The organism is Ruegeria sp. YTSA075, assembly GCF_059610245.1.
The window spans coordinates 53,593-135,577 of record NZ_JBXWNG010000010.1; the positions used below are offsets into that span (position 1 = coordinate 53,593).

Consider the following 81,985-nt stretch of genomic DNA (forward strand, 5'->3'; position numbering starts at 1 on the left):
CTATCAGGATCGCGCAGGCCAAAATGCCGGTTCTTCTGCTGCACGGCTCGCAGACCCATAAGGTGATGGTTGCCATCAATAGTGGCTTGCAGACCCGCCTTCCAAAGGCCCAAAGCGCCGTGATCGAGGGAGCGGGGCATATGGGCCCCATCTCTCATCCACGCGAAACCGGTGCCGCAATCGCGGCGTTCTGGAGCGGATTGCCGTCATAAGTGTGACACCCTTCTAGCGCCGCCAGCGTTAGAGCAGCTCCAGAAACTGGTCGATCAGTTCGTCGCTGATGGACCAGTCACAGACCAGCCGGCAAGCCAGAATTTCCTCGTCGTCCGACCCATCCAGCTCAGCGCCCCACAGGTGATAGACGGCCCCAGCCTCATGCAGCTGTTTGTGTCGGGCCCGCGAGAACTGGGTAAAGATCATGTTCGCCTGTGGCTCGTGTAGGAACGAGGTATCCCTGGCGCGCAGCCCATCGGCCAGCCGGGCGGCGTTTGCATTGGCCTGACGTGCCAGTTTCAGCCACAGATCATCGTCCAGATAGGCAGCCATCTGGGCGGACAGATAGCGGTGTTTGGAAAACAGATGCGCCCCGCGTTTGCGGCGCAACTCAAACTCCCAGGCCTTGCTTTCGTCAAAGAAGACAACGGCCTCGACACCCAACAGACCGTTCTTGGTGCCGCCAAAGCTGACCGCATCGACGCCAGCTTTCCATGTCATTTCGGCTGGTGAACAGTTCAATGCAACCAAAGCGTTGGAAAAACGTGCGCCGTCCAGATGCACAGGTAGCTCGAATTCCTTGGCCACGGTACAGAGCGCTTGCAACTCTTCCAGCGTGTAGACCGATCCGCGTTCGGTCACCTGCGTGATCGATACGGGCCCGCGCTGCGGTCCGTGAACGCCGCGTGTTTCCTCTCCAAGGATCGACCCCCGCAACGCTTCGGGCGTCATCTTGTCACCGCCCGGAACAAGCGTCAGTTTGGCTCCGCTGTAGAATTCGGGCGCGTTGCACTCATCTTCGTGAATGTGGGCAACTGGCGAGCAAAAGATCGTCTCCCAAGGGTTGGACAAGGTAGCCAGAGCCAGCGAATTCGCCGCCGTCCCGGTTGCCACCAGGTAGACCGCCGCGTTTGGTGCCTCAAAGATATCGCGAATGCGTGCGCGTACCTCATCCATCATCGTGTCCGCCCCATAGGCCATCTGATAGCCCTGATTGGCTTCAGCCAGTTTGGCCAGAATATTGGGATGGACCGGGCCGGAATTGTCAGAGGCAAAGAACATCAGATGGGCTCCTCAATAATGTGGTCTTCCCACTCTTCCATGGGGGTTTCAAACTCGGAAACGGTGCGCCCCTGAACGGAAACGCCGGCCGCATGCACGCTGTCCGGCGTGCCGGATATCAGCGGGTGCCAATCGTACAACCGCTTGCCTTCCCAGAGCAGACGATAGGCGCAGGTTTGCGGCAGCCAATAGGCGTGATCGTCGATGTTGTCGGGCGTCATGACGATACATTCGGGCACAAATTGATGTCGGATATCATATTGCGTGCACCGGCAGCTTTCGTCATCCAGCAATCGGCAAGCCACGCAGGTCAGGGCAACCTCGCCACTGTCCTCGTCCTCCAGCTTGTTTAGGCAACATTTGCCGCAGCCGTCGCACAAAGCCTCCCACTCGCGCTGGTTCATCTTGCGCAGGGGTTTGCGTTCCCAGAACCGGGCAGGCAAGCCTGTGCGTTCAATCGGGTCCGCGCTCATAGGCCGCCCAGAATACTGCGCGCTTGTTCGCAATCCGCATCCATTTGCGCGATCAAAGCGTCCAGCCCGTCAAAGGTCAGTTCCGGGCGCAGAAAATCGATCAGACCCACCGACAAGGTCGCGCCATATAGATCGCCGGAAAAGTCGAAAAGGAAGGTTTCGATATTGGGCACTTCACCGTTAAACATGGGCCGCACCCCGACCGAGGCCGCACCGTGATAGCTGCCTTTATGCGGGCCATCCAACACATCGACCAATACGGCATAGACTCCGAATTTCGGTGGGTGCAGCCCTTCGATGGACATATTGGCCGTGGGAAAACCCAGCTCACGTCCACGCTGCTCACCGCCGATCACTTCGCCTTCGATCCGGTGCCAATGGCCCAGCATAGCAGCGACGTCCCGTGGCTTGCCTTCACTGAGCGCAGTTCGGATCGCGGTCGAGGACACCACATTGTCAGAGCGCTCCATCAGCGGTGCGATCGTCACGCCAAATCCCATATCCTGCCCAAAGCGGATCAGATCATCTGCCGTTCCGCTGCGCCCTTTGCCAAAACAGAAGTCGGCGCCGACAACTACATGCGACAGGCCGAGGCCATCGCAGATCACATTGCGGGCGAACTCCACAGGCGACAGACCTGCAAGTGCGGCGTTGAAGGGCAGTTCATACAGTTTTTCGACGCCCAGCTTTTCCAACCGGTGCGCCCGTGCATTCCCACGCATCAGCCGAAAGGGCTGTGTGTCGGGTGCAAAATACTCACGCGGATGCGGCTCGAACGTCAAAACACCCAGCGGTGCATCAGGGGCCGCGTTGCGGGCCAGCGCGATGACCGACTGATGCCCAAGGTGCACGCCATCAAAGTTCCCGATCGCCACGCTGGCGCCGCGATCTTCTGGCTCAACAAACTGGAAGTCTCGGATGATCTGCATGCGAAGTGGGTACTGTTCATCCCAGCTATGTTCAAGCACCTCATCCGAGTGGGTGAAAAATTCCTGGCTGCAATACCGCCGGCGTTACTGCTCGGGCAGAGAGCCAAAGCGTTTTCCATCGCTCTGGAACGCAATCGGCGACGGATCGGTATCGGTTGAACGCTGATCAGTCGAATTTTCGCGATGGGGCCAGTACCATCGCCTCGCCGATCAGAACCTTTTTGCCATCGACCGAGCAATGGCAGTCCAGCTTGACGCGGCGTTTGGCAAATTCGATGTCGATCACTTTGACCTCGGCATAGACCATGTCGCCGGGGCGCACTGGTGCCAGGAATTTCAGCGACTGGCCCATATAAACTGTGCCATGGCCCGGCAGCTGCTCGCCAATCACGGCCGAGATCAGACCCGCCGTCAGCATCCCATGGGCAATCCGGCCCTCAAAGATCGTATCGCGCGCATAGTCATCATCCAGATGCACCGGGTTCCGGTCGGTGGACACCTGAGCAAACATCTCGATATCTTCGTCTGTCACCACTTTGCGCAGGTGACGGGTCATGCCCATTTCGATGTCTTCGATACAGATCGTTCCGCGTGGAAGATTATCCAACATGTTGCCCTCACTCGACATCGACCGTGAAACAAAAATCCACTGATCGCCCTAAGATGGCAACTTTATTACTTCGCAGATGCAGAAAATCAAGCCCAAAATTTCTATCTCAAACGGCCAATCGTGTAGGTTGGGTTGATCTTTTCTTTTTGAATATAGCCAGTTAGGGATTCTTCGTGCGGATGATGTGTTGTTTTCGTTTCAGCTGCGGCCAAACCGCCCGAGATAAACAGTGTATCGATTCCCTCACCCATGCCGCCCAGAATGTCGGTGTGCGGGCCATCACCAATGGCCAGGATGTCTCCATCCGAGATGTCTGCGCCCAGTTCCTGTAGCCTGCGACGGGCCAAATCGTAGATAGGGGGATGAGGTTTACCGAAATAGAGGCTTTCGCCTCCCATTTCAGCGTAAAGCTTAGCCAGGGCCCCGGCACACCATTCGCGCACCTCACCCCGATCCACCACGATATCTGGGTTCGCGCAGAGCAGTTTCATTCCCATTTGCTTGGCATATAGGAAATCCGCGCGGTTCACATCCGGGTCCGCCATGGGCTCAAAGGGCCCGCAACATACGATCCCTTCAGCCTGATCCAGCGGAACGCGGTCGATATGGATCGGATGATTCAACAGTTTCAACGGTTCGAAAAAACCAGCGTCGCGTTCCCATTCTCCCATGAAATAGACCTTGTGCCCAACAACACCGCGGAACATGGCAGACCGGGCAGAATCTCCGCTGGTCGCGATGGTGTCATAGGCATCGTCTGGCACGTTGAACTGCGCCAATTGCGAGGCAACCCCGGCCCGTGGTTTGGGCGAGTTGGTTACCAGAACGACCAAACCGCCCGCCGCGCGATAGGATTGCAACGCAGCCACCGCTTCGGGAAACGCCGTAATACCGTTGTGGACGCATCCCCAGAGGTCGACAAACAGCGCCTTGTAACGGTCCGAAATCTCGGTCAGTGAGGAGATAATCTGGGTCATAGGCTCTCTTTCAGCGATGGGGCGCGGGTTGCCTAGGCTATGGCAGACGGAAACAGGTTTTGCCAGAGGGGGGCGCTGCCCCCGCCGCCCTTTGGGCGACTCCCCCCGGGATACTTGCGGCCAGATGAAGCAGGGATCCAATCTTCATCTGGCTCTAAATATCCCGGAGCGCGAGGCAGAGCCTCGCAAAAAGAAGAAAGGCGCCCAATTGAGCGCCTTGGTATCTCAGGTTGTCTGCGATCAAACTTTCAGATTTGGGATGATCTGCTTTTTGCGACTCATGACGCCGGGCAAGACCACGATGTCTCCTTCAACGGCAGCGTCAAAGCTCTTTTCGGCAACGCTTTTGACCAGATCGTTGGGCACCAGCAAGGTGGCTTCTTCGTTCAGAATGTCGACGACGAACAGTAGCACCTGATCCACGCCGTCTTCCTTGGCGACGTCTACCATCGAGATGGCCAGGTTGTCTTTGCGATCCAGCACAACGCCAGGCGCTGTGGTTTCCAGAACCGAGACGCGGAACTTGGTGCCGTCCACTTCGTATTCCTTGCTGTCCATGCGGATCAGTTCGGCGTCCGAGAAAGACGAAACATCCGATTTCGCTGCGAACATATCGGCGGCATAGGCTGAGACATCCAAGCCCAGTTCAGCGGCCAGTTTCTCGGCTACGGCGCGGTCATGCGCTGTGGTAGTGGGCGAGCGAAATTCCAGTGTGTCCGACAGGATGCAGGTGAGCGCCACGCCTTTGACAGCGTCAGGCATCTTGGCCGTGTCGTCACCGATCAGGTCGATCATGATAGTTGCTGTGCAGGCGAGCGGGCGCACAGTGATGTCGATCGGGCCTTTGGTCTCCAGACCGCCAACCAGCTTATGGTGGTCGATGATGGCGCGGATATCGGCGTTATTGACGCTGGCGGGCAGCTCGGCCGGGTTGTTGGTGTCGACGACGACAACCGGTGCGTCTGCATCCACATCCGTGATGATGCGGGGTTTTGGAAGATCCCAACGCTGCAACATAAAGGCGGCCTCGGTGTTGGGTTCACCCAGCAGGACGGGCTCGGCCGATTCGCCTTTGATTTCGTTCAGGTACCAGGACCATAGGATCGGCGAGCCTGTGGAATCGGTGTCCGGAGATTTGTGACCAAATACGAGGGTTGTCATGACAGTATCCTGAGGATTGCAATTTGCGCGCCTTATAGGTTGGTCCAAACGAAATGTCACCAACAGCTTCGCGCATGCGACGGTTCGTCTGATGCGACTTGGGCCATGACAAAATGGCTAGAAGGGTGCAGGGTTCAGCGTGTATCCGGCCTGTTCCAGCAGGGCCAGCAACCCAAAATCATCGCCCAGATGGCCGGCGCCCACCGCGATCACGGCGGTCTGGTTCTGAATATTCAGGATGTGCTCCATCCAGTTGGCATTGCGTTGTACCAGCATCTTCTGCTCGAACCGGTCCCATTCCACAGCGTATTCGCTTTCAGACAGTCCCGACGCCTCAAGCCCCTGCAACCGCGCAAGTTGCAGGATTTGGGCGTGCTTTTCTTCCAGATAGGCGTTGGCCACCGTGGTCAGGTGATTGGCGTCGCTTTTTAGCGCACCGGTCATCCGCACCAGTGACTCTACCTGCTCTTGCATTGGAAGATCATCAAACAAGGTCATCAGGTCTTCGACCCGTTCAAGTGAATGCTGCGGGATGTCATTGGCTTCGGCCAGATCGGTCAGCCTGGCATCCATCCCGTATTTCGCATCCGGGTTCTGCATCAGGCAGGGTGGAATGCCCAGCATCATGCTCAGAAACCAGGGGCGCATTTTCGCCGCCATCCAGCTGGGAATGCCCCGTTCTGCCAGTGTATCGGATAGCTTGGCCCAGTCTTCGGCGCTCATCAGATCGATCAGCGTGGGCCCCGAAGTGATCATGACCGGGCTGAGATCCTGTGCGAGACCTTGTTCAAACGCCTTCATCTCGGCCTGAGTGACCTCGAAGTAAAAGGCGTCGGCTTGGCTCAGCGCAGGGGTCAGGCGTTCAACCACCGCATCCATGCGGGGATCATTGGTATGGAGCGTTCCGATCAGGTGCAGCGTGGTGTCCCCTTTGCGGGCGATCCAATGGTTGCCTTCCGAATAGGGAATGTCGGCGAGGGCTTGCTCCAGACTGTCTTGCTGAGCCTGCGACATTTGCGGGCGCAGGTCATGCCCTTCACAGTTGGCATGTACCGTGGCGGGCAGCAGCATAAATCCGATCAAGGCCAACAGGCGCATGCGTGATCCTCCGGGATGGGTCAGGCAAGGACTTAGTCATCCAAATGCAGCATATTCAAGGCGGCGCATCTGGTATTTTTGTTGGAAACCCATAGCATCGAGTCATGGAGCGCGAACAGGATCTATACCCCCCGATCAAAGCGTTGTTAGAGCGTCAGGGTTATACCGTGAAAGGCGAGGTGGGCCCGGCGGATATCATGGCGGTGCGCGGCGGATCTGACCCCGTGATTGTCGAGCTTAAACTGCGGTTCTCGCTGGCCTTGTTTCATCAGGCCATTGCGCGGCTAAAGATCACCGACCAGGTGTATCTGGGGGTCAGCAAACCGACAGGGCGCGCGGCCAGACGCGCGCTGCGCGACAATCTGGCGATGTGCCGCCGGTTGGGCTTGGGGCTGATCACTGTTCGTGCTGATGGCGCGGTCGAAGTGCAGTGTGATCCCGGGCCCTACGCACCGCGAAAGAACAAGGTCAAAGCAGCGCGCATGCTGCGGGAATTTGATCGACTGGAAGGTGATCCCAACGCCGGAGGTGCAACTCGGCACGGGATCGTCACAGCCTATCGGCAGGATGCACTAAAATGCGCCGCGCATCTGGCAGAGCACGGCGCCACCAAAGGTTCTGAGGTTGCGGCTGCAACCGGTGTTTCTGTCGCCACACGCTTGATGCGTGAAAACCACTATGGCTGGTTCGATAAGGTTGAGACAGGTGTTTATGTCCTGTCCTCTGCGGGTGAAGAGGGGCTGAAGCACTGGGCCTATAGCTGGGAGGATGCAGATGAAACCTAGCCGCGCAGATTGGCTTGCTCACTCAGGGTGCGCTTCGATCTCGGCGATTATTGCGCGGCCAATATCGGAAATCACAGCGTTGCGTTTTGCAAAGGATGCGCTTGTTTCGGTGAGATAGATAGCCGCCAGATAGGTGCGTGATTCTGGTGTTTGCAGAAAAGCGATGATCGCGCGGTTACCATGGCCACCAGCGCCGGTCTTGTTACCGATTGTCCACCCTTCTGGTACGTGAGGGCGGATGAGTTCGTCGGCGACCTGATCTTCGATCATCCATTGCCTGAGTTGAGCGGCGGAGGCTGGTGAAAGGCGCATGCCAAACAGTAGCCGTTCCAACGTCTCCAAAATCGCTCGCGGCGTTGTTGTATCGCGTGGATCACCCGGTGTGGCTTGGTTCAGCGCTGTTTCCCATCGATCAAGGCGGGTGATGGTGTCGCCTGTTGTGCGCAGAAAGCTGGTTAGGTCGCTGGGCCCGCCCACTTGCTGCAACAACAGGTTGGCCGCGGTGTTGTCGCTGATCGTGATGGTTGCTTTGCACAGGTCCTGCACGGTCATGCCGGATTCCACATGTTTACTGGTGACGGGCGAGTAGTCGACAAGGACAGATGATTGATAGGTAATGCGTTCCGATAACGCCTGGGTCCCTGCATCGACCCTTGCCAGAACCGCGCCGCATAAAAGAGGCTTGAACGTGCTGGACATCGCAAACCTTTCATCCGCGCGATAGGCAACCTCCCACCCGCTGTCGACCTCATAGAGCAATACACCAATCCGTGCGCTAAGTTCGCGCTCCAATGTCTTGACTGTGTCAGTCAGACTCTGCGCTTGAACCGGTGTAGTCGATCCCGCCATCAGAGAAATCAAAAGGAATAGACCGATGGCAAAGGAATGATATCTACACATTGGATTCTCTCCGACTAAACGTGGCCGCGGCGAGAGTATTCGGCTGGAGACCACAGTAAACCGCTTGGCCCGTAGAATTCGGCAAAAAATATCACGGCAACTTGTTGACTCGCTTCTTGCGACCCCCTAGCTATGCGTCGTTATCACTCTACGACCCTGAGTGCTAACGCCTCACCGATGGGTGAGGGGAGGATAGATAACTTTGAGCCCAAGGAGCTGCAAAGATGGCATTGAAACCGCTTCATGACCGTGTGCTGGTTCGCCGTACCGAAAGCGAAGAGAAAACCGCAGGCGGCCTGATCATTCCCGACAGCGCAAAAGAAAAGCCCAGCGAAGGCGAAGTCGTTGCGACCGGCGAAGGCGCCCGCAAAGACAGCGGCGAGTTGATCGCAATGGCTGTGAAAGCTGGCGACAAGATCCTGTTCGGCAAATGGTCCGGCACCGAGGTTCAGGTCGACGGCGAAGAGCTGCTGATGATGAAAGAAAGCGACATCATGGGGATCATCGAGTAAGCCGCGCGCTTCACTCTGATCTTCATCTTTATACATTTTCTCAAGGAGAAACGACATGGCTGCAAAGGACGTCAAGTTCGACACCGATGCCCGCAACCGCATGCTGTCAGGTGTGAACATCCTGGCCGATGCTGTTAAAGTGACCCTGGGCCCCAAAGGCCGCAACGTGGTCCTGGACAAATCTTTCGGCGCACCGCGCATCACCAAAGACGGTGTTTCGGTTGCCAAGGAAATCGAACTGGAAGACAAGTTCGAAAACATGGGCGCGCAGATGGTGAAAGAAGTCGCCAGCCGCACCAACGACGAAGCCGGTGACGGCACAACTACCGCGACCGTTCTGGCGCAGGCCATCGTCAAAGAAGGCCTGAAGCAGGTTGCAGCGGGCTTGAACCCGATGGACCTGAAGCGTGGCATCGACCTGGCAACCGCCAAGGTTGTTGAAGGCATCAAATCGGCTTCGCGCGAAGTTAAAGACTCGGCAGAAGTTGCTCAGGTTGGCACCATCTCGGCCAACGGCGAAGCTGAAATTGGCAGCCAGATCGCAGACGCGATGCAGAAGGTTGGCAACGAAGGTGTCATCACCGTCGAAGAAAACAAAGGTCTGGAAACCGAGACCGATGTTGTTGAAGGTATGCAGTTCGACCGTGGCTACCTGTCGCCTTACTTCGTCACCAACGCAGACAAGATGATCGCAGAGCTCGACGACTGCATGATCCTGCTGCACGAAAAGAAACTGTCCTCGCTGCAGCCGATGGTTCCGCTGCTGGAGCAGGTGATCCAGTCGCAAAAGCCGCTGCTGATCATTGCTGAGGACGTTGAAGGCGAAGCGCTGGCAACTCTGGTTGTTAACAAACTGCGCGGCGGCCTGAAAATTGCTGCTGTCAAAGCACCGGGCTTCGGCGATCGCCGTAAAGCCATGCTGCAGGACATCGCGATCCTGACCGGTGGTCAGGTCATCAGCGAAGATCTGGGCATGAAGCTCGAGTCCGTCACCATGGACATGCTGGGCACTGCCAAGAAGATTGAAATCACCAAAGACGAAACCACCATCGTTGACGGTGCAGGCGAGAAAGCCGAGATCGTAGCACGTGTTGCTCAGATCCGCACTCAGATCGAAGAAACCACCAGCGACTACGACCGTGAGAAGCTGCAAGAACGCGTTGCCAAACTGGCAGGCGGTGTTGCTGTTATCCGCGTCGGCGGCATGACCGAAGTGGAAGTGAAAGAGCGTAAGGACCGTGTGGACGATGCTCTGAACGCAACGCGCGCTGCCGTTCAGGAAGGCGTTGTTGTGGGTGGCGGTGTTGCGCTGGTTCAGGCCGGTAAAGCACTGGAATCTCTGACAGGTGCAAACGCCGATCAGGACGCTGGCATCAACATCGTTCGTAAGGCAATCGAAGCGCCGTTGCGCCAGATCGCCGAGAACGCAGGCGTTGATGGTGCGGTGGTTGCGGGCAAAGTTCGCGAAAGCGACGACGCAGCATTCGGCTTCAACGCTCAGACCGAAGAATATGGCGACATGTTCTCATTCGGCGTGATCGACCCTGCGAAAGTTGTCCGTACCGCTCTGGAAGATGCGGCATCGGTTGCTGGCCTGTTGGTCACCACCGAAGCAATGGTTGCCGACAAACCCGCCAAAGAAGGCGCGGCACCCGGCGGCGGCATGCCCGACATGGGCGGCATGGGCGGCATGATGTAAGCTGCTTAGGCCTTAGTGCTTATCGACGGGGTCGCCTTCGGGCGGCCCTGTTTCGTTTTGAATAGCCGCTTTGCGGCTATGCCTCCGGCGGAGGTATTTTTGAACAGAAGAAGCTGTGGGCGTGTTTGCAGGAATGTGAGTGTGCAAACCTGACAGAAGCAGGTATGCGGTTGGGATGAAGTTGCTTTTGCTCACAGCCCTGACCATGTGCGCCTTTGCTGCGAATTCGATCCTGAACCGGCTGGCGATTGACAGCGGTGCCAGCGATCCTGCCAGCTTTGCGGTTGTGCGCGTGCTGGCGGGCGCGGTGGTTCTGAGCCTGTTGGTGTGGGCGCGTAAGACTTCAATGCCGCTGCGTTCGGGTCGGCGAGTTCTGGGGGCAGGGTCCCTGTCTTTGTACATGATCGGGTTTTCGGTGGCCTATCTGACGTTGGATGCGGGTCTTGGAGCGCTGATCCTGTTCGGGGTTGTTCAGATATCCATGTTTGCGATCGGCGCATTAACTGGGACAACACCTACAGGCCGGCAAATCGCAGGTGCAGCGGTCGCTTTGGCTGGGTTGGCTTTTGTGCTGTGGCCGACTGAGGCGGTTCAGGTCGACGCCTCGGGGGCGGCGCTGATGGTCGCGGCTGGTTTTGGTTGGGCGATTTATTCTTTGGTCGGGCGGTCCGAACCGGACGCCTTGGCCGGGACAGCGGCCAATTTTGTTATCGCGCTTCCCGTAACGGCGTTGGCGCTGGTTTTCATGGGCGGAGATTGGCAGATCGATGCAACGGGATGTGTGCTGGCCATATTGTCTGGCGGGGTCACGTCGGGTTTGGGATATGCGCTTTGGTATCGGGTCTTGCCGCAACTCGCGCCCTCGGTTGCCGCGGTGGTTCAGTTGAGTGTGCCCGTGATCGCGATTGTCGGCGGCGTGGTCCTGTTGGGTGAAGTTGCAGGCGCGCGGCTGTTGGCCGGGGCAGCTTTGGTACTGGGTGGCATTGCCCTGGCCGTTCTGCGCCGGACCCAAGGGTAGGTCTTCCCTCAGACCCTCATTGGCATTATTGGGCGGTCATGAGAATTCTGTTTGCCCTCATTTTCCTGTGCCTGCCTGCGGCGGCCAGCGCCAAATGTGTCATCCTGTTGCATGGGCTGGCGCGAACCGAGGCGTCGTTCTCGGTGATGGAGCAGTTGTTCAAGGCGCATGGCTACACCGTCATACGCCCTGGCTATCCGTCGACAGATATGGGCATTCCCGAACTGGCTGAACAGACACTGCCCGATGCGGTTGCAGCCTGTGGCGAAGATATAGCTAACGTTGTCGCGCATTCCATGGGCGGTATCTTGTTGCGGTATTGGCTTCAGGATAACAGGCCTGAAAACCTTGGCCGCGTCGTCATGTTAGGCCCGCCTAATCAAGGCAGCCAACTTGTTGATGAGCTCAGCGCTTGGGAAGTGTTTGGTTATCTGAACGGACCCGCCGGATTGCAGCTTGGCACTGGATCTGAAGGCATCCCAAGGAAGCTGCCTGCGGTGGATTTCGAACTGGGCGTGATCGCGGGCGAGAATTCTTTGAATCCGGTGTTTTCTTCACTGATCGATGGGCGGGACGATGGTAAGGTTTCGGTCCGAACCACCAAGGTGGATGGCATGGCGGATCATATCGTTCTGCCGGTGACGCACACGTTCATGATGAACAATCCGCGCGTGATGGCACAGGCCCTGCATTTCATCGAGTTCGGCCAATTTGATCCGCAGATCACTTGGCTGGATGGGGTCACTGACATCATTGACGAGATTTGCATCGGGCAGGATTGCTCTGAACCAGAGTCGGAGCCAACCAGATGACAACGCTGGAGCTGACGCTGTGCAACGCTGAAGTTCTGTTGCCGAGCGTAGGGCTGACACAGGAGCCCGTAGCAATAGCTGACGGGCAGGTGCAGGCCTCAAGCGCTGGGCGTCAGATTGACCTGACCGGTTATATGGTTCTTCCGGGAATCATCGACCTACATGGTGACGGTTTCGAACGTCACATCGCCCCGCGCCGGGGGGCCATGAAGCAAATGAAAGAAGGCATTTTGTTGGTCGAGGCAGAGTTGGCGGCAAATGGGATCACAACCGGAGTACTGGCGCAATTCTATAGCTGGGAAGGCGGCGTGCGCGGTCCCGATTTTGCTGCGCAGGTCTTTGACGCGATTGCTGCGGTTAAGAACAGCACTGTCACCGACTTGATCCCTCAGCTAAGGTTCGAAACCCATATGCTGGACGACTATGGGGACCTGGTTGCGCGGATCAGAGACTGGCAGGTTCCTTACGTGGTCTTTAATGACCACCTGCCGCATGATCGCCTTGCACAGGGTAAAAAACCGCCGCGTCTGACTGGGCAAGCGCTGAAAGCGGGACGTAATCCAGACGCTCATTTCCAGATGCTGCTTGATATGCATGCCCGCCGGGCAGAAGTCCCCGCTGCGATCGAAGCGCTGTGTGAGCAGCTTGTGGGGATGAACATACGCCTCGGCAGTCACGATGATGCAACCGCAGATGCCCGAGCCTGGTGGCGGGATCGTGGCATTCACATCTCTGAATTCCCCGAAACACTTGAGGCGGCTGAGGCTGCGCGTTCAGCAGGCGATCACATTATTCTCGGCTCACCCAATGTGGTCCGGGGCGGGTCACACAAAGGAAATGCCAGCGCGGTTGAACTGATTGCCATGGGTCTGTGTGACGCTTTGGCGTCTGACTATCACTACCCCAGCCCGCGCCGTGCGGCGTTGATGCTTGCCAAAAGCGGCGTCCTGGATTTGGCTGCCGCCTGGGATTTGATCTCCTCCGGCCCCGCGCGTGTTCTGGGCCTAAACGACCGTGGCACGTTAGAGCCAGGCAAACGCGCTGACCTTGTCATTCTGGATCGAAAGACCCATCGCGTGGCCGCCACGCTGGCCGGAGGGCGCATCAGTTACATGTCCGGAGACATCGCGGCCCGGTTCATCTCTTAAACCCGGCCCCCTTCTCTTGTTCACAAATACCTCCGCCGGAGGCATCACGCGCCAGCGTGATTTCTATTCGCGCGCGATCCGGTTGAAATGTCCCATCTTCCGGCCTGCCTTCACTTCGGCCTTACCGTAGAGGTGCAGGGCGACGTCCCGTTCCTGAGCCAGCTCAAGTACGCGGTCCATATCGGTACCGATCAGGTTCTCCATCACCACATCCGAATGCCGCTGCCCATCACCTAAGGGCCAGCCAGCCACAGCGCGGATATGTTGTTCAAACTGATCGACGACGCAACCATTCTGCGTCCAATGGCCCGAGTTATGAACGCGCGGCGCGATCTCATTCACGATCAAACCCTTGGGCGTCACAAACAGCTCGACCCCCATTACTCCAACATAGTCGAGCGCATTCAGGATATTGGCGGCCAGCAGGATCGCATCTGTGCGCTGCGCCGGACGTAGGCGGGCAGGTACTGTGGTCGTGTGCAGGATGCCGTCCCGATGCACGTTCTCGCCCGGATCGAAACAGGCGACCTGACCGTCCAGCCCGCGCGCGGCAATAATTGACACCTCATGGCTGAAATCAACGAACCCTTCCAGGATCGAGGGCGCGCCGTTCATGTCCGCCAACGCGGCGCTGGCATCCTCGGGCATGCGCAGCCGCGCCTGGCCTTTCCCATCATAGCCGAAACGACGGGTTTTTAGGATGGCCGGGGTTCCGATTTGCTCAATTGAGGCCTCAAGGCTGCTCAGATCTAATACATCCGCAAAAGGCGCCGTGTTCAGGCCCAGCTCCTGCAAGAACCGCTTTTCTGTCAGTCGATCCTGACTGACGCGCAAGGCTTCGCGCCCGGGGCGAATGGGGCGATGCGCTTCCAGAATATCCAGCGCCTCGGTCGGTATGTTTTCGAATTCATAGGTGATGACATCAACCGAATCTGCAAAGGCCTTTAGCGCCTCGGCGTCGTCATACGCCGCCGTTGTTATGCGATCTGCCACCTGACCGGCAGGTGGGTTCGCGCCGGGCTCATAGATGTGGCTGACAAAGCCCAGTCGCGCCGCCGCGACTGAAAGCATGCGGCCCAACTGACCACCGCCCAGAATTCCAATCGTTGCACCGGGGGCCAGCATCTGTGTCATCATCAGGTCTCCAACCGTTTGCCAATCGCGGCCAGGGCGGCGTTCAGCGCGTCATGTGCCTTGCCCGACTGTAACGTATCGGTCATCTGCAGGCTCAGCGTTCCATCTGTGGCCAGCGCATCGCGCTCGGCCGCAAGTCGCCCTGCTTTGCCCTTTTCCATCGCGGAAAGAAAGCCCGAGATCAGCTGGGTGGTATAAAATTCGGCACCGTCTGAGTTTCCGGTTTGACCGGACAACCAGCCTGCTCCCGTCGCCATCAAATCCAGCATCCCCGGCACCATGGCGCAGATTGCGAAATGGGCGTTCAGCGCCGTCTCATCCGCGACTTTGATCACGGGGTTCTCTGGCTCGAACAGATTGGCCAATAGGCGATCATTGCCCAGGGCGGCCAAGGGGCAACCACCAGTTGCCAGAAAGCCTAGCGGGATGGTTTGTACGAAATCCGACGCAGGCGCACAGAGCTCTGCCAATTGATCTGTCGAAACGGCGGCCATCACAGAAACAATCTGTTGATCCGCGCGAAAGGTCAGAGGCGTCAGAATGTCAGCGGCCACCTGTGGGCGCAGACACAAAAACACGATGTCTGAGGCGTCGAGCACAGATTGGATATCCGCAACTGTCACACCCAATTCTGATTTGAGTTGTGCAGATACTTCGGCATTGCGTTCGGTGACCCAGATGTCATGACCTTTGGCCGCCAGAAAGCGCACCATCGGTGCCGCGATGTGGCCAGTTCCGACAAAGCCGACCCGCCTCATCCTTCGGGTTCTTCTGCGATAGAGGCTGACAAAGCCACGCGCCATGCATCCAGCCGCTGGGCCAAAGCGTCATCCTGAAGTGCCAGAATACTAGCGGCCATCAGCCCTGCATTTGCACCACCGGCCGATCCGATGGCCATGGTGGCAACCGGGAAACCTTTGGGCATCTGCACAATGGAATACAGCGAATCAACACCTGACAGAGCACGGGTCTGAACAGGAACGCCAATCACCGGCACCCGCGTTTTCGATGCCATCATACCCGGTAGGTGCGCCGCGCCGCCTGCGCCAGCGATAATCACGTTCAAGCCACGTTCGACAGCGGATTTGCCATAGTCCCAGAGGCGGTCCGGTGTGCGGTGGGCCGACACGATGCGCTTTTCATAGGCGACACCCAATTCGTCCAGAATATCTGCGGCTTCCTTCATCGTGGGCCAGTCCGACTGGCTGCCCATGATGATCCCGACTTTGACGTTACCCATCCGCTTGATCCCCGCCTTGTTCGCAGAGCGCGAACTATATCCAAATCCGCCTTGGTGGCAATGCGTTAGGCCGATATCAGGCGATGATGTCCGGGGTCAGACGATCTTCGATCAATCGGATGATATCCTTAAGGCGCAGCTTTTCCTTTTTCAGCCGGCGCAGGGTCAGCTGATCTGCGGTCCCGCGGTCATGCAGTGCTTCGATGGCCTCATCCAGATCACGGTGCTGTCGTCGGAAAACCTCAAGCTCAACCCGCAATACGTCATCGGTTTTCATCGAAAGATCGGTGGGCGCGTTCATTGGCGACTCGAGCTGGTTGTGGTGCTTACCCAACAAGATAGTGTGTCAGACGTTATCACGCCAGACCTTGTGGACATCCTGGTTTCTTCCCATATTCTATGGTGCGCGGTTGCCAGAACGGGGCCGCACCACACGTCGCTTTGGCAATAAAGGACGAGAAAACGTGTCAAAACTTACTCTTGGCTCATACCCGCATCTATTGGGGTTCGAGCAGTTGGAACGCCTTCTGGAACGGTCTGCAAAGGCCGGTAATGAAGGCTACCCGCCCTATAACATCGAACAGACGTCGGATTTTTCGTACCGGATTACTCTGGCTGTGGCCGGGTTTGCCGAAGAAGACTTGTCGATCACCATCGAGGATCGCCAACTGGTGATCCGGGGCCGTCAACGCGACGACAGCGAGGGGCGCATCTTCCTGCACCGTGGCATCGCGGCGCGTCAGTTTCAGCGCATGTTTGTGCTGGCCGACGGGGTCGAGGTGGGCGAGGCGATCATGGAGAACGGTCTGCTGCATGTGGATCTAACCCGCGCCGTGCCGGAAACCGTGGTGCAGACAATCAACATACGAAAGGGGTAAGAGCAATGAATACACCGATTGAAATCAACACCGAAGGCGACCGTATCGTTTATGTCAAAACGGTCGAGGTTGCCGATCTGCCAAGCGATCTGCAGGATCAGGCGGGTGATCTGGATCAGCTTTATGCCGTGCATGATTCCGATGGTCAGCAGCTGGCACTTGTGGCTGACCGCAAGCTGGCCTTTGTGTTGGCACGACAGCATGATCTGTCACCGGTCGCTGTTCACTGAGGGGGCCCTTTAAGCCTGATTTGGGCGTGACAATCCCAATGACACACGCGAAGGTTTGAGACCGGCGGACCCTGCCGGATTTGTCCTGTGTTCGGAGGCCGCGCGATGAGCTGGTTTGACTTTGATTGGGTGGATGCCTTCAGTGACCGCGCCTTTGGCGGCAATGGCTGCGCCGTTGTCCATGATGGCGCAGCGCTGCCAGCCGATGTTTGCATGGCCTATGTCCGCGAGACCTCGCTGGTGGAGTGCACATTCACCGGGCCGTCCAAATTTGCAGATATTCATGTGCGGTACTTTCTGGCCAGTCGCGAGATCCCCTTTGCCGGTCATCCAACAATCGCGACGGTTGCCGCAATGCGGTCGCGGGGATTGATCTCGGGCGATTCTCTGACACTTGAAACAGGTGCGGGGCTTGTGGCGATCAAGTTGAATGGCGACGAGATTGAGATGACGCAGGTTGCGCCAGAGTTCGGCGCATATGTGCCTGCTGACCTTGTCGCTTCGACAATCCAACTGCCGGAAGATGCCATCATCTCACCGCCTCAGTTTGTATCGACCGGGTTGCCCTTTTGCATAACGGTTCTGCGTGATCATGAGGCGCTGCGCGCAGCACGACTTGATGTAGAGCCGTTGCGTGAGGTTGCCGCCGCTGCCGGGTTCTCCGGTTCGGACATGGCCGAGCCTTTTCTGGTGACCTTGAAAGGCGCAACGGTCAAGGGCGATACGTTCTCGCGTCTTTTGCTGGCCCCGCCCAGCCCGCCCGAGGACCCGTTTACGGGATCAGCGACTGGCGCGATGGCTGCATATCTTTGGAAACACGGATTGATGCCAAAGGACAGTTTCATCGCGGAGCAGGGTCACGACATGGGCCGTCCTGGTCAGGCGACGGTGACCCGCGTTGGGCCATCTGAGGCGATGACCGGGATCAAGGTCGCAGGGCGTGGTCATGTGCTGATGCGCGGACAGGTGGATTTGCCTGATCAGATGTAAGCGCATGTGGGGTTAAGCCAAAAGAAAAGCCCCCGTTTTGGCGGGGGCTTTCTGTATTCTGGTATTTTACCCGGCGATCAGGCCCATGCTTTCCAGCTTTAGCAGAACCTGATGGGCGCAATTATCGACCTCGACATTCTCGGTCTCGACACTTAGTTCAGGGTTTTGGGGAACGTCATAGGGGTCCGATATCCCAGTGAACTCCTTGATCTTGCCTTCACGCGCCAGCTTATAGAGCCCCTTACGGTCGCGGCGTTCGCATTCCTCAATGCTGGTCGCCACATGGACCTCGCAGAAGGCGCCGAACTGCTCGATCTCCTCGCGCACGGCACGGCGCGTGGTTGCATACGGCGCGATCGGGGCGCAGATGGCGATGCCACCGTTCTTGGTGATCTCAGACGCAACATACCCGATGCGGCGGATGTTCAGGTCGCGGTGTTCTTTCGAGAAACCCAGTTCCGAAGACAGGTTCTTCCGCACGATGTCACCATCCAGCAGCGTTACCGGACGTCCGCCCATCTCCATCAGCTTGACCATAAGGGCGTTTGCGATGGTGGATTTACCTGAGCCTGAGAAACCGGTGAAGAACACGGTAAATCCCTGCTGGCTGCGCGGCGGTTTGGTCTTGCGCAGTTCCTTCACAACTTCGGGGAAGCTGAACCATTCTGGGATTTCCAGACCCTCAGACAGACGGCGGCGCAGTTCGGTGCCTGAAATGTTCAGGATCGTGACATTATCCTTGTCGAGGATTTCGTCATTCGGTTCGTACTGGGCGCGTTCCTGCACATAGACCATATGTTTGAAGTCGACCATTTCGACGCCGATTTCATCCTGGTGCTTACGGAACAGGTCCTGCGCGTCATAGGGGCCGTAGAAATCATCACCCGCCGAATTCTTACCCGGCCCGGCATGATCGCGTCCGACGATGAAGTGGGTGCAGCCGTGGTTGGCACGGATCAGGCCGTGCCACACCGCCTCACGCGGGCCTGCCATGCGCATGGCGAGGTTCAGCAAGCTCATCGAGGTGGTCGAGGCCGGGTACTTGTCCAGCACAGCCTCATAGCAGCGCACGCGGGTAAAGTGATCGACGTCGCCCGGTTTGGTCATGCCGACAACCGGATGGATCAGCAGGTTGGCCTGCGCTTCCTTGGCGGCGCGAAAGGTAAGTTCCTGATGCGCGCGGTGCAGTGGGTTGCGTGTCTGGAAGGCGACGATGCGGCGCCAGCCCAACTTGCGGAAGTAGGCGCGCAGTTCATTCGGTGTATCCCGACGGGCGCGGAAATCATAGTGCACCGGCTGCTGGATGCCGACGACGGGACCGCCCAGATAGACCTTGCCAGCCACGTTGTGCAGGTAGTTAACCGCAGGGTGTGCATCATCATCGGCACCAAAGACCTTTTCGGCCTCACGCGACTTGTCCGGTGTCCACCGGTCGGTCACAGTCATGGTGCCAAGGATCACGCCTTCCTGATCGCGCAGGGCGATATCCTGGCCCAGCTCAATCCCTTCGGCAAAGTCTTCATTGACGTCCAGCGTGATGGGCATGGGCCACAGGGTGCCATCGGCCAAGCGCATGTTTTCGACGACATTGTCATAATCGGCTTCGCTCAGGAAACCCTTGAGCGGATTGAACCCGCCATTCATCAACAATTCCAGATCGCAGATCTGGCGCGGGCTCAGGTCCCAGCTTGTCAGATCGGCGGCTTCAACTTTTAACTTCTGGGCCGAGTCATACGATACATACAGTTCGGGGATCGGAGCCAGATTACTTAACATCGTCATCAGAATACTCTTGTCACAGTGGAAAATTTGCCGGTGATTCTCGGCCGTTTCGGGGCGGATTTGCCCCGACTCTTACCCGAAGTCCACCACCGGTCACCAAACAAAGGACGATATGCGCTGATTTCCCCGGAATTGGAAGGATTTTCCGGTACACAATTTCAAAGGCGACTGAGGTTCTGTTTCTGTAACGCGATCCAATCAGGCAGAGGATGCCTGTTCTTCCTTGGCCGCCGTGCTGCGCAGTTCGGCGGCACGTGCGACAGGCAGTGCGGGAACCGGTTCGGTCACGCCGCGCAGTTGGAACAATCGGATTTGCTCGAGATTGATTGTTACTTCTGCTGCTTGCAACAATTCCTCTGATACCAGCAGTTCGGCCCCAAGTGCTTTGGTCTCGCTTTCAAGGCGGCTGGCGACATTGACAGCATCTCCGATAATCGTCTGCGAAGCGTGCCCGGCGGCACCGATCTCGCCCAGTACCAGATCCCCCAGATGCAGACCCATTCCAATGCGAATGCCCGGGCTGCCTTCGGTTGCGAGGCGTTGGTTGAAACCATCCAGCGCAAGGCTGATCTCGATCGCAGCGTTGAGCCCTGATTTGGCGGATGCAGCCGCGTCGGCTTTGTTAAACACCGCCAGCAACCCATCGCCCATGTATTTGTCAACCACGCCGCCCGCATCCGTGATGGCCGGAACGATGGCGTCGAAGAACCGGTTCAGTAAAAAGACGATGTCATAGGGCAGCTGCCCGGTGGTGCGCGCTGTGAAACCCCGCATATCCAAAAATAGGACGGCCAGTTGCCGTTCCTGCCCTTGGCTGGCATGCCCCCGGTTCTGCTCGCCATCCGGGCGAAAGACACGGAAGACGGTCAGCGGGTCGGTCGGCCGGATTTGGCAGGCAAGTCGGGTCTGGGGCGAGGCGCTCACCGCAGCCAGGCTGCGGGCCTCGACTTCGCTTGGGGCGTCCAGCCCTTCGCCGCCGTCCTCAACGATGACACGACATGTGGTGCAACGCCCCTTACCGCCACATAGTGCCGTGTGTGGGATGCCGTTGGCTTGAGATATCTCAAGCAATGTCATGCCCTTTTCCGCAACCACATCAGGGCCTTGCGCATAGGTGATCCGCACTGAATGCCTACGGCGCCAAAGCTTGCGGCCCAGAAAGAAGACCCCGCATGCACCGAGCGTGATCAGGAAGCCCAGAACGGCATTGTTCTTCATTGCAAACAGGATGTCGAAGGTTTCAGCTGAGGGCCAGTTATAGTGCTCAACATATTGTTCGCGCAGAAACTCATCCGCGAAATCCACCCAGATGCGCCGGCCTTCGGTTAAGACACCAGCCAACGCAAAGGAGGGCACAAAAACCGCTAAGCCGATCAGGTAGGGAACGGTTTTTGACCACCAACTGGTCAGGCGCAGCCACATATGCAGGCCGATACAGCCATGAATCCAGACGATCAGCAGCAGCAGGCTCTGCATCCAGATGGCTGAGCTGGGCCACATCAGGACGATGATGTAGCCCATCTCATCATTGACGTCGAATACCTCATGCGCGACGCGGGTATGCACGATGTGCGAAATCAATTGCAGCGGGATCAGTAACCCTAGCACAACCTGCAACGCGGAACTGAAAGGCATGCGCAAGGTTCTGCGCTGGATGATCGAGATCACCGCAAGTGCCGCGTGAAGGATCAGCGCAGCGTAGAAGAGCAGGCTGACGACATTGTGCCGGGTGATTGCCTTACGACCTTCCTGCATCCCGTGCAGGTAGTCGGTGTGAAACAGGCCCAGCCCGATATTGATAAAGTGAAAAAACGCAAAAACAAACAGGATCAGGCCGCTGCCAATCCGTAGCTGGGCTGCCCACCCGCCGCGCCAAAGAGCGTTATCCAATTCCAGTACCCGCGAATGCTTCGTTGGGGTCAAGTGTGAGGGCCGGGCTTGCGCGGGTCAAGCAGACCTGTACCGCCGAAGGTAAAAGGGCGGAGGTTTCGATGTGCCCCGAAACCTCTGCGCGCCACTCTATTCCTGTTCGGCCAGAAAACGCTCGGCATCCAGGGCGGCCATGCACCCCATGCCCGCGCTGGTCACGGCCTGGCGGTAGATGTGGTCGGTCAGGTCGCCTGCAGCAAACACGCCTGGAATTGAGGTTTCGGTCGAACCCGGCTTGGTCACCACATAGCCGCCCATGTGTGTTTCCAGTGTGTCTTTGACCAACTCATTGGCGGGTGCGTGGCCGATAGCTACAAACACCCCCTTACAGGGAATCTCAGAGATTTCACCGGTCTGGACATTCTTGACCCGAACGCCTTCAACACCCAATGGCGCATCCGTTCCAACGACTTCTTCCAATTGGTGGAACCAAAGGGGCTCGATCTTTTCGTTTTTGAACAGGCGATCTTGCAGGATTTTCTCGGCGCGCAACTCATCCCGTCGGTGGATCAGGGTCACTTTGCTGGCAAAGTTGGTCAGGAACAAGGCTTCCTCCACAGCAGTATTGCCGCCGCCAATCACGACGATTTCCTGTCCGCGATAGAAGAAACCGTCGCAGGTTGCGCAGGCCGAGACACCAAAGCCTTTGAACTTCTCTTCCGACGGCAGGCCAAGCCATTTGGCGCGGGCGCCTGTGGCCAGAATAACCGCATCCGCAGTATAGATGGTGCCGCTGTCGCCCTTGGCGGTGAAGGGGCGCTTGCTGAGGTCCAGATCGCTGATGATATCGCCGATCACCTCGCACCCCATGGCCTTGGCGTGATCCTGCATACGTACCATCAGATCAGGGCCCTGAACCTCGGTATCGCCGGGCCAGTTCTCGACCTCGGTCGTGGTGGTCAACTGACCACCCGGTTCGATGCCTTGCACCAGAATGGGTTCCAGCATGGCCCGGCTGGCATAAACGCCTGCGGTATATCCTGCGGGTCCCGACCCAATGATCAGAACCTTGGTGTGTCGTGTCTCGGCCATGGTACCCCCGCTCGAACTGCCTGACTTGGGCATCTCGCCCGTCGCACCGATATAGCGGCGTGCGCGCAGGGCTTAAAGCCCCTTCCTTTTCACGAACGAGGCAGAAGCGTGGTGGTTTTTGTGATCTGAAAACAAAGAATATTGCGCAACAGCGAAAGATTATTGCGCAAGCGGTGGGTGCTGATATAAGAACCGAAAAATCAGGAGCGCTTTATGGTCACCACACGGCTGGATGAGATTGATCGCAAAATTCTGGCAGAGTTGCAGGCCGACGGTCGGATGACCAATGTTGAGCTTGCCAAACGTGTCGGGATCTCTGCGCCGCCGTGCCTGCGCCGGGTGCGTACATTGGAAGAATCCGGTTACATCAACAGCTATCACGCTGCGGTAAACGCGCGCGAATTGGGATTCGAAGTTCAGGTCTTTGCCATGGTCGGTTTGGACAGTCAGGCTGAATCCGAACTGCGCGCATTTGAAGAACGTTGCCGTGAATGGCCGCTGGTCCGTGAATGCCACATGCTGAATGGCGAAGTGGATTTCATTCTGAAATGCGTCGCCCCAGATCTGAGCAGCTTTCAGCAATTCCTGACCGGTGAACTGCTGACCACGCCGAACGTGGCCAGCGTTAAAACCTCGCTTGTTATCCGAGGCGCAAAAGACGAGCCAGGCGTACCATTCGACGTTCTGGAAGAGCGTATGAACCGTAGCGCGTGAACCGCGTCTGTTTTGGATGTGGCTGGCAGGGTGGCAGCATTGCCGCCACCGCCAAGGATACAATCCAGCTTAGTAATATCTGCATGATGCCCCCGCTCTGCAGTAATATGTAAATTTTAAGCCGTCAGAGCGTCTACCTCTCCGTCTCCGGCGCGCGGCAACAGCAGCGGGCCGAAATCGTTCAGTGTTTCGACATGCGCAAACAGATTCAGATAGATCGACCGCAGCGAATGGCTGATCAAACGAACCGCGTTTACCCCCGGGTGATAGGTTTCAAACTGTAACCCATCGACGCGAATGACCGAATGCTTCTTCAGGCAAATGTGAAACAACTCTACCGGAGTTGGCGGCATTGTTTCAATAACGTTCATGCCGTCCTGAAACTCTGACACTGGTGTCAGAACGGGTCCGTCCCCATAAATGTGCCGCAAATGCCCCGGCGTGCCCAGTAGTCGCGCAGCCGGGCCGGCGATCACACCTGACAGAGGCTTTTGCATGCCGAACGTGTCCGCCATGATTCGCGTCAGGGGACGCGTACGTCCATAGGAATCCTCGCGCCCCGGAATCAGTGTGACCGATCCTTTCCAGACGACGGTTTCCGAGGTTCCATCCTGTGTCAGGACAGTATCCCCGGGCATAAGGTCTTCAATCGCCATAGGGCCATGTTCGGTTTCCACCAGCGATCCACGCGAGAAGGCGCAAAATGCGTCCTCGAACATGGGCAACGCAGGTGCAATATGGCGTGTTTGCGCGACATCCCCGTTGTCGAGCAGGGTGCTTACCTCATACCGGCGCAGTTGCGCCTTTGGCTTTGATGCTTGTCTTGGAACCTCGCGCAACAGTGCGGATGTCTCAACCGCATTTCGGGCCGCGCGGGCCAGTGAACTAGGAATAGTCACTAGTATTCCTTCCTTTCTAATATCCGAACAGACGAGGCATACCCCCGTACAGGCCCGTCCGACGGAATAGTTCTTTGCCTTGAAATAAATGAGGGACCCTTGGGCACTGCCAATGACGGCGGTGCACAGCGACAAAACTTTCGCTTTCCATTGGTCAACACATTGACCCCCCAGGCAAACTCGTACTTTGCGGGCGTAAATTGCCCGCACACACACTCCTGAACATAAGATCGCCATGGTATGGCGATCCCACGTGCACCGGGCCGGAGCATTCCCGATGCGCGCTCCACCGCAGGACCGGCAGCTTGGCCCTGGTGGTTCTCTGGTTCAGCGTCGTGCCATCAACCGACGGGCGACCCTGACAGAATGGCTTGAAACCCGTTTCCATGGCATTTCCAGATTCTGGTCCTGCGTCGCGGCTAAAACCGCGTTGAGAAAGCGGGTTTTCGATTTCATTCTCTGGTCCTGCACTGATAGGGCTTACTGCCCTTTTCCCTTATGCCCCCAAGATCATGCCGTTTTGCGGCAGAGTTGTGGCTAATCCGGGTTAATATCAGGACTGAAAGTGAAGTTAGGCAACTCCTCCAACTTGAAGCGCCAGAGTCCACTTGAGTGGACGTCAGGTAACGATCTGAACACTGGCAAAAACACTACGATTCTGCCCTCAGATAAACACAATGATTGTGGCGGAAAGGTGGCGACTTTGCCTTAATCGGAACTATTTCTATAACCGAATCGCAGAAATCAAACGGCCGTAATCCGCTTCTTTCGAGTGGGTTGCGCGGCGGTAGGAATAGAATCGATCAGGGTCGGAATAGGTGCAATGCCGGGTCCATTCGGCCTGGCCAACACCAGCCCTGCGCAGCCGATGAAGCCCAAATGCGGGAAGGTCAAATTGTAACCGATCTTCCTGCCCGTTCGCAAAGAAGCGGCTGTTATCCGGGGATTCTGCCAGAAAATCATCCAGGAACTCCGGACCGACTTCGTAGGCGCGTTGCGAGATGGATGGCCCGATTACGGCGCGGGTGTTTGCACGTTGCGCACCCAATGCTTCCATTGCGTCAAGCGTTGCTTCCAGCACCCCGTCCAGCGCCCCGCGCCATCCGGCATGGGCGGCGCCGATAACCTTAGCCTCCGGATCGGCAAAAAGAACCGGTTGGCAATCGGCAGTCAGTATGGTCAGCGCAAGATCGGGGGTCGCGGTAACAATTGCATCAGCTCTGGGTTTCTCGCCCTGAATCGGTGCATCAATTGTCAGAACGGTTGGTGAATGGACCTGATGAAGCCCGATCAGCTGCTCAGGTGCCACATCCATGGCCGCGGCGACCCTGTTCCGATTCAGGGCGACGGCTTGGGTCTGATCCGACGATCCGTGCCCGCAGTTCAAACCTGCAAAGATACCAGAGGACGCGCCGCCCCGCCGCGTAAAGAACCCGTGCCGTACGGGCGACAGCATGTCGGAGGTCAAGATTTCCAGCGTCATGGCTCCAGTCCCGGCGGTGGTGCTGATTGTGCGGGGTACAGGCCCAGCACTTTGAACAGGTTTCCCATTTCATCGGGATGCGTCAACCGGCGATGTGCGCTGATCAGACGTTTCTGCTCTGGCGCGTTGAGGTTCTGCAGCAAGGCCTGCGCACGTGGTGTGATTCCCAATCGTTCCAGAAACACGCCTTGTGGCGTCAGCCGGGTATGCGCGCATCCCGAAGCACGGGCCGTCATCGCCAGCGGTTCAAAATCGACATGCGCGGTCAGATCGGACTGGCCCGGATCGTCCAATGGTTTGGTTTTCTCATGCGCTTTCACGGCTTGCAGCGTATCGCCCAGCGAGCGCCAATCGCCGTAGTCGATGATCAAAGCCGCTCCGCCATGGGAAGTGATCCGGGTGGCGATATCGGCCACGATCGGGGTTGCGGTTGCGCATAGTTCGACAAGGTCGCCATCCTTGGTATCGCCGAGCCTGTCGTTCAGAGCCGCCTGAGGCGCATTGGGTCCCAGACCGAATGCAAGACCCTCTTCAACCACGCCTATTCGCCGTTCTCGCCAACCGCCGCCCTCTCGAATGAACTGGCGAATGGGCAGGGCGTCAAAGAATTCATTTGCGACCAGATACAGGGGCTGTTCGGGCAGTTCGGTGGCGGTGCCAATCCAGTTGGGCGTGTCCTGGCCCAGCGTTTTCGCCTGAACCTGCCGCAGCGTGGGCGACGCTTCGACCAGATATATCTGTGCTGCTTCGTGAAACCCTGAAACCTGCTGTGTGGCGCGCAGGATATCGGACATCAACGTCCCGCGTCCGGGGCCAAGCTCGGCCAATGTAAACGGGCTTGGGCGGCCTTGATCCATCCAGCTTTGTGCCAGCGACAGACCGATCAGTTCCCCAAACATCTGGCTGATCTCGGGGGCGGTGATGAAATCCCCTTGCGCCCCAAACGGGTCGCGCGTGCTGTAATAGCCTAGTGTGGGATGCAACAGGCATTCAGTCATGTAATCAGCCACGCTCATCGGGCCATCATACTGGATACGCGCGATCAGGCGATCCTTAAGCGTCATGTTTCCCGCCGGGCGCGCAGGCCAAACCACAGGCCAATGGCAATCATCGGAAGCGACAAAAGTTGTCCCATTGTCAGGCCGTAGCCGCCAACATGCCAGGCCAGGCCCAGCGGGTTGCCGAGAGAAACGAACTGAGCATCTGGTTGCCGAAAGAATTCGACAATGAACCGTGAGGCGCCATAGCCCGCGAGAAATACACCCATGATCAGGCCGGGTTTGCGAAAGGCGCCGCGGCGATAGGCCAGCCACACAAGGACTGCACCCAAGATCAACCCCTCAAGCGCGGCTTCATAAAGCTGCGAAGGATGGCGCGCGCAAAAACCCGCAACGACGCCCGGGCAATCCTGCGCAGCAGTGCCGGGGAAGATCACAGCCCAGGGCAACTCGCTTGGGCGGCCCCATAGTTCGGCGTTGGTGAAATTGGCAAGGCGCCCCAGCAACAGGCCGGGCGGCACTGTATAAGCCACCAGATCGCCCAACGACAGGATAGGCAGGGCGTGACGGCGCGCATAGAGATAAGAGGCCAAGATGACCCCTAGCAGGCCGCCATGGAAGGCCATGCCACCCTGCCAGACCTTAAGGATGTCGATCGGGTGCGAAAGGTAGTAGGCGGGTTGATAAAACAGCACGAAACCAAGTCGCCCACCGAGGATGACGCCCAGAATGATCCAGGTCATCAGATCTTCCAGCTGTTCCGGTTTCATCGGTGGTGCATCATCGCGCCACAATGAGGGTCGTCTGAGGGCAATGATCGCCATGCGCCAGGCGATCAGGATGCCGGCGATATAGGCCAGTGCGTACCATCTCAGGGCGAACTCCATCCCGAACAATGAGATCGAGAAGAGTTCGGGTGACAGATCGGGGAAATTCAGAACAGCCTGCATGTGCGTCTCATTGCCCGGGGTTTGCAGGGCAAGTCAACCTTGAGCCTGCGCCAATCATTCCCCATATAGAGACCAACAGCGTTATCGGAGTAAAGCCATGCAAACCCGCAACAAGATCCTCGACGATGTCTCTCAGTTGATGACCAACGCCATGGGCGTGGCGCAGGGCGCACGGGAAGAGGCCGAGAACGCGATGAAATCAATGCTGGACCGCTGGCTGGCGGACCGGGATTTCGTAACGCGGGAAGAATTTGATGCGGTGCGCGCGATGGCTCAGAAAGCGCGCGAGGAGAACTCGGCGCTCGAAGCCCGCATCGCCGCACTTGAGGCGAAACTGGACAAGTAACGCCCAAACGTCTGATTTTCGGAAAACACTAAACACCGCGCAGACCTTACCGGGTTTGTGCGGTGTTGTGCATCTTGCCGCCTTGCAAAATTTAATCAAGACAAAGCTGCATCCAACGCCAGTATTTTGATTGTCGTTGCCAGCTGTCCACAACTTATTGCGGTTATCCCCAAGAAATAGGGTTGCCAGAACGCGCCTCGCGTCGCACCATATTTAGTACAGGCCTACGGGGGAAGCCCGGCTTGTAGAGCAGGCAACTAGCGCTGGGGCGCTGCCAGCCCCAACATGCTAGAGATTAGTGAGGTGGCATTATGGCCCTTTCCGAGCAGTTTCTCGAAGAAGACCTTCATCCAATCGATATTGTTGAACACCTAGCCGAACATCACGACTGGGATTTTGATCGTATCGGCGACGATCAGATCGCCATGGCCGTTGAAGGGCAGTGGCGGACCTATTCCATCACACTCGCCTGGTCCAACTATGACGAAACGCTGCGCATGGTGTGCTCATTCGAAATGGAACCACCGGCCGAGCGTGAAATGCAGCTTTATGAGCTGCTCAATAAGATGAACGATCAGTGCTGGGCCGGTGCATTCACCTATTGGGCAAACCAGAAACTGATGGTCTATCGCTACGGTCTGGTTCTGGCTGGCGGCCAGATGGCCAGCCCTGATCAGATCAACACAATGATTTCCGCCGCCGTGATGAGTGCTGAACGCTACTACCCTGCAATCCAGCTGGTCACATGGGGCAATCGCGATCCGGAAGATGCAATACAGGTTGCCATTGCAGAGGCCTACGGCCGGGCGTAAAGCTTTGCCCCGAACCGATATGTAAGGGGAGGGGCAATCATGGACATGTCGCGCGTGGCCGAAAACGGCCTGGTGCTTTTGGGTTGCGGAAAGATGGGGTCCGCGATGTTGGCGGGTTGGCTGGAACACGGTCTGCCCGCGTCATCCGTTTGGGTGATCGATCCTTATCCCTCAGATTGGCTTCGGACGCAGGGCGTTCATATCAACACCACATTGCCGAACGCGCCTGCTGTTGTTCTGGTTGCCGTTAAACCGCAGATGATGGGGGATGCTCTGCCTGCCATTCAGGTGCTGGGCGGTGGTGGCAGCCTGTTCGTGTCTGTCGCTGCCGGCACGTCGATTGCAACATTCGAGAGCGTTTTGGGCGCAGGCACCCCGATCATTCGTGCAATGCCCAACACACCGGCGGCGATCCGGCGGGGGATCACGGCGATGATTGGAAATGCGCATGTAAGCGAGGAGGACCTGAACCTGGCCGAGGACCTTCTTGTCGCGATTGGCGAAACTGTCAGACTGTCGGAAGAGGCGCAGATTGATGCGGTCACAGGTGTCAGCGGTTCGGGCCCGGCCTATGTGTTCCATTTGATTGAAACACTGGCGGCTGCCGGTGCAGCGCAAGGGTTGCCGGATGATCTGGCGATGAAACTGGCCAAGTCTACGGTTGCCGGCGCAGGGGCTTTGGCCATCGCTGCAGAAGACGACCCGGCGCAGCTACGCGTCAACGTCACCTCACCCAACGGCACCACTCAGGCTGCGCTTGAGGTGTTGATGGATGAAAAGGACGGCTTCCCCGATCTTATGCACCGCGCGGTCAAAGCCGCGACGGACCGGTCAAAGGAATTGTCTCGTGCCTGAAATCAGCTTTGATGATTTTCTTAAAGTGGATATCCGGGTGGGTGAGGTCATCCGTGCCGAACCCTATCCCGAGGCCCGCAAGCCCGCGATCAAGATGTGGATTGATTTTGGCGATGAGATTGGTGAGCGGAAAACCTCGGCCCAGATCACAGCCCATTACGATCCCGCCACTTTGGTGGGCAAACAGGTCATGGCAGTGGTCAATTTTCCGCCGCGTCAGATTGGTAAATTTATGTCTGAAGTTCTGGTTCTGGGGCTGCCCGATGATAGCGGTGAGATCATGTTGATCGGACCGGATGGGAAGGTTCCTTTGGGCGGCCGTATGCACTGAACACACTTTGGGTCTGTGTCTGAAGCTAGTCGCCGACAGCCTCGCGCCAGTGTTTGCGGCAAAGTGAGACATAGGTCTCATTCCCGCCGATCTGCACCTGCGCGCCTTCCGTGATTGCGTTGCCGTTCGCGTCCTGACGAATCACCATTGTGGCTTTGCGCCCGCATTTGCAGATGGTGCGAACCTCGCGCATTTCATCTGCCAGGGCCAAAAGTGCGGCAGAACCGGGAAACAACTTGCCCTGAAAGTCGACGCGCAGCCCGTAGGCCAGAACCGGGACATTCAGATCATCCACGGCGCGGGCCAGTTGCCAGACTTGATCTTCAGACAAAAACTGAGCCTCATCAATAAACACACAGGCGACGGTGCCGCATTTTAGGCGGGCATCAATCATCACAAACACATCATCATCGGGTCGAAAGGTGTCTGCCTGTTCCGAAATCCCGATACGTGATGCGATACGGCCTTGACCGGCGCGCCCGTCAACGGCTGCCGTCATCAGATAAGTTTCCATGCCGCGCTCACGATAGTTGTGCGAGGCCTGCAGCAACACGGTCGATTTGCCCGCGTTCATGGTTGAATAGTTAAAATACAGCTTTGCCATGAGCCGGGTCTAAATCGCATCGGCGGACGGAACAAGACTTCAAAAAACACCTGAAAAAATAGACGCCGCCATTGCAGTTGCAAAGGTCGAGCACAGGCTCTTTGGGGATGGAACCCCTGCGCCTACAACAGCGACGCTATCGGCCTTCATTAGGCCTGAACAGCGTGAGACCCAACAATCTTGCCTCACGTTCACTCGTTACCGGCAGGAACTGCCGCCACTCACTCACAAAATCCCCCGCATATCTGAGGGATAGCCAATGTATGACATTTCAATTATGACTCTGTTATGGGAAATTTCCCGGCGCTTTCCCCCAATACTGGCGGTGGAACAGCGCATGCAGGTAACAAAGGTAAAACAATGGCAGATATCGGGGCTTATCTGAAGAAACACACCGAGGCGCTGGTCAAAGATGTCGGAATCGAAGCGGCCTGCGAGATCACCGGAAAATCCAAGGCGACACTTGGCCGGTACTATTCCGACAACACGGAACATGCCGACAGGTTTATGCCCGTGGACGCGGTCGCTCGACTTGAAAACGCCGCATCCTATCCGCATGTCACTTCGGCGTTGGCTGATCTTAAAAATATCACGCTGTCCTACGATGGGCGGAACACTGATGCCCCTCGTACTGGCGGCGTAAACTCGGATGTCATCGCGCTGAGCCAGCGTTTTGCCATGCTGATGACAGAATATCAGGCCGCTATCGAAGACGGTATCATCACCGTGAACGAGGCAAAGCGTTTGCTGAAAGAAACCAGCCTTCTGCAACAGGTTTTGATCGAGATGAAACTGCATCTGGAAGAAGAAAGCGTCAGCTGAGTAAGGGGCGAACCCCTCTGATGCGCCAAGGCTCTGGCATGGATGTCGGGTGCCTCAATTCCGTCATTTCTGGTGGATATGAAAGCGACCTGGGCAGGTCGGTCAAAGGCAATCCAAAATGAATACACGGCATGAGGCTTATAGCATCCTGTCCGACAGGCTGGTTTTCCGCCTGTACTGGTTTGCTTTGGTGATCCTTGTCGCCTTGATGACGATGGCGGGTTCGATTGATGGGCCGGATGACTTCATGCGCTGGGTCTCGGTTCAGGACTTGCGAAACGGGCAGGGGTGGTTCGACCCTTATCAGCACCGTTTGGGGCCCGGCGAAGGGACGCTGATGCATTGGTCCCGCTTCGTCGATGCGCCGATTCTGGCGATTTATGAACTAAGCGCAGTGTTTGTTTCACCAGAGGCCGCGTTTGTGGTTACCGGGTTTATCTGGCCAACCTTGCTGGCTGGCCTTACCCTTTGGGCTTTTGCAGCGACCGGCGGCGCGTTGGGTGGGCGCGAAGGGGCAGTTGCGGCACTGCTTTTTGGCGTTTTGGCCCTGCTGAACTCGGGCAAGTTCGATCAGTATTCCTTTGATCATCACGGGTTGCAGATTTTGCTGTTTGCCGCTGCGCTGATGTTCTTTGTCCAAAGGCAGGACAGAAGGTACGCCGGGTTTTGGCTGGGCGTGTCTCTGGCACTGTCTTTGTCCATTGGCACCGAGTCGCTGGCTCAGATCGCCCTGATTGCGGTTTTTTCAGCGCTCGATTGGGCTCTGACCGGGGGTGAGGCTCGGCGCAGGACTGTTACGCTGTGCCTTGGGATTCTGGCGACTTTGCTGGTGGCGATCCTCGTTACGGCCAGCCGCACCAGTTTCTTCTATCCGGGCTGTGATGCGCTGACGCTTAGCGTCGCACTGCCGCTTAGCCTGGCTGCGCTGGGATTACTTATTGCGGCTGCTTTGACCTCGCAAAGCTCTGTCTGGATTCGTTTCACGGGCCTTGTGCTGATTGCAGGCATCGCGGTGTTCGCGTCGTATATTTATGCGCCCTATTGCCTTGGAAACCCAATTGATCAAATGCCTCTGGCCGTCAGGCAATTCTGGCTCAGTCAGATCACCGAGTCCCAGAACGTTCTGCTGGTCCTTCAAAGACATGCGGGCGAGACCATCGCTCTGATCCTGATCTCGCTGTTCCTGGTCTTCGCCTCTATGGTGTTTATCCGCAGGAGTGATGCGAAGATCGAATTCACCCTGTTTCTGTGTCTGATCGCTGTAGGGCTTGTTCTGTTCATGTATCAGTCGCGCCTGATGACGTTCCTGACCATGTCGCTGGTTGCCGTGCAGGCACAGGTTTTGGCGGTGTTGTATCGCAGATACAGGGCCGAGGGCCGTTCGGCCCTTGGGGTTCTGATGATCCTGTTTGTCGTCTTCATGTCACCGAAAACGGGTTCCGCGATTGAGGATCGCGTCGCGCCCCGGGGGGTCTCAGACGCAACAGCGGGTACACAAATCGCCGCACCGACTTTTGAATGCAACACTCAGCAGGCCATTCTGCCGCTGCGAGAGCTTGAGCCGGGCTTCGTTGTCGCTGATTTCGACTATGCCGCTCAGATCCTGCGGCATACGGATCATTCGGTTTTGGCGGGGAATTACCATCGGAACAAGGCCGGTATGCTGGCGCAGATTGACCTGTTCCGGTCCGAATCAGTTGATGCCGGCCCGCGTCTTAACGAACTGGGCGTGGATTACATTTTGATCTGTAAATCGCACCCGCGCGCCGTGTATTGGTCCAGCGTTTCGGAGGGTATTGGGTTCCCGGCAGGCATGATCCAGGGCAAACTGCCAGAGAATGTGGTGGAGATTCCCACCGACGCCGATGCTGTGTTCCAGATGTTCCGCGTTCAGGATGCGACAGGGTCCTAGATCAGACGTGCCGTTTCACGATCACCGATCCAACCGAATAGCCAGCGCCAAAAGAACAGATCAGTCCGACATCCCCGTCTTTCAGATCGTCCGAGTGTTTGGAAAACGCGATGATTGAACCCGCAGACGATGTGTTGGCATAGTCCTGCAGGATGTTGGGTTGCTCATCCGCTTCCGGCTCGCGCCCCAGCACCTTTTTACCAATAAAGTCGTTCATGGTCTTGTTGGCCTGATGCAGCCAGAGACGTTTGAGATCTTCGCTGCCGACGCCCTCAGCCCCCATATGATCGCTGATATGTTTGCTGACCATTGGCAACACTTCTTTGAAGACCTTGCGACCGTTCTGCATGAACTGCATGTCGCGGCGATCATCCATCCCGTCAGGACGTGAACGGCGGAGAAAGCCGTTGTTGTTGCGAATGTTGTTGGAAAATGCAGTGGCGCAGCGGGTCGAAAGAATCTCGAAATGCGGCCCTTGTGCGTCCTCGATCCGTTCGATCAGAGTAGCAGTTGCCACATCGCCGAAGATGAAGTGGCAATCCCGATCCCGCCATTCCAGATGACCCGAACATATCTCGGGGTTTACCACCAGCGCAGCCCGAATTGAGCCAGACCGCACCATGTCCGCTGCAGCCTGAATGCCGAACGTGGCTGACGAACAGGCGACATTCATGTCAAACCCGAACCCGTCAATGCCCAAGGCTTGTTGGATTTCAATCGCAACCGCGGGATAGGCCCGTTCGTGGTTCGAAGCAGCGCAAATGACCAGATCGACATCCGCAGCCGTGCGACTGGCCTGCGCTAGTGCTTTGTTGCAAGCGTCGATCGCCATTTCCGTCATGATACCCGGTTCATCATCGCTGCGCTGGCGCAGTGCCGGGTACATCTTGTCCGGATCAAGGACGCCGGTCTTGTCCATGACATAGCGGTTTTCGATGCCAGAGGCCTTTACGATGAACTCTTCCGAGGAGTGCTGCATCGGTTCCATTTTGCCATTGGCGATGGCTTCTGCGTTTTCCGCGTTCTGCTTATCAGCATAGGCGTTGAACGCTTGAACAAGCTCAGCGTTGGTGATGACGTTTTCTGGCGTGAAAACACCGGTACCTGTGATGGCGGGCGTATGCATGACGGGTCCTGAAAGTTTCGAATCCGCCTAAAATGCAGTCACTGGCGATTTTGATCAAGGGGAGTTGACCCAAGGGAATGAGCGCGAGCTTGTCTTAAAGTAGCTTCATAACTTGAATAGTTCAGATAATGAAGTATATGGCGGCCACCTAAGTGGAGAAACCCTGTGTCAGAAGATGTCAGCGAAAGGCTTTGTCGTCTGAGTCCTGAAATTCAGTCCATAATGGGGGTCTATGCCCTGTACTGGAAACTGGAAGAGGCGTTTGAGAGCATCGAAATAGAGCTTAGCCATCCTGAATGCCACATGTTGATCAAGCTTGATCAACCCAAGCGCATGGGCATTCTGGCGGCTGATATGCTGACCGTTCCGTCCACAATCACGGCGACGGCAGATGCGCTGGAGAAGGCAGGGTACCTCAAGCGGGAGCGTGACCCAATAGACCGGCGCGCCTGGTTGTTGGTTTTGACCTCAAAAGGAGAGGACGCCCGAAACATGCTGGTGGCCGAAGCTGGGGCACTGTTCCACCGCGCCTCGGGTCTGGATGCGGACGAGACCGCTCAATTCGCGCAACTGGCGCACAAAATCCGTGATACCATTGTGAAAACAGGAATTCCCGAGGGACTGAAGAAATGAAATTGCTGACTTCTTTGGGCTTTGCCCTGACTGTTCTTTCGTCTCCGCTGGCTGCACAGGATGTCGCCAAGCCAGTTAAGTTGATGCTGGTGCAAGAAACGATGCCGGGGTTTTCACGTCAGTTCTTCGGGCGTGTCGCTGCGAGGCAGACTGTCGATCTGGCCTTTCAGGTGTCAGGCCAGATTGTCGAGATGCCGGTCACCGAAGGGTTTGTCATCCCCAAGGGCCAGCTGATTGCCCGCCTCGATCAAGAACCCTTTCAGTTGCGTTTGGATCGGGCAAAGCTGCAAAAGGAACAGGCAGACCGGACCGAAGCCCGCTTGTCACGCCTGCGTGGAACCACTGCCAGCCAGGTTGCTGTCGACGACGCTGTGACCGAAGCCCAATTGGCGGCTATCGCGCTTCGCGATGCGGAATACGAACTGGAACATGCAACCCTGACCGCACCTTTCGATGCGCTGGTATCCAGCCGCGCGGTCGAGGCGTTCACAACCGTTTCCTCGGGTACGCCAATTGTGCGGATTCACGATATGTCCGAACTGCGGATTGAAGTGGATGTGCCAGAAATCCTGTTCCAGCGCACTGGTCAGGAAGATGACATTGTCCTGACTGCAAAGTTTCCTGTCAGCGACGAAGTGTTCCCGCTGGAGATTCGCGAATTTGATGCCGAATCCTCGAGCGTCGGTCAAACTTTCCGCATTCAGTTCGGCCTGACCCCGCCTGAGGGCTTGCAGATTCTACCCGGGTCTTCTGTGACCGTGACTGCGCAGGTGCAGGATCACAACCGGGGCATCACGATTCCCGCAACTGCAATTGTAGCCGATGCCAGCGGCGCGCTTTCGGTGATGGTTTTTTCGCCTGTTGGTGCCGATGAGGGCACCGTGCGTCGTGTTCCCGTTACGATCGAGCCAACGCAGTCGGGCGATGTTCGGGTGCTGACAGGTTTGTCCAGCGGCGACGAGATTGTCGTCGCAGGCGGGGCCGTGCTGACAGATGGTCAGGCGGTGCGCCGCTTTTCCGGCTTCGCCAACTGAGGGGCTGAGATATGAACATCGCGCGCGCCTCGATCGACCGGCCTATCTATACGTGGCTGATCATCCTCATTGCTTTGTTCGGCGGTATCTGGGGGTTTCTGTCACTGGGTCGCTTGGAAGACCCGGCCTTTACCATCAAAAACGCCGTTATCGTCACGCAGTACCCCGGTGCCACGGCCGAACAGGTGGCGCTGGAAGTGTCCGAGCCCCTTGAATCAGCTATTCAGCAGATGGGCGAGGTAGACACCATCACCTCGGTCAATCAACCCGGGCGATCCCTGATCGAGGTCGAGATCAAATCCACCTATGATGGCAGCGAGCTACCCGCCGTCTGGACCCGATTGCGCGCCAAGATACGCGATGCGGCGCGTGGGCTGCCCTCTGGGGTCAGCCAACCCTTCGTCAACGACGGCTTTGGGGATGTGTTCGGTCTGTTCTATGCGGTCACAGCCGAGGGGTTTTCGGATGCAGAAAAGCATGAACTGGCGACCTTCCTGAGGCGCGAATTGCTAACCGTCTCAGGCGTAGCGGATGTCGAAGTTCAAGGCCTGCCGCAAGAGGCGATTTTCATTGAGCCCGACCTTGCGATTTCGGTCAATCAGAACGTCCCGATTCAGGCAATTAACGAGGCGATTTCCAACGCCGATTCCGTCAACGCGTCGGGGTCGGTGCGGTCAGCCGATGATCGCACCACGATTCTAACAGCCGAAGGGTCTGACAGCGTGTCCGCTATCGCGGGGCTTTCGGTCGGCTCGCAGGGGCAGGTGATCAACCTGTTTGATATGTCCAACGTCTACCGCGCGCGGCAGACCGACCCGGACGTTGTAATCCGGTTTGACGGGGTCGAGGCCTTTACGCTCGGCGTGGCGGGGCTGTCGACTGAGAACATCGTCGAAGTCGGCAAACGCGTAGACGCAAAATTTGCTGAACTTGATACCGCGATCCCCTATGGCGTCGACATCCTACCGATCTATCAGCAGCATGTTGTGGTCGAGCAGGCGTCGAATGACTTTTTGGTGAATCTGGCGATGTCAGTGGCCATCGTGGTCGCAGTGCTGGGTCTGTTCATGGGCTGGCGCGCCGCCGTTGTTGTTGGATCAACCCTATTGCTGACGGTGGTCGGCACGCTGCTTTTCATGTCCATGTTCTCGATTGAGATGGAGCGGATTTCTCTTGGCGCATTGATCATTGCGATGGGAATGCTGGTCGACAATGCCATCGTTGTTGCTGAGGGGATGCAGATTGCCATGCTGCGGGGCAAATCCTCCCGCGATGCGGCGGAAGAGGTCGCTTCAAAAACGCAAATTCCGCTACTGGGTGCGACAGTAATCGGGATCATGGCCTTTGCGGGTATTGGTCTGAGTTCGGACGCGACCGGAGAGTTCCTGTTCTCGCTATTCGCGGTGATTGGGATCTCGCTACTCCTGAGCTGGGTGTTGGCGATCACCGTGACACCGATGCTGGGGCACTATTTCTTTAAACAGGGCACAGAGGGGGACGTAGACGCCTATGGCGGAATAATGTTCCGTATCTACGGGTCAATCCTGCGCGGTGCACTGCGGTTAAGGTGGCTGGTTGTTGTCGGATTGGTTGCGGTCACGGTCGCCTGCTACGGCGGGTTCGGGCTTGTGAAGCAGCAGTTTTTCCCGGATTCGAATACGCCTCTGTTCTTCGTGCACTACAAACTGCCGCAAGGGACAACCATCGCCCGTACCGCCGAAGACATGGCTGTGTTCGAAGAGTGGCTGACGGAGCGGGATGATGTCGTCTCGGTCACAACCTTTGTCGGGCAGGGGGCCACGCGGTTTATGTTGACCTATTCGGCTGAGGACCCAAACCCAAGCTATGGGCATATGATCATCCGTACCGAAACGCTGGAGGACATCCCGCTGTTGCAGGCTGATCTGGAAGAATTCGGCTCTGTCCAGTTTCCCGAAGGTGAGTTCCGGACCAAGCGGCTGGTCTTTGGACCCGGTGGCGGCGATCCGATCCAGGCACGTTTTTCAGGCAGCGACCCGGTGATCCTGCGGCAACTGGCCGACGAAGCGGTGCAGCGCATGGCGTCCGCCTCGCCGAATGCGTTGAACATCTCTCATGACTGGCGCGAGCAAGAGCTTGCGGTACAGCCGATCTATGCGACCGAACGGGCGCAGACGGCAGGTGTCACACGCGAAGACATCGCGGCCACTTTGCAGTTTTCCACCGACGGGATTACCGGGGGCGTGCTGCGTGAGCGGGACCGTCTGATCCCGATTATCCTACGTCGCCCGGCCGATGGCGAATATTCGATCGTCGATCAGGTGGTCTATTCCGATCAGTCGCAACGCTTTGTACCCATCGAACAAATGGTGGATGGGTTTGAATACCGTTCGCTGAACACATTGGTCCATCGACGCGATCGGGTTCTTACCATCACAGTCGGCGCTGATATCCCGCCCGGCTTTACGGCTGCCCAGGTTCATTCTGAGGTTCGGGGTGCGATCGAGGCCATCGATCTGCCACCCGGATACAAAATGGAATGGGGCGGCGAGTTCGAGAACTCTCGCGATGCGCAAGAAAGCCTCGGGCGGCAACTGCCGCTGAGTTTGCTGATCATGGTGCTGATCTCGGTTCTGTTGTTCAACGCGATCCGTCAACCGATCATTATCTGGCTGTTGGTTCCGATGTCCGTGAACGGCGTGGTGATTGGCCTGTTGGGCACCGGGTTGCCATTCACCTTCACCGCGCTTTTGGGTCTGCTGAGCCTGTCGGGAATGCTGATCAAGAACGGCATTGTACTGGTTGAGGAAATCGATCTGGTCCGTGCGACCGGCAAACCATTGCAGGACTCGATCATCGAAGCCTCAATCTCGCGTCTGCGCCCGGTCATGCTGGCCGCGATCACTACGATCCTGGGAATGGCCCCGTTGCTGACAGATGCGTTCTTTGTATCGATGGCGGTGACGATTATGGGTGGGTTGGCCTTTGCCACCGTCTTGACGATGGTCGCCGCACCCGTGTTCTACATGCTGTTTTTCAAGCGGGATGAGCGGTTTCAGGCGGCTGAGCAATCCGCTGTCTAAATGAAAAACCCCCGGTTAGAACCGGGGGTTTTGCTTTACTCTTTGGGTAAATTACCCCTGAAGCGATTTCACCTCGACATCCCCTTCGGCCTGCGCCTTGATGGCCAATGCGGCGGCGTGGCTGGCGGCGGCTGTGGTGAAATAGGGGATCTTGTCATACAGGGCGACAGAGCGGATGACCTTGCTGTCCTCAACCGCCTGGGCGCCTTCGGTTGTGTTCATTACCAGCTGCACCTGACCGTCTTTCAGCATGTCTGCCACATCTGGGCGGCCCTCATAGACCTTGTTGACCAGATCACAGGCAACGCCCTGTTCCGCCAGCCAGCTTTGCGTGCCGCGGGTGGCGACAAGGGCAAAGCCCTGCGCGGCCAGAACCTGTGCGGCTTCGAGCATCGCCGGGGTTTTGTCGGCATCCTTGATCGAGATGAAGGCGCGGCCCGATGCGGGCAGCACCATGCCGGCGCCCATTTGAGCCTTGAGGAAAGCGCGTGGGAAGTCACGGTCCCAGCCCATGACCTCACCGGTCGAGCGCATTTCGGGCCCCAGAATGGTGTCGACACCGGGGAACCGAGCGAAGGGCAGCACGGCCTCTTTCACCGAGAACCATGGCATGTCGGGATCGGCCAGTGTCATCTGGTCGGCGATCTTGGTGTCTTGACCTTCCTGATACGGTGGGCGCATCGGGAATGCCGACAGTTTCTCACCCGCCATCAGGCGCGCCGCGATCGAGGCAATGGCACTGTCTGTTGCCTTGGCCACAAAGGGCACAGTCCGCGAGGCGCGCGGGTTTACTTCGATCAGGTAGATCTCATTATCCTTGATCGCGAACTGAACATTCATCAGGCCGACGACGTTCAGCGCCTTGGCCAGTTTGAACGTCTGATCCTTGATCTGCGCGATGATCTCTTTCGATAGCGAATAGGGCGGTAGCGAACAGGCCGAGTCGCCTGAGTGCACTCCGGCCTCTTCGATATGCTGCATGATGCCCGCGACATGCACATCGGTACCATCACAGAGGGCATCCACATCCAGCTCAACCGCACCTGCCAGGTAGCTGTCCAGCAGAACGGGGCTGTCACCCGAAACCACCACGGCCTCGTTGATGTAGCGTTTCAGCTGATCCATATCGCGCACGATTTCCATCGCGCGGCCACCAAGAACGTAAGAGGGACGGATCACAAGCGGGAAGCCGATCTCATCCGCGATGGCCAACGCTTCGGCATCAGTGGAGGCAATGCCGTTCTTCGGCTGTTTCAGGTCCAGATCGTTGACCAGCGCCTGGAACCTCTCACGGTCTTCAGCCAGGTCAATCGCGTCGGGCGTGGTGCCGAGGATCGGAATACCTTCGGCCTCTAGCGCGTTGGCCAGTTTCAGCGGCGTTTGCCCGCCAAATTGAACGATGACGCCATGCAATGTGCCGTTTTCCTGTTCCTTCGTCAGGATTTCCATGACGTGCTCGAAGGTCAACGGCTCGAAATACAGGCGGTCCGAGGTGTCATAGTCGGTCGAAACTGTCTCGGGGTTGCAGTTGACCATGATGGTCTCATACCCCGCCTCGGTCAGCGCGAAACAGGCGTGACAGCAGCAATAGTCAAACTCGATCCCTTGACCGATCCGGTTTGGGCCGCCGCCAAGGATGACGACCTTCTTGCGGTCGCTGGGGCGTGCCTCGCACTCAACCTCGCCCATCATGGGGGCCTCGTATGTCGAATACATGTAGGGTGTCTGTGCCTCGAATTCGGCGGCGCAGGTGTCGATGCGTTTGAAGACGGCGGTCACGCCCAGGTTGCGACGCGCACGGCGGACGTTGTCCTCGTCCCGGCCAGTCAGGTTACCCAAACGCGCATCGGTGAAGCCCAGCATCTTAAGCCTGCGAATGCCGTGTTCGGTCACCGGCAGACCGTCCTTGCGGACCTGACGCTCTGCTTCGATGATCTCGCGGATACGGGACAGGAACCAGGGGTCGAACTTGGTAACGCCGAAAATCTCGTCATCGCTCAGACCGTGGCGCATCGCCTGTGCGATGGTGCGCAGACGATCCGGAGTTTGCTGGCTGATCGCCTTGATAACGGCAGCCTTGTCGTCAACCGTGTCCCAGACACCCACATTCAGACCGGGGATTTCGATCTCATCGAAACCTGTCAGACCCGATTCCATCGAGGCCAGCGCCTTTTGCATCGATTCGTGGATGGTGCGGCCAATAGACATGGCTTCACCCACCGACTTCATCGCGGTGGTCAGATAAGGTTCTGAACCAGGGAATTTCTCGAATGCAAATTTGGGGATCTTTGTCACGACATAGTCGATGGTCGGCTCGAATGACGCAGGCGTGACCTTGGTGATGTCATTGTCCAGCTCGTCCAGCGTGTAGCCGACGGCCAGCTTGGCCGCGATCTTGGCGATCGGGAAACCGGTCGCTTTGGACGCCAAAGCCGAGGACCGCGACACGCGCGGATTCATCTCGATCACGACCATGCGGCCATCAACTGGGTTGATCGCCCATTGAACGTTCGACCCGCCGGTTTCCACACCGATCTCACGCAACACGGCAATCGAGTGATTGCGCATGATCTGGTATTCTTTGTCGGTCAGTGTGAGCGCTGGGGCCACGGTGATCGAGTCACCGGTGTGCACGCCCATCGGATCAACGTTTTCGATGGAACACACGATGATGGCGTTGTCGGCGGTGTCGCGCACCACCTCCATCTCATACTCTTTCCAGCCCAGCAGGCTTTCATCAATCAGGATCTGACCCACGGGCGAGGCATCCATGCCTGAGCGGCAAATATGGATATAATCCTCACGGTTATAGGCCACGCCACCGCCGGTGCCGCCCAGGGTAAAGGCGGGGCGGATGATGGCGGGTAAGCCGACTGTTTCCAAAGTGTCCAGAGCCAGCGCCACGCCGGCCTCCAGATCTTTTTTGCCCGCTGCGTTCTTGGGGGCGGTCACGATCTCGGCCTTGGGGTTCTCGATTCCCAGCCGGTCCATTGCCTCGCGGAACAGTTTTCGATCTTCGGCCATCTCGATCGCATCGCGTTTGGCGCCGATCATCTCAACACCGAATTCGTCGAGCACGCCCATCTCTTCAAGCGCCAGCGAGGTGTTCAAACCGGTCTGACCACCCATTGTGGGCAGCAGGGCGTCGGGGCGTTCTTTTTCGATGATCTTGGCGACAACTTCGGGTGTGATCGGCTCGATATAGGTTGCATCGGCAAGACCAGGATCAGTCATGATCGTTGCAGGGTTCGAGTTCACCAGAATGACCCGATAACCTTCTTCACGCAGAGCCTTGCAGGCCTGTGCCCCGGAATAGTCAAACTCGCATGCCTGCCCGATAACAATGGGGCCCGCCCCGATGATCATAATCGACTGTATGTCGGTTCTTCTCGGCATGGCTTTGCCCCTTCACAATGTACGAGTCACCGGCACCGCCCCAGTGCCCAAATTGTCCTGCGTTATAGGGTCCGCGCTGAAAGGTGCAAGAGGTATCGGAATTCGGGGCTAAAATGCCGCTTTATTCTCTTTCCATTGGCTGCGTATTCTCTATATCGCGCAGCACTGTTGATGAGGATGCACTTGCGTATTCGTTTCGATCACGGCCCCGCCGGCCCGGGAACCCGGTTTGACCGGCCATCCCGCATTATCCGCGCGGACAGCGCGGAACAGGTGCCGCATGCGCTGGCGGCCTTGGATGAGGCGCGCGCATTGGGTGGATGGCTGGCTGGTTATGCCAGTTATGAGCTTGGCTACACGCTTGAGCCGCGGCTGGTTGCGCGACTGCCAGAGGGACGAAAGCTGCCTTTGCTGTGTTTTGGTGTCTATGACGCACCGCAGCAAAGCGAATTGCCCAAAGCCTTGGGCGGTGTATCAAAGTTTCAGCCGCGTTGGGATGAAGCGCGATACAGCCGGGCGTTTGAATCCGTGCATGACGCCATTGGCGCTGGCGATATTTATCAGGCCAATCTGACATTCCCGATTGATCTTGAGATAGACGGCGACAGCGCCTCGCTTTACGCGGCGCTGACCTCGGGCCAGCCGGTTGGCCACGGCGCGTTGGTTCAGCAAGACGGGTTGCCTGATTTGCTTAGCCGCTCACCTGAGTTGTTTTTTCGCACGGATGAGGCCGGGCAGATCGAAACGCGCCCGATGAAAGGCACACAGCCGCGCAGCGAGGATATGGCCGAGGATGCCCGCCGCCGAAACTTCTTGTCCAGCGACGAGAAGAACCGGGCTGAGAACCTGATGATCGTTGATCTGCTGCGCAACGATATCAGCCGTGTTGCCTTGCCGGGATCCGTCCATGTGCCTGAACTGTTCAAGGTCGAAACCTATGCCACTGTGCACCAGATGGTTTCGCTGGTGCGGGCAAAACTGCAGATTGGTGCCGGGCTGTCGGACATCCTGACGGCTCTGTTCCCGTGTGGGTCGATCACCGGTGCCCCCAAAATCCGCGCGATGGAGATATTGTCTGAATTGGAGCCTTGGCCGCGCGACATCTATTGCGGCACCATTGGTTGGGCCGCGCCGGATGGTCGGGCAGAATTCAACGTCGCCATCCGTACGCTTATGGCAGAGGGTGGCAAAGCGATCCTGAATGTCGGCGGCGGTGTGGTCTGGGACAGCACAGCCCCATCGGAATACGAGGAGGCATTATGGAAAGCCCGCTTTGCCCACCAGTTGAGCCTGATTTCCGCCTGATCGAAACGCTGGGCTTTCGGCCTGGGCAGGGGTTTGACCGGCAGGATCGGCACCTGAACCGCATGGGCCGAACAGCCGCGGCTTTGACCCTGCCTTTCGACCGTGCGGCGGCGCTGGCGATGTTGGCAGAGGTCGATTGCGATGTTGCCCTTCGGTGCAGGCTGACGATGGATGTCGCTGGCTGTTTTGACCTGACAGCCGCCCCGCTGGCAGACAATCCACCCTTTTGGCGACTTGCCGTCTCTGACACCAGGCTGAGTTCTGACGATATCTGGCTGCGCCACAAAACGACGCGGCGCGCGATCTATGATACCGCGCGCGCGTCGCTGCCCAAAACCGTGGATGAGTTGCTGTTTCTGAACGAACGGGATGAGCTGTGCGAGGGGACAATCACCAATCTGTTCCTTGAAACCCGCGATGGACGGCGCTTAACTCCAAAACTGTCAAGCGGGCTGTTGCCCGGTATCCTGCGCGAAGAAATGCTGGAACAAGATTTTGCCGAGGCGGTGCTGACCTTGAACGATTTGAAGGATGCGAAGGCGATTTATATGGGGAATTCCCTGCGCGGACTGATCCCGGCTGAGTTGGTGAGCCTGTGAGCAGGAGCGCGGCATTTGCCACCCCTCCGGTCGCGCTGACGCGCTTGCGGTTTGAATTTTGCCTGTTTTTCATCGCAGCCCCTTTGGCCATCGCGATTTTCCTGCCGCCCAACTGGATGTTCCCGGCGTTATTCGCATTCACCGGTCTGGGTATCCTTCTGCTGCACGCGACCCCTGGGTTTCGCTGGGCCGAACTAAGATACGGATGGGCGAACTGGTCGCTGCGTGAACTGGTGCTGTTTGCTGGGGTAACAGCCGCGTTCTGTATCGCGCTGATCTATGTGACACGCCCGGATGCGGCTTTTGCGCTACTACGGTACCGGCCCGAGATGCTGGCTTTCATCTGGCTTGGGTATCCGCTGCTGTCTGCCTTACCACAGGAACTGCTGTTTCGCCCGCTATTCTTCCGCCGGTATCACGCCTTGCTACCCGAAGGACGCCGGGCCGACTTGCTGAACGCAGCCATCTTTTCCTTTGCGCATCTGATGTATTGGAGCTGGATTGTAGCCATCATGACCTTTGTTGGTGGGCTGCTCTTTAGCTGGGCCTATCGCAAGCGCGGCTCGTTTTTCTATGCGGTTTTGCTGCACGCTGTTGCCGGGAACATCATCTTTGCAGTTGGTCTTGGCATCTATTTCTATTCGGGCAACGTGCAAAGGCCGTTCTGACCGCGCGACTTGCCTTGACTTTCCGGGCCTGACGGGGTGTATCGGCGCGACGAATTCTGCGCCCGAAGGGATATTCCATGCACGCCTATCGCAGCCACACCTGCGCCGCTCTGACCGCCGCCAATGTCGGTGAAACCGTCCGTCTTTCTGGATGGGTGCATCGGGTCCGAGATCACGGTGGCGTGCTGTTCATCGACCTGCGCGACCATTTTGGTGTGACGCAGGTTCTGTGTGACGGCGACAGCGCGGCCTTTGCCGAGCTGGAGAAAGTACGCTCGGAATGGTGTATCCGCATCGACGGCACCGTAAAAGCGCGTGACGCCGATCTGGTAAACCCAAAACTGCCCACTGGCGAGATCGAAGTTTACGTGCGTGAGCTTGAGGTTCTGGGCGCGGCCGACGAGTTGCCGCTGATGGTGTTCGGCGATCAGGAATACCCCGAGGAAACCCGCCTGCGCTATCGCTATCTGGACCTGCGCCGCGAGGCGATGCAGCAGAACATGACCCTGCGCTCGGACGTTGTTGCCTCGATGCGCCGCCGCATGTGGGATCAGGGCTTTCGCGAATATCAAACGCCGATCATCACCGCCTCGTCGCCCGAAGGCGCACGCGACTTTCTGGTGCCGTCGCGTCTGCATCCGGGCAAGTTCTACGCTCTGCCGCAGGCGCCGCAGCAGTTCAAACAGCTGATCATGGTGTCGGGTTTCGACAAGTATTTCCAGATTGCGCCGTGCTTCCGTGACGAAGACCCGCGCGCCGATCGCTCGCCTACCGATTTCTACCAGCTTGACCTCGAGATGTCGTTTGTCGAACAGCAAGACGTGTTCGACACCATCCAGCCCGTTCTGACCGGGGTGTTCGAAGAGTTCGGCGGCGGCCGCAAGGTCGATCAAGACTGGCCCCAAATTTCCTACAAGGATGCGGCCCTGTGGTATGGTAGCGACAAGCCCGACCTGCGGAACCCTATCAAAATGCAAGTGGTCTCCGACCACTTCCGCGGGTCTGGCTTCGCGATTTTCGCGAAGCTGTTGGAGCAGGACGGCACCGAGATCCGCGCCATCCCTGCGCCGACCGGTGGCAGCCGCAAGTTTTGTGACCGCATGAATGCCTTCGCCCAGAAAGAGGGTCTGCCCGGTATGGGCTACATCTTCTGGCGCGATCAGGGCGAAGGCATGGAGGCAGCCGGTCCGCTAGCCAAGAACATCGGCCCCGAGCGCACCGAGGCGATCCGTGAGCAGCTGGGTTTGGGCGTTGGGGATGCCGCGTTCTTCCTGGGTGGCAAACCGAAAGCTTTTGAGAAGGTTGCGGGCAAGGCCCGTGACGTGATCGGTGAGGAACTGAACCTGACCGAGAAAGACCGGTTTGCTTTTGCCTGGATCGTGGATTTCCCGATCTATGAACAGGACGAGGAAACTGGTGCGATCGATTTTGAGCATAACCCGTTCTCGATGCCTCAGGGTGGTATGGAAGCACTGAACGGCAATCCGTTGGATGTACGTGGTTATCAATATGACCTGGCCTGCAATGGGTATGAGCTGGTCTCGGGCGCCATCCGAAACCATAAGCCTGAAATCATGCTGAAAGCCTTTGAACTGGCAGGTTACGGCGAGGATGAAGTCAAATCCCGCTTTGGCGCTCTGTTCAATGCCTTCCACTATGGTGCTCCGCCGCACGGGGGCTGTGCTGCGGGCATTGACCGGATCGTGATGCTACTGGCGGATGAGGCCAACATTCGCGAGGTCATGATGTTCCCCATGAACCAGCGGGCCGAAGACCTGATGATGGATGCGCCGTCCAATCCGACCTCGGATCAGTTGATGGAACTGGGTCTGCGGATCATACCACAGGACTAAATCACTCTGGCCAGACCGAGCTGGTGAAGCGTGAACCACTGATCGATTTTTGCCTGACAGGCACTACAAATCGCGACCCCTTCTTCCGCGCATAGCGGGGGGAGGAACTCGAGGCGGGACAGATCAGTTTGGGACCTTTGGACTAGTCGATCAGCTTATCCGACCGTTCTCGGCTAACGCGAATGGATCGGGCGGTTTGGCGGGTGTGGCGGTACATCCAGACAAACAACAATGATGCGGTGATAAAATATGCGGTTGCCATTTCAGATTGCCTCTCTCTGTTCTAAGCGGCTTTGAACAAGGCCCGCGACCTGCGCTGTCACTGCCGTGATCGGGGTGCCTTGCGCGCGCGACTGGGCAAGTTTGCGCGCGGCTTCTGCAAGAACAGTATCTTCAGCTTCGCGCGCAACGCCCTGCAGAAACTGCGCGGCATAATCCAGTGTACGCGGATCGGTGGGGCCGGCCAGAACATCTGCGATATGAGCCATGTCATCTTGATAGGCCAGAGGATCGGGCTGAATCACCTCATCTCGAACTGAATGAAGGCCACTGGGGCGCCGATCCTCGGGCAGGCGTTCAAGGATGGATTTCTGAAAATAAGACATTGATTTTAAGGGCTTGGGCAGAAAACCATCCGCCCCGGCGCTTTGCGCAACCGCCTCGTTCCCATCATCGCCGGACATGCCCAGAATCACGCTGATCCGTGGGGATGCTGCGCTGAGTTCGGCGATAAGATCGGCGCCTGAACCATCGGGCAGGCCCATATCCACCAGAATGACAGAAGGGCGATAGATCTGCAGATGACGGCGTGCGGATTTCAAACAGTCCGCGCGCCTGATCCGTGCCCCGCTGTGCAGACACATTAAACGAATGGCATCACAGGCATAGCGACTGTCTTCGACAACCAGAATGGTCTGTCCCAGCAGCGGCCGCGTTGCTGTGGGCGCGGCGATGGTGGTGGCGAAGGGGACCGAATCGTCCATGGCAGCTCTCCTATCCAACAGATGGTTCACGCTAGGAACTTCTGGCTAACACAGGGTTAACGGGCGATTTGGCGCACTTGTTCTTTGCCGGGGCTGCCCCCATAACCCAGTTAACGCAAGCCTGAGGAGACTATTATGATAGGACGCCTGAACCACGTCGCCATCGCCGTACCCGACCTTGAAGCCGCATCCGAGCAGTACCGTTCTGCGCTGGGTGCCAAGGTGGGTGCACCGCAGGATGAGCCGGATCATGGTGTCACGGTCGTGTTCATTGAACTGCCCAATACAAAGATCGAACTTCTGTTTCCGCTGGGCGATGACAGTCCGATTAACGGGTTCCTCGAGAAAAACCCCGCAGGAGGCATTCACCATGTGTGCTACGAGGTCGAAGATATCATCGCCGCCCGCGATCACCTGAAAGAAACCGGTGCGCGTGTATTGGGCAGCGGCGAGCCGAAAATCGGTGCGCATGGCAAGCCCGTTTTGTTCCTGCATCCCAAGGATTTCAACGGCTGCCTGGTCGAGCTAGAGCAGGTATAACCATCCCAAGCCCGGAGGGCCCGAAATGACCATCACCGCTGCGCTGGTGCTGTTTGCCGTTATCTGGTTCATGACGCTGCTTGTTGTGCTACCCATCCGCATAAAAACGCAGGGCGATCTGGGCGATATCGTTCCGGGCACCCATGCAGGTGCGCCGGAAGTTCATCATATGAAGAAAAAGATGTGGATCACGACCGGTATCACGTTCGTTTTGTGGGCGATCATCGCGGGGATCGTCTTGTCCGGTTGGATTTCTGTGCGCGATTTCGACTGGCTGAACCAGCTGGAACCCCGCTGAATGGTGTCAGGCCGTACGGGCCGACACTGCATGATAGATATGAGTGAAGGTCGCGGCCCCGATAATCGGGATCACCAAATTCACCAGCGGGACGGAGAGTGGGATAGCCATCAGCGTACCCGCCAGCCAGATCGTCGAGGCATGTTTCGCCCGCAGCTGACGCGCTCCACCACGCCCCAGTCGACGCATCGCAGCAAGAGTGAAGTACTCGCGTCCCAGCAGGAATCCGTTCATCGCCCAGAAGATGAAGGGCGCAAAAGGGGGGAACATGGCATAAAGGATCAGCGCCAGAATGTTCGCCAGGATCAACACACCCATAAAGCTGAGACCGTCCATGACCGCCTCGCTGAACGGGATGCGAGGGACGGGCGGCAGATGGGGGTAATGCTTGTCTTCGACCGCTTGTGCCACCTCTTCCAGAAAGATCGAGGTGATGGCCGAGGCGACAGGCACCATCAGGAATACCGGCAGAATCATAACCAAAAAGATGCCCGAATAGTTCAACACATCATTCAGCCAAGACACCTCGCCAACGAAAGGTAGTGATATCTCGTTTCCGGACAGAGAATTGATGATCCAGATCGCACCCGCGCAAGCGAGGAACAGCAAAAGGATCGTCAGGCCAATTCCACGCAGCAAGACCGACCGAAACTTGGAGTCACCAATCTGACCGAGCGCGGCAAAAAACGCGTTGAGGATGATCATTCAGAAACCCATTCGGTCAATGCATCAACATCAGGGCGCGGGCGCTCGGGCGGAGTGGGGCCTTCGGTGGCGATATGAATCAGACCGGCCAGACGTTCGTTCTGATCCAATCCAAAGGCGGCCTTGCAAAACGCGGGGTCATGAGATTGCCAGCCAGACAACCAGTTCGCCCCCCAACCCGCTGCCAAAGCGGCGTTCAACAAGGCAAGGCAAACAGCCCCTGCGGAATAAGTTTGCTCAATCGCCGGGATTTTTTCCGAAGGTTTTTGAACCTCGACAACGGCGACGGCCAGATGCCCAAGGTCGAATTGATTGCGGGCCTTGGCGATATCTTCCGGAGTTTTCCCGAGTGCCTGACCACATGTTTCGGTCAACGCGGCCAGACGAGCCATCGCACCTTTCTCGATCACGATAAAGCGCCAGGGCTCCAGCTTGCCATGATCCGGGCTGCGTGCAGCGGCCGTCAGCAAAGGCAATAGCTGATCCCGCGTAGGCGCCGGAGCGACCAGCGTCTTTGCAGGTCGAGACCTGCGCGACAACAGAAACTCTAGTGCGGCGGGGTTCTTCAAGGACATATGTTAACTTCCTTTACATCAGCTCTGTCTATCTTGGGCGGCGTAGCTGGCGTTTCAAGGGCGTGCTAATGTATTTGGCGGATCAATTTCACCTCAACCTGTGCCGTGCAAGTGAAATAGTGCACAATATTCCGGCTGCGCCGCCCAAACGCGGCGAAGTTTCTTGGGGTTGGACAGTTTGGTTCGCAGGTCTATTCGCGCTGATCCAGCGTCTCGCGGATCTGGTAAACGCCTTCGGGCAAATCCAGGGCCGCCGCCAGATCACGCACTTGTTCAGGCGACAAGGTGATCTTCTGAATTTGCTCGGTCCGGGGGTCCAATTGTTCCAGCGTCACACATTCGGCGAAACTGTTGATGACGACATCCTCCTGCAAAGGCTTGGGGCCTTCATCCACCAGAGTAATGACGGTCGAGTCGAATTCATGCTCAATCGAAAACATGATGCCAGAGTGCAGCCCGTAGCCCTTCAATGCAACCCGGAACTGGCCGAAACCGCAGTGGTACTGACCGCTGGGTATGACTATGTTGGGCTCACAGCCTGATCGGCAAAAAGGACAACCCATGCATCGCATTGCTATGCTGATATCAGCCGTGTTTCTGGCCGCCTGTTCGACAGGTGATTTGCGTCTGGTTCGGGCCGAGGATTGGCGCGGGTTGACACCTGACGAAACCGCCAGTGCTGCGTCTTTTCGGGAGGTCAGCCGCAAAATCGGGCAGGAAGCCCGCACGCGATGTAAGCGCGCCGCCGGAACGGAGAATTGTGATTTCGACATATTTGTCGATTTGAATCCGTCTGCCCCGGCAAATGCTTTCCAGACTTTGGACGATCAAAAACGTCCTGCCATCATCTTTACCCGCTCGATGATCGCATCGACCCGGAACACCGATGAACTAGCTTTTGTGATGGGCCATGAGGCGGCGCATCACGTGCTGGATCACATTGCCCGTCAAAGCGAGAACGCCAGTATAGGCGCCGCGAAATTCGGCGAGGCGGAACGTATAAGGGGCAAAGGGGACGCTGCGGTGGAAAAGGCCCAACGGTTGGGCGCGAAGGTTGGTGTGCAGGCCTATGTTCAGGACTTTGAGCTTGAAGCGGACCAGCTGGGAACAATCATAACCTTCAACGCTGGTTACAACCCGTTGGTTGGCGCAAAGTACTTTGATCGCATCCCAGATCCCGGAGACAGTTTCCTGGGTACTCATCCCCCCAATGCCGAACGGGTTCAGATCGTTCTGGAAACCTCTCGCAAACTAGGCCTGTCGCCATGACCGAACTGGTGCAGTTGGGTGTGATCCTGACGGATCGCGGATCAAAATATGCAGTCTCTGGCGCGGCGGTGTCGTCGCGTGCGCAGGTCGATGCGGTGTTGACTGCGTTGAAACGCGATAAGTCCTATGCCAAAGCCACCCACAATACCTGGGCCGCGACCCTGCCCACCGGGTCACTCAAGGCTGATGATGGGGAAAGCGGGGCGGGCATGGTCATTCTGCGTATGATGGAGCGCGAAGAGCTGCAAAATCACGTGATCATCGTCACCCGTTGGTACGGCGGGAAAAAGCTGGGCGGTGATCGTTTTCGGCGTGTTCAAGATGCAACGCGCGCCTATCTGGACCACATTGCGGCCTCTGCTTGACCTGAATCAAGGTTTTACCTTGGCCAGCAGATACCTTCCCCTCATGGCGCGACAGGGAAAGGACAGGATATGCCCAGCCGAGAAACTTTGCGATTGCACGCCGGATTGGTCGATGACATGGCGCGAATGCTGGACATCGACTTGCAGGAAACCGCCATTGAAGGCGGCATATCGATTGATGAGATTTCGGATGCCGTTGTTCGGTGTGCCGATTGTCCGAACCCGAAACACTGCCAAAACCTGTTGCAGAATGCCGACACGCTGAACCGTGCGCCGGAATATTGCCGCAACCAGGATTTGCTTCACAAATTAAGGCCCTAGCGATGGTGATCTGATGCCACGGCTCGGAGATATCATGACCCACCTCCGTCTGATTCTACGGATGGGTCAGGCGACCGGTACAGATCTGGTTAAGGCGCATTCCACAGGTCGTCTCAGCCATGAGGAGTGGGCGGAAATGATCCGGTTCTGCCGTGGCTGTATGTGGGCTGAACAGTGCCCCGAATGGCTGAATGAGCACGAGGAGATCACTGCCGCCCCGCATAGTTGTCCGAATCGCACACAGTTTGCTGCGCTGAAGCGCGCGCAGATGGAAGACGTCCGATGCCTTGCGAAAAGCTAGGCCCGATTGAAAAACATTTCTGGCTGAGTCGCTCTGTCGCGCGATCACTGGGCGTTTCTTTTACCGATGCGATGGCCGAAGGGCGACTTTCCGCCGAAGGATATGCGGCATTGGTGACGCGTTGTAGGGCAGCGAATTGCAGCAAGGAATGCGCGATCTGGTTGGATGAAAACCGGTCCTCCGCAACTTCGGCACCCGGGTTCTGTGCAAATGCTGTTTTGTTTGCCGCCCTTCGCCACAGGTCAGATCTTCGAATGTGATCCGTCGCACAGGGGGGCTTTCTGGCTATGCTTGCAACAGCAAAAAAACACCTTTTTGCTGGCTTCAGCCGTGTATTTTAAGGGTTCAATGCCCGTGCCCTTGTGTGATCCATCGCAAAATGGCTGCCTGGCTGATCGGCCGCAGGCGCACCAGAAATAGGTTTTGCCTTCGACCACGTCGACGGCTGCGGGTTCTTTTCTGGCGATGATTGGGGTGTCAGACATGTGGCTCCTCCGGATTTGGCTTATGTCACCACAGAAGTGTAATCCGATGTACCGAGAGGGCCAGAGCGGAATAGATACAGCGTAGGACGTGTTGACACAGGCGTAGCTTCGCTGCCGATCACCGGTGCGTGATCGATTCTGTTGCCAGAGTGAGCTTCTGCTTTTATCCTGACTATGGCCCCGAAAAATTGGGCAATATCAGAAAAGTAATAGAGGAAAGACGGACATGAAACTGAAACTCGCTGCTGTTGGCACTTTCGCGCTGCTTCTGACTGCGTGCGCACAGCCGGAACCAACCCCTGTGTACATTCAGCCAAGCTATGACAAAGCTGGCACACCAAGCTGCCCAGGCGGGTATGACCTGGCGACGACAGAAGCAGGTGAGACTGTCTGTAACCCGGTTACACAATAAGCTTTCCGCAGGCGGTCCAATTTGGGCCGCCTGTCTTCTTTTTGAAACCGCAACGCCGCCCAACGGGCGGTTTTTTGTTGTCGAGCGGTCGCCGAAACAGGGGGCGACCTAGTGTTTCTTGTTGTGAAACCCATGCCTGTAGATAAACACACGATGACCATGGCCCCGAAACGCCCGATTCGGATGGCGTCTAAGCCCCTTGCGTCTGTGACCCGCGCGAACATTGGGTCGGTGCAGGTTCTGATGGTGTTTTCTGATGTGATGCTCGGCTTTGGGGGCATAGTAGTGCCTTTGGACCGGACGGGCGCTCTGGATATGAACGCTGAATTTTCCGCCTCCGACATACACAACATCGGATGACAATTTGCTGAGGCCAACTGCGCCAGCCGGGTTTGACAGTATTAAGGCGGAAATCGCCAGCACCATACTGCGTTTGGCCAAATGAGTTACGCGTGACATGAAAACCTCCGTTTGGTTTCATGTCGAAGATGAGAGTGGCGGCGCCTATTCTCCAATAAACTCAGGTCACGCTTTACCGATGGACGGTGTTCGGACATAGCCCTGCGGTTAGGAAATCTGACCCCACAGGTCATACTCACCCGCTTCGTCAATCGTCACCTGAACGATATCGCCGGGTTTAAGCCTTTCGAATCCTTCATCAATGAATAGGTTCCCATCGATTTCTGGCGCATCTGCCTTGGTGCGGCAAGTGGCGGCCTGATCGTCAACTTCATCAACAATGACGTCAATGGTCTGTCCAACTTTGGCCTGCAACTTCGCCTCGGAAATCGCCTGAGCCTTTTCCATAAAGCGATCCCAGCGTTCTTTCTTGACCTCGCCGGGAACATGATCCGGCAGATCGTTCGAGCGTGCGCCAGCGACGTTTTCGTACTGAAAACAGCCAACGCGATCCAGCTGTGCCTCGTCCATCCAGTCCAGCAAAGTCTGGAATTCTGCCTCTGTCTCGCCGGGATAGCCGACGATAAAGGTCGAACGCAGGGTAATGTCGGGGCACATGGCGCGCCACGCCCGGATCTCATCCAGGGTTTTGGCGGCTGCTGCCGGGCGTGCCATGCGTTTCAGAACATCCGGGTGCGCGTGTTGGAACGGGATATCCAGATAAGGCAGCACGTTGCATCCGGCATCTGCCATCAGCGGAATCAATTCGCGCACATGCGGATAGGGGTAGACATAGTGCAGACGCACCCAGGCCTCCAACTGCCCCAGCTCACGCGCTAGATCGGTGATATGGCTGCGCACCTTGCGGTCTTTCCAGGGGTTCGCATCGTATTTTCGATCCAACCCATAGGCCGAAGTGTCCTGTGAGATCACCAAGAGTTCCCGAACGCCATTGTCGACCAGTTTCTCGGCCTCGCGCAACACGGCATGGGCCGGGCGGCTGGCAAGTTTCCCGCGCATGTCAGGAATGATACAGAACTTGCATTTGTGGTTACAGCCTTCCGAAATCTTCAGATAGCTGTAGTGGCGCGGGGTCAGTTGCACGCTGCTGGCGGGCAACAGATCGACGAACGGGTCCGGGTCAGGCGGAACCGCCGCGTGTACCGCATCCAGAACCTGTTCATATTGATGCGGCCCAGTGACGGCCATAATGCGTGGATGGTGTTCGCGGATGTAATCGGGTTCCGCCCCAAGGCAGCCGGTGACGATCACCTTGCCGTTTTCGACTAGCGCCTCGCCAATCGCATCCAGGGATTCTGCCTTGGCGCTGTCCAGAAACCCGCAGGTGTTCACAATGACGGCATCGGCCCCGGCATAGTCTGGTGAAATGCCGTATCCTTCAGCCCTCAGACGGGTCAGGATGCGCTCGCTGTCGACCAGTGCTTTGGGGCATCCCAACGACACCATACCAATGGTTGGCTGGTTTGAGCGGGATGTCTCGGGCATCCGGGCGGCGGGCGCGAGGTCGGGGCGTAGATTTGGCGGGTTCGTGGTCATGGCGCGGCATATAGTGGGGAAAGCTTCCCCTTGCAAATGTCACGCTGCATTTGGATGATGAAATCAAACAGGCCAGCAGGTGGAGAGCAGACACATGAAATGGCTAATACGCATCTTGTTCATTCTTGTCGCCGTCGTGGGGCTGGTCATCGGTGCCTTGCTGCTGATGCCTGGCGACAAGCTGGCGGCAATCCTGTCCGAGCAGGTGAAGGCCCAAACGGGCCGTGATCTGACCCTCACAGGCGATGTAAACCTGTCATTCTGGCCGGTGCTGGGTATGGAAACCGGACCTGTGACATTCGGCAACGCCTCTTGGGCCGGCCCTGAACCAATGCTGAGCGCGCAAAGCCTTGCCGTGGGTGTTGATGCCGCCGCTTTGCTGGCGGGCGATCTGAAGATCAAACGTGTTTTCGCGGATAATCCCGTTCTGAGGCTTGAACTGGCAGATGGGCGCGGAAACTGGGTTCTGGGCGCGCCTTCCGCGGCGTCGTCCGGAGGTGGCGGTGCCTCCAGCGTAGTGTCGGCCGATTCAAGTGCTGCGGTCACGCTGGAACAGTTGGAGCTTACGAATGCGCGGCTCATCTATGTCGAAAACGGCGTGACCCAGATGGATTTCGCAGGAGTGACCCTGTCGGCCAGTTGGCCCGATATCTCGGCCCCGATGGTCATGGAGGCCAATATGGGTGTGCCGGGCGGTGCGGTACAGGTGGACCTAAAAATTCCCGATCTGCCCGCGTTTTCCACTGGTGAGGTGACGCCCCTAGAGCTGTCATTGAAAGCGCCTGGTGGCGAGATCGGGTTCGACGGTCGGGTTAACCTGTCTGGAGAGATGGACGGCAAGACGCAAATCACCACAAAAAGTACCAAAAAGATGCTGGCTGCTTTTGGGCAGGGTGGTGTTGGCGTTCCCTATGGCCTGGGTCAGACGGCGGATATCTCGACCCATATGACCTATACAACAGACGGCAAGGTGTCGTTGCGCGATATGGTGGCCCAGCTCGATAACAACCGTTTTGCGGGCGAAGCCGATATCACGATTGCCGCGACCCCGAACATCGTCGCCCGGTTGGATGCGGGGGCGTTGGATCTGACCAAAGCAACTGGCGCGGTGGAGGGATCGGATGGGGGCTCGGAATCCTCGGCCAACGAAGGCTGGTCCAAAGACACGATTGATGCATCAGCTTTGTCTCTGGCGAATGGCAAAATTCGCCTGACCGCGAAGTCCATTGCGGTTCCGGGGATGGAGCTTGGCGCGTCGGACCTTACACTAAGTCTGGATCGCGCGCGTGCGGTGCTGGAAATGCATCCGGCCACATTGTTTTCGGGTCAGCTTAACGGGCAGGTGGTTGCGAACAACCGCAACGGCTTGTCCGTGGGCGGCAGCTTGAAAGCCAGCGGCTTCGATCTGCAACAGGCGTTAACGACCCTGGCAGGGGTAGAGCGCCTGTCCGGTACCGCATCAGGTGCGGTCGAGTTTCTGGGGGTGGGGCAGACCGAAGATCAGATCATGCGTTCGCTCAGCGGGAAGGGCAACGTAGATGTTGGGCGCGGTGTGATCTCGGGCTTTGATCTGGATCGGCTTATGGGCCGGGGGACGGGCTCTGGCGGTACGACCGTGTTCAACAGCCTGACAGCCAGTTATGTGATCGACAAAGGCGTGCTGACCAACAATGATCTGCTGATGTCGCTCAAGAATTTCCGCGCTGATGGCGCGGGCCGCGTCAATCTGGGCACGCGCAGCATCGACTATCTGTTTACACCTACCGCCCTGCGCGCCAATTCCGGCGATGGAATTTCGGTGCCTGTGCGCATTGAAGGGCCGTGGAGCAGCCCATCGATCAAACCCGATCTGACGAAAGCCATCGAGGCCGCGGCCGAAGGAAAGGTTAAGGAACTGGAAGACAGTGCCAAACAGAAGGTGTTCGACAAGGTCGGGCAAGAGCTGGACACAACCGTGACAGACAGCGATCAGATCGAAGACGCCCTGAAGAACAAGCTAGAGGAAGAGGCCAAGAAAGGCCTGCTGAAACTGTTCGGAGGCGATTAAAGGCTAGCGGGCAGGGGCTTTGTCCCCAACACCCTCAAATGGTCTGATCGTAGTCGCCCACACCAGGCTCTGACCGGATGACGGCGTCGATATCCGCAAAGATGGCGCGCATCTCGGCTTCGCTTTCGCTGCTTTCGCAGACAACCACCAGATTGGGCGTGTTCGAAGACGCACGCACCAATCCCCAACTACCATTGTCCAGAATGACGCGGGCACCGTTGACGGTCACCACCTCTTTGATCGCGCGGCCCGCAAGGCTTTCGCCCGCTTCTGCTTTGGCGACCAACTTGTCGACCAGCCGGTTCAGAATACCGTATTTTTCGGTATCCGACGCGTAGGGCGACATGGTTGGTGTGGACCATGTCTTGGGCAATGCCTTGCGCAGGTCCGACATGCTTTGGTCAGGGTTGCGATCCATCAGCTTGCAAATCTCAACGGCAACGCGCATGCCGCAGTCGTAGCCACGCCCGACTGGTTCGGCTAAAAAGTAGTGCCCCGATTTTTCGAACCCTGCCAAAGCACCGATCTCTTTGACGCGCCGTTTCATGTGGCTGTGCCCGGTTTTCCAATAGTCGGCTTTGACCCCCAGGGCATGTAGCTCTGGGTCGCTGGCGAACAGACCAGTGGATTTCACATCCGCGACAAAGGTCGCCCCCGGATGCAGTTTGGCCAGATCACGGGCCATGATGACACCAACCTTATCGGCGAAAATCTCTTTGCCCTCGTCATCTACAACGCCACAGCGATCGCCGTCCCCGTCAAAGCCAAGCGCCAGATCGGCACCGCTTGATTTCACGGTATCGGCCATGTCGTGCAGCATCTCCATGGCTTCTGGATTGGGGTTGTAGTTGGGGAATGTGTAGTCCAGCCGGGTGTGGCTGGGCACAATCTCAACCCCGATCCGTTCAAGGACTTCGGGCGCGAATGCCGAGGCGGTACCGTTGCCGGTGGCGCAGACCACTTTCAGCGGGCGGGTCATTCTGAAATCACCGACCAGATCATCGATATAGGCGTCTTTCACGCCATCGACGAATTCATACGAGCCACCTGATTGGGACTGCCCTTCGCCGTTTAGAACGATGTCGCGCAACTCGGCCATCTCATCAGGGCCATGAGTCAAAGGACGTTCGAACCCCATTTTCACACCAGTCCAGCCGTTTGGATTGTGGCTCGCCGTGACCATCGCGACGGCCGGAGCATCCAGATGGAACTGCGCAAAATAGGCCATTGGGCTAAGCGCGGGGCCAATGTCCTTGACCTGAATGCCTGCCTGCATCAGCCCCAGGATCAGCGCGTTTTTGATCGACAGGGAATAGTCACGATAGTCGTTGCCCACCGCTATGACCGGCTCGATCCCGCGCCGTTGAATTTGGGTGCCCAAACCGAGGCCAAGTGCTGTCATTCCCGGTAAATTGATCTCTTCGGGGAATTTCCAGCGTGCGTCATATTCGCGAAACCCGGTAGGCTTGATCATCGCGTCGCGTAGAAAGCTCCAGGTGTTTGGGGACACCTCGGGGATAGGTTTGGTCATAACAGCACTCAATGGTTAGATATGGATGGGGTTCGCTTTAGCCAGCGCGTCAAAACGCATCAATGTGTCGATGAGTTTTGGCATTTGGTCCAGGTAGATCATGTTAGGCCCATCGCAAGGTGCATTGTCCGGGTCCTGGTGCGTTTCCATAAAGACTGCGGCTGCACCAACTGCCACAGATGCGCGCGCCATCACTGGCGCAAACTCACGCTGGCCGCCAGACGATCCGCCCTGGCCACCCGGTTGTTGCACCGAGTGGGTCGCATCCATGACAACGGGGTAACCGGTTTGAGCCATTTGAGGCAGCGAGCGCATATCGGCCACCAGAGTGTTGTAGCCAAAAGATGTGCCACGCTCGGTCAGCAAGATGTTCTGATTGCCAGTGCTTTCGATCTTCGAGATGATATTCGGCATCTCCCACGGGGCCAGAAATTGCCCCTTTTTAACGTTGACCACAGCGCCCGTGTTTCCGGCAGCCAACAGCATATCCGTCTGGCGGCACAGGAAGGCCGGGATCTGCAAAACATCCACTGCCTCGGCAGCGACGGCACATTGAGCCTCGGTATGGACATCTGTCAGCACCGGCACACCGATGGATTTACGGATGTCGTCCAGAACCTTCAGTCCCGCATCAATACCCATGCCGCGCTTGCCCGACAGTGATGTCCGGTTGGCCTTGTCATACGAGGCCTTGAACACGTATTGCGCGCCCGCAGCTTCGCAGGCTTCTTTCATCTTGCCTGCTATCATCTGGGCATGATCGGCTGTTTCAAGCTGGCATGGACCGGCAATAATGGTCAGCGGAAGGTCGTTGCCGACCGTCAGGTCGGAGATTTTTACATGTTTCATGTGTCTTACGAGGATACCTGTTCACGAAGGACCGACGCGGTAAGCGAGATCATCAGGTAGATACCAGCAAACAACAGGAAAGCCAAAATCGTATTTTCGAATTTGCGCGGATAGCTGGGATCCTGGCTTGGCACGGGATTGACCGAGACGGTCAGATACCGCACCTGCCGGTTGGCCTCGGTTCGTGTAGTTTCCATGTACTGCATCGCGGTTTGCAGCAACATATCCCGTGCGACCAAATCAGCCTGTGCCATTTGAATCCGAACGCTCAGGCGGGCCAGCGAGTTTTCGCCTGCCGAGACATCCAGCATCTCGGCATTCAGCTCGTCCAGCACGTTTTCCAGTCGGGCAATATCTGCGTTCACCCCGTCGACCTTGGCCTGATTGGGGCGCAGATTGTCCAGCAAGGCAGCCAGCTCAAGGCGTTTGTCCTGCAGCAAAATCTCAATCTCGTTGATCCGACCACGCAGACCTGCAAGAACGTTTTCGGGGTCAAGAACCGCGCCTTGAAGCTGCAGTTCGATCAGGTCTTCCTGAGCTTGCCTGCGCGCCTCTTGCGCGGCTTCGAAACTTTCAAGCGCATCCCGCATCTGGTCATCACGCTTTTCACCAGACAGAGTGTTCACACGACTTTCTGCGTAGGAAATAAGGCGCTCAGAAAACTCGGTCGAGGTTTGCGGGTCTGGGGCGATGATTTCCATCCGGATGATTCCGTCGGTAGGATCGTATCCGATCGTTACGATGCGCTTATAAAGCTTATATGCCTCTTCAAGTGTTGCGTCTGGAGCCAGACGTTGGACCGGATCAATCCAATCCTGCTTGAACACCTCAGCGAACCCCGCGTCCCGGTCCAGCAGCAGCAGTGCTTCTTTTGATTCCAGAAAATCCTGCACCGAAACCGAATCCTGGGCCGTGGCAAACTGTGTGCCCGACAGTAAGCCGCCTACAGAGCCACCTGCAGCATCCGCTTGCAGGATCGAGAAGGAGGAGTTGCTGGCATACATCGGCGTCGCGATGCGATAGAAATAGAACCCCACCACAAAGGTCGGCAGAAGAACAAACGCGGCCAATCTGGCGAACAAGGTAAAGAGTTTGACGCGCCGCCTGTGCGCGATCTCTTTCTGAATTTGCCCGATTTCCAGATTGCGCCGTTCGGCCGGGCTCATTTCAGGGCCCGGAACGCCATACTGTTTTTCCTGCGTAGTTTGGGGCAGTTGGACCCGGACTTTGTCTTTTGGCTTGCCGGGCTGTGCGTCTGCATCTGGCTCTTTTGCAGCGGCAAGTTCGAGCAGATTTGTCCGCTCGAACGGATCAATGCCCTTTTTGCGCAGCAGGCGCACAGCGTCATAGTCAGAAGACGCGGCAAGCCCGTGCTTTTGGGCAAGACGTCGTGCGATGCGCAATTGGCGACCGGTCAGACCTTCGCGCTTTATGTCGTCCAGTTCTGTTCCGGGCTGGGTTTCATTGGCGGCGGCGGGGCTTTGTGTGGCGTTTCGGATGCGCGCAATAGCATCCGCGCGCGCCTCGGCCGAGGCATCGACCTGCCGCTTGCGGCCCAGATTGTACTTTCTAACCTTGGGTTTCGTAGTCATATAACTGTTTTGCCTCTTCCAAGGTTTCAAACATGTAAAGCTGCCCGTCCAACAGAACCGCCGCCTGTTGGGCAAACTTCTCTAGTGTTTCGGGGCTGTGCGATACAATCACCAAGGTCGTCGTGCGCAGACGCTCCTGTAAGATATCCCCGGCTTTTTTGTTGAACTCAACATCCGTGGAAGAGGGCATCCCCTCATCAATCAGATACATGTCGAAATCCAGCGCCAGCAGTAGCGAAAAGGTGAATCGCGCCCGCATCCCCGAGGAATAGGTCGCAAGCGGCTGGTTGAAATATTCACCCAAACCGCAAAGCCAACTGCAATAGGCCTCAACATAATCGGGATCCATGCCGTATATTTTGGCGATGTAGCGCGCATTTTCCAGCGCCGACATCTTGCTGGACACACCCCCGGTAAATCCCATTGGAAAGGACACTTTGCAATCGCGGCGAATGACCCCTTCATCCGGCTTTTCCAACCCGGCCATCATATTGATAAGCGTGGTTTTTCCGGTTCCATTGGGGGCGAGGACCCCAAGAGATTTTCCCAGTTCAACCCGGAATGACACCTGATCCAGGATCACCTTTCGGCTGGTCCCGGTCCAGAAGGATTTGCTGACATTCTCGAACTCAAGCATCTGCTCTCTGCTGCTCAATCCAGTATTGTGTCGCTCTTATCACATGGCGATGAGGTGCATTTCCTATCGGTCCATGTTGGCTACATTATGTCGAATTATGAAACAAATCATCAATATGCGCCAGCGTTCGGAAGGGACAGGTAACATTCCATGGTCAACCTGATCGATGAGATTCAAGCCTGCAGCCTTTGCGCCGATCAATTTGCGCAAACAGAGACGGCCCATTCGCCGCGACCGGTCGTCTGGTTTAAACCGGGCACACCGATCCTGATTGCGGGGCAGGCGCCTGGTGCGCGTGTACACGAGTCAGGTCGTCCGTTTACTGATCCTTCCGGGGATCGATTGCGCGCGTGGTTGGGTATTGATGATGCCGTCTTCTATGACCGGACCAAGCTGTCAATCGTGCCTATGGCCTTTTGTTTTCCGGGCTATGATGCCAAGGGCGCGGATTTGCCGCCACCGGCAATCTGCCGTAGGACATGGCATGATCGTGTGGTCGAGGCGCTTGGCGGGGTCCCACTGACGGTTCTTGTGGGAGGCCATGCCCATAAGTACCACCTTGGTGCGCGCAGTTCCGTTACAGATACAGTCAAAGACTGGAAGTCCCACGCGCCATATGTCTTCCCCTTGCCTCATCCGTCCTGGCGCAATACGGCATGGTTGAAGAAAAACCCGTGGTTCGAAGCCGAGCTGCTGCCAGTTTTGCGAGCCAGGGTGCAAGAGGTGCTGGATGACTGAAACAACGGCTTTGGACACGGCCCACGCCGCGATGCACGCCGCCCCGAACGATGACAAAGCCCGGCTGAGGTTCTTCGAGCGTTTGGCAGATAGTGAGCTGTTCTTGATGCTGACCGAGGAGGCACAGGGCGAAAATGTCTCGCCCGAGGTGTTCGACGTGGCAGATGGTCAGTTTGTGCTGGCGTTTGACCGCGAGGACAGGCTGGCTCAGTTTGCAGATCGCCCGGTACCCTATGTTGCGCTGTCTGGGCGGGTGCTGTCATCGATGCTTGCCGGGCAGGGGATTGGTTTGGGTCTGAACCTGGACGTGGCCCCGTCTTCGATGCTGATCCCGGTCGAGGCGTTGGGTTGGCTGGCGACGACTTTGCAGCACAGCCCGGAAGAAGTGCAGGAAAGGATTGCTGAGTTTCTTCCGCCGAAAGGGCTACCTGACAACCTGCTGACCGCGCTGGATACAAAACTGGCCACCGCCGGTGGGTTGGCCCAATCGGCCTATTTGGTCGCGACGAAATCAGCACACGGAGCAACAGGGCATTTGCTGGGGTTCGTGGGTGCGGTTGAGGGCGCGGAACCTGCTTTGGCCAAGGCCACCTCGGAGGCATTGACCTTTTCGGGTGTCGAAGCTGGTGCGATGGATGTTGGGTTCTTCGCCATGGACGACGTCGCGGCCGGGCTGCTGGCGAAAACAGGCTTGCGGTTCGACCTGCCGCAGCCGGAACAACCGGATACTATACGCCCTGTACCGGGGAGTGATTCTGAAAAGCCGCCGATCCTGAAGTAGCGATCTGCGCCTTACGCGGTGCTAAAGCGACACCGCGTAAGGATGTGATCTGTTTTATTCGGACGCTGTTTCCAGCTTGTCCTGAGTGCGCGTTTCGAAATCGCTGGCCTCGTGGCGTTCGTGCAATTGTGTGTGCGGCTCGCCAAACGGGCGGTTGACCATTCGGCCCCTTTGAACCGCCGGACGCGCATCAATCGCTTTGGCCCAACGCATGACGTTCTTGTAGGATTCGACATCCAGAAACTCTGCGGCGTCATACAGGCGGCCCAGAACCAACTGCCCATACCAGGGCCAGATGGCCATGTCGGCAATGGTGTAGTCTTCGCCCGCGATATAGGTTTTCTCGGCCAGTTCCCGATCCAGAACGTCCAGCTGGCGTTTGGTTTCCATTGCGAAACGATCGATGGGGTATTCCCATTTTTCAGGCGCATAGGCGTAGAAATGGCCAAAACCGCCGCCCAGATAGGGCGCGCTGCCCATCTGCCAGAACACCCAGTTCATAACCTCGGTCCGTTCCGGGCCGGACTTGGGCAGGAAGGCGTCGAACCTCTCGGCCAGATGAAACAGGATCGAAGCGCTTTCGAAAACACGGACAGGTTCGTCACCGGATCGATCCCACAGCGCGGGGATTTTCGAGTTCGGATTGGCACCGACAAAACCTGAACTGAACTGGTCACCCTCACTTATATTGACGAGCCAGGCATTGTATTCGGCACCTTCGTGACCCTGGGCCAACAACTCTTCCAGCATCACGGTGACTTTGACGCCATTGGGCGTGGCTAGCGAATATAGCTGCAAAGGATGGCGTCCAACGGGGAGATCCTTGTCATGGGTCGCACCTGCGATAGGCCGGTTGATGTTCGCAAATCGCCCGCCGCTTTCGCTGTCCCATGACCAGACCTTGGGGGGAGTGTATGTGGATTGATCGCTCATCTGGTGCCTTTCTTACTAATTCCGGGTGCCCGCGCGCCCGGTCCTCCTACAGCTAATGTTGCAATCTTCCGAGTCCAACCCCGGCTATCGGTGCTTCCTGTAATATTCCCCGGCGAACATCTCACGATTTCTCGTACTGGGTCACAGCGGCGCGAGCAGGGCTACGACGGGAAACAAATTCGCTTATTGTTAGCGCAGTCCCGCCAACACGGCGCCCTTGGGCACATGACCTAGAAAAGGAATGACCATATGAAACGCTTTGCTTTGACTCTCGCCGCGGCCATTGCGCTGGCTATTCCGGCCTTTGCCGGCCCGCAATATGTTGATGGAACGGGGTTTGCCGTCTCGGGCTATGACGTTGTGGCCTATCGCAACCTGGATCAGGTTGCCGTTGGCCAAAGCCAGCCGTCCGCTGTGCGTGGAAATGCGGATATCACTGCGGAATACAATGGCGCGACCTGGGCGTTTGCAACCGAAGAGAACCGCGACAAGTTCCTGGAAAACCCGGCCTACTATGCGCCACAGTATGATGGTCACTGCGCCTATGGTGTCTCAAAAGGCGGCAAGGTTCCAGCCAACCCGAACCTTTGGCGCATCGTCGATGACAAGCTTTATCTGAACATCACGGATGTTGTGGTCGGGTTCTGGGAAGAAGATGTGCCGGGCAACATCAATCTGGCCGAAGGCAACTGGCCGGGCATTGAAACCGGCGATGCGTCGACCAGTGTTATCCCTAAATTCACCTCAGAAGGTCCGGTTAGCAACTAACCGATCACTCACGAAACAAGGCCCGGCTTACCCCCATAAGCCGGGCCTTTCACTGATCAGCTGGCAAGCCAGTATTCGTTGCGGATCGCCTGATCAGCTTCGAACCGAATGCGCACACTCTTGGCGCCGGGGAACTTGCGTTCGCAGATTGTGTCTGGAATGACGACCTCACCGGCCCCCTCGTCGTTCGACTGAAAGCTCAAAACCTCGGTTTCGGTGGTCCGGGAAGAGCTTAGAACCGATGTCGGCAGCGCAATGCGATTTGCGCCTTCACACACTGGGGTCGGCACAAAATAGGTCAGGTTGCGCCCATAGCACCCAACCGCGTCCGGCACGTGATCCGAGTCCGCGAGCGTTGCCGCATCTGGGTCAGAGGCATCGTGCGATGCCGCATTTGGCAAGGCACGGCCCGGGTCCAGCATGGCCATGCAATTGGCGATATCTTCCGGTTCCAACTCGATAATGCGCCGCCGCAAACGTGGTCGCCGCGGTTGGCGAGGCCCGGCATTCGCCCCTTTGACGGTCAAACCTTCTTTGCGCAGATAGTCATAGGCTGACTTGGCGCGCGCGAAGTTTGCAGAATCCCCACCCGTGTGATCGGGATGGGCGTGAAAGGCGATGCGCCGCCACGCGTCCCGGATGTCATCCGGAGCGGCATTCGAGTCCAGCCCGAGGTCCGCCAATGCGTCGATGCGTGCCTTAACTTTGTCAACAGTCTCCATACTCAATACACTCTATACAAACACATGAGCCGAGTTTCGATATCGTCACGATTTTGTCAAATTTTACAGAGTATTGGGGCGGGTCGAGGTGACAATAGAATTGTCACCTGCAGATTGTTTTCGAATTGGGCGCTCGCCCCGGCTGGGTCTGCGAGATTGATGGCAAACCTTCCTACAGATGAAGAAAACCCGGACCGCGATGCAGCCCGGGCAGAAAGCCAATAGAAGCGGTTGTCTTAGGCGACGTTCTGAAGTTCGGTTTTCGGGGTGATCCCCAATGCAAAGCAGACATCGCGGGTTAGTTCCGGGCGGTTCAGCGTGTAGAAATGCAGCTTGTCCACGCCGCCTTCAATCAGGTCTGAGCAAAGCTCCGTGCAGAGCGCGGTGGCCAACAGATCCTCACGGTCGTCGCGCACGGCTTTCTCAAAAGCCCGATCGACCCAATCCGGGATATGGGTGCCGCAGCGCTGGGCGAAACTACGTGCGCCCTTCCAGTTTTCGATCGGCAATATGCCAGGCACGATGGGCTTGTCGATTCCAGCCTTGACGCAGGCATCGCGGAAGCGGAAAAAGGTTTCGGCCTCGAAGAAGAACTGGGTTAAAGCCTCATCCGCGCCTGCATCCAGCTTTGCCTTCAACCAGTCCACATCCGCTTGCATATCGCGGGCTTCGGGATGTTTGTCAGGATAGGCACCAACCCGGATGTTGAACATCTCGGTCTCGGCCAGCGCTTCGATCAGTTCGACGGAATGGGCAAAACCGTCGGAATGAGGGACGAACTTGTTCTGCCCTTTTGGTGGATCACCGCGCAAGGCCACAATGTTCTCGACGCCCGCGCGGGCGAACCTGTCTGCGATCTCCAGCGTTTCCTGACGCGACGCATCAACGCAAGTCAGGTGCGCGGCGACCGGCAAGCCAGATGATTTGTGCAGCGTCGCAACCGCATCCCGCGTCAGCTCTCGTGTGGTACCGCCTGCGCCATAGGTGACCGAGACAAAGCGGGGCTCCAAAGGGGCCAGAGTCTGCACCGTGTCCCAAAGACGGAATGATGCCTCAAGCGTCTTGGGTGGAAAAAACTCGAATGAAATTTCAGGTCTGGTCATCACGGCCTCGCAGGATCAATTGAGCCTCTTGTGCCACGTAGAGCGATGTGAGACAAACTCATATTCTTCAAGAACAACATGAGTTGCGCGACATATGCATATTGAATTCCGGCATCTGCGGACCATCAAAGCCATCCACGAATGTGGTGGGCTGGCGCGTGCGGCGGACCAGCTGAACATTACGCAATCTGCGCTGAGCCATCAGATCAAGGGCCTTGAGGATCAGGCCGGGGTGGAATTGTTCCTGCGCCGGTCGAAGCCGATGAAACTGTCCGCAGCTGGGTTGCGCCTGTTGCGGCTGGCCGAACAGATCCTGCCGCAGGTCGAAGCAGCGCAGCAGGAATTTACCTCGTTGCGCGACGGGCGCACGGGGCGGATGCATATTGCTATTGAATGCCACGCCTGTTTCGAATGGCTGTTTCCGGTGCTCGAATCGTTTCGGAAATCTTGGGGTGACGTCGATGTCGACATCCGTCCCGGTCTGGCTTTTGATGCCTTGCCCGCGTTGCAAAAGGAAGAGGTTGATCTGGTGGTGTCATCTGATCCCGAAGATCTGCCGGGCGTCGAGTTCGTCGAACTCTTCGATTACAATGCTGTATTTGTGGCTGCCTCGTCGCATCCGCTGGCCGAGAAAGGATATATCGAGGCCGAGGATTTTCGCGGTCAGACCCTGATCACCTATCCGGTAGAACGCACGCGTCTGGATGTCTTCAGCCAGTTGTTGATCCCGGCGCGGGTTGAACCAACCGCTATCCGGCAGGTTGAGCTGACAGCTGTGATCTTGCTGCTGGTTGCGTCAAACCGGGGTATATCCGTGTTGCCTGATTGGGTCGTGCGCGAGGTCAAATACAACTCGGACTACGTTACCCGGCCTTTGACGAACGAGGGGATCACCCGCCGCCTATACGCTGCCGTCCGCTCGGAAGATTTGGAAAAACCTTTTGTGCAGGAACTGATCGAGCTCGCCCGAGACGAGGCGCGCAAGCTTCAAAGCCAATAGACGTCCTGCTACGACGTGGAGGACCTCGCTGATCGCGAGGTCCGGAAATGCCTTAGCACTTGCCGAAGCACTGATGCACAACCTGAATACCCAGTGCGGTAATCGTCACGCAAGCTCCGGTTGGAAAGCCGAGTGTTGTGCATATTTTTATACAGGCTTTTGCTGCGGTTCCGTTGGGGATAGACGATGGAATTGGAAAGCAGACCTTTTTGTCAACGATCGGAATTTTCAGACAGATTTTTCCGTTTTCGACATCTACCGAAATGCAGGTTTCCCCCAGTTTCAAAGGGGTGGCCTCGTGCATCATGTCATTGGCGGACATGGATTTTAGATCCATTTCCGCATAGTGGGCACGTGCGGTTTCAACGAGTTGGTCGATGTCCTGCTGCGGGAATTCATGGTAAGTCGTCATAAAATTAACTCCAAATAAGATTTTAAGCGCGAGAAAAAAAGCGCGGGACCTTAAGGCAACGTGAAACAAAAGTACTAGGAAAAAAGCCAGATTTGGCATTTCGATATTGGGCGATGTTCAGGCGAGAGTCTGTGACAGAGATCACATCACAGGTTTGAAATACACGCTACTAATAGTGGGTTTTGAGTGTCTCTTGAGTCCGCTTGCCGAGAAAGCTGCTATGCAAAGACTATGGTGCTGCTATGCGCATCATTCCACTTGGCAAGTACGCCTTGCCCCAGTATACGCGCGGCTTGACCGGACAGGAGCCTTTTCACAATGGTTGGCAGTGCAAATCTCAACATCATGATCAAAGCCGCGCGCAAAGCGGGGCGATCTCTGGTCAAGGATTTCCGTGAAGTCGAGAACCTGCAGGTATCGATGAAGGGCGCGGGCGATTTTGTGTCCAAGGCCGATATCGCCGCCGAAGCCATCCTGAAAGAAGAACTGCTGGGCGCGCGCCCGACCTATGGCTGGCTAGCCGAAGAGGGCGGCGCGATAGATGGTGAAGACCCGACCCGCCGCTGGATCGTGGACCCGCTGGACGGCACCACGAATTTCTTGCACGGGCTGCCGCACTGGGCGGTCTCGATCGCGCTGGAGCACAAGGGCAAGATCGTTGCTGGCGTGATCTACGACGCCGCCAAGGATGAGATGTTCTTTGCCGAAAAAGGCGAAGGGGCCTGGATGAACGACATGCGCATCCGTGTCTCGGGCCGTCATCGGATGATCGAATCGATCTTCTCGACCGGTTTGCCCTTCGGTGGTCGTTCGGACCTGCCTGCAACCTTGCAAGATCTGGCGCGCCTGATGCCTGTATGTGCCGGCGTCCGCCGGTGGGGTGCCGCCGCGCTGGACATGGCCTATGTGGCCGCGGGCCGCTATGAAGGGTTCTGGGAACGCCGCCTGAACGCGTGGGATCTGGCTGCGGGTATCATCATCGTGAAAGAGGCCGGTGGCTTTGTGCAGCCCCTGAACCCAGAGGGCAACGTTCTGGACGATGGCGAGGTGATCTGCGCCAACGAGCCGATCTTTGACAGTTTTGCAAAGATAATCCGAGGCTAAACCCCTTACCTGCGCGGCACGCGCGGGATGCGGGATTGCGACAGTTTGTATTTTGCTTCGGGATGCGGCGGATGGCCATGGGTGCGATCCCAATACGCGACGCCACCGCGTTTCAACCACAGTGGAATGCACAGGATCAATCCGACGACAAACCCACCGGTATGGGCCCAATAGGCAACGCCGCCTTCGTCGGGGTTGCTGTTCAAGCTGCCCACAAATTGCATTCCCAACCAGACACCCAGCATCACAAAGGCCGGGATCGAAAAGACCCGGAAATACACGATCAGGATCAGCAGGATGTCGACGCGGGCTTTCGGAAACAGCAGAAGATACCCGCCCATCACCCCTGCAATTGCGCCAGACGCGCCGATGGTTGGCACCATCGAGTCGGGCGCGGTGATGACATGGATCAACCCGGCGCCGACTCCGGCCACAAGGTAGAACAGAAGAAAGGGCAGATGGCCCATCTCATCTTCCAGATTGTCGCCGAAAATCCATAGAAACAGCATGTTGCCTGCCAGATGCATCCAGCCGCCATGCAGAAACATGGATGTTACAAAAGTTTCGAACGCATAGCCATCCGCGATGCGCGCGGGAATGATCGCGTAGTCGTAGTACAACCGGTTGATCAGCGGCGCGTCATTCATGATCCCCACATAGCTGACAAAGATCAGGATATTGGCGGCCATGATTGCGTAGACGACATAGGGCGTGCGCCCCGAGGGGTTATGATCGCGGATCGGAAACATGGCGCGACGCTGGGCTTTTCCACGCCCGGCGTCAAGAACAGCTTATGCCGCACTAAGCAACAACGAAGCCCTTCCGCTGCAACTTGACAGAACGCGGAACAGGGTCATCCTTGAGGTATGACACACGTGTTCTATGGCCTGATCATTGGCGTCGCTCTGACCACTTCCGCAGCCGCGCAGACCTGCCCGGATGCTCCGGATCATACGCAAGGGGTGAGCGATCTGATTTCACAGCTTCAAAAAGCCGAGTCGGAGGCTGTGGCGCGCACTTATTCCAACCAGATGTGGGAGCTTTGGACGGATGCGCCTGACGCAAAGTCACAGACCCTGCTGGATCGCGGTATGGCGCGGCGCGAGGCTTGGGATCTGGTCGGAGCTTTGGAAGAGCTTAACCAGTTGGTAGAATATTGTCCGGAATTTGCCGAAGGCTATAACCAGCGGGCCTTTGTGAACTATCTCAGGCAGGATTTCGGATCGGCCCTGCAAGATCTGGATGTGGCGATTGACTTGTCGCCGAACCATGTTGCTGCAATCAGTGGGCGGGCGTTGTCGTTGATGGGTTTGAAACGGCTGGACGAGGCCAGGACCACACTGAAAGAAGCGCTGGAGCTTAATCCCTGGCTGTCAGAACGGGCTTTGTTGCAGCCGGGTGGCTTGCTGGACCCTCCGGGGCAAGACATCTGAACTACCTGGAGCGTCCTCCGACCGCCAGGGTGATGTCGCGCGCGGCTTCGGCAACCAGCCTGCCAAGGTTCTCGACCGTATCAGGGTTAAAGCGGGCCGTCGGGCCAGACACAGAAATCCCGGCGCATGGGCTGTTCTGTTCGTTAAAGATAGTCGCGCCGATGCAGGACATCCCCAAGTAGCGTTCTTCTATGTCATATGACCAGCCACGCTGTCGGGTGGTTTCAAGATCGGCCATCAGCGTCTTGGGATCACTCAGCGTTCGGTCGGTAAAGGCCTCGGGTTCGCTTGCGGACAAAATCCGCGTCACGGCCTCAGGCTCCAGTGCGGCTAAGATTGCCTTGCCGATGCCTGATGCATACATGGGTGATCGCGCACCGGGCGGAAAGAACGCTCGGATTGGATTTTTGGTTTCGATCTGACCCACAAAAACAACGTCGCAAGCGTCAGTAACCGCCAGATTCGCCGTTTCCCCGGTATCTTTCATCAGCCGGTACAGGATGGGCTGTGATGCCTCGATCACGCTGTTACGTTTGAGGAACGAAGCACCGGCGCGATAGGCTTCGATCCCGATCATCCATTCCTGGCGCATATCGTCGAACTGGACAAAACTGTGTTTTGCCAACGTGGTCAGGATACGATGTGTGGTGGCGGTGGGTATTCCCGTTTCGCGGCTGAGATCGCTGAGGGTGCAGCGTTCGAGTCGTGCAAGGGTGCTGATCGCCTCCAGCGCGCGATCCAGAGATTGCAGCGTCCCGGCGGAACTTTCCTTAAACAGTGATTTGGGCCTACCCCGCGGCCGTTTCTGAATGTCCAATTTTGGACCCTCCTGAGTCTTGCAGGAATAGTACGAGGAACTCAGATTTTTTCATATATTGAAAAACGTTTTTGATATTTTGGCGGGTTGGATGGGATGGAGTTGACGCCCTGAAACAGTGCTCCAATCCAATATTTTTTAAGATTTTTGTTTCGCTACGGGAAACCCCCAATATCGCGCCAGTTTGGGATGCGGTATCAAGGTGAAGTCTATCAGGTCGTGCGCGACCAAATAGTTTTCCCCGATGAGGGGCTGGTCTATACCCCCTTCTGGCCGGCCCCTCACTTAGTTTTTGGGGGATCAGATCACTTTGCCTGTAGGCTCAAGCATCTGAGCAACCCGCGATGGCAACTCTGCTGCACTATCGTAGGCCGCTGTGTGTGGGATACTGGCAACGGGTGATTTCCGATAGCCTTGCGTGAATAATAGAAACGGAATTTCAGCTCGGATCGCCGTTTCGGCATCGACTTCGCTGTCGCCGACAAAAAGGCGTGTCCCTGGGCTGCCTATTGCGTCAAAGCTAGCCAGCAGATGCCGAGGATCCGGTTTGCGCATCGCCATGCTGTCTCCGCCCAGAACCACATCGAAGAATCGCGACAGATCCAGCGCATCCAGAATGTGGCGCGCGGGGGCTTCGTGTTTGTTCGTACACACCCCGAAGGAATAGCCCATGGCCCGCAAATCTTCCAATGCGTCAGGGATGCCCGGATAAGGAACAGTCGTGCTGCTGGCAGCGTTGGCGTAGTGAACTTGCATGCGTTTTGTCAATTCAGCATGTCGTTCCGCAGGAAGCCCGACGTGACGGGTCATACGTTCAACCAGCTTGGGCAGTCCGTTGCCTACGAAAGAGGCAATGACCTCTTTCGGCAGAGGCGGAAAATCGATGTCCTCCAGCGTTCGGTTGGCCGCTGCGACGATATCTCCAAGACTGTCGACAAGTGTTCCATCAAGGTCGAAAATGATTACCGCCGCCATGGGCTGCATTCCTTCTTTGCCGTTTGATTTGCTGTCTAGCGCGCGGAAACTCGGGTCGTAAACCGGCAATCATAGGTATTGTGAGATTGGGTGCTTGACATACCTTACTAAATTAATCAGATTAAAGGGCAAGACAATGAGCCAACCCGATTTCGGGTCAGCCAGAACTTGAGAAACGCGAACAGATCAGGCGTTTGCCTTGACCCTTCTGGAGTTGACCGATGAATGTGCAGAACCCGAATCCCAGCCAATCCTATGCTGTATCCATCTTGCCATCTTACAAAGCCGATGATCTGACCAAAGGTGGCAATCTTGCGCATATCGAGCTGGGGGACCAATTGTACACCCTGCGGATCACCCGCGCGGGTAAGCTGATCCTCACGAAATGAGCGGCATGTCACCTCGGGGCGGCGCAGCTGTTGGCCGGCTGTCCGACCTGAGCCCAATCGAAGCAGGCGCTGTGATGTATTTGCGGCTGTGGGGCGATGGCCCAGCAGGCCGTGCAGACGCTGCAAGCGACTTTGATATCGCGCTGGGTGAGGATCAGGGACAGGCCGCGATGCTGACGCTGGACAGGCTATGCTCGCTTTGCGCCACTCACGGTCGCCGTCAGTTGGTACGGCACGGTCTGGGATGCGCTTGCCTTGGTGCCGATGAGAACTGTTTTGCGCAGATGATCGGTGCGGCGGCCGATGGCGCGCGCGAGGATGCCATGATGATGGCGTCTTTGATCGTGCGACCGGATTTTGCCCCCGCACTGGCGTCATTGTCCGAGGAATTGGGCTTTGCCCTGCGCCGGATGATGAAATCTGTACCGCTGCCAAGCACCGGTCATCAAACATCATCAACCGCTTTGCATTAGCCCCCTTAACAACACCCGCATCCGGCGTGATGGTGATCATGATCGCACGCCGGTGCAGGGGCATAATCTCCAACCTCTGACAACACATCCCGCAGCGCCCATAGGATCATATCCACATCTTCGGCTTCGATGGTCAGAGGGGGGCGGATTTTCAGGATGTTATCCTTGGGCCCCTCGCTGCCGATCAGGATGCGATGATCGCGCATCCGGTTCTTGACATATCGGCAGATCTCGGTGCTTTCCGAGCCATCTGGGTTGATCAGTTCGACCCCTAGGAACAGCCCCATCCCGCGTACATCACCGACACTTTCAAAGTCAGATTCGATCTGTTTCAGCCCGTCGATCAGACGCGCGCCCATGGCCCGCGCATTACCCTGCAGGCCCTCGTCATCGACGATATCCAACACCTCTTTACCGATCCGGCAGGATAGGGTTGAGCCTCCAAAGGTTGAAAAGAACTCGATCCCGTTGTCAAAACTTTGGGCGATCTCCTCTGTCGTGATCACAACGCCAAGGGGGTGCCCATTGCCGATGGGTTTGCCCAGCACAACGATATCAGGCAATGCCCCCTGATGTTCGAAGCCGAAGTAATACTCCCCTAAACGCCCAAGCCCGGTCTGCACCTCATCGGCGATACAAACGCCCCCGGCAGCCCGAATTTTCTCATATATCGCAGGCAGATATCCTTTGGGAGGGATGATCTGCCCCCCAACCGAAGGGAAGGTTTCGGCGATAAAACCCGCAAGCCCATGGCCCCTGTCGCGGAGTGCGGCAATGGCGGGCTCCACAAGCGCGGCGAATTTAGTGGCACGGTCGGGGTCGTCCCGTTTGAACGATCCGCGATAGTCGTCAGCCACTTCGACCAGTTCCACCCAATCGGCCTGCCCAACGCCGCAGGGTTTGTTGAATTTATAAGCAGAAATCGCCACGGCTGCGTTTGTGTTGCCGTGATACCCATGATCCGGGGTCACGATCCCTTTGGCGCCGGTATGGGCGCGGGCCAGCCTCAGCGCAAGTTCATTGGCTTCGGTGCCGGAATTGACGAAGAAGCACACCTGTAAATGATCAGGCAGTTTGGACAATACCTTATCAGCAAACGCCGTTTGTGCCGGATGCAGATAGCGCGTGTTCGAGTTCATCCGTTTCAGCTGATCCGCAGCAACGGCCTGTATTCTCGGATGCGCATGCCCGACATGCGGCACGTTGTTGTAAGCATCCAGATACGGACGGCCCCATTCATCGAACAGGTGATGTTTCCAGCCCCGCACCAGCATGACAGGGTCATCGTAGGTTAGGCTTAGGTTGCCGCCGAAATGATCATGTCGACCCTGCAGAACAGTGCTTTTGTCGCTAGGTTCATAGAATACCTTTTCGTCCGGCAGATTCAGCAACGCCGCCGGGTTTGGGCAGAGTTGGTGCCATAAGAACATCTCATCCGGGTCGCCAACGCCGGGCCAATCAGCTTCCATTCCTACCGTGGTCAGCGCCAGCTGGAAATGTACATGCGGGGCCCATCCGCCATTCTGGCTGGCATCCCCTAACCGGGCAAAGGCTGCGCCTTGGGCAACCGGATCGCCGGGTTTTAGCCGCTCACAAACCTCAGGGTCCAGATGACCATAGAGTGTGTAAAACGGATCGCCCTCGGGCGTTTCATGACGCAGGATCACCACGCCGCCATAATCCAGGTGAGAGTTCCGATTCTCCGCAACCTCAACTCGCCCGCTCAGTGGCGCATGTAAAGCCGTGCCCGCTGGTGCGAACACATCCACGGCCAGATGCACGGTCCGCCGGTCCGAGGCTTTCCACGGACCATTCCGAAACCCAGGCTCCGCATAGATCAGGCGCGGTTCGTTATAGTACCCCAGCCAGAGCCCGTCCCCGAACTCCTCCCCCACGTGTGCCGCTTCTTCCAGCGGCATGTGGAACGGGTTTTGTGGCCAGACCGAGTTTTCAACAGACAAAGACCCCATGGGAGCGTCGCTCAGGTCTTCTCCGAACATCGGTGCGAACCCGCCGCGATGTTCGGCAAGGAAGGTGCGAACACGATCAGCCCCGTCGGTCACGGGCAGGCCGCAGGCTGCACGCAGGCGTGCAGGCATCAGGCCGCCGTTGACAGATGCGCTTTCCAAGAACCGCCATGCAGGCGCTTGCGAAATCGTGACATAAGGATCGTCTGGATTTTTCACCGCCATCAGGGTCGAGTTTATAACTGACACCGCCAGACGCATGCGCAGCAGTGGCCAGATAAGATCGATTTCCTCGGCGCTCAGACGGTTGGCGGCGTGATATCCACGCACCAATGCGGTCAGCGCGCGTTCGGGTTTGGGATGATCCAGAACGATATAAGCCGCCGCGATCGCCAGATCGCAAACCCGAGGGGCTGCGCACATATCGCCCAGATCAATCAGGCCCGAAACTGTCCGTCGTTGCCCAAAATCGCCATCGACCAGAATATTGTGGTCATTTGCATCATTGTGAATGGCCTGCTTGGGTAATCGCGCAAGCTGTTCTGAAACAGCCCTGAACCCTTGCGCAACTTCTGCTACCAACATGCGCCGATCCGGGTTCGAGACAGCCTCCAGATGCGCCTCAATCCAGCTGGCCTGCATGAGGTCCCATTTGAATTCTGCCCGCTCCAAGGCCTCATGGGTGAATCCCTCTAACGCACGATCCGTCGCACCAAGTACACGCCCGAGTTTCAGGATCAACTCTTCACTCTTTGGTGCCACCTTGGCGTAGCATTGACCGGGTAAGCGCTCCAATAGCCAAACCAGGCGCGGGGTGCCGGTCTCGTCCTGAAGCTCAGCCAACAGACCCCCATTCAAATTGGCAAAAACCTTTGGAAAAGGCAGGCCTGGTGCCGCTGACGATAGGTATTCCAACGCCTCGATTTGCAAATCCACAAGGCTGGCTTCGCATCCCGCACGCATGACCTTAAGAACATAATCCTGCCCGTTCTTGGCCTCGACCAGAAAGTTCAGATCAAATTCGCCATCCAGCCGTGTCAAACGGGCCTCAAGCCCCCATTGCGCCCGCAATGCTGCTGTCCAGAAAGCAATCAAATCGCTCATACCTTTTCCTTCTGACCGAAGGCTTCACCCTTCATCTGGCCAAAAATATCCTCGGGGGGAGGCGCGCCGAAAGGCGCGGCGGGGGGCAGACAGCCCCCCCTTACATCAACCCAAAGCGCGCAAACGTTTGAACAATGACGATGTATCCCATCGTCCGCCGCCCAGTTTTTGCACATCCTTATAGAATTGATCGACCAGCGCTGTGACGGGCAGGGACGCCCCTGTGTCATTGGCTGTGTCGAGGCAGATCCCCAGATCCTTGCGCATCCAGTCCACCGCGAACCCATGATCAAAGTGATCGTCCAGCATGGTCTCGAACCGGTTGGACATCTGCCAGCTGCCCGCCGCGCCCTGGCTGATCACCTCGACGACCGAACGGCCGTCCAGCCCGGCCTTCTCGGCAAAATGCAGCGCTTCGCTGAGGCCCTGAACCAGACCGGCGATGGCGATCTGATTGCACATCTTGGTCATCTGTCCTGCGCCACTGTCACCGATCCGACGGCAGATTTTTGAATAGACCTGCATGATGGGTTCGGCAGCCTCGTAAGCGGCCTGATCCCCGCCGCACATGATAGACAGAACGCCATTCTCGGCACCGGCCTGACCGCCCGAGATCGGGGCATCTACAAAAGCGATGCCCTTGCTTTGACATGCTGCATACAGCTCGCGGGTCACTTTGGCGGAAACTGTGGTGTGATCGACAAATGTTGTGCCTGAGGCCATACCGTGAAAGGCCCCATCATCGCCCGTGCAGACCATACGCAGGTCATCATCATTGCCGACACAAGCCATGACAAACTCGGCCCCCTGCGCGGCAGTTAGCGGAGTGGTCGCCATTGATCCACCATGTTGGTCCACCCAGGCTTGGGCCTTTGCGGCGGTGCGATTGTAGACGGTTACGTCATGACCTGCAGCCTGCAAATGCCCCGCCATTGGGTAACCCATGACACCCAGGCCAAGAAACGCAACTTTTGCCATTTTGAAAAACCTCTCTGATATCGGGCCTTGTGGCCTGCGATGTTCCGCAGGCAAGACCGGTTGGGCAGAGACAAAGCAAAGCTGCGCCCAAAGGGCAACCCCGCGTCAGGGCCTGCCGCCAAGATCTTGCAAGATCGGACAATCGGGCCGATCATCCCCAGCACAGGCATCAATAAGATGACCAAGCGTATCCCGCATGGCTTTCAGATCCGCGATTTTCGCATCGATCTGCGCCAGATGATCTCGGGCCACGCGTTTCACATCTGCGCTGGCGCGGGTTTCATCCTCATACAAGGCAAGCAACGTCCGGCAATCCTCAATCGTGAATCCCAATGCGCGGGTACGCCCCAGGAAATTCAGCTTATGCAAATCCTGAGCGCGAAAAACACGATACCCATTATCGTCGCGCAGCGGTTTGATCAGATCGATCTCTTCGTAATAGCGGATGGTCTTTGCAGGTAGCCCCGTGCGGGAGGCGACATCTCCAATATTCATGCGGGGACCTCTCTGGATGTGCCGAACGCGGCATGCGGCAAGTCGGCCCTCACCCGGCGCAGGCGCAGGGCGTTTGAAACGACAAAGACGCTGGACAGGGCCATGGCCCCGGCGGCCAGTGCTGGCGACAGCAAGAGTCCACCGAAAGGATAGAGCACGCCCGCAGCCACCGGGATCAGAAGGATGTTGTATCCGAAAGCCCAGCCCAGATTCTGGCGGATGTTGCGCAATGTCTGGCGGCTGATTTCGACGGCATTCGCCACTCCGCGCAGATCACCTGACATCAAAACGACATCAGCAGTTTCGATTGCCACATCTGTGCCGGTACCAATCGCAAGGCCAATATCTGCGGCTGCGAGGGCGGGCGCATCGTTGATACCGTCACCGACAAAAGCCACCGTGCCAAACTTGTCGCGCAACTCATCAATCGCGTCTCGTTTTCCGTCAGGCAGAACTTCCGCCGTGACGTGATTGATGCCCAAACGATCCGCCAGTGCCTGAGCCGTGCGCGCGTTGTCGCCTGTGACCATGGCCAAGGTTACACCTGTTCCTCCTAAGCGCTTCAGCGCCTCGGGCGTGCCGGGTTTGATCGGGTCCGAGACATAGATCGCCGCCGCCAATTGCCCGTCAATGGCCACGTACAAGGGTGTTGCGCCTTCGGCGGCACGGGTATTGGCCTCGGGTGTGAGGTCACTTACCGAAATCCCAAGCTGATCCATGAGCGATTGCGAGCCAATTGAAACGGATTGACCTTCGACCCGCCCTTGCAGGCCAAGGCCGGTGAGTGATTGAACCTCTGAGGCCTCCGGCAAATTGGCAGGTCCAGCACGAGTGATTGCAGTTGCAATAGGGTGCTCAGACCGCGCCTCCAAAGCCGCAGCGATGCGCAGAACATCAGCCGCGTCAAAACCATTGACGGGGGTCATGCTGTCCAGTTCGGGATGTCCAAGGGTCAGTGTCCCGGTTTTGTCCAACGCAATCACCTTCGCCTGCTGCAATTGCTGCAAGGCAGCGCCTTTGCGGAACAGCACGCCCAGCTCAGCCGCGCGGCCCGTTCCCACCATGATCGAGGTTGGCGTGGCCAGACCCATCGCGCAGGGACAGGCGATAATCAGGACTGAAACCCCCGCGACCAAGGCATGTGACAGGGCGGGTGCCGGACCCAGCAACAGCCAAGCGACAACGGTGACAGCCGCAATGACCATAACTGCTGGTACAAACCGATAGGTGATTTGGTCGACTAAACCTTGAATTGGTAGTTTGGCCCCCTGCGCCTGTTCTACCATCCGAATGACCTGCGCCAACACGGTATCAGCCCCCACATGTGTGGCCTTGACCCGCAAAGCACCGGTTCCGTTGACGGTTCCGCCAACAACCGGGTCACCTGCGGTTTTGCCCACGGGGATCGGCTCGCCCGTGATCACGCTTTCATCGACATAAGCGCTACCTTCCAGCACCTGCGCGTCGACCGGAATGCGCTCTCCCGGACGGATATGCAAGATGTTGCCGGCGGCTATATTAGCTATTGGGAGGTCTTGGGTCTCGCCTTCGATCTCGACGCGAGCGGTTTTGGGCTGCAACCCGACCAGCCTGCGAATTGCCGCGCCGGTCTTGCCTTTTGCCCGCGCCTCGAGCCAGCGACCCAGAAGGATCAAAACCACGATCACGGCGGCGGACTCGAAATAGATATTGGCTGACCCCTGAGGCAACACTTCGAGCGCAAAAACGGCCGTGAACGAATACAGATAGGCGGCACCCGTTCCTAACGCGACCAAGGCATTCATGTCAGGCGCGCCGCGCAGCAGCGCTGGGATACCCTTTTGATAGAATATGCGCCCCGGTCCGATCAGCAGGGCAGAGGTTAGTGCAAACTGAATCAGCTGGCTGGTCTGTACCCCGATGGTTCCGTGAACCCAATGATGAAAGGCGGGGACCAAGTGACCACCCATCTCAAGGATAAACACCGGCAGGGCTAGGATTGCTGCAAGAAGCGTCGCACGGCGCAGGTCTGTCGCCTCATTTGTGTTCGAACTGATATTCGCCTCTGACGAGCTGACCTGCGCGGGATAGCCTATATCTGTGACGATCCCTGCAAGAATGGCGGGCGTAGTACTTCCCTCGGCATAGGTTACATGCGCTGTCTGGGTGGCCAGATTGACATCGGCGCGGACAACGCCCGGCGCTTTGGCCAGCGACCGTTCGATCTTGGAAATGCATGATGCGCAATTCATGCCGTCGATCTTGAGAACAATCTCATTGAGGACGGCAGGATAACCGGCCTGTTCCAACGCGTCGGTCAACACAGAAACAGGCGTGTCGCTGGCCACCTGCGCCGACTGGGTCGCAAAGTTGACCGTCGCGGTTCTGACACCTTCGGTGCCGGATAGCGCGGCTTCGACCCGCGCAACGCAAGAGGCGCAGTTCATACCTGTGATTTTGATCTGTATCTGCTGAGCGTTCGCCATCCGACTCATCCCGGTCCTATGTTGCTGCTTAGTTGGGGGTTCCAGTGACGGGAAGGTCAAGGGCGCGCGTGGCATTTCTTTGGAAACACGACAAGATCTGACTTGGTTTAAGCAGGAACGCAGCGTTGAAACTGCCAGAAACGCCGCGTCACATGGATTGGCGGGACGCGCGCAGACCTGTAGTTTTTGGATAACTACTTATCGGAGAGCTTAAGATGTCGCTTTTTTCTTCATCCGCCGCCTGGGTCACTGATGAACACCGCATGTTTGCCGATATGGCAGGCCGGTTCATGGACGATGAACTTGTTCCCAATATCGAGACTTGGGCCGACAATGGCGTGGTAGATCGCGCGTTCTGGCACAAAGCAGGGCAGGCGGGCCTGATGGCTGGCGCAATCCCCGAGGAATATGGTGGTGTTGGCGGCGGCATGGGGTTTGATGCCGTTACCATTTACGAACAAACTGCAAGAGGTGATGCGGGTTGGGGCTATGGTATCCAATCCATTGTGACGCATTACATCACGGCCTATGGCAGCGAAGACCAGAAACGGAAGTGGCTGCCCAAGTTGGCATCAGGTGAGATGGTTGGGGCTTTGGCCATGACTGAGCCTAGCACCGGGTCTGATGTTCAGGCCGTGCGGACGGTGGCTGAAAAGGATGGCAATTCCTACAAGCTCAATGGCTCAAAAATCTTCATCACCAATGGTCAATCGGCGGATTTGGTGATCGTCGCGGCGAAGACGGATAAATCTCTGGGTGCCAAGGGTGTTTCGCTGATCGCGGTTGAGACAGAAGGGGCCGAAGGGTTCCGCCGCGGTCGGAACCTCAAGAAACTTGGCATGAAGGGCAACGATACCGCCGAGCTGTTCTTTGAAGACGTCAAGGTTCCAATGACCAATCTGCTGGGTGCGGAAGAAGGTCAGGGGTTCTATCAGCTGATGAAGCAACTGCCGTGGGAGCGGTTGACGATTGGTTTGATGGCTTTGGGCGCGATCGACTTCGCCATCGCCGAAACAGTGAAATATGTGCAAGAGCGCAAAGCCTTTGGGCAGCGCGTCATGGATTTCCAGAATACGCGGTTCAAGCTGGCAGAGTGCAAGACCAAGGCGGAAGTGCTGCGCAGTTTTGTAAACGACTGTATCGCCAAGCTGGAAGCTGGAGAGTTGGACGCTGCCACGGCTTCGATGGTCAAATACTGGGGGTCGGAGGTACAGAATGAAATCATGCACGAATGCCTGCAACTGTTTGGTGGCTATGGTTTCATGATGGAGTACCCGATCGCCCGCCTCTACGCCGATGCGCGCGTGCAGATGATCTATGGCGGCACCAATGAGGTCATGAAGGAACTGATTGCACGGTCTTTGGATGTGTAGAAGGGGCTCCCGCACATCTTCGCCGTTTCTGGCGAAACGACTGTGATGGTTGGGCCGGGCCAGCGCGGGCTTTGC

At 57.3% G+C, this 81,985-nt stretch carries 86 protein-coding genes (1 of these 86 cut by a window edge); 42 read left to right on the forward strand and 44 right to left on the reverse strand.

The window, feature by feature from the left end:
- Positions 1-212: the final stretch of an alpha/beta fold hydrolase gene (locus AC2FGE_RS16300; protein WP_496820289.1), read on the forward strand. The gene continues 595 nt to the left of window position 1, outside the view; 212 of the gene's 807 nt are visible here — the last part of the coding sequence; the start codon falls outside the window, past its left edge; it ends in the stop codon at positions 210-212.
- A 28-nt stretch (positions 213-240) separates the two neighbouring features.
- On the opposite strand, the gene AC2FGE_RS16305 is transcribed toward AC2FGE_RS16300, so the two are convergent.
- From AC2FGE_RS16305 to AC2FGE_RS16335, 7 genes are all read right to left on the reverse strand, one after another.
- Positions 241-1,275 (reverse strand): threonine aldolase family protein, encoded by a 1,035-nt coding sequence (locus AC2FGE_RS16305; protein WP_496820290.1) that lies wholly within the window; start codon positions 1,273-1,275, stop codon positions 241-243.
- Positions 1,275-1,748, reverse strand: coding sequence for a YcgN family cysteine cluster protein (locus AC2FGE_RS16310; protein WP_496820291.1), 474 nt, complete (start codon positions 1,746-1,748; stop codon positions 1,275-1,277). The genes AC2FGE_RS16305 and AC2FGE_RS16310 overlap by 1 nt, the downstream gene beginning before the upstream one ends.
- Complete coding sequence (locus AC2FGE_RS16315; RefSeq protein WP_496820292.1) at positions 1,745-2,677, reverse strand: bifunctional riboflavin kinase/FAD synthetase; 933 nt, start codon at positions 2,675-2,677, stop codon at positions 1,745-1,747. Before AC2FGE_RS16315 ends, AC2FGE_RS16310 begins: the two co-directional genes overlap by 4 nt.
- Before the next feature lie 166 nt (positions 2,678-2,843).
- Positions 2,844-3,287, reverse strand: a complete 444-nt coding sequence (locus AC2FGE_RS16320; protein ID WP_496820293.1) for a MaoC family dehydratase — start codon at positions 3,285-3,287, stop codon at positions 2,844-2,846.
- A 101-nt stretch (positions 3,288-3,388) separates the two neighbouring features.
- A complete protein-coding gene (locus AC2FGE_RS16325; protein WP_496820294.1) occupies positions 3,389-4,264 on the reverse strand; it encodes a TIGR01459 family HAD-type hydrolase in 876 nt (291 codons plus the stop codon).
- Between the two features lie 240 nt (positions 4,265-4,504).
- Complete coding sequence (locus AC2FGE_RS16330; RefSeq protein WP_496820295.1) at positions 4,505-5,425, reverse strand: manganese-dependent inorganic pyrophosphatase; 921 nt, start codon at positions 5,423-5,425, stop codon at positions 4,505-4,507.
- A 117-nt stretch (positions 5,426-5,542) separates the two neighbouring features.
- Positions 5,543-6,523, reverse strand: coding sequence for a TraB/GumN family protein (locus tag AC2FGE_RS16335; protein ID WP_496820297.1), 981 nt, complete (start codon positions 6,521-6,523; stop codon positions 5,543-5,545).
- A 104-nt stretch (positions 6,524-6,627) separates the two neighbouring features.
- On the opposite strand from AC2FGE_RS16335, the gene AC2FGE_RS16340 reads away from it, so the two are divergent.
- Positions 6,628-7,308 (forward strand): DUF2161 domain-containing phosphodiesterase, encoded by a 681-nt coding sequence (locus tag AC2FGE_RS16340; protein WP_496820299.1) that lies wholly within the window; start codon positions 6,628-6,630, stop codon positions 7,306-7,308.
- A gap of 18 nt (positions 7,309-7,326) precedes the next feature.
- Here AC2FGE_RS16340 and bla read toward each other — a convergent pair whose 3' ends face one another.
- Entirely contained in the window at positions 7,327-8,208 is an 882-nt protein-coding gene (gene bla / locus AC2FGE_RS16345) for a class A beta-lactamase (RefSeq protein ID WP_496820300.1), read from the reverse strand.
- 224 nt (positions 8,209-8,432) lie between these two features.
- On the opposite strand from bla, the gene groES reads away from it, so the two are divergent.
- From groES to AC2FGE_RS16370, 5 genes are all read left to right on the forward strand, one after another.
- Complete coding sequence (gene groES, locus AC2FGE_RS16350) at positions 8,433-8,720, forward strand: co-chaperone GroES (RefSeq protein ID WP_170352338.1); 288 nt, start codon at positions 8,433-8,435, stop codon at positions 8,718-8,720.
- 55 nt (positions 8,721-8,775) lie between these two features.
- Complete coding sequence (groL, locus tag AC2FGE_RS16355; protein WP_496820301.1) at positions 8,776-10,419, forward strand: chaperonin GroEL; 1,644 nt, start codon at positions 8,776-8,778, stop codon at positions 10,417-10,419.
- A gap of 175 nt (positions 10,420-10,594) precedes the next feature.
- Entirely contained in the window at positions 10,595-11,437 is an 843-nt protein-coding gene (locus AC2FGE_RS16360) for a DMT family transporter (protein WP_496820302.1), read from the forward strand.
- A 38-nt stretch (positions 11,438-11,475) separates the two neighbouring features.
- Positions 11,476-12,249: an alpha/beta fold hydrolase gene (locus AC2FGE_RS16365; protein WP_480828011.1), complete on the forward strand. Its 774-nt coding sequence runs from the start codon at positions 11,476-11,478 to the stop codon at positions 12,247-12,249.
- Positions 12,246-13,397 (forward strand): alpha-D-ribose 1-methylphosphonate 5-triphosphate diphosphatase, encoded by a 1,152-nt coding sequence (locus AC2FGE_RS16370; RefSeq protein ID WP_496820304.1) that lies wholly within the window; start codon positions 12,246-12,248, stop codon positions 13,395-13,397. The genes AC2FGE_RS16365 and AC2FGE_RS16370 overlap by 4 nt, the downstream gene beginning before the upstream one ends.
- Positions 13,398-13,460: 63 nt before the next feature.
- Here AC2FGE_RS16370 and AC2FGE_RS16375 read toward each other — a convergent pair whose 3' ends face one another.
- The 4 genes from AC2FGE_RS16375 to AC2FGE_RS16390 form a co-directional block, all read right to left on the reverse strand.
- Complete coding sequence (locus AC2FGE_RS16375) at positions 13,461-14,531, reverse strand: 5-(carboxyamino)imidazole ribonucleotide synthase (protein WP_496820374.1); 1,071 nt, start codon at positions 14,529-14,531, stop codon at positions 13,461-13,463.
- Between the two features lie 2 nt (positions 14,532-14,533).
- Positions 14,534-15,289 (reverse strand): NAD(P)-binding domain-containing protein, encoded by a 756-nt coding sequence (locus AC2FGE_RS16380; protein ID WP_496820305.1) that lies wholly within the window; start codon positions 15,287-15,289, stop codon positions 14,534-14,536.
- Positions 15,286-15,771, reverse strand: a complete 486-nt coding sequence (gene purE / locus AC2FGE_RS16385; protein ID WP_496820306.1) for a 5-(carboxyamino)imidazole ribonucleotide mutase — start codon at positions 15,769-15,771, stop codon at positions 15,286-15,288. The genes AC2FGE_RS16380 and purE overlap by 4 nt, the downstream gene beginning before the upstream one ends.
- A gap of 76 nt (positions 15,772-15,847) precedes the next feature.
- On the reverse strand, positions 15,848-16,072 hold the full coding sequence (locus AC2FGE_RS16390) for a YdcH family protein (RefSeq protein ID WP_170536261.1): 225 nt from the start codon (positions 16,070-16,072) through the stop codon (positions 15,848-15,850).
- Positions 16,073-16,235: 163 nt separating this feature from the next.
- Here AC2FGE_RS16390 and AC2FGE_RS16395 point away from each other — a divergent pair, with 163 nt between their 5' ends.
- From AC2FGE_RS16395 to AC2FGE_RS16405, 3 genes are all read left to right on the forward strand, one after another.
- Positions 16,236-16,649, forward strand: coding sequence for an Hsp20 family protein (locus AC2FGE_RS16395; protein ID WP_058275530.1), 414 nt, complete (start codon positions 16,236-16,238; stop codon positions 16,647-16,649).
- 5 nt (positions 16,650-16,654) lie between these two features.
- Positions 16,655-16,879, forward strand: a complete 225-nt coding sequence (locus tag AC2FGE_RS16400; protein WP_170536263.1) for a DUF1150 family protein — start codon at positions 16,655-16,657, stop codon at positions 16,877-16,879.
- Between the two features lie 105 nt (positions 16,880-16,984).
- Positions 16,985-17,869 carry a PhzF family phenazine biosynthesis protein gene (locus AC2FGE_RS16405; RefSeq protein WP_496820307.1) on the forward strand — a complete coding sequence of 295 codons (885 nt, stop codon included), beginning with the start codon at positions 16,985-16,987 and terminating at the stop codon, positions 17,867-17,869.
- A gap of 66 nt (positions 17,870-17,935) precedes the next feature.
- Here AC2FGE_RS16405 and AC2FGE_RS16410 read toward each other — a convergent pair whose 3' ends face one another.
- The 3 genes from AC2FGE_RS16410 to trxB all read right to left on the reverse strand — a co-directional run bounded on the left by AC2FGE_RS16410 (position 17,936) and on the right by trxB (position 22,612).
- A complete protein-coding gene (locus AC2FGE_RS16410; protein WP_496820308.1) occupies positions 17,936-19,651 on the reverse strand; it encodes a bifunctional sulfate adenylyltransferase/adenylylsulfate kinase in 1,716 nt (571 codons plus the stop codon).
- Between the two features lie 198 nt (positions 19,652-19,849).
- Positions 19,850-21,541, reverse strand: a complete 1,692-nt coding sequence (locus tag AC2FGE_RS16415; RefSeq protein ID WP_496820309.1) for an adenylate/guanylate cyclase domain-containing protein — start codon at positions 21,539-21,541, stop codon at positions 19,850-19,852.
- A gap of 129 nt (positions 21,542-21,670) precedes the next feature.
- A complete protein-coding gene (trxB, locus tag AC2FGE_RS16420; protein WP_480499646.1) occupies positions 21,671-22,612 on the reverse strand; it encodes a thioredoxin-disulfide reductase in 942 nt (313 codons plus the stop codon).
- Positions 22,613-22,825: 213 nt separating this feature from the next.
- On the opposite strand from trxB, the gene AC2FGE_RS16425 reads away from it, so the two are divergent.
- On the forward strand, positions 22,826-23,326 hold the full coding sequence (locus AC2FGE_RS16425) for an Lrp/AsnC family transcriptional regulator (protein ID WP_496820310.1): 501 nt from the start codon (positions 22,826-22,828) through the stop codon (positions 23,324-23,326).
- A gap of 116 nt (positions 23,327-23,442) precedes the next feature.
- On the opposite strand, the gene AC2FGE_RS16430 is transcribed toward AC2FGE_RS16425, so the two are convergent.
- The 4 genes from AC2FGE_RS16430 to lgt all read right to left on the reverse strand — a co-directional run bounded on the left by AC2FGE_RS16430 (position 23,443) and on the right by lgt (position 27,656).
- The gene (locus tag AC2FGE_RS16430) at positions 23,443-24,225 is read right to left on the reverse strand and encodes a Hint domain-containing protein (protein WP_496820312.1); all 783 of its coding nucleotides are present in this window, start codon (positions 24,223-24,225) and stop codon (positions 23,443-23,445) included.
- Positions 24,226-24,949: 724 nt separating this feature from the next.
- Entirely contained in the window at positions 24,950-25,708 is a 759-nt protein-coding gene (pgeF, locus tag AC2FGE_RS16435; RefSeq protein ID WP_496820313.1) for a peptidoglycan editing factor PgeF, read from the reverse strand.
- Positions 25,705-26,772, reverse strand: coding sequence for a class I SAM-dependent methyltransferase (locus AC2FGE_RS16440; protein ID WP_496820315.1), 1,068 nt, complete (start codon positions 26,770-26,772; stop codon positions 25,705-25,707). The genes pgeF and AC2FGE_RS16440 overlap by 4 nt, the downstream gene beginning before the upstream one ends.
- Positions 26,769-27,656: a prolipoprotein diacylglyceryl transferase gene (gene lgt / locus AC2FGE_RS16445; protein WP_496820316.1), complete on the reverse strand. Its 888-nt coding sequence runs from the start codon at positions 27,654-27,656 to the stop codon at positions 26,769-26,771. Before lgt ends, AC2FGE_RS16440 begins: the two co-directional genes overlap by 4 nt.
- Before the next feature lie 97 nt (positions 27,657-27,753).
- Here lgt and AC2FGE_RS16450 point away from each other — a divergent pair, with 97 nt between their 5' ends.
- From AC2FGE_RS16450 to AC2FGE_RS16465, 4 genes are all read left to right on the forward strand, one after another.
- The gene (locus AC2FGE_RS16450; protein WP_496820317.1) at positions 27,754-28,002 is read left to right on the forward strand and encodes an accessory factor UbiK family protein; all 249 of its coding nucleotides are present in this window, start codon (positions 27,754-27,756) and stop codon (positions 28,000-28,002) included.
- 311 nt (positions 28,003-28,313) lie between these two features.
- Positions 28,314-28,814, forward strand: a complete 501-nt coding sequence (locus tag AC2FGE_RS16455) for a type III secretion system chaperone family protein (protein WP_496820318.1) — start codon at positions 28,314-28,316, stop codon at positions 28,812-28,814.
- Positions 28,815-28,853: 39 nt separating this feature from the next.
- Entirely contained in the window at positions 28,854-29,669 is an 816-nt protein-coding gene (proC, locus tag AC2FGE_RS16460) for a pyrroline-5-carboxylate reductase (protein ID WP_496820319.1), read from the forward strand.
- Entirely contained in the window at positions 29,662-30,000 is a 339-nt protein-coding gene (locus AC2FGE_RS16465) for a tRNA-binding protein (protein ID WP_496820321.1), read from the forward strand. Before proC ends, AC2FGE_RS16465 begins: the two co-directional genes overlap by 8 nt.
- Before the next feature lie 25 nt (positions 30,001-30,025).
- Here the strand turns inward: AC2FGE_RS16465 and AC2FGE_RS16470 are convergent, their stop codons facing one another.
- Positions 30,026-30,604, reverse strand: coding sequence for a thymidine kinase (locus tag AC2FGE_RS16470; protein ID WP_496820322.1), 579 nt, complete (start codon positions 30,602-30,604; stop codon positions 30,026-30,028).
- 360 nt (positions 30,605-30,964) lie between these two features.
- Here AC2FGE_RS16470 and AC2FGE_RS16475 point away from each other — a divergent pair, with 360 nt between their 5' ends.
- Both AC2FGE_RS16475 and AC2FGE_RS16480 read left to right on the forward strand, forming a co-directional pair.
- Positions 30,965-31,426 carry a hypothetical protein gene (locus AC2FGE_RS16475; RefSeq protein ID WP_353010737.1) on the forward strand — a complete coding sequence of 154 codons (462 nt, stop codon included), beginning with the start codon at positions 30,965-30,967 and terminating at the stop codon, positions 31,424-31,426.
- 118 nt (positions 31,427-31,544) lie between these two features.
- A complete protein-coding gene (locus tag AC2FGE_RS16480; protein WP_496820323.1) occupies positions 31,545-33,338 on the forward strand; it encodes a hypothetical protein in 1,794 nt (597 codons plus the stop codon).
- A 1-nt stretch (position 33,339) separates the two neighbouring features.
- Here AC2FGE_RS16480 and AC2FGE_RS16485 read toward each other — a convergent pair whose 3' ends face one another.
- On the reverse strand, positions 33,340-34,464 hold the full coding sequence (locus AC2FGE_RS16485) for a beta-ketoacyl-ACP synthase III (RefSeq protein WP_496820324.1): 1,125 nt from the start codon (positions 34,462-34,464) through the stop codon (positions 33,340-33,342).
- Between the two features lie 222 nt (positions 34,465-34,686).
- Here AC2FGE_RS16485 and AC2FGE_RS16490 point away from each other — a divergent pair, with 222 nt between their 5' ends.
- The 3 genes from AC2FGE_RS16490 to AC2FGE_RS16500 are packed head-to-tail and all read left to right on the forward strand — an operon-like array spanning position 34,687 to position 39,193.
- Positions 34,687-35,097, forward strand: a complete 411-nt coding sequence (locus tag AC2FGE_RS16490) for a MarR family winged helix-turn-helix transcriptional regulator (protein ID WP_496820325.1) — start codon at positions 34,687-34,689, stop codon at positions 35,095-35,097.
- Complete coding sequence (locus AC2FGE_RS16495) at positions 35,094-36,131, forward strand: efflux RND transporter periplasmic adaptor subunit (RefSeq protein WP_496820326.1); 1,038 nt, start codon at positions 35,094-35,096, stop codon at positions 36,129-36,131. The genes AC2FGE_RS16490 and AC2FGE_RS16495 overlap by 4 nt, the downstream gene beginning before the upstream one ends.
- 11 nt (positions 36,132-36,142) lie before the next feature.
- Positions 36,143-39,193 carry an efflux RND transporter permease subunit gene (locus tag AC2FGE_RS16500; RefSeq protein ID WP_496820327.1) on the forward strand — a complete coding sequence of 1,017 codons (3,051 nt, stop codon included), beginning with the start codon at positions 36,143-36,145 and terminating at the stop codon, positions 39,191-39,193.
- Positions 39,194-39,244: 51 nt separating this feature from the next.
- Here AC2FGE_RS16500 and carB read toward each other — a convergent pair whose 3' ends face one another.
- Positions 39,245-42,589 carry a carbamoyl-phosphate synthase large subunit gene (gene carB / locus AC2FGE_RS16505; protein WP_496820329.1) on the reverse strand — a complete coding sequence of 1,115 codons (3,345 nt, stop codon included), beginning with the start codon at positions 42,587-42,589 and terminating at the stop codon, positions 39,245-39,247.
- A gap of 177 nt (positions 42,590-42,766) precedes the next feature.
- On the opposite strand from carB, the gene AC2FGE_RS16510 reads away from it, so the two are divergent.
- From AC2FGE_RS16510 to aspS, 4 genes are all read left to right on the forward strand, one after another.
- Positions 42,767-43,894, forward strand: coding sequence for an aminodeoxychorismate synthase component I (locus tag AC2FGE_RS16510; RefSeq protein WP_496820375.1), 1,128 nt, complete (start codon positions 42,767-42,769; stop codon positions 43,892-43,894).
- Positions 43,849-44,493, forward strand: coding sequence for an aminotransferase class IV family protein (locus AC2FGE_RS16515; RefSeq protein WP_496820330.1), 645 nt, complete (start codon positions 43,849-43,851; stop codon positions 44,491-44,493). The genes AC2FGE_RS16510 and AC2FGE_RS16515 overlap by 46 nt, the downstream gene beginning before the upstream one ends.
- The gene (locus AC2FGE_RS16520; protein WP_496820331.1) at positions 44,490-45,161 is read left to right on the forward strand and encodes a CPBP family intramembrane glutamic endopeptidase; all 672 of its coding nucleotides are present in this window, start codon (positions 44,490-44,492) and stop codon (positions 45,159-45,161) included. Before AC2FGE_RS16515 ends, AC2FGE_RS16520 begins: the two co-directional genes overlap by 4 nt.
- A gap of 77 nt (positions 45,162-45,238) precedes the next feature.
- On the forward strand, positions 45,239-47,014 hold the full coding sequence (gene aspS / locus AC2FGE_RS16525) for an aspartate--tRNA ligase (protein ID WP_496820332.1): 1,776 nt from the start codon (positions 45,239-45,241) through the stop codon (positions 47,012-47,014).
- A 263-nt stretch (positions 47,015-47,277) separates the two neighbouring features.
- Here aspS and AC2FGE_RS16530 read toward each other — a convergent pair whose 3' ends face one another.
- Complete coding sequence (locus AC2FGE_RS16530; RefSeq protein ID WP_496820333.1) at positions 47,278-47,997, reverse strand: response regulator; 720 nt, start codon at positions 47,995-47,997, stop codon at positions 47,278-47,280.
- 135 nt (positions 47,998-48,132) lie between these two features.
- On the opposite strand from AC2FGE_RS16530, the gene mce reads away from it, so the two are divergent.
- Together mce and AC2FGE_RS16540 are read left to right on the forward strand one after the other, a co-directional pair.
- On the forward strand, positions 48,133-48,537 hold the full coding sequence (gene mce / locus AC2FGE_RS16535; RefSeq protein WP_170536308.1) for a methylmalonyl-CoA epimerase: 405 nt from the start codon (positions 48,133-48,135) through the stop codon (positions 48,535-48,537).
- 25 nt (positions 48,538-48,562) lie between these two features.
- Positions 48,563-48,835, forward strand: a complete 273-nt coding sequence (locus tag AC2FGE_RS16540) for a DUF1467 family protein (protein ID WP_496820334.1) — start codon at positions 48,563-48,565, stop codon at positions 48,833-48,835.
- Positions 48,836-48,841: 6 nt separating this feature from the next.
- Here the strand turns inward: AC2FGE_RS16540 and AC2FGE_RS16545 are convergent, their stop codons facing one another.
- The 3 genes from AC2FGE_RS16545 to AC2FGE_RS16555 all read right to left on the reverse strand — a co-directional run bounded on the left by AC2FGE_RS16545 (position 48,842) and on the right by AC2FGE_RS16555 (position 50,555).
- Entirely contained in the window at positions 48,842-49,540 is a 699-nt protein-coding gene (locus AC2FGE_RS16545) for an EI24 domain-containing protein (protein WP_496820335.1), read from the reverse strand.
- Positions 49,537-50,115, reverse strand: coding sequence for a nitroreductase family protein (locus AC2FGE_RS16550; RefSeq protein WP_480548876.1), 579 nt, complete (start codon positions 50,113-50,115; stop codon positions 49,537-49,539). Before AC2FGE_RS16550 ends, AC2FGE_RS16545 begins: the two co-directional genes overlap by 4 nt.
- Before the next feature lie 191 nt (positions 50,116-50,306).
- Positions 50,307-50,555 (reverse strand): DUF8831 family protein, encoded by a 249-nt coding sequence (locus tag AC2FGE_RS16555; protein WP_480499623.1) that lies wholly within the window; start codon positions 50,553-50,555, stop codon positions 50,307-50,309.
- Positions 50,556-50,676: 121 nt separating this feature from the next.
- Here AC2FGE_RS16555 and AC2FGE_RS16560 point away from each other — a divergent pair, with 121 nt between their 5' ends.
- The 5 genes from AC2FGE_RS16560 (at position 50,677) to AC2FGE_RS16580 (ending at position 52,631) form a co-directional block, all read left to right on the forward strand.
- Positions 50,677-51,384 (forward strand): M48 family metallopeptidase, encoded by a 708-nt coding sequence (locus AC2FGE_RS16560; RefSeq protein ID WP_496820336.1) that lies wholly within the window; start codon positions 50,677-50,679, stop codon positions 51,382-51,384.
- On the forward strand, positions 51,381-51,749 hold the full coding sequence (locus AC2FGE_RS16565; protein WP_496820337.1) for a YigZ family protein: 369 nt from the start codon (positions 51,381-51,383) through the stop codon (positions 51,747-51,749). The genes AC2FGE_RS16560 and AC2FGE_RS16565 overlap by 4 nt, the downstream gene beginning before the upstream one ends.
- 69 nt (positions 51,750-51,818) lie before the next feature.
- On the forward strand, positions 51,819-52,070 hold the full coding sequence (locus AC2FGE_RS16570; protein ID WP_496820338.1) for a DUF6455 family protein: 252 nt from the start codon (positions 51,819-51,821) through the stop codon (positions 52,068-52,070).
- Between the two features lie 13 nt (positions 52,071-52,083).
- Positions 52,084-52,371 carry a DUF6455 family protein gene (locus AC2FGE_RS16575; protein ID WP_496820339.1) on the forward strand — a complete coding sequence of 96 codons (288 nt, stop codon included), beginning with the start codon at positions 52,084-52,086 and terminating at the stop codon, positions 52,369-52,371.
- Positions 52,353-52,631: a DUF6455 family protein gene (locus AC2FGE_RS16580; RefSeq protein WP_496820341.1), complete on the forward strand. Its 279-nt coding sequence runs from the start codon at positions 52,353-52,355 to the stop codon at positions 52,629-52,631. Before AC2FGE_RS16575 ends, AC2FGE_RS16580 begins: the two co-directional genes overlap by 19 nt.
- On the opposite strand, the gene AC2FGE_RS16585 is transcribed toward AC2FGE_RS16580, so the two are convergent.
- Positions 52,614-52,856: a CDGSH iron-sulfur domain-containing protein gene (locus AC2FGE_RS16585; protein ID WP_496820342.1), complete on the reverse strand. Its 243-nt coding sequence runs from the start codon at positions 52,854-52,856 to the stop codon at positions 52,614-52,616. The genes AC2FGE_RS16580 and AC2FGE_RS16585 overlap by 18 nt on opposite strands.
- 226 nt (positions 52,857-53,082) lie before the next feature.
- Between AC2FGE_RS16585 and AC2FGE_RS16590 the strand changes: the two genes are divergently transcribed.
- A complete protein-coding gene (locus AC2FGE_RS16590; RefSeq protein WP_496820344.1) occupies positions 53,083-53,268 on the forward strand; it encodes a hypothetical protein in 186 nt (61 codons plus the stop codon).
- Positions 53,269-53,376: 108 nt separating this feature from the next.
- Here the strand turns inward: AC2FGE_RS16590 and AC2FGE_RS16595 are convergent, their stop codons facing one another.
- Positions 53,377-53,727, reverse strand: coding sequence for a hypothetical protein (locus tag AC2FGE_RS16595; protein ID WP_496820345.1), 351 nt, complete (start codon positions 53,725-53,727; stop codon positions 53,377-53,379).
- A gap of 108 nt (positions 53,728-53,835) precedes the next feature.
- Positions 53,836-55,224: a 30S ribosomal protein S12 methylthiotransferase RimO gene (rimO, locus tag AC2FGE_RS16600; protein ID WP_496820346.1), complete on the reverse strand. Its 1,389-nt coding sequence runs from the start codon at positions 55,222-55,224 to the stop codon at positions 53,836-53,838.
- Positions 55,225-55,318: 94 nt separating this feature from the next.
- Between rimO and AC2FGE_RS16605 the strand changes: the two genes are divergently transcribed.
- Positions 55,319-57,271, forward strand: coding sequence for an AsmA family protein (locus AC2FGE_RS16605; RefSeq protein WP_496820347.1), 1,953 nt, complete (start codon positions 55,319-55,321; stop codon positions 57,269-57,271).
- Between the two features lie 34 nt (positions 57,272-57,305).
- Here the strand turns inward: AC2FGE_RS16605 and AC2FGE_RS16610 are convergent, their stop codons facing one another.
- The 4 genes from AC2FGE_RS16610 to AC2FGE_RS16625 are packed head-to-tail and all read right to left on the reverse strand — an operon-like array spanning position 57,306 to position 61,880.
- On the reverse strand, positions 57,306-58,802 hold the full coding sequence (locus tag AC2FGE_RS16610) for a phosphomannomutase/phosphoglucomutase (protein WP_496820348.1): 1,497 nt from the start codon (positions 58,800-58,802) through the stop codon (positions 57,306-57,308).
- Between the two features lie 15 nt (positions 58,803-58,817).
- A complete protein-coding gene (kdsA, locus tag AC2FGE_RS16615) occupies positions 58,818-59,651 on the reverse strand; it encodes a 3-deoxy-8-phosphooctulonate synthase (RefSeq protein WP_496820349.1) in 834 nt (277 codons plus the stop codon).
- A 5-nt stretch (positions 59,652-59,656) separates the two neighbouring features.
- Entirely contained in the window at positions 59,657-61,243 is a 1,587-nt protein-coding gene (locus AC2FGE_RS16620; RefSeq protein ID WP_496820350.1) for a KpsE/RkpR family capsule polysaccharide export protein, read from the reverse strand.
- Positions 61,221-61,880: an ABC transporter ATP-binding protein gene (locus AC2FGE_RS16625; protein ID WP_353010523.1), complete on the reverse strand. Its 660-nt coding sequence runs from the start codon at positions 61,878-61,880 to the stop codon at positions 61,221-61,223. Before AC2FGE_RS16625 ends, AC2FGE_RS16620 begins: the two co-directional genes overlap by 23 nt.
- Before the next feature lie 150 nt (positions 61,881-62,030).
- Here AC2FGE_RS16625 and AC2FGE_RS16630 point away from each other — a divergent pair, with 150 nt between their 5' ends.
- Positions 62,031-62,618 (forward strand): uracil-DNA glycosylase family protein, encoded by a 588-nt coding sequence (locus AC2FGE_RS16630; protein WP_496820351.1) that lies wholly within the window; start codon positions 62,031-62,033, stop codon positions 62,616-62,618.
- Complete coding sequence (locus tag AC2FGE_RS16635) at positions 62,611-63,399, forward strand: SseB family protein (protein WP_496820352.1); 789 nt, start codon at positions 62,611-62,613, stop codon at positions 63,397-63,399. The genes AC2FGE_RS16630 and AC2FGE_RS16635 overlap by 8 nt, the downstream gene beginning before the upstream one ends.
- A gap of 54 nt (positions 63,400-63,453) precedes the next feature.
- Here AC2FGE_RS16635 and yghU read toward each other — a convergent pair whose 3' ends face one another.
- Positions 63,454-64,332: a glutathione-dependent disulfide-bond oxidoreductase gene (gene yghU / locus AC2FGE_RS16640; RefSeq protein WP_496820353.1), complete on the reverse strand. Its 879-nt coding sequence runs from the start codon at positions 64,330-64,332 to the stop codon at positions 63,454-63,456.
- A gap of 249 nt (positions 64,333-64,581) precedes the next feature.
- Between yghU and AC2FGE_RS16645 the strand changes: the two genes are divergently transcribed.
- Positions 64,582-65,100 (forward strand): YHS domain-containing (seleno)protein, encoded by a 519-nt coding sequence (locus AC2FGE_RS16645; RefSeq protein WP_496820354.1) that lies wholly within the window; start codon positions 64,582-64,584, stop codon positions 65,098-65,100.
- A gap of 56 nt (positions 65,101-65,156) precedes the next feature.
- Here AC2FGE_RS16645 and AC2FGE_RS16650 read toward each other — a convergent pair whose 3' ends face one another.
- Both AC2FGE_RS16650 and metF read right to left on the reverse strand, forming a co-directional pair.
- Positions 65,157-65,822 carry a J domain-containing protein gene (locus AC2FGE_RS16650; protein ID WP_496820355.1) on the reverse strand — a complete coding sequence of 222 codons (666 nt, stop codon included), beginning with the start codon at positions 65,820-65,822 and terminating at the stop codon, positions 65,157-65,159.
- 236 nt (positions 65,823-66,058) lie between these two features.
- On the reverse strand, positions 66,059-66,925 hold the full coding sequence (gene metF, locus AC2FGE_RS16655) for a methylenetetrahydrofolate reductase [NAD(P)H] (protein WP_496820356.1): 867 nt from the start codon (positions 66,923-66,925) through the stop codon (positions 66,059-66,061).
- 94 nt (positions 66,926-67,019) lie between these two features.
- On the opposite strand from metF, the gene AC2FGE_RS16660 reads away from it, so the two are divergent.
- Positions 67,020-67,925: a LysR family transcriptional regulator gene (locus tag AC2FGE_RS16660; RefSeq protein WP_496820357.1), complete on the forward strand. Its 906-nt coding sequence runs from the start codon at positions 67,020-67,022 to the stop codon at positions 67,923-67,925.
- Positions 67,926-67,977: 52 nt separating this feature from the next.
- Here AC2FGE_RS16660 and AC2FGE_RS16665 read toward each other — a convergent pair whose 3' ends face one another.
- The gene (locus AC2FGE_RS16665; RefSeq protein WP_496820359.1) at positions 67,978-68,436 is read right to left on the reverse strand and encodes a hypothetical protein; all 459 of its coding nucleotides are present in this window, start codon (positions 68,434-68,436) and stop codon (positions 67,978-67,980) included.
- A 219-nt stretch (positions 68,437-68,655) separates the two neighbouring features.
- On the opposite strand from AC2FGE_RS16665, the gene AC2FGE_RS16670 reads away from it, so the two are divergent.
- Positions 68,656-69,441 carry an inositol monophosphatase family protein gene (locus AC2FGE_RS16670; protein ID WP_496820360.1) on the forward strand — a complete coding sequence of 262 codons (786 nt, stop codon included), beginning with the start codon at positions 68,656-68,658 and terminating at the stop codon, positions 69,439-69,441.
- Between the two features lie 5 nt (positions 69,442-69,446).
- Here the strand turns inward: AC2FGE_RS16670 and AC2FGE_RS16675 are convergent, their stop codons facing one another.
- On the reverse strand, positions 69,447-70,190 hold the full coding sequence (locus tag AC2FGE_RS16675; RefSeq protein WP_496820361.1) for a rhomboid family intramembrane serine protease: 744 nt from the start codon (positions 70,188-70,190) through the stop codon (positions 69,447-69,449).
- Between the two features lie 117 nt (positions 70,191-70,307).
- Between AC2FGE_RS16675 and AC2FGE_RS16680 the strand changes: the two genes are divergently transcribed.
- Positions 70,308-70,874, forward strand: a complete 567-nt coding sequence (locus tag AC2FGE_RS16680) for a tetratricopeptide repeat protein (RefSeq protein ID WP_496820363.1) — start codon at positions 70,308-70,310, stop codon at positions 70,872-70,874.
- A gap of 1 nt (position 70,875) precedes the next feature.
- On the opposite strand, the gene AC2FGE_RS16685 is transcribed toward AC2FGE_RS16680, so the two are convergent.
- Together AC2FGE_RS16685 and gph are read right to left on the reverse strand one after the other, a co-directional pair.
- A complete protein-coding gene (locus tag AC2FGE_RS16685) occupies positions 70,876-71,691 on the reverse strand; it encodes an IclR family transcriptional regulator (RefSeq protein ID WP_496820365.1) in 816 nt (271 codons plus the stop codon).
- Positions 71,692-71,991: 300 nt separating this feature from the next.
- Positions 71,992-72,666, reverse strand: a complete 675-nt coding sequence (gene gph, locus AC2FGE_RS16690; RefSeq protein ID WP_496820366.1) for a phosphoglycolate phosphatase — start codon at positions 72,664-72,666, stop codon at positions 71,992-71,994.
- 221 nt (positions 72,667-72,887) lie between these two features.
- Here gph and hemP point away from each other — a divergent pair, with 221 nt between their 5' ends.
- A complete protein-coding gene (gene hemP, locus AC2FGE_RS16695; protein WP_496820367.1) occupies positions 72,888-73,055 on the forward strand; it encodes a hemin uptake protein HemP in 168 nt (55 codons plus the stop codon).
- On the forward strand, positions 73,052-73,528 hold the full coding sequence (locus tag AC2FGE_RS16700; RefSeq protein ID WP_496820368.1) for a hypothetical protein: 477 nt from the start codon (positions 73,052-73,054) through the stop codon (positions 73,526-73,528). Before hemP ends, AC2FGE_RS16700 begins: the two co-directional genes overlap by 4 nt.
- Positions 73,529-73,533: 5 nt before the next feature.
- Here AC2FGE_RS16700 and AC2FGE_RS16705 read toward each other — a convergent pair whose 3' ends face one another.
- From AC2FGE_RS16705 to AC2FGE_RS16720, 4 genes are all read right to left on the reverse strand, one after another.
- Positions 73,534-76,599: an aminotransferase class III-fold pyridoxal phosphate-dependent enzyme gene (locus AC2FGE_RS16705; RefSeq protein WP_496820369.1), complete on the reverse strand. Its 3,066-nt coding sequence runs from the start codon at positions 76,597-76,599 to the stop codon at positions 73,534-73,536.
- A 105-nt stretch (positions 76,600-76,704) separates the two neighbouring features.
- The gene (locus tag AC2FGE_RS16710) at positions 76,705-77,577 is read right to left on the reverse strand and encodes an NAD(P)-dependent oxidoreductase (protein ID WP_496820370.1); all 873 of its coding nucleotides are present in this window, start codon (positions 77,575-77,577) and stop codon (positions 76,705-76,707) included.
- 105 nt (positions 77,578-77,682) lie between these two features.
- Positions 77,683-78,072, reverse strand: a complete 390-nt coding sequence (gene cueR / locus AC2FGE_RS16715) for a Cu(I)-responsive transcriptional regulator (protein ID WP_496820371.1) — start codon at positions 78,070-78,072, stop codon at positions 77,683-77,685.
- Positions 78,069-80,537, reverse strand: coding sequence for a heavy metal translocating P-type ATPase (locus tag AC2FGE_RS16720; RefSeq protein WP_496820376.1), 2,469 nt, complete (start codon positions 80,535-80,537; stop codon positions 78,069-78,071). Before AC2FGE_RS16720 ends, cueR begins: the two co-directional genes overlap by 4 nt.
- A gap of 215 nt (positions 80,538-80,752) precedes the next feature.
- Here AC2FGE_RS16720 and AC2FGE_RS16725 point away from each other — a divergent pair, with 215 nt between their 5' ends.
- Entirely contained in the window at positions 80,753-81,910 is a 1,158-nt protein-coding gene (locus AC2FGE_RS16725; RefSeq protein WP_496820372.1) for an acyl-CoA dehydrogenase family protein, read from the forward strand.
- The last annotated feature ends 75 nt before the right edge of the window (positions 81,911-81,985 follow it).

What these genes read in the sequence shown, in the direction of transcription:
- AC2FGE_RS16305 (WP_496820290.1), bottom strand. Translation starts at nt 1,275, where the DNA reads ATGTTCTTTGCCTCTGACAATTCCGGCCCGGTCCATCCCAATATTCTG.
- AC2FGE_RS16310 (WP_496820291.1), bottom strand. Translation starts at nt 1,748, where the DNA reads ATGAGCGCGGACCCGATTGAACGCACAGGCTTGCCTGCCCGGTTCTGG.
- AC2FGE_RS16315 (WP_496820292.1), bottom strand. Translation starts at nt 2,677, where the DNA reads ATGCAGATCATCCGAGACTTCCAGTTTGTTGAGCCAGAAGATCGCGGC.
- AC2FGE_RS16320 (WP_496820293.1), bottom strand. Translation starts at nt 3,287, where the DNA reads ATGTTGGATAATCTTCCACGCGGAACGATCTGTATCGAAGACATCGAA.
- AC2FGE_RS16325 (WP_496820294.1), bottom strand. Translation starts at nt 4,264, where the DNA reads ATGACCCAGATTATCTCCTCACTGACCGAGATTTCGGACCGTTACAAG.
- AC2FGE_RS16330 (WP_496820295.1), bottom strand. Translation starts at nt 5,425, where the DNA reads ATGACAACCCTCGTATTTGGTCACAAATCTCCGGACACCGATTCCACA.
- AC2FGE_RS16335 (WP_496820297.1), bottom strand. Translation starts at nt 6,523, where the DNA reads ATGCGCCTGTTGGCCTTGATCGGATTTATGCTGCTGCCCGCCACGGTA.
- AC2FGE_RS16340 (WP_496820299.1), top strand. Translation starts at nt 6,628, where the DNA reads ATGGAGCGCGAACAGGATCTATACCCCCCGATCAAAGCGTTGTTAGAG.
- bla (WP_496820300.1), bottom strand. Translation starts at nt 8,208, where the DNA reads ATGTGTAGATATCATTCCTTTGCCATCGGTCTATTCCTTTTGATTTCT.
- groES (WP_170352338.1), top strand. Translation starts at nt 8,433, where the DNA reads ATGGCATTGAAACCGCTTCATGACCGTGTGCTGGTTCGCCGTACCGAA.
- groL (WP_496820301.1), top strand. Translation starts at nt 8,776, where the DNA reads ATGGCTGCAAAGGACGTCAAGTTCGACACCGATGCCCGCAACCGCATG.
- AC2FGE_RS16360 (WP_496820302.1), top strand. Translation starts at nt 10,595, where the DNA reads ATGAAGTTGCTTTTGCTCACAGCCCTGACCATGTGCGCCTTTGCTGCG.
- AC2FGE_RS16365 (WP_480828011.1), top strand. Translation starts at nt 11,476, where the DNA reads ATGAGAATTCTGTTTGCCCTCATTTTCCTGTGCCTGCCTGCGGCGGCC.
- AC2FGE_RS16370 (WP_496820304.1), top strand. Translation starts at nt 12,246, where the DNA reads ATGACAACGCTGGAGCTGACGCTGTGCAACGCTGAAGTTCTGTTGCCG.
- AC2FGE_RS16375 (WP_496820374.1), bottom strand. Translation starts at nt 14,531, where the DNA reads ATGACACAGATGCTGGCCCCCGGTGCAACGATTGGAATTCTGGGCGGT.
- AC2FGE_RS16380 (WP_496820305.1), bottom strand. Translation starts at nt 15,289, where the DNA reads ATGAGGCGGGTCGGCTTTGTCGGAACTGGCCACATCGCGGCACCGATG.
- purE (WP_496820306.1), bottom strand. Translation starts at nt 15,771, where the DNA reads ATGGGTAACGTCAAAGTCGGGATCATCATGGGCAGCCAGTCGGACTGG.
- AC2FGE_RS16390 (WP_170536261.1), bottom strand. Translation starts at nt 16,072, where the DNA reads ATGAACGCGCCCACCGATCTTTCGATGAAAACCGATGACGTATTGCGG.
- AC2FGE_RS16400 (WP_170536263.1), top strand. Translation starts at nt 16,655, where the DNA reads ATGAATACACCGATTGAAATCAACACCGAAGGCGACCGTATCGTTTAT.
- AC2FGE_RS16405 (WP_496820307.1), top strand. Translation starts at nt 16,985, where the DNA reads ATGAGCTGGTTTGACTTTGATTGGGTGGATGCCTTCAGTGACCGCGCC.
- AC2FGE_RS16410 (WP_496820308.1), bottom strand. Translation starts at nt 19,651, where the DNA reads ATGACGATGTTAAGTAATCTGGCTCCGATCCCCGAACTGTATGTATCG.
- trxB (WP_480499646.1), bottom strand. Translation starts at nt 22,612, where the DNA reads ATGGCCGAGACACGACACACCAAGGTTCTGATCATTGGGTCGGGACCC.
- AC2FGE_RS16425 (WP_496820310.1), top strand. Translation starts at nt 22,826, where the DNA reads ATGGTCACCACACGGCTGGATGAGATTGATCGCAAAATTCTGGCAGAG.
- pgeF (WP_496820313.1), bottom strand. Translation starts at nt 25,708, where the DNA reads ATGACGCTGGAAATCTTGACCTCCGACATGCTGTCGCCCGTACGGCAC.
- AC2FGE_RS16440 (WP_496820315.1), bottom strand. Translation starts at nt 26,772, where the DNA reads ATGACGCTTAAGGATCGCCTGATCGCGCGTATCCAGTATGATGGCCCG.
- lgt (WP_496820316.1), bottom strand. Translation starts at nt 27,656, where the DNA reads ATGCAGGCTGTTCTGAATTTCCCCGATCTGTCACCCGAACTCTTCTCG.
- AC2FGE_RS16450 (WP_496820317.1), top strand. Translation starts at nt 27,754, where the DNA reads ATGCAAACCCGCAACAAGATCCTCGACGATGTCTCTCAGTTGATGACC.
- AC2FGE_RS16455 (WP_496820318.1), top strand. Translation starts at nt 28,314, where the DNA reads ATGGCCCTTTCCGAGCAGTTTCTCGAAGAAGACCTTCATCCAATCGAT.
- proC (WP_496820319.1), top strand. Translation starts at nt 28,854, where the DNA reads ATGGACATGTCGCGCGTGGCCGAAAACGGCCTGGTGCTTTTGGGTTGC.
- AC2FGE_RS16470 (WP_496820322.1), bottom strand. Translation starts at nt 30,604, where the DNA reads ATGGCAAAGCTGTATTTTAACTATTCAACCATGAACGCGGGCAAATCG.
- AC2FGE_RS16475 (WP_353010737.1), top strand. Translation starts at nt 30,965, where the DNA reads ATGGCAGATATCGGGGCTTATCTGAAGAAACACACCGAGGCGCTGGTC.
- AC2FGE_RS16480 (WP_496820323.1), top strand. Translation starts at nt 31,545, where the DNA reads ATGAATACACGGCATGAGGCTTATAGCATCCTGTCCGACAGGCTGGTT.
- AC2FGE_RS16485 (WP_496820324.1), bottom strand. Translation starts at nt 34,464, where the DNA reads ATGCATACGCCCGCCATCACAGGTACCGGTGTTTTCACGCCAGAAAAC.
- AC2FGE_RS16490 (WP_496820325.1), top strand. Translation starts at nt 34,687, where the DNA reads ATGGGGGTCTATGCCCTGTACTGGAAACTGGAAGAGGCGTTTGAGAGC.
- AC2FGE_RS16495 (WP_496820326.1), top strand. Translation starts at nt 35,094, where the DNA reads ATGAAATTGCTGACTTCTTTGGGCTTTGCCCTGACTGTTCTTTCGTCT.
- AC2FGE_RS16500 (WP_496820327.1), top strand. Translation starts at nt 36,143, where the DNA reads ATGAACATCGCGCGCGCCTCGATCGACCGGCCTATCTATACGTGGCTG.
- carB (WP_496820329.1), bottom strand. Translation starts at nt 42,589, where the DNA reads ATGCCGAGAAGAACCGACATACAGTCGATTATGATCATCGGGGCGGGC.
- AC2FGE_RS16510 (WP_496820375.1), top strand. Translation starts at nt 42,767, where the DNA reads ATGCACTTGCGTATTCGTTTCGATCACGGCCCCGCCGGCCCGGGAACC.
- AC2FGE_RS16515 (WP_496820330.1), top strand. Translation starts at nt 43,849, where the DNA reads ATGGAAAGCCCGCTTTGCCCACCAGTTGAGCCTGATTTCCGCCTGATC.
- aspS (WP_496820332.1), top strand. Translation starts at nt 45,239, where the DNA reads ATGCACGCCTATCGCAGCCACACCTGCGCCGCTCTGACCGCCGCCAAT.
- AC2FGE_RS16530 (WP_496820333.1), bottom strand. Translation starts at nt 47,997, where the DNA reads ATGGACGATTCGGTCCCCTTCGCCACCACCATCGCCGCGCCCACAGCA.
- mce (WP_170536308.1), top strand. Translation starts at nt 48,133, where the DNA reads ATGATAGGACGCCTGAACCACGTCGCCATCGCCGTACCCGACCTTGAA.
- AC2FGE_RS16540 (WP_496820334.1), top strand. Translation starts at nt 48,563, where the DNA reads ATGACCATCACCGCTGCGCTGGTGCTGTTTGCCGTTATCTGGTTCATG.
- AC2FGE_RS16545 (WP_496820335.1), bottom strand. Translation starts at nt 49,540, where the DNA reads ATGATCATCCTCAACGCGTTTTTTGCCGCGCTCGGTCAGATTGGTGAC.
- AC2FGE_RS16550 (WP_480548876.1), bottom strand. Translation starts at nt 50,115, where the DNA reads ATGTCCTTGAAGAACCCCGCCGCACTAGAGTTTCTGTTGTCGCGCAGG.
- AC2FGE_RS16555 (WP_480499623.1), bottom strand. Translation starts at nt 50,555, where the DNA reads ATGTTTTCGATTGAGCATGAATTCGACTCGACCGTCATTACTCTGGTG.
- AC2FGE_RS16560 (WP_496820336.1), top strand. Translation starts at nt 50,677, where the DNA reads ATGCATCGCATTGCTATGCTGATATCAGCCGTGTTTCTGGCCGCCTGT.
- AC2FGE_RS16565 (WP_496820337.1), top strand. Translation starts at nt 51,381, where the DNA reads ATGACCGAACTGGTGCAGTTGGGTGTGATCCTGACGGATCGCGGATCA.
- AC2FGE_RS16570 (WP_496820338.1), top strand. Translation starts at nt 51,819, where the DNA reads ATGCCCAGCCGAGAAACTTTGCGATTGCACGCCGGATTGGTCGATGAC.
- AC2FGE_RS16575 (WP_496820339.1), top strand. Translation starts at nt 52,084, where the DNA reads ATGCCACGGCTCGGAGATATCATGACCCACCTCCGTCTGATTCTACGG.
- AC2FGE_RS16580 (WP_496820341.1), top strand. Translation starts at nt 52,353, where the DNA reads ATGCCTTGCGAAAAGCTAGGCCCGATTGAAAAACATTTCTGGCTGAGT.
- AC2FGE_RS16585 (WP_496820342.1), bottom strand. Translation starts at nt 52,856, where the DNA reads ATGTCTGACACCCCAATCATCGCCAGAAAAGAACCCGCAGCCGTCGAC.
- AC2FGE_RS16590 (WP_496820344.1), top strand. Translation starts at nt 53,083, where the DNA reads ATGAAACTGAAACTCGCTGCTGTTGGCACTTTCGCGCTGCTTCTGACT.
- AC2FGE_RS16595 (WP_496820345.1), bottom strand. Translation starts at nt 53,727, where the DNA reads ATGTCACGCGTAACTCATTTGGCCAAACGCAGTATGGTGCTGGCGATT.
- rimO (WP_496820346.1), bottom strand. Translation starts at nt 55,224, where the DNA reads ATGACCACGAACCCGCCAAATCTACGCCCCGACCTCGCGCCCGCCGCC.
- AC2FGE_RS16605 (WP_496820347.1), top strand. Translation starts at nt 55,319, where the DNA reads ATGAAATGGCTAATACGCATCTTGTTCATTCTTGTCGCCGTCGTGGGG.
- AC2FGE_RS16610 (WP_496820348.1), bottom strand. Translation starts at nt 58,802, where the DNA reads ATGACCAAACCTATCCCCGAGGTGTCCCCAAACACCTGGAGCTTTCTA.
- kdsA (WP_496820349.1), bottom strand. Translation starts at nt 59,651, where the DNA reads ATGAAACATGTAAAAATCTCCGACCTGACGGTCGGCAACGACCTTCCG.
- AC2FGE_RS16620 (WP_496820350.1), bottom strand. Translation starts at nt 61,243, where the DNA reads ATGACTACGAAACCCAAGGTTAGAAAGTACAATCTGGGCCGCAAGCGG.
- AC2FGE_RS16625 (WP_353010523.1), bottom strand. Translation starts at nt 61,880, where the DNA reads ATGCTTGAGTTCGAGAATGTCAGCAAATCCTTCTGGACCGGGACCAGC.
- AC2FGE_RS16630 (WP_496820351.1), top strand. Translation starts at nt 62,031, where the DNA reads ATGGTCAACCTGATCGATGAGATTCAAGCCTGCAGCCTTTGCGCCGAT.
- AC2FGE_RS16635 (WP_496820352.1), top strand. Translation starts at nt 62,611, where the DNA reads ATGACTGAAACAACGGCTTTGGACACGGCCCACGCCGCGATGCACGCC.
- yghU (WP_496820353.1), bottom strand. Translation starts at nt 64,332, where the DNA reads ATGAGCGATCAATCCACATACACTCCCCCCAAGGTCTGGTCATGGGAC.
- AC2FGE_RS16645 (WP_496820354.1), top strand. Translation starts at nt 64,582, where the DNA reads ATGAAACGCTTTGCTTTGACTCTCGCCGCGGCCATTGCGCTGGCTATT.
- AC2FGE_RS16650 (WP_496820355.1), bottom strand. Translation starts at nt 65,822, where the DNA reads ATGGAGACTGTTGACAAAGTTAAGGCACGCATCGACGCATTGGCGGAC.
- metF (WP_496820356.1), bottom strand. Translation starts at nt 66,925, where the DNA reads ATGACCAGACCTGAAATTTCATTCGAGTTTTTTCCACCCAAGACGCTT.
- AC2FGE_RS16660 (WP_496820357.1), top strand. Translation starts at nt 67,020, where the DNA reads ATGCATATTGAATTCCGGCATCTGCGGACCATCAAAGCCATCCACGAA.
- AC2FGE_RS16665 (WP_496820359.1), bottom strand. Translation starts at nt 68,436, where the DNA reads ATGCCAAATCTGGCTTTTTTCCTAGTACTTTTGTTTCACGTTGCCTTA.
- AC2FGE_RS16670 (WP_496820360.1), top strand. Translation starts at nt 68,656, where the DNA reads ATGGTTGGCAGTGCAAATCTCAACATCATGATCAAAGCCGCGCGCAAA.
- AC2FGE_RS16675 (WP_496820361.1), bottom strand. Translation starts at nt 70,190, where the DNA reads ATGTTTCCGATCCGCGATCATAACCCCTCGGGGCGCACGCCCTATGTC.
- AC2FGE_RS16680 (WP_496820363.1), top strand. Translation starts at nt 70,308, where the DNA reads ATGACACACGTGTTCTATGGCCTGATCATTGGCGTCGCTCTGACCACT.
- gph (WP_496820366.1), bottom strand. Translation starts at nt 72,666, where the DNA reads ATGGCGGCGGTAATCATTTTCGACCTTGATGGAACACTTGTCGACAGT.
- hemP (WP_496820367.1), top strand. Translation starts at nt 72,888, where the DNA reads ATGAATGTGCAGAACCCGAATCCCAGCCAATCCTATGCTGTATCCATC.
- AC2FGE_RS16700 (WP_496820368.1), top strand. Translation starts at nt 73,052, where the DNA reads ATGAGCGGCATGTCACCTCGGGGCGGCGCAGCTGTTGGCCGGCTGTCC.
- AC2FGE_RS16705 (WP_496820369.1), bottom strand. Translation starts at nt 76,599, where the DNA reads ATGAGCGATTTGATTGCTTTCTGGACAGCAGCATTGCGGGCGCAATGG.
- AC2FGE_RS16710 (WP_496820370.1), bottom strand. Translation starts at nt 77,577, where the DNA reads ATGGCAAAAGTTGCGTTTCTTGGCCTGGGTGTCATGGGTTACCCAATG.
- cueR (WP_496820371.1), bottom strand. Translation starts at nt 78,072, where the DNA reads ATGAATATTGGAGATGTCGCCTCCCGCACGGGGCTACCTGCAAAGACC.
- AC2FGE_RS16720 (WP_496820376.1), bottom strand. Translation starts at nt 80,537, where the DNA reads ATGGCGAACGCTCAGCAGATACAGATCAAAATCACAGGTATGAACTGC.
- AC2FGE_RS16725 (WP_496820372.1), top strand. Translation starts at nt 80,753, where the DNA reads ATGTCGCTTTTTTCTTCATCCGCCGCCTGGGTCACTGATGAACACCGC.